Genomic DNA, 82363 nt, shown 5'->3' on the forward strand with positions numbered 1-82363 from the left:
CATGAACACAGTACGGTATGGGCTGCGAMAACGGACCGGGTACGCCACTGATCGATCTGGGAATACACCTTCTTCAGCTGGTCCGACAAGGTCTGCGAAGGCATTCTCTCACCCCACAGCGCCTGGGATATATCATCCACGCGGCGCGTGGAGACACCGGCCAAGTACATCTCAATCAGTGCCTCCTCGACTGATTCCTCGCGCCGCCGATACCGTTCGATGACCGCCGACTCGAAAAGCGCGCCCTTCAACTTCGGCACCTTCACCGAAAGCTTGCCCGCCTTGACCGTCAGGTCACGCCGGTAATGGCCCGCACGATACGCCTTCCTCGTATCCGATCGTTCATAACGTCCCGCCCCCGTAAGATCATCCGCCTCAGCGTCGAGCATCCTGTTGAGGATCTGGGTAACCTTCTGCGTGACCATCCGATCCAGCTCGGTCTCGAACAAGGGTTGATCCACCTGTAAAATGTGCTTGGGCATAGCCCGCACCTGCTTTCCAATCGGTTTTCACTTTCTAGCGATTGAAAATCGTACACACAGGACGGGCTACGCTCCCACAACCTCAAAACTGCGCAAGAAACCGGACGTTATCGGGCCGGACGCCATCGCCCGACGTATGGGCTTCATAATCGTCTGACCGGTCAGGACGTGGTGCTTTCCGGCGGCGTGCTGCTGGGACGTCGGCCGTCGGCCGTCGTGCCGAATGGCGTGGTGCCGGTGCGTCTGAACGATCCCATGCGGACCATATCACGCAATCATGCCGTCATAGACTTCGATGAGGCGGGTCATGCATGGATCGAGGACTGTGGCTCATTGAACGGGACGTTCCTCATGGTCGGCGGGGCGGAGACTCGGCTGGAACGTCATATGCGGATGCCGCTTTCAGCCCCCTGCACCATTCGCATCGGGGACCAGTTCTTCGAATTCACGCGGCACGACCGGAACTGAGCGGCACGATCGGAACTGAGGGGATGGGACGCATTGCCATGGCGCCATGGCGGATTCCCGCAGGCGAGGGTGCAGGCCTCCCGGGCTCATGCGCATGTCTGGTGCGCATGTCCGGGATCTTGGTGCGGCGGTCATGCCGTGGGCCTCAGGGCGTCATTGCTCAGAGGATTATGGCTGAGGGGGTCATGGTGTTCCCTCCGGTGTTCCCGCGCGGCCAGGGCATCGTCGATCCGGGGGTCGTGCAGGTCGGCCAGCCACTGCACTAGTTCGGGATAGGTGCTGGGGTTCCGGGCGAGATAGGGGCGGAGTTCGGGAGCGTACTGGGCGATCGCCGCGATGGTCATGGCGTCGGTGCGCGGATCAAGAGCCTGCTCGACCGTGAACCCGTAGGGATTCGTCGTCGTTGGCGTGGTCGCGGCTGTCCGTCGTTCCTCGGCCTCAAGAATGGGTGATGGCCCGTCCGCCGATGGCCGTGCGGCGTCCAGCGGTTCCGCCGCTTCGGGGTTTGCCGTCCGGTGACCGTGGCGCCGACGTTCGTGTTGCCGGCGCCCATATCGTCGGCGATCGTGTCGAGGCGCCCCTCGCGGATGTACGCGCGCGCCCGCGCGTCCCCGAATTGCGCAAGCCAGTGGATAAGGCCGGGGTACGCGCGCGGGTTCGCCGCCACGTTGGCGCCGAATTCCGGATTCTTGTATGCGATTCGCGCGAGCATCACGGGATCGGCGTGGGGATTGCGAACGGTTTCCACGGCTGTGTGGTAATCGACCATGATTGCTTCCGACCCTCCCTTCCATGCTCCCATTGCATGCTTCCATTGCATGCGTTCGCCAATCGACCTTCTCGTCGCGGACCATATGCCGTCCGTGCAGGCGGACGGTGATGTCCGTCGGTGCTATGCGGCGGCGACATGGAGTGCGGGGATCCTGATAGCTCCCGTCCCGTCCGTATCCTCCGGCCATTCCTCAGGCCCGTTCCTCGGGTCGATTCCTCGGGCCCATTCCTCCGGACCCCTTGCGGAGAAACCCCTTGCGGAGGTGCGGGCGTGTCACGGCATGCGGCTTGTTGGTGGATGGTGTCAGTATAGGTCTTTTTCGCTTCCACCAATATGTCGAGGTGCGCTCGTGATATGGTCCACGGTGGTGGCGTTGGGCGTGGTCGCATCATCGACGTGCGTTTGCGATGCGGTCCGGCGCCGTGATGATGAATATGGCGTGATGTGAGGAGCTGTGTATGAGTGACGGGTCGACGGTGGTGCTTCGGGCTTTGGGTGAGGATGACGTTGATGCCGCGGTCGATGAATTCGACCGGACGTGGGGCGGTTCGAAGGCGCCTGTGAGTCCGGGGGAGTCCTTGGCGTTGTCACGCCATTTCGTTCTCCATTTTCTCGAGCATGCCACCCGAGCCGACGTCGCCGTTCTCGATGGCGTCGTCGTGGGAGCGATCGTGACAAGGATCGAGGGGAAGCCGGGGATATTCCCCTGGGGGGCCGAACGCATGGAGCGCACGGACGCCGCTCTCGACGCATCGAGCGTGGCAGCAAGGGCCGAGCTGAGGAAGGCGCGCCGCTGGCATGTCCTTGACAAGGAGATCGAAAAGGCCGCGAACGTGACGTCCACGGCCTTGGGAGAGGTCGAGCTTTTCCTTGTGTCCGCTAAGGCCCGTGGCCATGGCGTGGGGCGGCTTCTGTGGAGGGCCGCCATGGACTACTTCGCTCGGAACTCCGTCACGAACTGCTTCCTTCATACGGATTCGTCATGCGATATGGGATTCTATGATCATCAGGGTTTCCGGCGCATCTCGGAGGAGTCGCTGCGGGAGGCCTCGCCCACGCTTCGGGATATGGCGCGCAGGGACGTGATCGGGGTGGATCGTCCCCATGAGAAGCTGTTCCTGTGCGTGGGACCGACCGTAAGATCGGTGTGACGGCGGCCGTGGTCAGGTCGTATCGCATCGGCGGATCGTGTCGTATCGCAGTGTGGAGGTGGACGCGTCGGCGTCCGCCATGGAGGGGTGTTCCGGCTTGCCCGGGGACATCGGGTAGGGAACCCGGGGACATCGCGTAGGAAAGGTGGATGATGATGAGAGTATCAATCGTGGGGGCACGTGGCCGCATGGGGGCGACGGTTGTGGAGGCGGTCCGATCCGCTCCCGATATGACCGTGGCGTTGACCGTGGACGCGGGGGATGATCTGGGCTCCATCACTCCGGACAACACCGATGTCGCGGTGGAGTTCACGGTGCCTTCGGCCTCGCTGCGGAACGTGCTGACGTTGGTCCGTTCCGGGGTGAGCGTCGTGGTGGGGACGACGGGATGGACGGATGAGGGGTTCGCGGCCGTGCGGGACGCCGTGGATTCCGCTTCCCGCGCAGGTCAGAGCGTCGTCATCGCGCCGAATTACGCGCTGTCGGCCGTCCTTATGGAGCGGTTCGCACGGCAGGCGGCACGGTACTTCGAATCCGTGGAGGTCATCGAGATGCATCACCCCGATAAGGTCGATGCTCCGTCGGGTACCGCGCTCCATACGGCGCGTGTTGTGGCCAAGGCCCGTGAGGATGCGGGGCTGGGGGCCATGCCTGACGCCACGACGGGCGACGAGACGTCCCGCGGACAGGTCGTGGACGGCGTGCACGTCCATGCCATCCGGCTTCGGGGACTCAACGCCCATGAGGAGGTCCTGTTGGGGAACCCGGGCGAGCAGCTTGTTCTGCGTGCCGACAGCTTCGATCGCTCATCGTTCATGCCAGGCGTCCTTATGGCCGTCCGGAGCGCGGCGTCGGGAACCCGTCCGGGGCTGACCGTCGGGTTGGAACCTTTGATGGATTAGCGGATTAGCCGCGCCTCACCTGCATGCCGACGCGTCGGATTCGGAATCCGATTGTGTTTCGATGGCCGACCGCGCCTCGTTGATAATCGCGCGCATGGCCTCCTCCGCAGCCTGTCCATCATGCTTGCGGATGAAGGCCGCGACGTCCCCGTGCAGCCTGAGCGCGGAGGCGTCGGCCATCGTGGGCATGAGGTTGTGACGGGTCCTGCCCGTGAGCATGGAGGCTATCACATTGCCCAGCGCCGCGAGCATGCAGTTGCCCGAGGCCAGCATCAGCGTCTGGTGGAATTGGATGTCCGCGTTGAGGTAGTCCTCCCCGTCGGCGTTGTCGGAATTGGCGACCATGTTGATCGCCGATTCGGTCAGCAGCGCCCATTCATCGGGGGTGGCCCGTTCGGCCGCCAGCCGGGCCGCCGTCGGCTCCACGGCCGTCCGCAGCTCGGTGAGCTCCCGTAATGCGGACGCGCGGTCCTTGCTGCGTAGCCGCCATTCGATCACCTGCGGGTCGTAGGGGTTCCACATCGTGCGGGGATTCGCCGTCGCGCCGGCCTTGCGCTTCACCGTGACAAGACCCATGGTCTCCAGAACGCGCGTGACCTCACGCGTGACCGTGCGCGAGGGGATGGGGGAGACGTTGGGCTGTGGAAGTCTTGCGCCGGGTGCAGTCTCACCGCTGACGACGGAAAGCCCCCAATAGTCAAGTAACCGGTCATGCAGGGTTGCCATGGAACCTTCTTGAATAATTGTGTCGATTGTTGACTGTGCTTGTGGCATGAAACTCATTATTGCACTTTATCAAAGATATGACATGCGTATTTCGTGGGCGTGGGCATTCCGTTGCTTGAACCGTTCCGTCGGTATATAGTGCATACGCAATGCGAAAATAAATGCACTGGTGAATATGACAGGCATCTATATGGGCATTAATCAGGCATTAGCAGCAGTGCGCCATATGGGGACGATAAATGGCACGGGGAATGGCCCAGGGACGACGAACGGCACGGTTCCATACGCATTTCGTGATCGGCCGGACGTACGTACGACCATGGGGACGGCCGTTCCCGACCGCGCCGCACCGGGGGGAGCATGCAACGGATGACGGACGAACGCGACAGCATCAGGGGTGCCGGGACGCGGAGCGTTCCAGATCACATCGGCTCCGCGCAGTGCACGGCGGCGGGGGATGACGACAAGCCCATGGCCATCGTCGTGATGGGTGTGTGCGGATCGGGGAAGTCGGTTCTGGGCCGCGAGCTGGCCGATTCGTTGGAATGGCCGTTCGTGGAGGGGGACGATTTCCATCCGCCGGAAAACGTCGGAAAGATGTCGGCGGGCGTTCCGCTGGACGACGACGACCGATGGGGGTGGCTTCGATCCCTCGCCGCGCGGATGGACGATGAGACGTCCGGAGGCGGATCGGTCGTCATGGCATGCTCGGCCCTCAAAAGGTCATACAGGGATATTCTGCGCAGGCCCCGCACTGTGTTCGTGTACCTTGATGGGTCCAGGGACGAGCTGGAGCGGAGATTGGCCGCGCGGACCGGACATTTCATGAAGAAGGAGATGCTGGATTCCCAGTTGGCGACTTTGGAGCCTCCCGATGACGGGGAACGCCATCTGCGGATAGACGCCGGGTGGGGCCTGACCGTTCACGAGGAGGCGCGATTGGTTCTGGACGGTCTGGGACTGTCGTCATGATGGCCGCGTCCCGGCCCGGAAGTAGCGTGGACGTCATGAGCACCATGCATCTTCTTGATCCCGCACCTTTTGGTCGGGTTCTTCCCGCGATGGTCACGCCCATGACATCGGACGGCCGGATCGATTACGATGCCGCGTCACGCCTTGCGACTCATCTCGTCGCTCAGGGCGCCGATGGGCTGGTGGTCAACGGCACCACCGGCGAATCGCCGGTGACGCATATGGAGGAGAAGGTCGAACTGGTGCGCGTGGTCAAGGCCGCCGTCGACGTGCCGGTGATTTCCGGCGCGGGTTCGAACGACACCGTCCACACCATTCGGATGACCGAGCTGACACAGGACGCCGGCGCCGATGCGGTCCTCATCGTCGCGCCCTACTACTCGAGGCCTTCGCAGGAGGGCATATTCCGTCACTATCAGGCCGTCAACGACGCCACCGACAAGCCCATCATCATCTATGACGTTCCCGGGCGCACGGGCGTGCACATCCAGTTGGAGACGTATCGCCGTTTGGCGCGTTTGGAGCACGTCAAGGCGGTCAAGGACGCGACTGGCGATATAGCCGGGGCGGTGCGCAAGCGGATCGAAACCGGTCTGATCTGGTATTCGGGGGATGACGGGCTCTTCCTTCCCTTCCTTTCCGTGGGGGCGGTGGGGATCATCTCGGTGATCGCCCATGTGGCCGCCGCTCCGATGCGTCGCCTTGCCGACGCCTTCGATGTGGGGGACATCCATGAGGCGCAGGCCTTGTCCGTGCGTCTGGCCCCTCTTGTGGAGGCGCTGAACGGGAACGGATTCCAGGCGGTTATGGCCAAGGCCGCGCTCAAGGTCGCCGGCGAGCTGGACACCACCACCATGCGTCTTCCCAATGTCGGTCCCACTCAGGCTGAATTCGACCGTGCCCGTGAGGGCATGCGCGAGGCGGGTCTGTTGTGACCGCGATGATTCCTCGTTCACGCATAGGCGTGGACACCAAATAACAGAAATCCAAGAAGGATATGGCAACAGAAAACAACAATAAGTCAACACATCAGAAGCGTGAAGGACGTGGCGGGGATGCCCCGCGGTCGTCGCGCACGTCGAGGGGCGACCGTTCCTCGTCGAGGACGGGCTCGAGGACTCCGTCGAGGCGGGGGTCGCGGTCGCGCGCCGTGTCGCCCCAGCAGAGCACGCTTATCGCACCGCCGAAATACCGCAAGGGATCCATGAGGATCGTCCCGCTTGGCGGTCTGGGCGAGATCGGCCGCAATATGAACGTCGTCGAATACAACGGCCACATACTGCTGATCGACTGCGGCGTGCTGTTCCCCGCCGAGGAGCAGCCCGGAGTCGACCTCATCCTTCCCGACTTCTCCTACATCAAGGACAGGCTTGACCGCGTCGAGGCCCTTGTGCTCACGCATGGGCACGAGGACCATATCGGAGGCGTTCCGTTCCTGCTCAAGCTGCGTCCCGACATCCCCCTGATCGGCTCGAAGCTCACGCTGGCGTTCGTCAAGGCCAAATGCGACGAGCATCATCTCAATCCCACCACGGTGGAGGTCAACGGCCGGGACAAGCTCAAGGTCGGGCCCTTCATGCTGGAGTTCGTGGCCGTCACGCATTCCATCCCCGATGCCCTCGCCGTGTGCGTCAGGACCCCGGCGGGATCGCTGATCGACACGGGCGACATCAAACTGGACCAGCTTCCCCTCGACAAGCGCATCACCGATCTGGTGGAGTTCGGCAAGCTTGGCGAGCAGGGCATCGATCTGCTGATGATGGATTCGACGAATGCCGAGGTTCCCGGATTCGTCAAGCCGGAGGTCTCGATCGGACCGGCATTGGATCGTGCATTCGCCGAGGCCAACCGCAAGATCATCGTCGCAAGCTTCTCCAGCCACGTCCACAGGGTCCAGCAGGTCGTGGACACGGCCCATAAGTACGGGCGCAAGGTCGTGTTCGTGGGCAGGTCGATGGTGCGCAACATGGCCATCGCCTCGGATCTGGGATATCTCCACATCCCCGAGGGCACGGTCGTCGACCTCAAGCAGTCGCACGACATCCAGGACGACAAGCTCGTGTACATGTGCACCGGTTCGCAGGGCGAGCCGATGGCGGCCCTGGGGCGTATCGCCGACGGCAACCACCGCGACATCAGCATCAACGAGTTCGATACGGTGATTCTCGCCAGCTCCCTGATACCCGGCAACGAGCATGGGGTCTACAAGATCATCAACAAGCTCATCCAGCTGGGGGCGAAGGTCATCAACCGCGACAACGCCGCCATCCATGTCTCCGGGCATGCCGACGAGGGCGAGCTGCTGTACCTCTACAACATCATCAAGCCCAAATGCGCGATGCCCATCCATGGTGAGAACCGCCATCTGGTGGCCAACGGTCTTATCGCCGTGAAGACGGGTCTCGATCCACAGAACGTCGTTCTGGCCGAGGACGGCGACGTCGTCGATCTGTACCACGGCAAGGCGGCGATCGTCGGATCGGTTCCATGCGCGTATGTGTATGTGGACGGAGACTCCGTGGGTGAGCTCACCGATGACGAGCTTGAGAAACGGCGGATCCTTGGAACGGAGGGATTCGTCTCCAGCTTCGTGGTGGTCGACAGCGAGTCGTCCGAAGTGGTGTCGGGGCCGAAGATATACCTCAACGCCGTCGCCGAGGACGAGAGCGAGTTCGCCAACGTGCGCCGCCAGATCGTCGGCGAGCTTGAGGACGCCATGCTTCAGGGGACCAAGGACGCTGCTCGTCTCCAGCAGATCATGCGGCGTACGCTTGGAAGCTGGGTGGCCCGTCAGCTGCATCGCAAGCCCATGATCGTTCCCGTGGTCGCCGATATCGCCCAGGACGTCATCGAGCCCCGAAGAGTTCCGTGCAGGAGCGCTCGCGATGATGACATGTGAATGTCACGGGCGATGCCTGTACAATCGCGGGTAGATGATCGCGGCGTTCCGGAAGCCATTCGGATGCCGTGACTGATGCTGTGGTGGGGGCGGCGTGACTGATTATTCGGCCACGCCGCCTTGCGTGATAGGGAGAAAGAAGGGATTCATGCCAGGAGCTAACCTCACGAGAGCCGAGGCGGAGGGACGTCGCGAGATCATCAAGGCGCCCGTTCGCTACGATGTGCGTCTTGATCTGACCCAGGGACCTCGGAACTTCGAATCCGTCACCAAGATCAGCTTCGACGCCGCTCAGGGCGCGACGACTTTTCTCGACCTTATCGCCGATGACGTCAAGGCCATCACGCTCAACGGCGTGGGCCTGGATCCCAAAGGGTCCTTCGTGGACAACCGCGTCCTGCTCGATGACCTGGAGAAGCACAACGAGGTGACGGTCACGGCGTCCTGCCGGTATTCCACCACCGGCGAGGGTCTCCATCGCAGCGTCGACCCCTCGGATGGCAACGTCTACCTGTACACCCAGTTCGAGGTTCCCGATGCTCGCCGGGTCTATGCCGTGTTCGACCAGCCCGACATCAAGGCGGTTTTCGGTTTCTCCGTCGATGCGCCGGAGAGCTGGACCGTCCTGTCGAACAAGCCCACGGAGTCCACGGAAACGGTGGACGCGCTCACCCAGCCGGGGACGATGGGGGATCGTCCGCAGGAAGGCGTCAAGCGCTGGATCTTCGAGCCCACGCCCGTGATGAGCTCCTATCTCACGGCCATATGCGCCGGACCGTATGCGGGGTGGCACACCGAATACGCGAACGAGGACGGGCGAACCGTTCCGATGGGCATGTACTGCCGGCAGGCGCTCAAGGACGCCTTCGCCAAAGACGTCGATTATCTGTTCGACATCACCAAGAAGGGCTTCGCCTTCTACGCGCGGACATGGGGGGTGCCCTACCCGTATGCGAAGTTCGACCAGATCTACGTGCCGGAATACAACGCGGGCGCGATGGAGAACATCGGTCTGGTGACCATCCGCGACCAGTACGTTTTCGAGTCGAAGGTGACGGACGCCCTTGCCGAGCGCCGGGTCGTCACCGTGCTGCATGAGCTCGCCCACATGTGGTTCGGCGACTATGTGACCATGAAATGGTGGAACGACCTGTGGCTCAACGAGTCCTTCGCCGAATTCACGTCGACGCTCGCCACCGCGGAGGCCACCGAATGGACCGACGCATGGGCCACGTTCAACTCCGGCGAGAAAAGCTGGGCGCTGCGTCAGGATCAGCTGCCGACGACGCATCCCATCGTGGCTCCGATCAACGATCTCAACGACACCTACGTGAACTTCGACGGCATCACCTACGCGAAGGGCGCGTCCGTTCTCAAGCAGCTCGTCGCCTATGTGGGGCGTGACAAGTTCTTCGAGGGGATCAACAACTATCTGGAGCGCCACGCCTATGCCAACGCGACGCTGTCCGACCTTCTTTCCGAGCTCGCGCTGACGTCGGGCCGTGATCTCACGGCTTGGAGCAGACAATGGTTGGAGGAGCCGGGAATCACCACCATATCCGTGGAGCTCGCCGAGAACTCCGACGGGACCATCGACCGCCTTGTCCTGCGTCAGAGCGCGGACAACCCCGAATCGTCGCTGCGCGTCCACCGGATGCGCGTGGGGTTCTACGACGCCGATCGGTCCGGCTCCGTGCATCGCACGGACGTCATCGAGCTCGACGTCGATGGTGAGGCGACCGTGGTGGAGCAGGCCCATGGGCGTAGGATCCCGGCCGTCATCCTTCCCAACGACGAGGATCTGACCTATGCCAAGATTCGTCTCGACGCGAGGTCGTTGGAGTTCGCGGCCGAGAATCTCGGCGCTTTCGACGATGCCCTGGCGCGTTCCGTCGTATGGCTGAGCCTGTGGGATATGACGCGTGACGGCGAGTTCCCCGCACGACGGTTCATCGGGAGCAGCCTGAGCGCGCTGGCCACCGAGACCGAGTCGACGACCTTCCGCTACGCCCTCGCCCAGATCGCCACGACGGCGTGGCACTACGTCGATCCCGCCCATCGCGATGAGACGGTCCGTCATGTCGCCTCCAGCCTGTGGGATCTGGCTCTCAACGCCCGACCGGGATCGGACGAGCAGTTCCAGCTGGTCAATTCCTATCTGGGCTACGGCGAGCCGGGTGATGCCGAATTCGCCGCCCATACGCGTGGACTATTGGACGGCTCCGTCGTCCTTGGGGGTTTGGAGATCGACAACAATCTTCGGTGGAGGCTGGTCACCGCATTGTCCCGCGTCAACCTCGTCGATGACGAGGACGTCGATGCGGAGCTCGCCCAGCGGGACACCACTGAGAATCGTGAGTTCGCTTTCGGCGCCAAGGCCGCGCGGGGGACCGCCGAAGCCAAGCGCTGGGCGTGGGATCAGGCGCTTACCAACGACGATCTGACCAATATGCAGCTCGAGGCGGTGGTCAACGGCATGACGGGAACCCCGCGGCCTGACCTCGCCGAGCCCTATGCGGAGAAGTACTTCGAATCCATCGATGGCATATGGTCGAACAGAACGTTCCATATGGCCGAGGTCCTCATAGGCGGCCTGTACCCGGTGTATGCCGATCCGGCGCGTCTGGTGGAGCTGGGCGACGCCTGGCTTGAGTCGCATCGGGACGCGGACAGGGCGCTGCGCCGTATGGTCATCGAGAACGTCGAGGGATCGCGCCGGACGCTGAGGGTTCAGAGGTACAACACGGGGTTGTGAGTTGCAGCTGGGCGTACTGTCCCAAATTCGGGTCCTTTCGCGCAGGTCGTTACTCAATCGCTGCCCGGGTCCCTGCAATTGCGGGGGAACCGGGCAGCTTTCGCGTTGCGCGCGTTCCGGTGGGGCGTGGCCGCTACGATGGTGGCCGGCAGAAAAGTCGAGTGGCAAGGATGGTTGCGATGCGAGAATGTTCGGAACCGATGGAGTGCGGGGGCTGGCCAACGGGCTTCTGACCTCGCGTCTGGCGCTTGATCTGGGGGATGCCGCGGTTCGCGTCCTTGGTGCCGATGCGCCGGCGAGCATGCCCAGGGCCGCCGTCGCGCTTTGGTGGGGCGCGACACCCGCGTGTCCGGCGACTTCCTTTCGGCGGCGTTGTCCGCGGGAATGAGCGCGGGAGGCTTTGACGTCATCGATGCGGGCATCATCCCCACGCCAGGGGTGGCGTACCTCAGCTCGGTCCTCAACGTCGAGATGGGCGCAGTCATATCGGCGTCCCACAATCCGATGCCCGACAACGGGATCAAGTTCTTCGCGCGCGGCGGATTCAAGCTTCCCGATGCCAAGGAGGACGAGATCGAAGCCGTTCTGGGTCAGGACTGGGAACGTCCCACCGGTGCCGGCGTGGGACGCATCAGCCATGACACCGTCACCGCCACGAACCTGTACATCGATCATCTGGTCTCGACCATCGCGCCCCTGGGCCCGGACAAGGCCCAGCCCACGCCGCTTCAGGGTCTGAAGATCGTGGCGGACTGCGCCAACGGCGCGACCTCGGTGGTCGCCCCCGAGGCCTTGCGTCGGGCCGGAGCGGACGTGATCGTCATCAACGCATCCCCCGACGGGTACAACATCAACAAAAACGCCGGATCCACCCATCCCGAGCAGCTCCAGGCCATAGTCCGCGCGTCGGACGCCGTTATGGGCGTCGCCTTCGACGGTGACGCGGATCGCTGCCTTGCCGTGGACGAGGACGGCACCATGGTCAACGGCGATCAGATCATGGGAATCCTTGCACGGGCCAAGAAGCGTGACGGCAAACTCGCCCATGACACGCTCGTGGTCACGGTGATGAGCAATCTCGGCCTCAAACTGGCTTTGCGCGATATGGGAATCACCACCGTGCAGACGAACGTGGGCGACCGATACGTTCTTGAGGAGATGCTCCGCGGCGGATACTCGTTGGGTGGGGAGCAGTCCGGCCATGTCATCAACCGCGAGTTCGCCACCACCGGCGACGGGACCCTCACCGCGTTGACGCTGTGCAACGAGGTCGTGAGGTCCGGCAGAAGCCTTAAGGAGCTGGCGGCCGATTTCCCGCAGCTGCCGCAGCAGCTCATCAACGTGCCCAACGTGGACAAGAACGCCGCCGTGACGAATGCCGAGGTGCGCAGGGCCGTCGACCGTGAGACCGCCCTGCTGGGCGAGACCGGACGTGTTCTTCTCCGGCCGAGCGGCACGGAGCCTCTTGTGCGCGTGATGGCGGAGGCCGCCACGCAGAAGCAGGCCGATGAGGTATGCGAGCGTCTGGCGGAGGTCGTGGCGCAGGAGCTGGCGATATGAGGTGGAAGGCAGCGTCCGATGCGTCGGCACAGGTCGACGTGGAGCTCGACAAGGCCGTGAACAGTCTGCTCGACGCCGGTGGCAAGGAGGGGCTTCTGCCCATCGTCCAGATGGGCGAACCCGTGCTGAGGCAACGGACCGTCGCCTATGACGGTCAGCTGTCCGATAAGACCTTCTCACGGCTTATCGAAAGCATGCACGCGACCATGCTGGAGGCTCCCGGGGTGGGGCTCGCCGCTCCCCAGATAGGACTGGGGATGGCGCTCGCCGTCATCGAGGACCATGTGCGTGACGATGGCGACGATCCCCGTGAGATCGCGGAGCTGCCGTTCCGGACCATCATCAATCCGACGTACGAGCCGGTGGGGGATGAGACGCGCAGCTTCTACGAGGGCTGTCTGAGCTTCGAGGGGTATCAGGCCGTCCGCCGTCGGTGGCTTGACATCACGGCGCGATGGCAGGACGAGGAGGGCGTCGCCCACGAGGAGCGTCTCCATGGATGGCCGGCGCGCATCTTCCAGCATGAGACGGATCATCTCAGCGGCGAGGTGTACATCGATCGGGCGGAGATCCGCTCGCTGACCACGGAGGACAACCTGATCGACTATTGGTGCGAGGATCCCGTCCCCACCGAGGCGTCTAAGGAGCTTGGATTCGCACTGTAGGGATGGAACCCCCGGTTCGCTCCGTCCCCTATTGATGGACGATGGTCTGGGGTGCGGAACCGGTTGAGGCCCTCCGGATGAATCGCGACGGCAGTATCACCGGTCTGAGGTTCCCCTCGTGGAGGTGATGCAGCCGCGCGGAGAGCTCCTCGACCGCCTTCGCAGCGACCTGTCTGCGGGGAAGCCATATGGTCGTCAATGCGGGCGTGACCAGTGAGCTGAACTGAATGTCGTCTATCCCCACGACTGAAACCTGTGCGGGCACGGATATGCCGGAGGCGTGCAGGGCCGCGATGAAGCCGATGGCGAGCATGTCGTTGTAGGCGATGACCGCCGTCGTCGGAGAGGACAGAAAGGGATCCCCGCACCGGTACGCGCCGCCGAAGGTCGGAGACGCCGACGGGATGCGACGTAGTCTCAGACCCGTCGAGGAGCAGATCGCGGACAGCGCCCGCCACCGCATTCCCTCCTGCCAGGAGGATTCGGGTCCGCTGAGATAGGTGATCGTCCGATGTCCGCACAAGGCCAGATAATCCACGGCCTGCCGAAGACCGTCCGAGGCGTCGGCGACCGCCGAGCGGATGCCCCGGATGGAACGGTTCAGCGCTATGAGCGGTTTGGTCTCCGCAAGCTTTCGGATACCGGTGTCGGACAGGCGCGAGGATGCGAGTATCAGCCCGTCCACATGGCGGTGCGCGAGTCGGATGGCGTCCCGTTCGATGAGCATGTTCTCCTCGGAGTCGATGACCAGCAGACCCAGCCCCTGGGTCAGGCACTCATGCTGTGCGCTTCTTGTGTAGTCGGCGAACACCGGATTGCTCAGATCGGCCACGACGATGCCGATCAGCGCGCTCAGGCTTTCCTCGGTCCGAAAGGGAGCGACGTTGTCAATGCGATATCCGAGGTCGTTGGCGATCGTCAGAATCCTTTGCGCGGTGGCGCTGCTAACCCTTCCCGGACGTGAGAACGTTCCTGAGACGGTCGATGGAGCCACGCCGGCGGCTTCGGCCACGTCGCGTAGGGTGACCTTCCTGGTATGACGCGTCCGTCCGGTTCTGGCAATGGCGTGGTCGCCGTCCTTCTCCTGTGTGTTCGGGCCCCCGACTCACCCGGATCGTCGTCTCCGGTATGGGGGCTTCGGGGGGACAGGTCGTCAGTCATGCCTTCGCCTTCTTTCTCGCCACATACCGTAATCCATTCAGCCCCGGACCCCGATGTCCGAACTTCCCCAGTCCCTTCGACGAACGTCAGTCCTTGCCGGAGTTGACGAATCCGGCGAGCCATTGGCACAGGCGCGCGCGTGTTCCGCTGCGGGGAAGCATCCTCTCGGCAAGATCACGTGCCTCCTTCTTTCCGAAGGCATGGTAGTAGCGTCGCATGGCGCGGATGATCGTGCCGTCGCTGATCGTGCCGTCGCTGAGTCCCTGGAGCGAGTCGTCGGCCAGACCCGCGCGACCCAGAATCGTGGCGCGCGCCTCCTGCGGATGCGTCCGGGCGAAGACGGGCGCCAGAGTCAGCTTCGCGCCGGGGTGGCGATTGGCATAGCGCCATGCGGGTTCGCACAGATGGTTGTCGATGAGAATACGCTCGTACAGACCGTTGCGGGAACCACGCATGCCGCAGCCGTCCTCCGCTTCGAATTCATGGACGATCAGCTCGACCTGCCGCGGCCATTGTGGCCCGCTTATGGAACGAAGAACCGTGATGAGATGGGGGTCGTCGGATTTCGGTCCCGACGCGATGACGCGCCGACGGTAGCGTGCGGACAGCTCGTCGAACGATCCGCATTCCGCCAACGCCATGTCCTGGATGGACGCCCATCCCAGAGGAACGAGGTCGGGTGGGAAAAGAAGGGGATCCATGTCGGGGTGGTCATGCTCCATGAGAGCGCTGAACCGCCTGAGCTCATCCCATTTGTCCTGGGAGAGGAGCCGGGCCGCGTAGGCGTCGGCCAAGGGGGCCATGGCCGGATGATCCAGAAGCATCGCGTCGGCCTGGTCGTCGTCGCCCGCCATGCGGAGAAGATCGTGTTTGAGAAGAAGCGCCGCCTTGGTGAACCGCATCTGCGCGCGGGTCACGCAATCGCGGAAGGTGAGGGTCTCCCCGGCGCGGGTGATGACCATGGGGTTGGTCGGATCCTGATCGGCCTCCCGGGACAGCTCCTTCATGGCGCGTGTGACGCGGGCGAGGGCATCGTAGGCGATGACGCGCGTGTCGTCCCATTTGGCGAACGGCAGTCCGCACGAGACGAGGAGCATCAGCTGCACCGGGTTGAGAAGCATCGGGCCGTCGCAGGCGGCCTCGACGAGAACGGCCATGGCCTGGATGGAGGTGATGGTGTCGGCGTGCTCGGCCACGGAGGTCATGTACAGGCGGATCTGCTGGATGAGATGCAGCAGGTAGTCGAACACCTCGTTGTTGTCGTCGTTGACGCTGCCGATGAAGTCGATGGTGGTGTCGAGGGCGAGCGCGAGGTTCCGCGTGGCGTCCAGCCAGTGCGTGCTGGACAGCGCGTTCCCGACGACGGCGTCGACTCCGGCCAGAACCTGCGTGTCCATGTGGAACACGGGCGGGGTGTGGGTTTCGGCGTCCGCATCCGGTGACGATTCGCAGGCGTCCAGATACCATCTGATGGGCGTGTCCATGACGCGGGCGGCGTCCTCGGGCGGGGCGACGGGGGAGTCGGTTCGCCGGGCATCGTCCATGGTGGCGATGTCGGCGATCATGTGGTTCCACAGGAAGCAGGGGCCGTCCAGCCCTCCCATACCGATGATGCCGTTGCTGGCGAAGGCGCTCAGATCCGCCGCGGCCTCGCGCGGGTCATCGGGGAAGTCTCCATCCATCTCAAGCGATTGCATGCGCATGATGCTGGCGACGACGGGGGAGAGAGCGCACAGGTTGTCAAGCTCGTCGGGGTCGTTCCATTGCTCGGCATCGTCCGCAAGGAAGGGATCGGTGACGCGGTCGTCGGAGGAATTCGTATTCTCGTCCACTGTGGATCCCTTCCCTGTCGTCTGTCGTCTGTCGTCAGAGTGATGCCGGACAGTATCCGGCGCTCCGTTCTATCGCCCGGCCCGCGTCCGATGCGTGCCACCACCATAACCCGAAGGAGACCGTCATGGTTGGCGTTTCTCGCAAGGGGCAGGGCATGGCTCAGAGCCCGGCCAGAGCGGCGATGGCTTTCGACAGATCGGACGTGGCGTCGGTCATGGAGTCGATCGCGTTGCGCATCGCCGTGCTGGTCGCGTCCGAGCCGAGGGAGCGCGCGGCCTTCTGGACGCTCTCACCGGTGGCGATCAACGCCTTGAGGGCGGTGATCCTGGCCGCTGTTGCGGCGCTTCCGTCATTGTTCGCTTCGGCGGATCTCAGGGCGCTTCGTCCGGACTCCAGGGCTTCGGTCAACGCCGCATCCGCCTGCGTCATGCCGTCGGACAGCGCGGATCGGGCCTTGTCCGCCTCGAAGGATCGCAGGGAGGAGGTGAACGTCGTCAGGGAATCGCTCAGAGTGGTGGCGGCCGAGGATGCCGCGGAGGACGCGCGCGTGATGCGGGTGACATCCTGCCATGACGAGCAGGACGTGTTCGCGGACATCGCCGACTTCGCCTTCGCGGTTGCCTTCGTCACCGCGGATATGACCGCCGATCCGCCGGCCGATTCGCTGAATCCCGAAGTCGCGGCCACCTTCTCCAGCGCCGTCACGCGCCCGGGGATCTTCTCGGCCCGGGAGATCTGCGTGGTGAGGGCGTCGACCGACTCGCTCCAGGAGGACACCGCGTTATCGCAGGCCGAGGCTAGCCGGCGCTGGCTCCGGACGGAGGGGATGATGGTCGCCGCCGCCGCGATGGCCAGAACGATGACCACCGCGACGATGGAGACGATCAGAACCGCCCGGGTTCCGTGGACGGGGGTTCTTTGCGCGGGGGGTTCGGTCGCCTCGGTGTTGAGGTTCCCGGTGCTGAGGTTCCCGGTTTCCGGGGACGTCCATCCCGGCGTGGCCGCGGAACCGTCTACGTGCCCGTCTACGTGCCCGCCTACGTGCGGAAACACCTCGGTGGGAGTCGAATCGTTGTCGGGGACGGCTGTCGGATTCTCCGCTGTGCTGTGTGCGGCATCGTCTGAGGTGTCGCGCGTGGTGTCGTGTGCGTCGGCACGCGCGGGATCAAAGTCGTTGTCGATGTCGTTGTCGTTGTTGGCGCTGCCGTTGCCGCTGGCGGGTTCCTGCGCCGCGTCGTTCGTTGGATCGGTCATTTCTTTTCCCCGCATTCCCTTGTTCTCCGCATTCCCCGTTCCCATGCTCCCTGTTTCTCCCGCGGTTCCCTGTTTCTTCCGCGTTTCCATTGTCTCCCATCGTCGTGTATTCCACCATTGTCGGGCCATTGCTTTCATGGAAACAACCGGACGGGAACGCGCGACCGGGGTGGGACGGATTCCTGCGGGAACATGACGAGCAGGATCGCATGACGAGCAGGATCGCATGGCGGGCAGGATCGCATGACCGGAATGAAAGCACGCCGGAACGAAAACGTGGCTCGACGGGATCGCATGGCGGGGTCGTATAGCGGCACCCCGGCAGGGTCCGGTCGGTCAGATCGTCGGGGAGCCGGTGAGATGCTCGAAGAGATCCGGCGTCACGGGCCGCTCAAGCGTGAGCGTGGAGACGACGATTCCGGAGTGCTTCCCGCTGGAGTCGGCGTTCGATGTCTCATGGAGGTCCGTGATGCTTCGCACCATGCCCACGAAATAGTATGTGGTCTCCTGGGTTTCCCTTCTGCGTCGGACGAACACCGGGACGGTGTGGGAGCCCCTCCAGCGGGCCGCGTCCCGGATGTCGTCCATCAGCCATACGTATTCGGGCGAACGCAGCGTTCTGCCGTTTTTGCTCACCCATCGGATGCGCCGGGTGTCCAGGAATCGGTCCTCGTATTGGCTTGATTCGTATTTGATGAGGATCGGCATGGTCGATGTCTCCGGATCGAACCGGTATCCTCCCACGTTCTGCGGTATCTGTTCGTCGCTCCAGCCGCACAGTCGCATCACGTCGAATACGCTGTACTTCTCACCGTAGATGAAGCCGCAGGGCGTGATCGATGTCGGTGCGAGATGGTCCTGAAGGGCGTGCGCATTGAGAAGCGACGCGCGAATGGTGTCGAGAAAGAATCGCGCGAATGTGGAGTTTTCCGAAAGCCATTGAGAAAGCGCGGGAGAGATGCGGTATCCTCCGTCACCATCCGGGGCCACGAGTGGTGTGCTTCCGAAACGCTTCCGATTTCCTGCGACGAAGTAGGAGAGATCAAGGGTCCGGAACGCGGAATCGATCTGTCTGGGCGAACGGTCGGACAGCGGGAAAAGACCCTCCAGATCGGACGCGAGATCGTCGGCGGTGACCCGGCGGTTCCTCCACGATGGCGTCGGCGCGTCGCGGGATGGCGATGACGGGGCATCGTCCGTTCCTTCGGGGGCATCGAGGATTCCGCACAACCGTGCGAGTATGAGCGCCTCGTGAGGGCGCAGGCCCTTGAGCATGACGGTCGTCAGCATCGTCAGAACCCCATCCTGGGCGGGCGTCGTCGCTTCCAATGCCGATGCGAAGGACGTCGAACCGGCACGACGTCCCAGACTGGACTCCCGCGATCTGACGAAGGCGAGATAGTTCCTCGATTTGAGAGCCATTGTGGATACCAGAGAGGGATCCCGCGCCGCGATGTCGACAAGGGATGGGATGCGGTTGATCTCGTAGCGGATCCGCCGGTACTGCTCGGACAGGGCTCGCATGTCGGACAGGTCGGCGTTGTCCAGGGACCGCAGGACCCGTTCCCTGGCGATGGGGTCGAAACTGACGGAGCATCCTCCGACCATGTCGATCTGCATGTTCCTGCGGGCGACGTCCCTGTCACCGGTGTTGCCGTACAGCGCCAGAGGAATCAGATAGTTGTTGGCGTAGTTGCCGATGAAGTCGATGACCGTGACGCAGTCCTTGCCGGGAACGCGTCGGAGACCACGGCCGAGCTGCTGGGTGAAGATGATGCTCGATTGGGTCTGCCGGAGCATGACTATCTGGTTGACGTGCGGAATGTCGATCCCCTCGTTGAACAGGTCGACGGTGAAGATGTACTCGAGATCCCCCGAGTCCAGCGCCCGTATTCCCTCCGACCGGAGATCCCGAGAGGATGAGCCGCTGAGCGACGTCGTCCGGTATCTCTTCCCGGTGGCTCTGTTGACGCGTTTGTTGAAGGCGTCCGATAGTGCCTCCGCCTCCTCGACCCGACTGCAGAAGACCAGTCCGCGCACGCGGACCCCCGCCTGCCCGTAGAGGTCGAGTTTGTCGATGATGTAGCTGACGCGGTCGTCGTTCGTGAGGATGGACAGCATGGCCGGCACCTTCCGCCGCTGCGTGAGGGTCGGATCACGAAGAGGGCCCGTCGTCTCCGGCCCGTCGTCAATCGGCTGGTCGACGCAGTCATGGACGCCGTAGTAATGGAAATCGCAGAGCAGACCGGCGTCGAGAGCCTGACGCAGACGTATCTCGTAGGCGACGTTGTTGCCGAACAGATCGAAGATGTTCTCCCCATCGGTCCTTTCGGGCGTGGCCGTCATGCCCAGAAGGAACCGGGGGCGGAAGTGGTCGAGGATCTTTCTGTACGTCCCGGCCGCGGCGTGATGCACCTCATCGATGAGGATGTAATCGAAATCGGCCGCTCCGAACGATGACAGCACGTCGTCGCGCGACATCGTCTGGATCGTGGAGAACAGCACCTTCGTCCGTTCGTCGTAGTCGTGTGAATGCCCCGTAAGCGTCCCCAGATCATGCCTGCGCGAGGCGAGGACCTGACGGAAGGATTCCTTCGACCTTTCGAGGATCTGCTCCTGATGCACGAGATAGAGCGCCCGTCGTGGAGCGAACTGTCTGACGTCGAACGCGGCGAGATAGGTCTTCCCGGTACCGGTGGCCGAGATCACGATCGCCTTCCCCTCCCCACGACGTCGGAGCTCCGCCAGATTGTGCAGCGCCTCCACCTGCATGGCGTTGGGCGTGATTCGTCGTTGCCGGCTCCCGTCGGTCGCCGTCCGCGGCGCCATCGCCGGAGCATGCTCGGCATAGGTCCGCGCGTACTCGTCGATCCATTCCTGCGTCAGGGGGACGGTGTCGGCGATCTGGGCGTCCAGCTCGGAACGAAGCTGGTCGGACATCGCGGACCGATCGGTGGAGTTGACCTTGAGGTTCCATTCCCTGTTCGAGGACAGGGCATGCGATGTGAGGTTGGAGCTTCCCACATACGTGGAGATCATCGACGTCCCTGCCACGCGGTGGATGAACACATAGCCTTTGGGGTGGAACGGGAATCCCCGATCCAGGCGGCGCTCGCCCGCTGGTTCCCATATCCGGACCGTGATGCCGGTGGTCGCCTGGAGTTTGAGCAGCTCCTGAAAGACCCGTGGAGAGTTGAAGTAGTTGAACGTGGAGGTGACGATGCGTCCCGAGGCCGTGGCGCGCGACGAGAAGTCGATGAAGGACTGCTTGAGTGACAGCAGCGCCGATTGGCTGATGAAGGCCACGGACATGTCGAAACCGTCGCTGGTCTCCAGTTCTCTGGATAGCGCGCGTTTCATGGTCCTGCCGTCATGGTTGACGATAAGCGCAGGTTCGAGTTCGTCGTCCGCTCTGTCGTCCCTGTTGACGAATCCGGACATCATGGCCTCGATCAGGGACGATTCCAGAGGATCGGAAGGTGGGGGATCGGAAGGAAGGGGATCGGAGGACAGTGGCTCTGAGGGCAGGGGAGGCATCGTCGTCGTCACCGTGGAACCTCCTTCCGGGCAAGCGTGGTCCGGACGTCTTCGACGGATGCCGTGGTGGGGCTTTCCGGGTGGTTCATATCCGACTCGGTGACGGATACGGATCCGGTGATGATCAGTTTCGCGGCTTCCCGATCTGCGGGGGCCCAATCAAGGCCGCGCATCTCGTCGGGCGTCAGCCAGAGCAGCGTGCGATGCTCGGTGAGTGTTGGAGACCCTTCGGAAAGATGGCAGAGGAACACGCTCAGGCTTATCGTCGCGAAATCGTATGCCTGCACGGAGGTGCGCAGAAGCGGCCCGACGGTGATCTCGCATCGCAGCTCCTCACGGATCTCGCGTCGCAGGGCCTGCCGCTGCGATTCCCCGTCCTCGACCTTGCCTCCGGGGAACTCCCAGTAGCCGTCAAGATGCCGTCCGGCCCCACGTCGTGCGCAGAGGACGCGCCCGTCCGAGACTATGGCCGCTCCGACCACGGTGATGATGTGGGTGTTGTCGCTCATTGTCACGGTGATCCCCTCGATTCAACGTGACCAGGATACGTCTCATCGTGGCGATCCGCACGGGTGCATCCGATTCCGTAGCGGTGTTGGATGTATCGGTGTCGGATATCGGTGTCGGATGTCGCGTCGTCGGACGGCGTAGTACGGGACGGCGTAGTGTCGGAAGGTGGAACCACACGGCGGACACGGCGGAAAGGAACCACATGCGTGTGCTGCACACCTCCGACTGGCATGTCGGTCGGCGATTCAAGGGGATCGATCTTCTCGACCATCAGCGCCGGGCGTTCCGGTGGCTGGAGGAGCTCATCGTCAGCGAGGGCGTCGACGTGCTGTGCGTGTCCGGCGACGTGTACGATCTGCCCCGGCCGTCCAACGAGTCCGTGCAGGTGTTCGATGAGGCGTTCAGCGCCTTGGGCGCGCTCGAGGTCAACGGCCATCCCCTTCAGGTCGTCATCACGCCCGGCAACCACGATTCGGCCAGCCGACTTGGATTTGCGGCCTCCCTGATGCGCTCCAACGTCCATATGCGCTGCCGCATCGAGGACGTCGCTGAGCCGGTTGTCATCACCGTCGACGGGCGGAGCCTCGCCGTCTACGCCGTGCCCTACCTCGACCCGGACGTCGCCCGACCCGTGCTGCGCGCCATGGTGGGGCACGACGTGCCTCGCACCCATGAGGGCGTGATGCGGGCCGTTCTCGAACTCGTCACCGCCGACCTTGCCAGACGCCGTGCCGCCGACCCCTCGCTCGCCGCCATCCTCATGGCCCACGCCTTCGTCACCGGTGCCGTATCCTCCGACTCGGAACGCACGCTTGCCGTGGGCGGCGTCGACGGCGTCCCCGCGGCCCTGTTCTCCCATAGCGGCCTCGACTATCTAGCTTTGGGCCATCTGCACCGCCCCCAGAAGGTCGCCATCCCCGATCTGGCGGACGGTGATTCCGTCTTCCACCTCGATCGCACGCCTATCGCCCGCTACAGCGGATCCCTGCTCGCCTACTCCTTCTCCGAACGCTGCGCGACGCCCGTCGTCGGCAACGGCAAAAGCGTCGTGATCCTCGACGTCGACGGCGGTCGCATCCACGACGCGCGGACCGTGGACGTGGACTCCGGCGAACCGGCTCTGGCACAGGTCGAGGGCACCGCGGACGAGGTGCTCGGACCCGCGGCCGACGCGCACGCCGACCAGTGGGTCTCCGTCATCGTCCACGCGCCCGAGTTCCCGCGTGGAATCTACGGGAGGATCGACGCCCGGTATCCGCATGCCCTCGAAAAGCAGTTCGTCATCGACGCGCATGACGTCGGCCGCACCCGGCGCATGGCCGACCTCGGCGCCGCCCGCGACGAGATGGACGTTCTCGGCGGCTTCGTGCGCTTCATGCTTGGACGCGACGCCACGGACAAGGAGCGCCGCGCGCTCGCCGACACCGTCGCCGACGTGAGGAAGGATGAGGACCGATGAAGCTCGTCGCACTGAGATTCCAGGGGGTCGGTCCGTATCGCGACGAGTTCGCCATCGACTTCGCCGCGCTGTCCGCCGGGCATATGTTCCTCATCGACGGGGAGACGGGCGCCGGCAAGACCACCATCCTCGACTGCATCACCTTCGCCCTCTACGGCAGCATCTCCGGCAACTCCGACGGACGCGGCGTAGGCGGCCGCGGCCGCATCCGCTCGCGGTTCCTGAGCGCAAGCCCCGAGGAGACCTACGTCGACCTCATCTTCCGGATCGGCGACGACTACTACGAGATCCTGCGCAGGCCCGACTACGACCGTGCGAAGCGACGTGGAGAGGGAGTCACGCACAATCCCGCCTCGGCGAGGATGCTGCACCTCGACCGGGGACTCGACATGCTCGTCGACGAGTCCCGGACGGCTGCGATGGATGGCGGCCTCGACGGCGGGAACGACGCGGAACGCTATTTCACCTACGCCCAGGAGCCCGGTCACGCCACCGTCGTGACCACCAGCGTGCGCGAGGTCACCGGAGAGGTCGAACGGCTGCTTGGGCTCGACCGAGGCCAGTTCTCCAAGACGGTGATCCTCGCCCAGGGACGTTTCGCCGAGTTCCTGCGCATGAAGCCCGAGGATCGCACTGCGCTCGTGCGCGATCTCTTCTCCGCCGAGGAGTATGAGGAGATACAGAAGAGTCTGGACGCGCGTCGGCTCGAGGAATCCAGAAAGGTCGACGATCTTCGATCGCGGCTGCGTGAGGCCGTCGGGGCCGGCATGAGGAACGCCGCCTCCATCCTCGCGGAGCTGCGCAAGGACGCCGAGGACGGGGGTCCGAAGGACGATGGCACGGGGAACGAAGGCATGGAGGCCGCGGATTCGGAGGACGCGGATTCGGGACGGGATTCCGCGCAGGATGCCGTCGCCGAACCCGTCGGCCACGACTCGCCGGCCTTCTGGGGACTGGATGATTCGGGAGACGTCGACGAGGGGCATCTGGAACCCGAGCAGCTCGTCGACGCCATCTCGGCCGCAGCGAAGGCCGTGGCCGAGGACTCCCGGCGGCTCATCGACCGACGTCGCGCTTGCTCCACGCAGCTGGATAAGCGGTGGTCCGCCCTCCGGGATCGTCAGGAACGTCTGTCCGCACTCGTCGAGGCGGCGGCGGGAAAACGGGATGCGTTGCGGAAGGCGCGTGACGTTCACGCGCTGGACGCCGCCATCGCCGAGGACGACCAGGCCTGCTCGGACGCCGAACGGGCGCGTCCCGTCGCCGAGGCATGCAAGCGCGAGAAGTCCGACCGGAGCCAGCTCGACGACCTGACCGGTCGACTCGAGGATGCGCGCAGGAGCCTCAGCGAATTCGAGACCGCCGACGAGCTTGACCGTCTTATCTCCGAGGCCGTGGCCGCCGCGGCGGGGGAGGAAGCCGCGAAGCGGGCTCGGGAGGTCGCCGATGGGCACGCCGCCCTGCTTGACCGCGTCGTGAAGGCCGGCAAAACCCTGACGAAGGCGCAGACCGATTATGACGAGGCGGAGACTGCCGTCGCCGAGGCCGGAAAGGCGCGTGAGGCGCTTCCCGAGGCGACGGAGATCGAGAACCGGCGCGAGGAGCTCACCCGGCTGATCGCTGATCGCGACCATCTGCGGGAGCGCCATGACCATGCGGAGGACGTTCTGGCGCATGCGCGGGCACGGGATGCGGCGGCCGCGAAGGTCGCCGGGCTGCGGAAGGCCGAGACCGACGCCGCCGCGGCCCGCACCGCCGCCGATGAGGCCTACGATCAGGCCCGTCGGCGCTTCGACGAGGCCGGCGCCTCGCGTTTCGCGGCCATGCTGGAGAACGGCCGTCCCTGTCCGGTGTGCGGCAGCCTCGACCATCCCCATCCCGTGGACGCCGACGAGGACGCTCCCGACAAGTCGCGGCTCGCCTCCCTCAGACGCAAGGCCGGCCAGGCTCTCGCCGACCTGGAGAAGGCGCGCGCCGACCTGTCGACGGCCACCGCAGCGCTTGCCGCCGAGGACGCCGCCTGCGAGGGGGCGTCCGTCGAGGATGCGCTCAAGGCCATGGATGAGCTGACGGCGCGGCTCGACGATGCCGGGGATCCGGACCGACTGCTGTCCGACTGCAGAAAACAGTCAGAGTCCATCGACAGGGCCGAGAAGACCGTTCAGTCCGCTCGGATGCGTCTGGCCGAATCCGACGCTCGTCTCGACGCCGTCAGGCAGGAGATGGATGCGGCCGCCGGAGCCGCCGAAGGCATCAGCGCCGACGGCGTCAGGAAGGAGCGCGAGGATGCCGAGGAGGCTCTCAAGGAGGCGCGTGAGCAGAGCGGGCGCGCCCGAACTCTCAGGACGCGACGGGCGAAACATGACGAACTCGATCGGAAGGTCGAGCGTCTGCGGGCGACGCACGAGGAGGTCGCCGGTCGCGTGGACAGGGATGCCATTGAAACCGCCGATGCCCTGAAAGCCAGTGGGTTCGCCGATCTTGACGCTGCTATGGCGGCCGTGCTGGACTCCGGGCAGATCAAGGAGCGCCGTCATCGCATCGAGGCGCACCGGCAGAAGGCCGCCGCGGCGGACTCCGCCGTGGAGTCCGCGGACCAGGTGCTGGAGAGGCAGCGGGCGGATCTGGATCCCGAGGATGCCGTCTTCGTGGCGGATCTTGACGCCGCGCGGGACGCGGACGCCGGTGGGAGGAATGACGAGGGGACGGCGGTCTCCATCGTCCATGCCGGCGATACGTCGGACCGCGGATCCGTTCTCGATGCCGTCCGTGGCGTTGCGGACGTCGACGATGAAACCCTCGCGTCCCTCGACCTCGCGCCACTCGTTCGTCAGGTCGACGACGCCCAGACGAGGCGCGATCTGGCCCTGCGTGCGTTGCAGACCGCCGAGGGGCTGGACGGGGAACGGGAGCAGTGCGGGCACCGGGCCATGGAGGCCGCCACGGCATTCAGCGACGCGATGGCCTCCTTCCTCCCCATCCGGGACATGGCCCTGCTCGCCTGCGGGAACACGCCCAACGCCGAGGGTCAGCGCGTCACCCTGGTCACCTACGCGGTCACGGAACGCTTCCGCGACGTGCTCGACAGGGCCAACGACCTGCTTCGCGACATCCACGACGGCGTGTACGAGCTTCGGCTCGGCGACCACGAGGGCCGTGCGGGCGGCCGGACCGGTCTGCCCATCGAGGTGTACGACCGCCGCAGCGACACGACCTGCGAGCCGGCCACGCTGTCCGGAGGAGAGACGTTCTTCGTCTCGCTTGCTCTGGCTCTGGCGCTCGCCGACGTCATCCGGGCCGAGGCGGGGGGCGCTGCGATGGACACGCTGTTCGTCGACGAGGGCTTCGGAACGCTGTCGCAGGATTATCTCGACGAGGTCATGGAGGTGCTGCGAGGCATAGCGAGGACGCGTGACGTCGGCATCATCTCGCACGTCGGCCAGCTTCGCGATCAGATCGGTCCCCGCATCTCCGTCAGCCGCGTTCGCGAGGACGCCGAAAGCCGGCTCGAGGTGGTGCTGTAGGAAGAGCGATGGTGCTGTACGGGACTCACTCGTGGTGCCGCGGCGGCTTCACTCGCCCGGGTATCGCAGTCCCCACCGCTCCCGGATATCGTCCATCAGCTCCATCATGCGCAGCGTGTCCGCATGCGGCATCTCGGGGCATTCGATCGCATGGGCGCGCAGGGCCGTCGCGGTGGAGGCGACCTCGTACTCGTATCCGGTGAGCTGCGCGGGGATCGCGTGCGTGCTCACAAGCTGATGCGATCCGTCGAACACCTCGATCGATTCGACGTTGTTGATGTTGCGGCAGAGGATATAGCCGTCCGTGCCGCGGACCGATCCGATGCGGTCCGTCACGGAGGTCATCGAGCTGGTGGCCGCGGCCATGGTCCCGTCCTCGTACCACAGGGTCATGGAGTTCTGGGCGTCCACGCCGGTGGAATACGCGGACATCGTCGTGTCGATCCGGGCCACCGGACGTCCTCCCATCACCATGTCGATGAAGTTCAGCGGGTAGACGCCCACATCCAGCAGGGCGCCGCCGGCGAGCCGGGGATCGGTCAGCCGTGCCTTGCCCGTTGTGGGATATCCCAGATTGGCTTCGATGGATTGGACCTCACCGATCACGCCGGAAGAGATGACCCCGTCGATGATGCCGCGCGAGGGCATGAAGCGCGTCCAGATCGCCTCCACGCAGGTCATGCCGGTGTCCCGTGACGCGGCGATGACGTCCCGGGCCTGATCGGCGTTGACCGTGAAGGCCTTCTCCACCAGAACGGCCTTGCCTGCCCTCATGCACATGATGGACTGCTCCGCGTGGAGGCTGTGGGGCGTGGCGATGTAGACCAGATCGACGCGGGGATCCGCCAGAAGATCGTCGTAGGAGCCGTAGGAGACGGGTATGGAGTAGCGGTCCGCGAACTCGCGTGCGCGGTCGTCATCACGCGAGGCGACCGCATACAGGGACACGAGGCGCGAATAGCGAGGGTCGGCCATCATCGCCCGCACGGTGGCGGCCATGGAATGGGCTATCCGCCCGGCCCCCAGAATGGCGACGGCGATGGGTCCGTCGGTTGTGGTGCCTGACATGGTGTCGGTTGTGGCGTTTGACATGATGCTCTCCAGCCATTGAGGATGTTTATGCCATACATGTCCAGTCTAAAGGCATGTCATGGATGAGGATATGACCATGGCATAGAACACGGCATAGAAGATATGAGCGTGACATAGAAAAAATGTATATGTTCTCGGGGAGTCGCCGTGCGGGAACTCCCTAGCATAACCGTGAACGGAGGAAGCGATGATGGCTGAGGGCGGATCGGGACGAGGGCGGAGCGTATACGTTTCGGATGGCGTGGATGATGGGGATGGTCGCGCTTCCGGAGGCGACGACGGATCTGCCACGGCCCCGCTGATCGCGGCGCGGGTCGGCCGTATTCCGCCGAATCCCTTCGCCGCGGCGGATGCTCGGGTGGCCGCCGCGATCGCCGGAGGTCTTGACGTCATCGATCTGAGCAAGGGCAATCCCGATGGCGAGCCGCCGAGATTCATGGTCGATGCGGCCGTCGGGGCCACGCGCGACCCCGCCAATTTCCGGTATCCGGCCTTCGATGGCAAGCCTGCGTTCCTTGACGCCGTGGCGGGATGGTACGGGCGCGAGCATGGCGTCCGGCTCGATCCGGCGACACAGATTCTCGCCGTCAGCGGGGCGTCCGTCGGCATCAGCGTCACCATCGAGGCCCTGATCGACGATGGCGACCTCGTCGTGCTGGTCGGCCCCTACTATCCGCAGTATGAGGGATCGACGGCGGTGGCGGGAGGACGCATCCACGTCGTGCCCACGGACGCGGACCACGACTTCCTCCCCGACCTCGACGCGGTGCCCGCCGCGGTGTGGGATGAGGCGAAGCTGCTCATTCTCAACTATCCGAACAATCCCACAGGAGCAGCGGCGACCCGGGAACTGTTCGCCACTGCGGTGCGCATCGCCCATCGTCATCATCTTGTCGTCGTCAACGACTTCGCCTACGCCGGCATCGGATTCGATGAGACGCCGCCCCTGAGCCTTCTGAGCGTCCCGGGAAGCGAGGACGTGGCGGTCGAGCTGTGCTCCCTGTCGAAGATGTACATGGTGGCGGGATGGCGAGGCGGATTCGTCGCGGGGGAGCCCACGGTTATGAAAGCCATCAAGACCGTCCACCGTCAGACAAGTCTTCTGGTCACCACCACGGTCCAGGATGCCGGTGCCGCTGGCCTGAACAGCGACCAGTCGACCGTGCGTGTGCTGGCCAGGCGGTACAGGCACCGCTATGAGACGCTCCGGGACGGTCTGTCGGCTGCAGGACTCCATCTGGAAACCGCCCGCGGAGGCCTGTTCGCATGGATGAGGGCGCCGGATGGATGGTCGGACGCCGAATTCTCCGATTGGCTGCTGCACAAGGCTCAGGTCGCCGTCATCCCCGGATCGGATTTCGGGCCGACGGGCGCGGGACACGTGAGATTGAGCCTTCTCGTTCCCAGTGCAGTGCTCGCCAAAGCCTCGGAGAGAATCGCCGCCGCGCGTGGCGAAGCCTGGTGATGCGGCGGTGCATCGGATGTGGCGGTGGCATCGGGAACGAGTTCGTGAATCCAATTGTCGGATAGTTGAGAGAAAGGTCAGAGGATATGAGATACGCGGTTATCGGAGCCGGTGGAATGGGTACGCAATACGGTGTTCTTCTCCAGCAGGAGGCTGGGAGGACCGTGGATTTCATAGACACGTGGAAGCCCAATGTCGAGAGGATCAGGGAGCAGGGAGGGGTCTACGTCTCCCAGGATGATGAGGACCGTCATCTGGTTCCGATAAACGTTTTCTATCCCGAGGAGTACGACGGCGACCCCGATGTGTGGATCGTCTTCCTCAAGCAGATGCAATTGGATGACGTTCTCGCCAGATGCGCCCATCTGTTCAAAGGTCACCAATCCGTCTTTTCCGCGATGAACGGCTATGGGCACTTCGAGAAAATGGCGCGGTATTTTCCAACCGATCACATATATGGGGGAACGGCGCTCATCGGAGCGGAGGTGAACGGACCGGGGGATGTGAACTTCACGGGTGGGGCGCACGCCAAGGCCATGAATATGTGCGCATACGATTCCCGCGTTGGCGTGAGTGACGTGGAACGCGCCATTTTCGACGATTTCACCGCTGCCACGCTGAACCCCACGATCGTCGACGATTTCATGGGGATGTGCATGGCGAAAATCGTGTTCAACTCGGTGCTCAACACCCTGTGCACGATGTATCAGATCCGTTTCGGCGAGTTCATGCGGCATCCGGGCGCGCGGTGGATGACCGAGCAGTTGGTCGACGAGGCCTATACGGCGGCCGAGAAGGCCGGGATCACCCTGCTGGGAACGCGCGAGTCCGAAGTGGATACGATCTGCCATACCGCGGGTGTCGCTCATCCCCTTCACTATCCCTCGATGTATCAGGATCTCACCAAAGGACGTCCCACCGAGGTGGACTACATCAACGGGTACATCGCGCGCATCGGCCGTGAGAACGGCTATGTGTGCAGGCTGCACGAGTTCGCCACGCAGGAGCTGCATCTCGCGGAGCTTGCCTTCTCGATACATCATCCGGAATTTGCCGGAAGAACGGACACCTCCGCTGACCGTCGGTAGACGTCCGCTGACGACCGGTAATCGTCGGGCACCATTCGTGCGGGCGTGCAACGCCTTGTCGCGGTTTCACGGTGTTTGAAGATGTCATAACCAATGCCGATACCCCACGGCGCGTGTGGTCGCTCCAAGTCCCCTAATCTGACGGCGAACGCATGGGAACGACTTCGGAGCGCGACGTCATCCCGATGGTGGCCGAATGGGTCCCGTGGTCTTCCGGCGTTATGAGGAGAGAGAGCAAGGAGAACAGGATTATGGGCATTGCACGGAAAAAAATCGTCAGGATCGTTGCGACGCTGGCGGCCGCGTCTTCGGTCGTTGCGGGGCTTGCGGCCTGCGGGTCAAGCACGGCGTCCGATGACACCCTCAAAAGCTCGGGGACCGGCACCACGAAGGTCGTCGTCGGCGTATGCCCCGGCCCGTACGGTGATATGGTCACCGACGTTCTGGCCCCTCTTCTCAAAGAGGACGGCTATGTTCTGACCACCAAGCTGTTCAACGACTACGTGCAGCCCAACAAGGCGCTCTCCGCGGGAAGCATTCAGGCCAACCTCTTCCAGCACATCAACTATCTGAAGAAGTTCGCCTCCGACAACAATCTGAAGATCACCTCGCTGGGGCAGGTGCCGACATTGGGATTGGGCTTGTATTCGAACAAGTACACCGCGTTGTCGCAGATTCCGGACGGAGCCACGGTCTCCATCGCCAGCGATGCCAGCAATCTGGCACGTTCCCTTGGGGTGCTCGAGCAGAACGGTCTGATCACGCTCAAGGGGGACGTCGATGAGACCAAGGCCACGGTCGACGACATCGCCACCAACCCGAAGAACCTCAAGCTCAAGACGCTCGACGCCGCGCAGCTGTCCCGGTCCCTGGACACCGTCGACGTGAGTCTCGTCCCCGGAAACTTCGCATGGGCGGCGAATCTCAAGCCGGCCAAGGCGTTGGCGATGGAGAAGCAGTCCGAAGGCGTCATCAACGTCGTCGCGGTCCGGACGTCCGACGCGGACACGGATTTCGCCCGCACCGTGAAGAAGCTCCTCGTCAGCCAGAAGTTCAAGGACGCCATCGCCGACAGCAAGTTCGCCGACTTCGGCAAACCCACCACGTGGTGATCCGGCCGTGTGCATGCTGATGGGATCGATGACGGGAAGGGGCGGAGAATGGCGGATGTGATCGAGCTGCGGGATGTGCGTGTCTCGTTCCATGAACGTGGCACGGTCGTGGACGCGGTCCGCGGGGTCTCGCTGAGCGTGCGCAAGGGCGAGGTTTTCGGCATCGTCGGATTCTCGGGTGCGGGCAAAAGCACGCTGGTGCGCACGATCAACCTTCTGGAGCGTCCCACCTCCGGGCGTGTGCTTATCGACGGCGAGGACGTCACGGATGTTCGCGGAGCCGGGCTGCGGGCACTGCGTCGCAGGATCGGATTCGTGTTTCAGGGTTTCAATCTGGTCGGGAACCTCACCGTGGCGCGCAACATCCAGTTCGCCCTCAAAGCGGGGGGACGGGACCGCAAGGATTGGAGCCGCCGCACGCACGATCTTCTGCGGCTTGTCGGGCTGGATGAGAAATTCGACAGCTATCCGTCCGGATTGTCCGGTGGACAGAAGCAGCGCGTCGCCATCGCCCGGGCGCTGGCCAATGACCCCGAGATACTTCTGTGCGACGAGGCCACCAGCGCGTTGGATCTGGAGACCACCGAGGAGATCCTCGGGCTGCTGAAGCGGATCAACAGGACCCTCGGCATCACCATTGTGTTCATCACCCATCAGCTGGACGTCGCCAAGCGCATCTTCGATCACGTCGCGGTTATGGAGCATGGCGTGATCGTCGAGCAGGGCGACACCTTCGACGTGTTCAGCCAGCCGGCACATCCCACGACTCAGGCGTTGGTCAACCGGTATCTGGGGATCAGCATCCCTCCACAGCTCGTGCCGTCCCTGCCGGAAGGGACCGTGGTGGAGCTTCGATATCGTGGTGAGGGTGCGCTCGAGCCGCTTATCAGCGAGGTGGCGCGACGATTCGACGTCTCGATCAACGTGCTCCACGCTCGCGTTGAATACTTTGGATCCCATGCCATCGGCATCCTCATCGTGGTCGTCGACGGTCCGGGGAATTCGCTCACTGCCGCCTTGGATGAGCTGCGTGCCCATGTGCTCGGATATCGCGAGCTGGATCGTGGGGATCTGGCGAGGGTCGGCGATATGGGCGATATCGACAGAGGAGGACGTGCCGGTAATGGTGGACGTGCCGGTGAGGGGATGGACGACGTCGCGTCGACAGAGGAGGACGAATCATGAGCACCACGGACATCCTTCGGGAGTATCTGCCGAAGGCGCTGATCGACACGGCCTATATGGTCGGTATCTCCACTCTGATCGGCGTCGTCGCGGGGACGGGATTGGGGCTTGTCCTCTATCTGACGGGCAATCGCCTGTTCCGGCCGAATCCCGCGCTGAACTCGGTGGTCGGAGTGATCGTCAACGCCATCCGGTCTCTGCCGTTCCTGATTCTCCTCGTCGTGCTCATCCCGGTTGTCCAGATCATGATCGGGGATCCCTACACGCCGACCGGCGGAGCGATCGCACTGTCGGTGTCGGCCATACCGTTCTTCGCGAGAATCTCCGAAAGCGCATTCTCCGAGGTCGATCAGGATCTCGTGGAAGCATGTCTGTCCACGGGGGCAGGCACATGGCAGGTTCTTACGGGTGCGGTTTTCGTTCAGGCTCGTCCATCGTTCGTCCGCGGAGTCGTCCTCACCATCATCTCCCTGATCGGTTCCTCCGCGATGGTGGGAACAATCGGAGCCGGAGGAATCGGGGACATGGCCATCCAGTTCGGCTACAACCGTTATGAAACGGGTGTGCTCATCGCCATCGTTGTGGTGCTTATCGTCATCGTGCAGATTATTCAGTGGCTGGGGGACTGGGTGGCTCGTCGCCTGACCCATTGAAGAGCGAGCCTGCAGATCGTGGGGTGTGACGGCGCTCGCGGTCATGGTCGCGGGCCAGGCGTTGCCGGGTCACGTGCCGCCGTGCGGACTGCTGTCGTGTGATGCGCCGATGGCGTGACATTCCTGGACGTGCCGAGAGCCGAGCTACGGTAGCCCGAGACCTCATAGTCCGAGGCCCGCACAGGACTCTGCCAGGCAGCGCGCGATGAGCGCGATGTCGCGGCTCTGCGGAGGCCTGCGGAAGCTCAGCCGCAGCGCTCCCCGCGCGTCGTCCCGTGATATGCCCATTGCGAGCAGCGTCGGCGGTATGTCATGGTGCCCGACCGCGCAGGCGGTTCCCGATGAGCATTCGACGCCACGCACGTCCAGATCGACCAGCAGCGTCTCCGCCTCGATGCCGGGAATCACGAAGGACGCGTGCCCCGGAAGGCGATGGAGAGGATCCCCGGTGAGGCGGGCCCGGGGAATGGATGCCAGAACGGCGTCGACCAGCGAATCGCGGGCGGTGGCGAGGAGCGGGTTGATGCTGCGCATCTCCGTCGTCGCGTCGTCCAGAGCGACCGCCAGAGCCACGCATCCGGCGACGTTCTCCGTTCCCGGTCGCAGGCCATTCTCCTGGCCGCCGCCTGAGAGCAGCGGCTCCACGGGGAGGCCGCGTTGCACCAGCCATGCGCCCGTGGAGCGCGGGGCGCCGAACTTATGGCCCGAGATGCTCAGGGAGTCGGCCTCGACCGCATGAAAATCCACGGGAATCGTTCCCGCCGCCTGCACCGCGTCGATATGGACGGGGATGCCGGCCGTATGGCAGATTCGAATCGCCTCCGCCACGGGTTCGATCGTTCCCACCTCGGAGTTCGCCCATGGCAGGCATGCCAGACACGCGCCGGAGGCGGCCATTCCACTCAGTGCCGTCAGATCGATATGCGCCTGGGGGTCGACGGGTATCGTGAGCACCTCGAAGCCGAACCACCGTGACAGCCAGCGAGCCGATTCCCTCACGGCCGGATGGTCGCATGCACTGACGAGAACGCGTCGCGGCCGTTGCGGGGTCGAATCCCCTGTCGCCGTCGCGGCCAGCGCGATGCCCTTGATCGCGAGATTGTTCGATTCGGTGCCGCCCGAGGTGAACACGACCTCGTCGGGGTCGGCGCCGAGATTCACCGCGAGCGAGGAGCGCGCCGCGTCCAGGGCCCGTCGTGCCATCATGCCGTGGCTGTGCACGCTTGAGGGATTCCCGAAGGCCTCCGTCATGAACGGCAGCATGGCGTCGATGGCGTCGGCGCGCACGGGGGAACCAGCCGCATGGTCTCCGTACAGCCGCGCCGGGGGGTGATTCCGGGAGGCATTCGTTCCCGCCGCCGACGTTCCCGCTTCCGCCGATGCCGCCGCTGTCTTCTCTGTCGGCGTCTCCTCCGCCGGCGTCTTCGCTGCCGGCATCTTCTCTGTCGCCGTTGTTCCCGTCGTCCCTGCCGTTCCTGACGTCGGTGTCGGAGCGATCATCGCCAGTCCAATCCCACGTCGATCGCGGACACCGAATGCGTCAACGCTCCCACCGATATGACGTCGACGCCGCAGGAGGCCACCGCCGCCACGCGGTCCAGCGTCATCGTCCCGGACGCCTCGACGATCGCCCGACCCGCGACCATATCCACGCCGCGGCGGATGTCCTCGATGCCGAAGTTGTCGAACATGACGGTGTCCGCCCCTCCCTCCAGCGCCATCGGCAGTTGGTCCAGACCGTCGATCTCCACCTCGATGTGCGTGGTGTGGCCGATCCGGGAGCGTATGTGCCGCAGCGCCTCCGACAGGTCCAGTCCCGCCTCGCGCATCGCGGCCAGATGGTTGTCCTTGACGAGGACCGCGTCGGACAGGCCGTATCGGTGGTTATGGCCCCCTCCGCAGCGCACGGCGTACCGGTCGAAGGGACGCAGTCCGGGCATGGTTTTGCGGGTGTCGGCGATGCGCGCATGCGAGCCCGGAGCGCCGTTGGCGGCGTCGACGAAGCGACGGGTCAGCGTCGCGATTCCGCTCATGCGCTGCAGAAAGTTGAGCGCCACCCGTTCGGCCCGGAGAATCCCCCGCGCGGGACCCTCGATCGTGGCGATGACGTCACGGGGATGGATGCCGGCTCCGTCTCGAATGGCCGGCGTCAGCCGGATGGATGGGTCGGTGAGGAGGAAGGCCTCGCGCGCCACGTCGATTCCGCTGAGGATGCCGTCTTCGCGGGATCGGAGGATAGCCCGCGATCTCATGTCCTCGGGTATCGTCGTCTCGCTGGTGATGTCGCGGGTCGGGCAATCCTCGATGAGGGCTCGGCGTATGGTGTCCTCGACTATCAGTGGCGTCATCGTGGCGCTCCTTGCAGAACATAGGCCCGAGATCGGGCCTGGAGGGGATCGGTGCGGGGGTGGTCGGTTCGGGCGTGCGCGCCGCGTGATTCGGTTCGCGCCAGGGCCGCGGTGGCGCAGGCGTAGGCGGCCAGTGCGGTGTCGGGCAGTGTGATGTCGCCGGTTGGCATGGTGGTCTCGGCCGGCGTGGTGTCGCCGGTTGGCATGGTGGTGTCGGCCGGCGTGGTGCCGTCGGACGGTGCGGTGCCGGCCAGACGCCGCAACCCCTCACGCGCCGACCCCAGACCATCGGCGTCGCGAAGCACGCCGACCCCGGTCCACATCAGATTGCGGAGGGATTCGGCGGGATCCGCGTGTATGGCCGTCGCTCCTCCCGGCGTCGTGGATGGGGCCACTTGTGTCACTTGTGCCGCATGCGTCGGATCGTCGATCGTCTCCACCCCGATGCCGTCGTTGTCGTGGCCGAGAACGCGTCCGTATGCATCATCGTCGCGGGCGTCATTCCACCCCCGGTCGGCCGGGTCGTCCGCCGCTGCCAGACCCGCGCGATGTCCGAACACCAATCCCTCCAGCAGTGAGTTCGACGCCAGCCGGTTGGCTCCATGCACCCCCGTCCGTGCGCATTCCCCGGCCGCATACAGTCCGGGAACGCTGGTTCGGGCGTGCGCGTCGGTACGCAGTCCCCCCATCCAGTAATGCGCGGCGGGGGTGATGGGTACGGGCTCGACGCTCCACTCGATGCCCTGGTCGCGAAGATATCTGTCGATGGTGGGGAAACGGTCAGCCAGGAACGCGGCCAGCACCCGCCGGTCACGTCCCAGACCCTGTTTCGCGGCGATCCCCGCGGCGTCGAGGAAGACCGGACGCCCGTTCTGCGCCATGATGCGGCGGTAGTTCTCGCGGGCGACCACATCCCGGGGAGCAAGCTCGGCTCGCGGGTCGACTGCCGGCATGTACCGTTCGCCGTGCTCGTCCACGAGGTAGGCTCCCTCCCCGCGCACCGCCTCGGAGATGAGGAAATGCTCGCCCATCGCCAGGGCCGTGGGGTGGAACTGGTAGAACTCGAGATCCATGACCTGTGCTCCGGCCCGCAGCCCGATCGCCACGCCGGTGCCGGTGGCCAGCGGAGGGTTCGTCGTGAAGGGGAACATCCGCCCGGCTCCGCCCGTGGCCAGTATCACGCGCGAGCCGGCGACGTCACGCATGCTCCCGGCGGCGCGATCCCATAGGCGTACGCCGGCGACCATGCCGTCACGCACGATGACGTCCCTCACGACCATGTTCTCCAGGACGTCGATGCGAGGTTGGTCGCGTATCATGCGGCAGACGTCCAGCTCCACGATCCGTCCCGTCGCGTCCCCACCGGCGTGGAGAACCCGCGGACGGCTGTGGGCCGCCTCAAGACCTCGGCGGGGGCGTCCGGAGGAGTCCCTGTCGAAGCGCACGCCATGCCCGAGAAGCTCCCGCACGCGGACGGCACCCTCGCGGGTCAGGATGTCCACGGTTCGCGGATCGCATAGCCCATCGCCCGCGGCGATGGTGTCCCGGGCGTGGAGAGCGGGCGAATCGTCGGGGAATATCGCGGCGGCTATGCCTCCCTGGGCGTGGAGGGTGTTCGATTCCTCCAACCGTCCGGAGGTGAGGACCAGAACGTCCGTCGGGGCGATTCCATGGCGGGAGTCGCCTTTCGCCGCCGCAAGAGCCGCGCTCAGACCGGCGATCCCCGACCCCACCACGATGATGGGCGCGTCGCCGGACCGATGGCGAGACGGGACTTCCGGCGTGCTCTCCCCGGGTTCCCGGCAAGGTGCCTGCGCGTTCACGGATGCACCTCCAGCATCCGGGTGAGGGACGTCTTCGCGTCATGGGCGATGTCCGGGTCCACGGTGATGCGGTTGACCACCGTCCCCGCGACCAGACCGTCCAGCGCCCAGGCCAGATAGGCGGGATGGATGCGGTACATCGTCGAGCAGGGGCAGACCACCGGATCGAGGCAGAACACCGTTTTGTCGGGGTGCTGCGCCGCCAGACGATTGACGAGGTTGATTTCCGTCCCCACCGCTATGGCCGATCCCGCGGGAGCGCGCTCGATCTCGTGGACGATGTACGCCGTCGATCCCACTCCGTCGGCTGCTTCCACGACCTCCTTTGGGCATTCCGGATGGACGACCACGCGCACGCCGGGATACGCGCGCCGCGCCCTTTCGATCTGCTCGACGGTGAATCGCTGATGCACCGAACAGAAGCCCTTCCAGAGGATGATCGACGCCGCGGCATACGAGCGTTCGTCGGCGCCGCCGTCGGGGCGCATCGGATTCCACATGGCCATGCGCTCCGGTGGGATCCCCATGGCCAACGCGGTGTTGCGCCCCAGATGCTGATCGGGCAGGAACAGCACCCGACGCCCGCGCCGATACGACCATTCCAGTACGGAACGCGCGTTGGAGCTGGTGCAGACGATGCCGCCATGCCGCCCGCAGAAGGCCTTGATGGCGGCCGAGGAGTTCATGTACGTCACGGGGATTATCTGCCGGAGTCCGTCCGCGTCGGGTTCGGTTCCGCATATGCCGGTGAGCCGGTTCCAGCAGTGCTCCACCTGATCGATGCTCGCCATGTCGGCCATTGAGCAGCCGGCGGCCATATTGGGCAGAGTCACGGTCTGGTCCGGCGTGGAGAGGATGTCGGCGGTCTCGGCCATGAAATGCACTCCGCAGAAGACGATGTGGTCGACGTCGGGGCGGTCGGCGGCGTTGCGGGCCAGCTGGAACGAGTCGCCGACGAAGTCCGCGTGCTCGATGATCTCGTCACGCTGGTAGAAGTGCCCGAGAACAAGCACGCGGTCGCCCAGACGATGCCGGGCCTCGATGATTGCCGATCGCAGATCGTCGGCGGAGGCGTTCGTGTACCTGTCGGGAATGGGGGGTTGCACGTGAATAGGGGATTGCATGGGAATGGAGGATCGTCGTGGTGCCGTGGGTGTGGCTCCGTCCCGTGCGGATGCTCCCGGACCGTACTGCGACGCCGCGGATGGCATGCTCCATGGGTCCGAGGTGAGGTTCGCGTCGCAGGTCCGTGTGGCGCCCAGACGTTCGATTATCGCGGTGATTGATGGCATGTGCTCTCCTTGGTGGATTGTGATGCTTTGGTGGGTTGCGGGGCTGTGTGGGTTGCGGGGCTGTGCGTGGGCGGCCGTCACGCGTGCCGTTCGTCATGCCGTCGTCCGTCGTGCCGTTTGCTGGGCGATGACAGCGGCGCTCCGGGCGCCGCGTAGCGGTACAGCGCGGCCGGACGGTGCCGTCCACGGGCCAGCACCTCGCCGGTGGGTTTGATCATGCCGGAGGCGAGGATGCTCCGTCGGAAGTTCGGCGGATCGAGGGTGCGGTCGAGGATCGCCTCGTACACGCGTCGCAGCTGGCTGAGAGTGAAGGTCTCGCCCACGAGACGGGCGGCGATGTCGGTGTAGCCGATTTTGGTTCTGATGCGGTCGAGCGCGTAGTCGATGATCCGGCGATGGTCGAAGGCGATGGACGGCAGGGCGTTCAGCGGGAACCACTGGACGTTCCGGGCCTCGTGCACTCCCTGCGCCTCGTCGGCGTCGATGAGGGCCCAGTAGGCGATGGACACCATGGGCAGTCCGCTCGAGGATCGCCCGGGATCGCCGAAGGTGTAGAGCTGCTCGAGGTAGCGGGCATCGAGTCCCGTGGTTGACAGCAGTGCGTCCGAGGCGGCGGCCTCCAGCGATATCCCCTGTCTGAGCCGGGATCCCGGAAGCGCCCAGTCGCCGAGGAAGGGCTGGCGGATGCGGCGGACCAGAGGGATGCGCAGCGTGGGTCTGGCGTCGGCGCGGTTCGTGCCGTCGAGCGCGAGGATGACGACGGAGACGCCCACGTCCGGCGGCTCCTGCGATCGTTCGGAGACATTTGCCGATGGTCTCATCCCTTGCCTCCCCTCCGGATGCTCGGCGCTGTCGCGACGGGTCCGTCCGACGTATCGAAGACCGAGCATAGGACTTAATGTCATGATGACACTAACAGGGTGTGCCGCCACTCGGGATGCGGCGGAAAGGCGCGCCGTCATTGACCAGAACAGGTTTCGGCGGGTTCATGCGGGAGAGATCGCTGGCCGGGGTGTGATGGATGGCAGGGCGTGATCGCTGGCAGGGCGCGATCCCGGACCGGGGTGCGATAATGGGGATTTGTGTCCAGCGGGAAAGACGGCGCGGCATCCGCGACGAAGGCCAAGGCGTCGCATGCGGGGGAATCGCATACGGCGGCGTCGCATACGGCGGCGTCACATACGGCGGCGTCACATACGGCGACGTCGCGTGTCAGCGCGGGCGCACGCGTCGAACGCTTCCGGCGCGGGACGCGCAGCTACACGATGTCTCATATCCGAGGCAAGGACACCTCCATCGAGGTGATGGTCCGCCGCTATCTGTTCTCGCGTGGTTTGCGATTCCGCAAGAACGACCGCCGATATCCCGGGCATCCGGACGTCGTGCTGCCTAGATGGCGCGCGATCGTCTTCGTCAACGGCTGCTTCTGGCATATGCATGAGGGTTGCCCGAAATGCGTCATTCCCAAGTCGAACGTCGATTTCTGGACGGCGAAGCTCATCCGCAACCGCGAGCGTGACGCGCGGCAGATCGCCGGGCTGGAACGGGATGGCTGGCGCGTCTTCGTCGTCTGGGAGTGCGAGCTGGGCAGGGCCATGCGTACGTGCACGCTGGATGCCCTGCATGCGCGGATCGTCGGGGGATGGGTGCCTTCCGCTTCCGATGGAAGGGCCACGGTCCGAATCCCATCCTCCGTGGAATAGTGCAACCATGGAATAGGTCAACGTGGAATAGGTCAACGTGGAATAGGTCAGGAACCCACGCGACGGGACGTCATGGGAGGTGCCGGCGGCGCCTTATACTAGAGTCGCCGCATGTGACTAGCAATGAGGCTCAAACGACGACCCTTGGGGTTCTGGACATCGGCTCGAACACCATCCATATGCTCGTGGTCGACGCCGATCCGGGTTCCCGGCCCAATCCGTTGGAGGAGACGAAATCGACCGTTCGTCTCATGCAGTATCTCAAGGACGACGGCTCGATCGGCAAAAGAGGCGTCAAGGCCATCCTCGATGGCGTTGACAAGGGAATGGCGCTGGCTCGCCGACGCGGCATCGATCGGCTTCTGGCGATGGCGACCTCCGCGATCCGAGAGGCCTCCAACGGAGGCAAGATTCTCCGCGCAATCGAAAAAAGCATCGGGCAGCCGGTCACCGTTCTGTCGGGGGACGACGAGGCCCGGCTGACCTTTCTGGCCGCCAGACGCTGGTATGGATGAGATGCGGGAAGACTCCTCGTCCCGGACATCGGGGGAGGATCGCTTGAGGTCGCGGTCGGAGCGGACGAGCGCCCCGAGTCCGCCTTCAGCGTTCCGGTCGGCGCCGGCCGCGTGACCAAGAAATGGCTTCCGGACGAGGTGTCCACGCCGGGGCAGCTGCGGAAGGTCCACGACAAGGTGCGCGAGGCTCTTCTTCCTCGCATCGAGTCCTTCCCGGCATCGACGGTTCCCGACCTTGTGGCGGGTACGTCCAAGACCCTCCGGTCTCTGGCCCGTCTCACCGATTCGGCGGCGAACAAGGAAGGGCCCGGGCGTGCCATGATTCTCGATCGCGCGGCCCTGGAGGACTGGATTCCCCGCATCGCGGCCATCGCCCCCGATCAGAGGACCCTTCTTCCCGGAATCACGCCCGAAAGGACACTGCAGATCGTCGGTGGGGCCATCGTGGCGGATGAGGTCATGAAGGCCTTCGATGTGGATCGCCTCCAGATCTGTCCGTGGGCCCTTCGCGAGGGCGCCATCCTTCGGTGGCTTGATACGAACGGGAGAGTCGGACGCTGAAAGGCATGCGGGCCTGTTGATGGCGGGCCTCATGCGGGTCTGGTGATGACGAGCCCATGCCCGGGACGGTTTCCGGGTGATTCCTCTCAGACGGTGGTGGGCGCGGCGGCCTTCACCGCACGTCCGTTCTCCGCGTCGGCGGGGATGCCGTATTTGTCGTCATGCCGACGCCACCAGGCCGACAGCACCGATCCCGAGATGTTGTGCCACACGCTGAAGAACGTGGACGGGATGGCGGCGATCGGCGTCGCCGCGAACGAGGTGAGGGCCAGAGTGGCGCCGAGCCCAGAGTCCTGCATCCCCACCTCGAAGGTGATGGCCTTCTGCTGGGAGTAGCGGAAGCCCTTGGGGTACAGCCTGTACATAAGCTTCGAGAACCCGTATCCCAGAGCGTATCCGGAAAGGTTGTGGAGGATCACGACGGGGATGGCGAGCAGCGTCTCGGGGCTGAAGAGCTTGGCGTTGTTGACCGCGACGACCACGCCGATGATGAGCAGGATCGCCACCTGCGACACGATGGGCAGCACGACGGTGACCTTGGCGATTTTCTCCTTGAAGATCATGTGGCAGGCCACGCCCAGAACCACGGGGACGAGAACGACCTTCAACGCGGTGATGAACAGCGACTGCCAGGGGATGTCCACGTACTGTGCGGCGAGCAGCTGCATCAGCAGAGGGATCATCACGGGGGCGAGAAGGGTGGAGAGGATGCCGATGGACACGTCGAGTGCGACGTCGCCCCGCGACAGGAAGCTCATCACGTTCGACGAGGTTCCCGACGGGCAGCATCCGACGAGGATCACGCCCACGGCCAGCGGGCCGTCAAGCTGGAATATCCAGCACAGGAGGACGGCGATCAGCGGCATGATCACGTAATGCGCGATCGTGCCGACGATAACCATCAGCGGCTGCTTGAATATCCGCGCGAAATCGTCCAGTGACAGGGTCAGACCCATGCCGAACAGAACGATGCTGAGCATGTATCCCGTGGAGCTTTTGCCCCACAGGCTCAGGCTCGGGACGAAATAGTTGATGGCCGCCCAGACGATGACGATGAGCGTGAACCATTTGGTGAGCCAATCGGCGGCACCCTTGACCTTCTGCATTAACAATCCCCTTCTCCGGATCCGGTTCGTTTCGCCCGCGTGGTAACCGGCGTGGCGGCGAGGGGATGTGGCTTCGCGTCGATCCGTCTCCCATGTCGATCGTCCCCATGCCGGTTCGCGACGATGCGGGTTCATCGTAGAGGCATGGGGGATGGGAATGGGGTCGTGCGTTCGTCCAGTGGACATGAGAGCGGATGCGTCCGCGCCCACGGCAGTGCGCACGGTAGCGGATGCGCCCACGGATGGCGGTCGTGCCGCGTCCATCATCCGGATCAGGGTCAGCGGCTGGCGGTGTTCGCGCCGCCGTTGTTCGTGCCGCGGGTGTCCGTTGCGGCCGATGCATCGTCATGGGCCCGGCGTCCGTTGGTGCGGCTGGGTCCGATGTCCCGGGGAAGCCGACCCGCTCTGCGCAGCGCGTCCCGGATGATGAACTCCATCTGTCCGTTCACGCTGCGCAGCTCGTCGCTGGCCCATTGCTCGACAGCGCTCCATAGCTCGGGGTCGACTCTGAGTGGATACTGTTTCTTCGAGGACATGGCTGGGTCGTTTCGATCAGCTATACAGCGTGCCGGCGTTGATGACCGGCTGGGCGTCGCTGTCTCCGCACAGGACGACCATGAGGTTCGAGACCATGGACGCCTTGCGTTCCTCGTCGAGATCCACGATGCCGTCACGGTCGAGCTCCTTCAGCGCCATGTCCACCATCGAGACCGCCCCCTGGACGATTTTGGTGCGGGCGGCGATGATGGCCTCGGCCTGCTGGCGGCGCAGCATCACCTGCGCGATCTCCGGAGCGTAGGCCAGATGGGTCAGGCGCGCGTCGTCGATGTCGATGCCGGCGGGTGCCAGACGCACGGCCAGCTCGGTCTTCAGCGCCTCGGACACCTCGATGATGTTGGAGCGCAGGGTGATCTGTCCCGCGGCCTCGGCCTCCGACTCGCTGTTGTGATCGTAGGCGTAGAGGCTGGCGACGTGGCGCAGCGCGGTCTCGGACTGGGTGCTGACGTACTGCTCGTAGTGGTCCACGTCGAACACGGCCTTCGCGGTGTCGACCACATGCCAGACGACGACGGTGGCGATCTCGATGGGATTGCCGTTCTTGTCGTTGACCTTGAGCTTGGGACCGTTGAGGGTGCGGGCCCTGAGCGACACCTTGGATTTCACCGCCGGGACGGACGGTGCGGAATCGTCGCTTTTGTCGTCGCCGGATGCCTTCTTCAAGGCGGTCGACAGGTCCTCGTCGCCCTCCGACAGGGTTCCGGAGTAGAAGGGATTGGCCCAGTAGAATCCCGTGGACTTGATGGTGCCGCGGTACTCGCCGAACAGCACCAGCACGCGCGCCTCGTTGGGCTGCAGCGTGAAGAACCCCGCGGAGGGGATGATTATCGCGACGACTCCGACGATGCCGACGACCATGACGCCCACGCCGATCGCGAACCCGGAGCTTCCCGATGCGGTGTTGGCCATGGTCAGCGCTCCGACCACGATGAGGGCGATGGACAGCACCCATCCGATAAGCACCAGCACCAGCGCGGTCCAGCCGTTATGCGCGGTTCCGGTCTTTTCTGCGGTCGGTGCCGTGTGCACGGGTGCAGTGGGCGTGATTGTGGCCGTCGTTCCGGGTCTGCTCGGCGACGATGCCGTTGATGATGTCATGATTGGTCCTTCGTCTCGGTGTTTGTCGGTGTTGTCTGTGTTTATCGGTGTTGTCTGTGTTTATCCGGTCGTGGCAAGACGCCACGTCGTGTGACATCAAAATGATATCACTTTGACATCATTGCCGGCAATATCGGTTGTGCGTCGGCGCGCCGTGTGCGGGTCCGCAGGGGAGCGCAGTCCACGGATGACGATGGCGGATCCGCTCGGCGCGAAGAGTGCTCCGCGGACAGACCGTGCGTCTACCGTGGATGCCATGAGCGAGGACACCATCACGAATCCGATTACCGCGGACGAAGCCCGGCCCTCCTCGGAGGCCCGGCCACCCGAAACCCCTTCCGCCTGCTCGAAGGCTCCGCGAAAGCTCATCCTCGACCTCGACACCGGCATCGACGATGCGCTCGCCATCGCGTATGCGCTCGCCAGCCCGGAGGTCGACCTCATCGCCGTCACCGGCACCTATGGCAACGTCACCGTCGAGCGCGGCATGCGCAACTCGCTTGCCGTGCTCAACCTCTTCGGACGCCCCGACATCCCCGTGTATGCGGGCCTCGACCATCCGGCCAACGCCGATTCGTTCGGCCCGTCCCCGGGATCCCGCGCCATCCACGGCGACGATGGGCTCGGTGGCGCCGACATCCCCGACTCCCCGCGCGTCCCGCAATCCGAATCCGCGGGGGAGTTCATCATCGGCGCCGCCAGGGAATACGGCCGTGACCTGCTGATCGTCCCCACGGGCGCGCTGACGACCATCGCCCATGTCTGCGCACAGGATCCCGAGGCCATGTCGGGCGTGGGGTCGATCACCTTCATGGGCGGCGCGCTGACGGTTCCAGGCAACGTCAATCCGTGTGTGGAGGCCAACATCTCGCAGGATCCGGAGTCGGCCGACATGCTGTTCCGCAGCGGCGTCCACACGACGATGGTCGGGCTTGACGTGACGCACCGCACGGTTCTCACGCGCTCGGCCACCCGAACGTGGCGTGGTCTGGGAACGGCGTCGGGTCGTTTCCTTGCGGATATGGTCGACTATTACATCGGGGCCTACGAGCGCAGCCAACCGTATCTTGGCGGATGCGGGCTGCACGACCCGCTCGCCGTCGCCGTGGCCATCGACCCGACGCTTGTGACCACCATGGGGCTGAACATGCAGGTCGACCTTGACGGACCCTTCCGCGGCCGCACCATAGCCGATCCCGCGCTGCTGCGTAACGCGGAAGTCGCGACCGATGTCGCGGTGGGTGTGGATTCCACGCGGTTCGTCACCGACTTCGTGACGCGCCTCACCATGCTCGCCCGTCGGCATTAGGAGGTCGTCGGCGGCCGACGCGTTCGGCGGCTCGTCCCATGGCCGACGGATTCGCATGGATCCGCTCGATGGATTGGATTTGCGGCCGATCATGTGAGCCTTCTCATCGGGGAGATTCGGCGGTGTCCATCGTTGTGCGTCCGGCTGTCGGAGTTCGAGGGTTTTGATTAGTATGGCGAAAAGAGTAAACGCGGAGTTCAGCATGGTGTTTCAGTCATGATGTGTAGTGGGCATGGCATGGTTCCGGAGCGGGGGAGCGTTCGTGGTTCCGCCGTGACGGGCATCCATCCACGGACCGCCCGCTCGGTCGGTCGCACGGACGGTGGAGGGTCTTCGGGCTTTGCCGTGAGTCGACGGAGGGGGGATGATGACCGTAAACCGTGAGGATGTGCCGCCGTCGCCACGCCGACAGTGGGGGGGCGGAACGTAGCGCGACCCCGTTGTCGATTATCCATGACAGGCCCACGGCCGCCGACATCGCGGTGAACTATGCGGCGATCGTCGTCACCGTGGTGGCGTGGGCCATCTACATGATCTCGACGGTTCTGTCGCAGCTGGTCGAGAATGCCCATCCGACCTTCCGCACGACCGTCGAGACCGTCCTTTACCTCACCATAGTGACGCTGCTCAGTCTCAGCGCACTGATCTATCTGGTGACGCGCAAGGGAGCCCTTATGCGCTTCCGCATCCACCATCGTGTGCCGAGGGCCCTTCTTGACGAGCATTTCGCCGACAAGGAGGACGAGGAGTCGATAACGGTTCTCATCCCCTCGTACGTGGAGGAGCCGCGGGTCGTCGAGAAGACCGTCTGGTCAGCGGCGCTCCAGGAGTTCCCGCATCTCACCATCGCGCTTCTGCTTGATGATCCCCCGTTCCCCTCATCCGATGAGAACCGCGAGATCCTCGCGCGCGGAAGGGAGATCGTCTTCAGCGTCATCGAGGAGCTGCATCTGATGTCCGCGCGTTTCAGCCAGTCGCGTGCCGATATTCGAAGGGAGCTGGACGGGGGCTCGTTCGCGAGCGCGGCGGTCGTCTCCCGGTTGGCGGACGACTATCGCGCCGCCGCCCGATGGCTTGAGAACAAGGCCAGCTCATGGCGTCCTTCACGACATCATGACGTCCTTCATATAGAAGCGGTCCATCGCGCCTCCGTGCACGCTGCCGGCCAAGGGCCCGGCGAGCCGGTGGAACCCGCTGCGGAGATATATATGGTTGGCCGCGGCCATGCGATGATGGGTCTCCACATAGAGTTGCCGATAGCCATGGGCGGACGCGAATGCTTCGATGCGTTCGATGAGGGCGTATCCCATGCGGTGTCCTTTGGCGTCATCGCTGAGATAGAGCTTCTGGAGCTCGGCGGTGTCCGTTGTGCCGGCGACTTCGGCGAGGCCTGCGCCGCCGAGCGGCCGGCCGGAATGATCCGTGACGACGAAGTACCGGCGGTCCGCCCGGCTCCCGTAGAACGCGCTGAGATGGTCAAGCTCGGGGTCGAAATACGCGGTTCCCGGAATGTCAAGATGGAAGGACACGAGGTTGGCTCGGATGATCCGCGCGATTTCCGCGTCATGGCTCGCGGTGATCGTGACGATGGTCAGTCCGTCCGAATCTCTCAGGAAGGACGGTCCGACTATGGAGGCGGCGTCGACCATGCCGACCGGTCCGCTTCCGTCACCGCCGGCCGTTGTCACCGTCGTCACAGCCGTCACCGAAGTGTGCGGTGCCTCCGAATTCGCCGCGCCTGCGGAGCCGACTGCTCTCGTTGCGTTCATTCCGTCCTCCCGTTCCATCGTCTCATCCTCTTGCTCCACCGTCTCGTCTTCTTGTTCCACGGTCCCGTCCTCCCGTTCCAGCGTCTTCTATCTATCCGCCGATTCGTCCCGCGTCCAGTTCGACCATATTGTCGCGGGCGAGGGACGCGAGGTCGGGATCATGCGTGACGACGATAACCGTCCGACCGCGTGAGGCCAACAGCCGCAGCTGATCGGCCACCTGAAGCATATGCCGGTGGTCCAGACCGCTGGACGGCTCATCGAACATGATGATGGGACGGTTGGAGGCGATGGCGGCGGCCACGGTGACACGTTGGCGCTGCCCGCCGGACAGCGACAGGGGATGGCGGTCGGCGAGGTCGGAGAGATCGAGATCCGCGAGGATCCTCATCGCCTCATCGGGGTCCTCCGTCGGCTGGGATGCGGCGACCTCCTCGATCACGCGTGGCGTGAAGAGCTCCTGCGTGACGTCCTGCATCACCGTGAAGCATCGGCGGAGTCTCTCGCGTCTGGATAGGGTGTCGCCCGCAGGACTCGTCAGAGTGCCGGACGCATGCCGATCCAACCCCTGCATCCATCGCAGGAAGGTGCTCTTCCCCGCTCCGTTGTCTCCGACGATGATGGTCGTGCGGGAATCGGGAATGCGCAGCTCGGGGATATCGAGGGCCGGGCGGGTGTCTCCGCGGTAACGGCGGCGGACTCCTGACACGGTCCATGATGGTTCCTCCGCACATGACGGCCGTTCCGCATGTGCGGGCAGTTCCGCGCGGGCGTCCGATGTCTTTCGGATAGACGTCGCGCGCAGACCCAGGGCATGCCGTTCCTCCGGGCCCAGCGCGCGCAGCTCCTCGCCGCTCATCTCGCGGTGGACTCGTCCCCTGTGGAGCACGACCGCCCTGTCGACGATCCCCGCCAGCCATGCCAGCCGGTGCTCGGCGATGAGGATGGTCCGTCCCTGCCGCCGCCAGGTGAGCAGTGATCGCCGGAGTCTGGCGATGGAGGGAACGTCCAGATTCGACGTGGGCTCGTCGAGCACGAGGATGGCGGGATCGGTCATGGATGCGCTCGCGCAGGCCACCCGCTGCTGCTGGCCGCCGCTGAGATGGTCGATGTTGCGGTCGGCCAGTTCGGCGATCGCGAAATCCCTCATGGTGCCATCCATCCGGCGAAGGATCTCGTCTGGCGCGATGGCCATGTTCTCGCAGGGGAAGGCCAGCTCGTCATCGACGCGCGTGGCGAAGAAGCGGGTGTGCGGATTGCTGAACACCGAACCGACATGCCCCGCGAGGGCGTCGATCGTCGTGCGGGGCACATCGATCCCGTCGACGATCACCCCGCCCGTGAGACGGCCCGGATGATAGTGGGGGATGAGTCCGTTGGCGAGTCGCGTCACGGTCGTCTTCCCGCATCCCGATTCGCCGCACAGCAGCACGGTTTCGCCCGGACGCACATGGAGGCAGAGGTCCGTGATGTCCATGGGATCCTCGATGGGATCCTCGGGATTCGGCGTGGCGTCGAGCCCGGAATCCTCGCCCGTGCGTGCGTAGCGGAACGACACGTGGTCGAGGATCAGCGACCCGGGGACGGTCGTCATGCCGGTCATGGCACAAGCCCCGCGGCGGCAAGCGCCCAGAGCGCGAGAACCGTCAGACAGGCCGCGAGGACCATGCGGTCGCGCGCCCGGAATCCGATGCGCGCTATGCTCGTCCGTTCCCGGCCCAGAACCAGTCCGCGGGTAAGCGCGGATTGCGCGAGGTCATCGGCGGCCGCGATGGTGCCGGACAGCAGGGGGACGACCCGGTAGTCGAGTGCGCGAGCCATTCCCCGCGTTCCGCGCCGCATCATTACTGGTTTGTTCCGCGTCCCTTCGTTGTGCCGCGTCCCCTCCGCGCAGGTCCTCGTCCCGCGCAGGCGCATGCGGATGGCATCCCCGACCGCCGATTTGCGCGAGGCGGCGCTGGGAAGGAATCTCAGCATCACGGCCGCAGCGATCGTCACGGAATCGGGGACGTGCATGCGTCGCATGGCCGTGGTCAGCTCGTTGACCCGCATCGTGGAAAGAATCCATGCCGCCAGAATGGCGCTGGGCGGTGATGACGGTGAAGTAGTTGCCATGGATGACTCCCATAAGCAGGGCCAGCAGAACGCCCATGATGGTCGCCGTCCCGAATCGGCGTGATTTGGTCTGGTCACCGCCAGAAGGTAGACGATTGATCCGAAGACCCCGCATCCCAGACCCATGAAGGGCATCAGCGCGGGAATGAGGTGCGCCGGCGCCGCGGGGATGCTGATCAGCACCAGATACACGGCCGCGTACACGCCGATGAGAATCACGTCACGGGTGCGGAGCGGTTCTCGGGCGATTCGGACCGCCGTGTCCGTGGGCGGGGTCGATGGTGTGGCCGTCGATGCCGTGGTCGTCGATGGTGTGGCCACCGATGCCGCAGGAGTGGACGGATCCGATGCCGTGGTCACCGAAGCCGCGGCCATGTCAAGGGCCGTGTGGGCCGCGGTCATCGGCGTTGACGCCGGTGTCGGTGCGGACATGTCCGGTTCGGTTGATTCGGAGCCGCTCATCGCTCTTTCCCGTCTGCCGTGCCGTTGGTTCTTTCCGTCAGCGTTCCATCGTGCATCGTGAGAATGCGGTGCGCGCGTGCGAGGACCGCATCGCGGTGGTTGACGATGAGGTACGAGCGGCCCTCCTGATGGGACATCAGCGCGTCGATGATCCGTCCCTCGAGAAGGGCGTCCATATTGCTTGTGGGCTCGTCGAGGAGCATCATGCCGGCGTCGCTGAGGAACGCGCGGGCCACGGCGACGCGTTGGCGCTGTCCTTCCGACAGCTCGGATCCATTGCGCGTGAGCCGATGGTCGAGACCGCCGGGAAGCTGGTCGAGGACCTCGTCGAGATGCGCGTCATGGGCGGCGTCCTCGATGTCCTTCCGACTCGCGTCCGGCCGCGCGATGGCGATGTTGCGCGCCACCGTGTCGTCGAAGATGAACGTATCCTGACTGATCATGGTCTCGATGGAGCGCAGGGACCGGGTGCGGATGGTCTCGATCGGCAGGCCGTTGACGGCGATGTCCCCTCCCGTGCGCTCGCGGAAACGCATCAGCAGATCGATCAGCGTGGACTTTCCGGAGCCGTTCGGACCTTCGATCGCGACCACCTCGCCGGGAGCGATGGTGAGGTTGACGTCCCGCAGGACGGGTGAGGTTTGCGCGGGTGAGGTTCCTGCGGGCGCATCCCTTGTGGGCGTGTTCTCCGCGGGCGCGTCCCCATCGTGCCCCTCGTCATACCCGAAGCGAAGGTGCGAGGTCTCCAGGGATGAGAAGGACCGGGGCTCATGGCCATCGGTGTTCTCGTGGACGGCGGGCTCCTCGTCGAAAAGCGCGAACACGCGGCGGGCCGATGCCAGAGTGGGCTGCAAGCCGGCTCCGAGGCGGGCGACCGACATCATGGCAGGGAACGATGCGGTGAAGCCGGCCGTCGCCACCAGCGCCGACGATGCGTCCAATCCCGCCGTTCCCGCCAGCCATGCGGCCGTCGCCATGAACACCGTCAGTCCCAGCAGCGGGATGGTCTCGGTGATGACGTCGTTCCATCCCCGGGCCACGCCGTTGCGGGATCGCGCCGACAGCATGGCCCGGGTGGCCGAGATGAGACGGGAGCGCGTCCGCGCGGCCGCACCCATGCCGACCAGCTGCTCGCGGCCGTCAAGCGATTCGAGGATCAGGGAATGGAGCTCGCCGGTGGCGTCGCGTTCATCGGCCGCCGCGCGGTAGGTGGGACGCGCGGTGATCAGCGGGACCTCGACGATGAGAAGCAGATAGGTGATGACCGCCACCAGTCCCAGCCATGGCGATATGAAGGCGAACACGATGGAGTTCACCATGGTCGTGATGGCCGCGATCATGAGTGGGGACAGCGTGTGCGCGTAGAAGATTTCGAGGAGCTCGATGTCCTGCGTGAGCACGGTGATGAGGTTGCCGCGGCCTTGTCGCCGGAGCTTCGCGGGGGCCAGGGATCTCATGGTGTCGAAGACGTCCGTGCGGATGTCGCGCAGAACGCTGAAGGCCATCTGATGGTTGAACAGCTGCTCGCCATAGGCGAGGGGACCGCGGAGCAGCGAGAGGATGATCGCCACGATGATCGCCGTCGCCCAAAGGCCCGCGGGGGCTCCCCGGAAGATGCCGATGATTCCCGCGGTGGCCAGCATGATGCTCCATACGGCGGATAGATGGCCTGATGTTCCCGCGATGATGGCCTTGACCTCCACCCCGAGCAATGGGAGCATCTGTCGGGCCATGCGCGTCATCACGGTTATGGTCGTCATCCGTCGGGCCGTCGTCGTCCGCCCGTCAACCGATGGGGGATACTGACCGTTGATGCCGTTGATGCCGTTGATGCCGTTGATCTCACCGTCGGCCGGTTGCGGGGTCGCCGTGGTCTGGGGTCGTGCGCCGGACCGTGCGTGCTCGCTCATGCCTGGACCTTTCCCTTGATGGATTCCATGCGGTTCTGCTCCTGCCACTGGGGGGCGAAGGGGCCGGGCGCGCTGATCAATTCGTCGAAGGTCCCTCGCTGGACGAGCTCACCGTGGTCCATGACGAGGACGATGTCCGCGTTCCTCACCGAGCGCAGTCGATGCGCGATCGATATGACGAGCCGGTGCGCGGCCATGTGATGGGTGACGTCGGCGATCGCGTCGTCATGGACCCGGTCGACGGCGCTGGTGGCTTCGTCGAGGATGAGCATGGGAGTGCGGCGGAGCAGCTCCCGGGCCAGGCAAAGACGCTGCCGCTGTCCTCCCGATAGATTCGATCCCCCATATTCCACCGGGGCGTCGAGTCCGCCGCGTTCCATCACCATCGTGGCCAGATCGACCCGGGACAGGGCCGCCAGAAGCGCGGCGTCCTCGATGGGCGTGTCCGTGGGATCAAGATTGGATCGGAAGCTGCCGGCGAACAGCTGGTCGGTTCCTCTGACGATGGCCACGTTGTCGATGAACCATTCGGGGGAAAGGTCGCGCAGCTCGATCCCGTTGGCGGTCAGAGATCCCTGATAGCCGTTCAGGCGCCCCGACAGAATGTCCCCCAACGTGCTTTTCCCGGATCCCGAGGCCCCCACGATGGCGATGTGGCCCGTCGCCGGAAGGGAAAGGCTTACGTTCCGCAGTGCGGTCGGCCCCTGGGGATAGGTCAGCGACAGGTCGTCGGCGGTGATGGTGATCGGGCCCGTGGGTGCCGTCACCGCGGTTCGGTGCGAGCCCGTTGTCCCGGTCGGCGGTGATGCCGTCCTCACGTCGTCGGCTTTGGCCGTGCGGTCATCTTTGGCGGTACCGTCGGCATTGGTTGTCTCGTCGGCCTTGGTTGCGTCGTCATCTTTGGATATGCCGTCATTCCTGACGGTGCCGTCGCGCATCTCCCGGGCCTTCATAATCGCGCGCCCCTGTTTGAGGGCGACGGTTCCCGAATGGATCAGATACACGAGCTGCCGGCCGGGGACGAACAGACGCACGCCGGTCGCGGCCATGATGATGGCGGCGATCCAGCCGAAGGGATCCGGGCGCGACATGAGGGCCGTCACCACGGTCGCGACAATGACGGAGAGGTAGATGGCCGTGTCCGCGCCGATGAGGCTGCTCAGCTGCCCTCCCAGAAGACGCATCGTGGCCTTGCGGAATCCTTCGGAATCCTTGCGCAGTCTGGTGGCCTCGCGACCGTCCGCGTCGAAGATCTTCAGGGTGTCCAATCCCCGCAGCGCCTGCTCGAAGTGGACGCCGACCTTGTCGTAGCGCTGAAGGTGGGCGATCTGCGTGCGGATGTCCTTCTCGCGCGTCATGTTGGCGGCGAGCGGCATGATGATCATCCCCACGACGATGATTCCGGCGCCGGCGAGGTTCACCGGTCCGAGAACGATGAGGGCGGCGAGGGTCATGAGAAGCGTCTGGATGAGGGTGGGGAGGAACACCGTGAAGTAGGTGCTCACCGAACCCACGCCTTCGGTGGCCAGCAGGGACAGGCTCTGGTGAGGCGTGGAACCGGGGTTTCGCCCTTCGTCCCTTTCGCCGATGGCCGCGGAGTCGAAAAGAGAGAGATAGAGGTCGGATGCGAGGGCCTCGCCCATGTGCCGCGTCATCGCTCCGGCCTTGCGGTTGGACAGATGTCTCAGGATGATGCGGACCGACGTCAGAACGAGCAGTGCGACGGCGGCCCGGGTCGGCGTCGCCGATATGGCTCCCCATGCGGAGCCGCCGGACAGGTTCTCCGGGGTCCAGCCGACCGCGCGCGCCACGGTGAGAATCGCGATAACCGCCGCCAATGAGTCGATCAGGGCGCACAGCGTCCCTAGGATCGCGATCATCAGGGAGCCGCGCGGGTCGGCTCCGGGGAGGCGGAAAAGATTCTTGTCGATCATGGGGATTCCACGTTCCATTCATCGTCCGTGCATCGCGGCTGACGTTCTCGGGTCAGCCGCATGGCCTCAGTCAGACTACGGTGATTGGCGGCGTGGGGTCAATACTTCCCTGGCGTATTCCTCGCGCCGCGTAGTGAACGTGGGTAGGCGCATGCGGTTCCGGCTTCTGTCTTCGTGCGTCCATGCGCATCCCGCTCGTGGGCATGAGAAGACCCGGGCGGAACCGATGATGGTGTCCGCTCCGGGTTCGGTGATGTCACGCCGCAGGTGCGGCGGCGTCATTTCGACGCTTTACTTCGAAATTTTCGTCATGACGAAGGAGACGACCAGAACGACGATCACGGCTCCGAGGATCGAGGGGATGAGCGCCATTCCGGCGAGATGCGGTCCCCAGCTTCCCAGAAGCGCCTGTCCCACCGATGATCCGACCAGACCCGCGAGGATGTTGGCGATCCAGCCCATGGACGCCCCCTTGCTGGTGATCGCGCCGGCGATCGCGCCGATGATGGCTCCGACGATCAGTGTCCAAATCCAGCCCATGATGACCCCTCTTTCGTGGTTTGCGTCGGACGTCCGGCGCGTCGGTGGCCATGTCCGCGCAAGAGGGTCGTTGCGGCCCGCGCGGATGCGGCTTCCGTGCCGGATGCCTCTTCGGCAAACGATATTTCCTTATGTTTCCATATATTTATTTCCTTCACGAACACGATAAGTGAATACAGGTCGCGATTTCCGTCTGTTCTCCGCAAGAAGAAAAAGGCAACAGAATTCGCGTTTTGATGTAGACGATTATGCGTGGCTGGCGGCGTATGGATGAGTACGGATATGCGGCATTCCGGCGGATTGAGCGCCCGCCGTACGATTCGGGCCCTGAAAGGGATTTCAGGACCCTCCGCAGTGCCCGAGATGCGATTCGAACGCACGACACCCGCTTTAGGAGAGCGGTGCTCTATCCCCTGAGCTACCCGGGCAACGGTTGTCCATTGTACACGCGGGAGTGCTGGTGGGAACACTGTGTCGGCCCAGCGCCGTCATCGACTCCGGGCCAGCCGACCGCAGCACCGCGGTCTTAGGACTGGCGACGCTGATCGAACGGAACCGCATCCGATGGGTGGGCGTGATGAGCGGGAACGAGGACGCCTGCCGCCTCGACGTCGCTGCGCCCGTCTGGAGCGCATCCGTCCCCCGTTCCGCTCGTGCGGGAATCGGGGGGATTCGTCATGATCGGACGGGGTCGCTGATCGGGAAGGCTATGGTGGTCGGCAGTGGGTCACGGGAGGTTGCCATGTCGGTTGCATCGTCGGGTCGTCGTCATCGCGTTCTTGGCGTCTTCGCGGGTCTCGCGACGCTGGCGTCCCTTCTGGTGGCGGTCGCGAGGGCTCTTCCGGCGTCGATCCAATCCCTGCCGTATGTTCCCGTCGTCGTGTCGGTGGCTCCGTGGTTCGTTGTGGTGGGGCTGATCGGTCTTATCCTCGCGCTGATCTCCCAACGGTGGTTCGTCGCGCTTGTCGCGCTGTGCTGCGTGGTCGTTCAGGGATACTGGCAGTATCCCTTCATCCATCAGTCCGTGTCCCTGTCGGCGTCGACGGTGCAGGCGGTGGGAGGGTCGAGCGTCAACACCGATGACGATGCCGCCAGGGTGATGACGGCCAATGTGTACAAAGGTCGTGCCGACGCTGAATCCATCGTGGACATCGTCCGCGATCAGCGCGTGGAGGTCCTGGCCCTGCAGGAGACCACGCCGGCGTTCGTGAAGGCCCTGAAGAAGGCGGGAATCGAAAGCTATCTGCCCTATTCGGTGGTTTCCTCGGCCGACGGGAAGTACGGCAATGGTCTATGGTCGGCCACGTCGTTGAAGAACCCCGTGGACGACGAGGTCGATTCCCTGTCGTCGTTCATGCCCGCGGGGACGGTGGCGTTCGCGGGTGGCAGGTCGGTCCGCTTCGTGTCCGTGCATACGACGTCGCCCAAACCGGGACGCTGGGATATGTGGAGGACGAGTCTCGAGGACGTCGCCCGTCTGGGATCGAAGACCGGACGGTACATCCTTATGGGCGACTTCAATTCGACCATCGACCATTCGCCGTTCCGCGACGTCCTCGGATCCCGTTTCTCGGACGCCGCATATGAGTCGGGTCACGGCTTCACCTTCACCTGGCCCGCGGATCGTCAATGGGTTCCGTCCTTCAGCGGCATCGATCATGTCGTCGTCGACAAGGGCATCGTCACGGGACAGGTGTCGGTGGTGAGCATTCCCGGATCCGACCACAAGGGCCTTGTGGCGACGGTGCAGATAGGGGCGCAGTCCTAGTTCGTCTGGTTCCGCGCCGTTTCCGCCGTCTCCCGCGTCGCATCTGGCGTCAGTCCGGATTCGTCGTTTGTCGTGCGGCGTCAGTCCGGATTGCCGTCAGTACGGACTGACGCCGACCTGGATCGACGTCAGTCCAGATTCGATTGGGTTCCGGCCGTGTCGGCGGTGGACTGCTGCTGGGCCTGGGCGGCGTCGAGTTTCGATCGCACCTGGTCGAGCAGCGCCTGGGCGCGGTTCGCGAGCGCTTCTCCCAGCTCCCACTGTCTCATGGATTGGTCGAGGTTGAGCCCGCCGGCCTCCAATGCCTGGACCACACGGATGAGACGGTCGCGGGCCTCCTCGTAGGACATGGAGGCGATGGCCGATCTTTCCTCGTCCGTGATGCCCGACGGGGGGACGGCCGTGGTCGACGGGTCGCCCTTGACAGCGTTCGTGGCCGTGGCGTTGGTGTTGTCGTCGTCGTTCGTCGTGGTCGTCGTCGTTTGCTCGCTCATGGTTGTGTGCCTTTCTGACATTGGTGGACGCTGGATGCTATGGACGCGGGGATGCTATGGATATGTGGCTATGGATATGTGGTTGTGGGCATCGGCTTGTGGGGATCCCACGCGATCGCGTGCGGCGCGCCTATGACGCGATGTGCCTATGACGCGGCGTGCCTATGACGCGACGTGCCTATGACGCGGCGTCCGGGACGTTCGTCGCAGGGGAGACTCTCTCGACCACGGCGCCCAGCGCGCCCCTCTTCAGCGTGATGGTGATGGCGTCGCCGGGGGATGTGGACGAGGCGTCGTCGAGCACATGTCCTGATGACGTCTGGACCACCGCATAGCCGCGGTTGAGGGTGGACTGGGGGCTGAGCGCGGTCAACGAGGCGTGGAGCCGGTCTATCGTCATGGACGCGTCGTCCGCTATCTGGGTCATCCCGTACGTCATGCGCCTGCGGGCGTCGTCGACGAAGCGCTGATGGGGCTCGAGCATGGTCCATGGCCGTGTCAGGCTCGGGCGGTTGGCGTAGCCCTCGATGAGGCGCGTCTCGTTGGCCAGCAGCGATTCGGTGCGCAGCCGGATCTGTCCGAGGGCGCTGGCGATGAGTTGCCATTGCTCGCGCACGTCGGGGACGACCTTCTTCGCGGCGTCCGTGGGCGTGGAGGCGCGAAGGTCGGCGGCCAGATCGATGAGCGTCCAGTCGTCCTCGTGGCCGATGGCGGAGATGAGGGGGGTGGAGCATTGGGCGGCGGCCCGGACGACGCCCTCGTCCGAGAAGCCGATGAGATCCTCGAAGCTTCCGCCTCCCCTTGCCACGATGATGACGTCGACGCCGGGATCGGCGTCAAGGGCCCTGATCGCCGCGATGACGTCGGGAGGGCATTGCGCGCCCTGCACGTGCGCGTGGATGACGCGGAAGTCCACGGCGGGCCACCGGAGGTTCACGTTCGTGATGACGTCCCCTTCGGCCCGGGCCTGTGGCGCGCAGATGAGGCCGATGCGGTGGGGGAACTCGGGGATGGGGACCTTGCGGTCCGCGTCGAAAAGCCCCTCGCCCTTGAGCTTTCTGCGCAGGGCGTCGATCATCTCCTTGAGATCTCCGGTGCCGAGACGGCGGATGTCGTCGGCGACGAAGCTGAGTCTGGTGGCCTTCATCCACACGTCGGCACGGCCGTGGACCACGACGCGATCCCCCTGACGGAAGTTGCGGGCCTTGGCCACGAAGTCGCGGAATCCCATGACGGGAAGGGATATCTCCTCGGTGTCGTCGCGCAGGGTGATGTAGCCCGAGGTGGAGCGGCGCATGTTGATCTCCATGATCTGCCCGCGCACCCAGGCCTGCGGCCATCGTTCCACGGCGTCGTGGTATTTGCGGCTGAGCACGCTCACCGGCCAGGGGTTGTCCGCCGTGGTGTCCCGGGCGAGTCGAGGAAGCTCCATGGGACGTGCCGGAGCGGTCGCCGTATTCGTCGGCGCGGGGGCTCCGCCCTGCCCGGAAAAGGCTCCCGACGGGGGAAGGTCTGATGCGACAGTCATGCCTCCAGAGTCCCGCGGGCGAGGGACATTGACGGGGTCGGGACCCATGCCGTCGACGCATGACGCCATGGCGTCGTCGTGTCTTCCAAGGGGCTCGTGGGCGACACGCCTCGACCGACGCCGTTCGTCATCGGATTCGGCTGAATACCGCGATTATCCCTATATCTGGTGTCTGAGCGTATGGACTGGCACTAGATATCGGCGTATAGTGCTGTTGTGTAACGACTTACGTGCATGTAGTTTGGCGTGCGTCGATCCGCTTTCGATGATTCCGTCAGGTTCGAGCGCGGAGAGGTTTCCGGTGTGAAGGGATGTGGACAATGGACACGCAGATGATGGACGATGTCAACGTGGTGACCGCAGTGAAGAAGGTCCTCGTGGAGAAGCGCGATGGGCGTGTGGTCGACTTCGATCCCATCAACATCATCGCCGCCGTGAAGTCGGCGTTCGTCGATCTCGACAAGCATATCGGCCCGCAGGAGGAGCAGCTCATCCGGGAGCTCGCCGCCCAGGTGGAGGGCGAGATCAGGGATCGATACAACGGTCCGGCGAAGATCGAGGACATCCAGAACCTCGTCGAGCACGGCCTGATCGAGAGCCACCTGTACGACGTGGCGCGCAGCTACACCGCGTACCGCCTGAACAAGGACATCGAGCGCGCCAAGGCGACCGATATCAACGAGGCGGTGAGCCGTCTGGTCAACAGGGATGAGAGCCTGGTGCGCGAGAACGCCAACAAGGACTCCAACGTCTACGCCACGCAGCGCGATCTTCTCGCAGGCGCGGTGTCCAAGGCCTCCGCGTTCTCCATGCTTCCCGACGCCGTGTCGAACGCCCATATGAAGGGCGACATCCACTTCCATGACGCGGACTACTCGCCGTTCACCGCCATGAGCAACTGCTCGCTGCCCGATTTCGGCGATATGCTCGCCCACGGCTTCGCGCTGGGCAACGCGATGATGGATTCGCCCAAGTCCATCGGAACCGCGGCGACCCAGATCACCCAGATCATCAAGGACATCGCCGGAGCCCAGTACGGCGGCCAGACGGTCAACCGAGCCGATGAGATGCTTGAGCCCTACGCCCGGCTCGACTACGAGAAGCATCTGCATATGGCCCAGGCCATGATCCCCGATTCCATGCCCATCGGGGCCGTGCGTGACATGGTCAATGGGCTCAAGGCCCAGGAGCCGGAAGGCCTGCACTTCGAGAACCGCGAGCCGCTGCCGATGGACACCCCCTTCGACGAGAACGCCTCGGAGATGGAGCGGCTGCGTGAGGTCTACGCCAAGATCATGACCCGCAAGGCCATCTACGACGCGATGCAGACGATGGAATACCAGATCAACTCCAACCGGGTGTCCAACGGACAGACGCCGTTCGTCACCGTGGGATTCGGTCTGGGCACCTCATGGTTCGCCCGGGAGATCCAGCGCGCCATCCTGCTCAACAGGATTCGCGGTCTGGGCAAGGATCGTCACACGGCGATCTTCCCCAAGCTCGTCTTCACCATCAGGCACGGTCTCAACGCCGACGCCGGCGACGTGAACTACGACATGAAGCAGCTCGCTCTGGAGTGCGCCACCAAGCGCATGTACCCGGACGTGGTCTTCTATGAGAACATCGTCAAGATCACCGGATCGTTCAAGGCCCCCATGGGATGCCGGTCCTTCCTTCAGGGGTGGATCGATCCCGCCACGGGCAAGGACGTCGAGGACGGCCGCATGAACCTCGGCGTGGTCACGGTGAACATCCCCCGCATCGCCTTGGAGTCCCATGGCGACCGGGACCGTTTCTGGAAGATCTTCGACGAACGCATGGCCGTCGCCCATCAGGCGCTGCAGTTCCGCATCATGCGGTGCAAGCAGGCGACCCCGGTCAACGCCCCCACGCTGTTCCGCTTCGGCGCCTTCGGACGTCTGGGAGCCAACGACAACATCGACCAGCTCTTCCGCAACGAGCGCGCCACGGTGTCGCTCGGATACATCGGCCTGTATGAGGCGACGTCGGTCTTCTACGGCAAGGACTGGATGCGCGATCATGGATGGGACCCCGAAGGCAAGGACTTCGCGCTGTCCATCGTGCGCCGAATGAGCGAGCTGTGCCACCAGTGGGCGAAGGCGGAGGGCTACCACTATTCCGTCTACTCCACGCCGGCCGAAAGCCTCACCGACCGCTTCAACCGCATGGACCGGGAGAAGTTCGGAGAGGTGGCCGGCGTCACCGACCACGACTTCTACACCAACTCCTTCCACTACCCCGTGTGGCTTCAGCCCACGCCGATGGAGAAGCTCAACTACGAGAAGGACTTCCCCTACTACGCGGCCGGCGGATTCATCCACTACTGCGAGTTCCCTTGCCTGCAGTCGAACCCCAAGGCCCTTGAGGCCGTGTGGGACTACGCCTACAACATCGGCATCGGCTATCTGGGCACGAACACGCCCATCGACCATTGCTTCGAGTGCGGTTTCGAAGGCGACTTCGAGCCCACCGAGGAGGGCTTCAAATGCCCGGAGTGCGGCAACTCGGATCCCGACAAGTGCAACGTGACCAAGCGCACCTGCGGCTATCTGGGCAATCCGGTCCAGCGCCCCATGGTTCATGGACGCCATGAGGAGATCGCCCATCGGGTCAAGCACATGTCGGGGGAGACCGGACACGTGACCATGCGTGACGGCTCCGACCGCGAGTGGTTCGAGGAGACTAAGTAGGACATGGGCCTCCATGACTTCGCGGCCGGGGAGACCGGCCGCGGCCCGTCCATCCCCAGCGATCTGTCCAACAACCCCCGAGCCGGGCAGTGGAGCAGCCGACGCATGAGCCATGGCATGATCGCCGACTACAAGCGGCTGCTCATGACCGACGGCGAGGGCATCCGCTGCTCCCTGTACGTCTCGGGCTGCCCCTTCCACTGCAAGGACTGCTACAACGCCTCCATCTGGGACTTCCAGGCGGGTCGTCCGTATGACGAACGCCTCGAAAGCCAGATCATGGAGGACATGTCACTGGACTACGTCCAGGGCATCACGTTCCTCGGCGGCGAGCCGCTGCTGAACACCGGCGTGCTGCTGCCGTTGGCACGTCGGATACGCGAGCGCTTCGGACACTCCAAGGACATCTGGTGCTGGACCGGGTACACTTGGGAGGAACTCATGCGTCCGGGGGAGACGGATGACAAGAGAAAGCTGCTGGATCTGATCGACATCCTGGTGGACGGAAGGTACATAGCCACTCTGCATGATTCGCTTCTGCAGTTCCGAGGGTCGAGCAACCAGCGCATCATCGACGTGCCGCGCTCGTTGCGGGCCGGATCCGTCGTCGTGTGGCCGAAGCTGCATGACCAGAAGCGCTTCATCCCCGAGATCTACGGCAAGGACCGCAGTGCGGGCGAGGGCGCCGCATCCTGATGGGGGGAACGGCGGCGGGAACGGGATTCCGGGAATCTCGCTGTCGGAAAAGTCGTGTCGGCATGCCTCGCGACTACATTACATAAAGGATGATGTGCGTGGATTAAGGAGACGTGACGATTCACGTTCCGACGTGGTAATGAGGTGAGTTGGTGAGCGAAGGGCACAACGCGGCGACGGGCCGCTCCGGTCGACCGATCCGTGTCGGGTTGGACATCGGGTCGACGACGGTCAAAGCCGTGGCTCTGGACGACGATGGAGCCCTCGATGGCGCGCTGTTCTCCGACTACCGCCGGCATCACGCCAACGTCAGGGCGACGGTCGCCGATCTTCTGCGCGACATCCAGAGGACGCTGGCCGGAATCGGGCGTGGCGACGATCCTCTGCATGTGGCGATCACCGGGTCGGGCGGCCTGGGATTGGCCGACAAGCTCGGTCTTCCCTTCGTCCAGGAGGTCATCGCCGAGACCCGCGCCATCGATGAGAGGGTTCCCCGGGCCGACGTCATCATCGAGCTCGGCGGCGAGGACGCGAAGATCACCTATCTCAAACCCACGCCCGAGCAGAGGATGAATGGCTCGTGCGCGGGCGGAACGGGGGCCTTCATCGACCAGATGGCCACGCTGCTCGACGTCGACGCCTCCGGCCTCAACGATCTGGCGGCCGACTACTCGAACCTCTATCCCATAGCCTCGCGATGCGGCGTCTTCGCCAAAACGGATCTGCAACCCCTGATCAACGACGGCGCAGACAAGCGCGATCTGGCGGCGTCGATCTTCACCGCCGTCGCGACGCAGACCATCGCCGGTCTGGCCTCCGGCCGTCCCATCCACGGCACCGTGGTCTTCCTCGGAGGGCCGCTGTTCTTCCTCTCGCAGCTTCGGGCCGCGTTCTCCCGCGCCTCGAGGGGAAGGTGGACGAGTTCGTCACGCCGGAGAACGCCCATCTGTATGTGGCCTACGGCGCAGCCCTCCTCGCCGACGACGACACCCAGATCGAGGACTCGACGAAGCTGCGTCCGCGGGCCTGCCGGGAGATACTTGAGGGTCTGGATCGGCTGAGCTCGCTGCCCAGTGACACTCCGACCATGCCGCCCCTGTTCGCCACGGAGCGTGACCGCGACGACTTCACGGCCAGACACGGCCGCGAGCAGGTGCACGTGGGAACGCTTGAGGGTGCGGTCGGTCCCCACTTTCTGGGAATCGACGCGGGCTCCACGACCATCAAGGCGACGTTGGTCAATGATGATCGGGACATCGTCTGGTCGTCGTATGCGACGAACAACGGCAGCCCCCTGTCGGCGGCGGTCGAGATCGTCAAAAGGATCCAGAGCGATCTCCCCGACGCCGCGTGGATCGCCCGCAGCTGCGCCACCGGATATGGGGAGGGGCTTATCACCACCGGACTCCACCTTGATGAGGGCGTCGTCGAGACCATGGCCCACTACCGCGGCGCGGAGATGGTCAGCCCGGGCGTCACCGCGGTGATCGACATCGGCGGGCAGGACATGAAGTATCTCGCCATCGCCGACGGGGTCATCGATTCGATCGCGGTCAACGAGGCGTGCTCCTCAGGCTGCGGATCGTTCCTGCAGACCTTCGCGCTGTCCATGGGAATGAGCATCGAGGAGTTCACTCAGGCGGCGCTCAATTCCACGCATCCCGTGGATCTCGGGTCCCGGTGCACGGTGTTCATGAACTCGTCCGTCAAGCAGGCGCAGAAGGAGGGCGCCTCGATGGAGGACATCGCCGCCGGACTGTGCTATTCGGTCGTGCGAAACGCCCTGTACAAGGTCATCAAGCTGCGCGACGCCGATCTTCTGGGCGATACGGTCGTGGTCCAGGGCGGGACTTTCCTGAACGACGCGGTTCTACGGGCGTTCGAACTGCTCACCGGCCGCGAGGTGACCCGCCCCAACATCGCGGGTCTGATGGGGGCCTATGGTGCGGCCCTCACTGCGCGCATGCATTACGTCGACGACTCGCCCGATGGGCCGGCACACACCGAATCGACGCTTCTTGGCGGAGCGGATCTCGACGGCCTGTCCATGACGTCCGAGCGTGACGTGTGCAGGCTGTGCCAGAACCACTGCAAGCTCACCATCACCACCTTCCAGGACGGCTCGCGCTACGTGACGGGGAACAGATGCGAGCGCGGCGGCGACGCGAAGCGGCAGCGCTCCGACCGGCCGAACCTCTACGACTACAAGTACAAAAGATGCTTCGGGTACCGCAGGCTCACCGACAAGAAGGCCACCCGCGGCGAGATCGGGATACCGCGCGTCCTCAACATGTACGAGAACTATCCCTTCTGGTTCACGCTGCTGACGAATCTCGGATTCAAGGTCATGATCTCCGGCCGTTCGAGCCACGAGCTGTTCGAGCGGGGCATCGAATCCATAGCCTCGGACAACATCTGCTATCCCGCCAAACTCGTCCACGGGCACATCGACTGGCTGCTCGACAAGGGCGTGCGCACCATCTTCTACCCGTGCGTCTCCTACGAGGAGGATCTCATCGCCGGGTCCGACAACCACTACAACTGTCCGGTCGTGGCGAACTACCCGGTCGTCATCGGGGCCAACATGCCCGAGCTGCGGGCCGACGACGTGCGCTACATGCGGCCGTACTTCAATCTGGCGAACCACGACCTTATGCCCCAGCGCATCGTCGACGAGTTCTCCTGGGCGGGAGTCACCCTGGAGGAGGCCCAGCGCGCCGTCAAGGCCGCCTATGCCGAGGACGCGCTTTTCAAGCATGACGTGCAGCAGGAGGGCCTGCGCGCTCTGGCCTACATGAAGGAGCACGACTGTCGGGGAATAGTGCTGGCGGGACGGCCCTACCACGTCGATCCCGAGGTCAACCACGGCATCCCCGAAACCATCTGCTCCCTGGGCATGGTCGTGCTGTCGGAGGATTCGATATGCGAGCTGCAGCCGGGTGACGATCTCCATCTGAGCGACTATCTCAGCGCGAGCGACAAGGATCCCCACGCCCGAGACGCCGAAGGCTTCCGCTACGCGCTGCCGATCCAGGCCCCGCGTCTGCCGCTTCGCGTGACCAACCAGTGGGCTTACCACTCGCGGCTGTACGCGGCGGCGAGCTTCGTGTCCTCGTATCCCGGTCTGGAGCTTGTGCAGCTCAACTCCTTCGGCTGCGGGCTCGACGCGATCACCACCGATCAGGTCAGCGAGATACTGGCCGACAAGTCCGATGTGTACACGCTGCTCAAAATCGACGAGGTCAGCAATCTGGGAGCCGCGAAGATCAGGCTGCGCTCGCTCAAGGCCGCGGTCGAGGAGAGGGAGAACCGCGCTCGCCGCGAGAACGCCGCGAACCCTGGTCCGAAGTCCTCGGGATTCCGGCATACGGGGTCCGCCGCCCCCACGCCGGGCCGTCAGGTGCTTCTCGACACCGTCATGGCCGCCAACCCCAAGCTCACCGCGTCCATGCGGGAGGCGTCACGCAGGGCGGCCGGTCGGACCGCACCCACGTCCGGCAAGGGCCATGCCTCGGCGACGATGTCCGCGTATTCGAACAAGATCCCCTTCGGCAAGTCCATGAAGAAGGACTACACCATCGTGGGGCCGCAGATGAGCCCCATCCACATGTCGCTTATCGAGGCGGTGATTCGGTCGGGCGGATACAAGTTCGACATCATGCGCACCGCGTCACATGACGACATCGAGCTCGGCCTCAAATACGTCAACAACGACGCCTGCTATCCCGCCATCATCGTCGTCGGCCAGCTGGTCGACGCGATCGTCCAGGGCAAGTACGATCCCGACCATGTCGCCCTCGCCATCACGCAGACGGGCGGGATGTGCCGCGCGACGAACTATTTCGGTCTGATCCGCAAGGCGCTCGTCGACGCCGGGTATCCGCAGGTTCCGGTGATCGCGCTGAGCACCCAGGGCATCGAGGACAATCCCGGGTTCACGGCGACGCCGGGAATGCTGCACAGGGCCATCAAGGCGCTGTCCATCGGCGACCTGCTGCTCAAATGCCTGATGCGCGTGCGCCCCTACGAGGCCACGCCGGGCAGCGCGAACGAGCTGTACCGCATGTGGGATCGGATCGTGCGCGAGATGATCATGCACCATGGCCGCTCGGCGACGGCCAGAAGGCGTCTGGGACGCGGATACATGACCTATCCTCAGCTGGCGAAGGCCATCGTGGCCAGCTTCGATGGCCTCGAGCTGCGCGACATCCCGCGCAAGCCGCGTGTGGGCGTCGTGGGGGAGATCCTCGTCAAATACCATCCGGACGCCAACAACCATCTGGTCGATGTGATCGAATCGCAGGATTGCGAGGCGGTCGTTCCGGGCATGATGGAGTTCATGACCACCCGGCCGTACATATCGGATTGGAACGAGAAGCATCTGGGAACGGGCGGGAACAAGCTCTCGTATGCCGTCATGCGGTGGGGGATCGACAGATATCTCAATCCGATCCGCCACGCCATCGACACGGCCCATGGAAAGTTCAGCCAGGATCTGCCGATGCCGGAGCTTGTGCGCAAGGCCGCCGAGGTGACCTCCATCGGCGTGCAGGCGGGCGAGGGGTGGCTGCTCACGGGCGAGATCATCGAACTCGTGGAGTCCGGATGCTCGAACGTGGTGTGCGCCCAGCCCTTCGCATGCCTTCCGAACCATGTCACCGGCCGGGGCATGTTCGGCAAGATTCGTCGTCTGCATCCCGAAGCCAACATCGTGTCGATCGACTATGATCCGGGCGCGTCGGAGGCCAACCAGCTCAACAGGATCAAGCTGATGATCTCCGCCGCCAAGAAGCGCCAGTCGGTGCGCCCATAGCCGAATCGCGATGTGGCCCGCACGCGCCTGCATCCTTGGTTCCGCGCCCATGCCTATGGTTCGCCATCGGCATTCCCTATGACGGTGGGGCGTGCCACCGCCTTCCGCTCCCGTAGGATGGGCGCATGGTTACGCCACGCATCAACTACGCCCATCTCGGCGCCACGGTCAATCCCCGGCATCTTGCGAGTCTGGTGTCGTTCTTCGAAGCGGGGTGCAAGTCGGCCCCGGGAGGCTTCGGCGTGGAGATCGAGCATCTTCCCGTCCGCAACGGAAGCGATGAGGCCATCAACTACTACGAGCCGCAGGGCGTGGAGACGCTGCTTGGACGTTTGCGTCCCTATTACGACGCCGATCGCGAGTACTGGGAGAACGGTCGCCTTGTCGGCTTGGCGAGGGAGGGGATATCCATCTCCCTTGAGCCGGGCGCCCAGGTCGAATGCTCCATTGGGGTGCTGAGGACGCCGGAGGAGCTGGAGACGGTGTACCGGGCCTTCCGTTTCGAGGCGGATCCCATTCTTGATGAATTGGGGTTCCGGCTTGTTGCCTATGGGTATCAGCCGAAAACCGGTTTCGCCGATATTCCCGTGAATCCGAAAAGCCGTTATGCCGCCATGAGCGACTATCTGGGCCGGGTCGGACAGTATGGGCTGTGCATGATGCGCTGCTCGGCATCCACCCAGGTGAGCATCGACTATCACGACGAGGCGGATGCGATAGCCAAACTGCGGGTGGGGACGGCGGTCGGCCCCATCCTCGCCTGGTTCTTCCGCAACACCCCGTACTTCGAAGGCGCACCGAACCCCTTCCCCCTGCTGCGTCAACGTATGTGGGATTCTCTTGACTTTCAGAGGGCGAACGTCATTCCCGGCCTGTACGACCCGCGTTTCGGCTGGGAGGATTATGCGGTCGATGTGCTGTCCACCCCGTTGATGTTCGCCGACCTCACCCACACCCCGGAGGCGGCCGGGCTGAGCGAGGCCGAGAAACATCGCGCGGCGTTCCGGGAGAATGCAGGGGAGCTGTATCCCGACCGTGAGCTCAATGCGTACGAGATCAACCATGTCATATCCACGCATTTCAATGACGCTCGTCTCAAGAACTTCATCGAGTTCCGGCATTGGGATTCCCTGCCGTTGGCGCGCGCGGAGCGTCTCACGCAGATCATCGGCTCGCTGTTCTACGATGGGCGGAATCTGGCGCGTCTGGCTTCGTTCTTCGAGGGGATCGACGAGTTGGACGTCTATGAGGCGAAGGCCAACATCCAGGCGTTCGGAGCGGGCGCGACACCTTATGGCCGGTCGTGGGAATTCTGGCGTGAATTCCTGGGGCTTGGCGATCTGCTTGAGGGAATCCCGGGCGATCCGGCGCATCCCGACGTGTTCCAAATTTAGGCTGCGGCACGAGGGCTCGCCGCCACCGCGGTACAGGTGGAGTGTGCGCATAATCAGCTCCACGCTAATTGTTGTATATGCGGCATGTTGTATGTGAGTCATATTAGGATGGCCGCTGTGGAGAGAAGAGACACCATCGATGAACGTCGTGCCTTGACGGGTGCGGGCATGGCGGAAAAACGAAGCATCGGCATCGACATCAGCAGCCTTAACCGGCGTATACGGCGATATCTGAGTTCGACTATGCCCGACAACGCCCGTATCGCCACAGGTGGCAACGCTCATATCATCATGTTTCTCGCACGTCATCGCGCGCAGACCGTGGTGCAGAGGGATGTTGAAAAACGCTTCTGCATCACACGCTCCACAGCATCGCGGGTTCTGGCTTTGATGGAGCGCAAGGGGTTCATTGTTCGCGAGTCCGTTCCCGGCGACGCGCGGATGAAGCGCATTGTGCTTACGGATCGGGCGGATGCCATCGTCGAGGGGCTCGTCGCCAATGCGATGCGCATGGAAGAGGAGCTCTTCGAAGGCTTCACTCAAGAGGAACGCGCACAGCTTGCCGCCTACATCGACCGACTCATGGCGAACATCGATGCGGCGCAGGCACGCAAGTCCCACCCCGGGGAGCCGATGGGTGAATCGGATGCCGGCGGCAAGGGCGACATGGAGGAGAGCATGAAGGAGAGTGACGAGTGACGACAGCCATTGATAAGGCCGGAAACACGGCCCGGGAGGAGCCGGCGAAGCCGACGCATGTGATACGCACATTGCTGGGTAGTCTGCGGGAGTTCAAACGGCCCACCCTGCTCACGCCAACGTTCGTCGTCATCGAGGGAGTGCTGGAGATCCTCATTCCCACGCTGATGGCCGTGCTCATCGATCAGGGCATCGCTGGCGGATCCATGCCGCAGATCTGGCGTTTCGGAGTGATACTTATCGCATGCTCCGTGGTGTCGATGGCGTGCGGATTCCTGTCAGGACGTTTCGCTGCGGTCGCGGCCTCGGGCTTTGCGCGCAACCTCCGGCACGATCTGTTCGCGAAGGTGCAGTCCTTCAGCTTCACCAACATCGACCGCTTCTCGACGGGGTCGATCATCACGCGGCTGACAACGGATGTGACGAATCTACAGAACGCCTACCAGATGCTTATCAGGCTGGGCGTGCGCGCTCCCGTCATGGTGGTAGTCGCATGGCTGTTCACCTATCGGATCAGCCCGTCGATCTCGCTGGTCTTCCTCGCGGCCGTGCCGATTCTCGGTGGAGGACTGATCGCACTGGTGTTCCTTGTCCATCCTGTCTTCGAACGCGTCTTCCACACCTATGACCGGCTCAACAACGTCGTGGACGAGAACCTGCAGGGTGTGCGCGTGGTCAAGTCGTACAACCGCGAGGACCATGAGGTCTCGAAGTTCGGCAGGATATCCCAGTCGATATTCAACGACTTCACCAAGGCCGAGAAGATCATGAGCTTCAACATGCCGCTTCTGCAGTTCTGCATGTACGCCACCATGATCCTCATCGCGTGGATCGGCGCACGGCAGATCGTGGCCTCCGGCAACAGCTCGGCCCTTGGGCTGACGACCGGCGACCTCACTGCGCTGGTGACGTACGCGATGCAGATCCTTATGTCGATGATGATGCTGTCGATGATCGTCATCATGGTGATCATCTCGCAGGCCTCGGCGGAACGCACCTGCCAGGTCCTGCAGGAGGAGAGCACGGTGACGGATCCGGCCAGTCCCGTCATGGATGTTCCCGATGGGTCCGTGGAATTCGACCATGTGACGTTCCGCTACGCCACAAGCTCCGAGAAGCCGGTTCTCGACGACATCACCCTGAGCATCCCATCAGGAGCCACCGTGGGAATCGTGGGCGGCACCGGGTCATCCAAATCGAGTCTTGTGCAGCTCATTCCGCGTCTGTACGACGTGTCCAGCGGCTCGTTGAAGGTCGGTGGTAATGACGTTCGCGAATACGATCTGGTGGCGCTGCGCGATCAGGTCGCGATGGTTTTGCAGAAGAACGTGCTGTTCAGCGGCACGATCGCGCAGAATCTGCGCTGGGGCAATCCGGACGCGAGCGATGAGGAGATCCGCCACGCCGCGATCCTGGCCCAGGCGGACGGGTTCATCACCGAGTTTCCCGACGGCTACGACACGCACATCGAGCAGGGCGGCACGAACGTTTCGGGAGGGCAGCGCCAACGTCTGTGCATAGCCCGAGCGCTGCTCAAACGGCCCCGGATACTGATATTGGACGACTCCACCAGCGCGGTCGACACGAAAACCGATCGTCTGATACGCGAGGCCTTCCACGACGAGATCCCCGACACCACCAAAATCATCATCGCGCAGCGCGTGGCGTCCGTGCAGGATTCCGACCTCATCGTCGTGATGGAGGAGGGCAGGATCATCGACAGGGGAACGCACGAGCAGCTGTTGGAGACCTGCGACGAATACCGTTCGATCTACGAATCTCAGACGCAGAACAAGGGAGGCGATCTGGATGCCTAAGGCGACGAGCATGAGCCATGCGCCGATGAAGGCGGCCCCGGGAACCACCAAGCGCATCTTCGGATACATCATGCACTACCGATGGAGGGTGGTGACCATCGTCGTGTGCATCCTTCTGGGAGCCGCGGCGCAGGCGGGATCGGCCCTTTTCCTCCAGTCCCTGATCGACACGTACATTCTTCCGTTGGTCGGAGCGACCAACCCCGACTGGGGGCCGTTGCTGACCGCTCTGACGCTGATGGGCTGCCTCTACGCGGTCGGCGTGTTCAGCACCTGGCTGTGGAACTGGCTGATTGTGACGGTGGAGCAGGGCACGCTCAAGGACATCCGTGACGAGATGTTCGCGCATCAGCAGCGTCTCCCGATCGGCTATTTCGACACCCATGAGCATGGCGACACCATGAGCCGCTACACCAACGACACCGACACCCTGCGTCAGGCGATCTCGCAGTCGTTCCCGCAGATGTTCGCGTCGGGGGTGTCGGCGCTGGCGGCGCTGATCTCGATGCTGTGGCTTTCCATACCCTTCACCGTGTTCACGCTGGTGTTCACCATTGCGCTGGTGGCCGTCGTGCGGTTCATGGTCACCCGCAGCGGCATGTTCTTCATCCGCCAGCAGCAGACATTGGGCGGGGTGAACGCCTTCGTCGAGGAGGCCGTGAACGGCCAGAAGGTCATCAAGGTCTTCAACCATGAGGACGCGACGGCCTCGGAGTTCGACCGCCGAAACGAGGAGCTCTACCAGGCATCCGCCGCGGCCAACACCTTCGGCAACAACATCATGCCGGTCGTGGGCAACATGGGATACATGCTCTACGTGCTCCTTGCCATCGTCGGAGGGGCCGTCGCGCTGGCGGGATGGGGGAACGTGGGCCTGTCGGGATCGGGAACGCTCACCCTCGGCACCCTGATCGCCGTGCTCACGCTGTCGCGCGCCTTCGTCAACCCCATAGGCCAGGTGTCCATGCAGTTCAACATGGTCATGATGGCGCTCGCCGGCGCATCGCGGATCTTCGCACTCATGGATGAGCCGGTCGAAAGCGATGATGGCACGGTGCATCTGGTCAACGTCGAGCTCGCATCCGACGGCCGGACCATGACGGAGGTCGACCACGAGACGGGTCATTGGGCATGGCGACGGGCCGCCGACGATGATGGCACCCGATCCCTCGCCGCGGCATCGAAACTGCATGGCACCGCGCGTGAGGTGGCGCTGAAGGCCAAGGAGAGCGCGGTGACGTCCGCGGATGGCCGTTACACGCTGCTTCGCGGCGACGTGAGGTTCACTGAGGTGACGTTCGGATACGCGCCCGACAAGCCTGTGCTCCACGACATCACCTGGTTCGCCAAGCCCGGGCAGAAAATCGCCCTGGTGGGCGCGACCGGCGCGGGAAAGACCACCGTCACCAACCTCATCAACCGCTTCTACGACATTCAGCAGGGGCAGATTCTCTATGACGGGATCGACGTGCGCAACATCGTCAAGCCCGATCTGAGGCGGTCGCTGGGGATCGTCCTTCAGGACGTCAACCTCTTCACGGGCACGGTGATGGACAACATTCGATACGGTCGTCTTGACGCCACCGACGAGGAGTGCATCGCCGCCGCGCGGCGGACGAACGCCGACGGATTCATCCGCATGCTTCCGCAGGGCTATCAGACGGTTCTCGAGGGTGACGGCAGCGGACTCTCGCAGGGGCAGCGCCAGCTGGTGTCCATCGCCCGTGCGGCGGTCGCCGATCCGCCGGCCATGATTCTGGACGAGGCCACGAGCTCCATCGACACTCGCACCGAGGAGGTCGTCCAGGCCGGCATGGATGCGCTGATGAAGGGGCGTACCGTGTTCGTCATCGCCCACAGGCTCTCCACCGTGCGCAACTCGGATGTCATCATGGTTCTCGACCATGGGCGCATCATCGAACGAGGATCCCATGATGAGCTCATCGCGAAACGGGGGGAGTACTACCAGCTGTACACTGGCGCGGTCGAGCTGGAATAGGCGGGAGGCGCACGGGTGATCGGCGGCCGGTGCTATGATAAGCCGCGATATGGGTTCCGTATGTCTGAGGTCATATGACATAAGACGACTTATGGCATAAGGCGTACGGGGCTTGGACGATGATCCGTCATCAGCGGGGAGTCCTCGGAAGAACGGCGTGGCATCGCGTGGATGGCATCGCCTACTAGACCCGACGGGATCGGCCCGACACAGCCGAAGGCAAGTGGTCATGCCGGAAGCCGTTATGCGGCGCCGGCATGGCAAGCGGGGTGGTACCGCGGTGCCGTCGGTCCAGTGGATCGCGGCCTCGTCCTCGCAGGCGATGGAATGGACCTGCGAGACGAGGAGAGCAACGGTGAGTGAATCCACCAATTCCCATGCGTATCCCAAGGCGACGGCTGACGGTTCTCATGACCGTGTGACGCCAAGCCCCGATTTCCCCGCGTTGGAGACGTCGGTTCTGAAGTACTGGGACGGCGAGAAGACGTTCGAGAAGTCCGTGGAGCGCCGTCCCTCCGGCGACCACAGCCAGAACGAGTTCGTGTTCTTCGACGGCCCGCCCTTCGCCAACGGCCTGCCGCACTACGGACACCTTCTCACCGGCTATGCGAAGGACGTGATCCCGCGCTATCAGACCATGAAGGGCCATCGCGTCAATCGCGTCTTCGGCTGGGACACGCACGGCCTTCCCGCCGAACTTGAGGCGCAGAAGGAACTGGGCATCGAGTCGGTCGACCAGATCAACGAGATGGGCATCGAGAAGTTCAACGACGCCTGCCGCACGTCCGTCCTCAAATACACCAACGAGTGGCGCGACTACGTGCATCGTCAGGGCCGTTGGGTGGACTTCGAGCATGGCTACAAGACGCTGGACATCCCCTATATGGAGTCCGTCATGTGGGCGTTCAAGCAGCTGTACGACAAGGGCCTGGCCTATCAGGGCCACCGCGTGCTGCCGTACTGCCCGACCGACCGCACGCCGTTGAGCGCCCACGAGCTGCGCATGGACGCGGACGTGTACCAGGACCGTCAGGACACCACGGTGTCGGTCGCCGTCAGGCTGCGCGACGAGGAGGACGCCTACGCGGTGTTCTGGACCACCACGCCGTGGACGGTCCCGACGAACTTCGCCATCGTCGTCGGCGCGGACATCGACTACGTCGAGGTCCGTCCCACGCAGGGACGCTTCGCGGGCAAGAAGTTCTATCTGGGCAGGCCGCTGCTCGCGTCATACGCCAAGGAGCTGGGGGAGGACTACGAGGTCGTCCGCGAGCTCAAGGGCGCGGACATGGAGGGCTGGCGCTACTGGCCGGTCTTCCCGTACTTCGCCGATGATGCGGCGACCGGCGAGAACGGCACGCCCGGACCCAACGCCTACCGGATCTTCACCGCGGACTACGTCGACACCATCGAGGGAACCGGCCTCGTGCATCAGGCCCCCTACGGCGAGGACGATATGGCGACGCTGACCGCCAAGGGCATCAGGTCCGTGGACGTGCTCGACGAGAGCTGCTCGTTCAACTCGCTGTGTCCCGACTACGAGGCATGTACGTCTTCGACGCGGAATCTGCCGATCCTGCGCAACCTGCGCGCCGGCGACGGCCCGCTGGCCCGCATCCCCGAGGAGCATCGCGCGATCCTCTTCCAGGAGAAGAGCTACGTGCACTCCTATCCGCACTGCTGGCGCTGCGGCACCCCGCTGATCTACAAGCCGGTGTCCAGCTGGTTCGTGTCGGTGACGAAGATCAAGAAGCGTCTGCTGGAGCTCAACCAGGAGATCAACTGGATCCCCGGCAACGTCAAGGATGGCCAATTCGGCAAATGGCTGGCCAACGCCCGCGACTGGTCGATCTCACGCAACCGCTTCTGGGGTTCGCCGATCCCCGTATGGGTGTCGGACGATCCCAAGCATCCGCGTGTGGACGTGTACGGATCGCTTGAGGAGCTCAAGCGCGATTTCGGAGACTACCCGCGCGACCGCAAGGGCGAGATCAACATGCACAGGCCGTTCATCGACGAGCTGGTGCGGGTCAACCCCGACGATCCGACCGGGAAGTCGCATATGCGCCGCATCAGCGACGTTCTGGACTGCTGGTTCGAGTCCGGGTCGATGTCCTTCGCCCAGTTCCACTATCCATTCGAGAACAAGGAGTACTTCGAGCAGCATTTCCCGGCGGACTACATCGTCGAGTACATCGGTCAGACGCGCGGATGGTTCTATCTTCTGCACGTGATGGCGACCGCGCTGTTCGACCGGCCCGCCTTCAAGAACGTCATCTGCCATGGCATCGTGCTCGGCAGCGACGGGCAGAAGATGAGCAAGCATCTGCGCAACTATCCGGACGTCAACGGGGTGTTCGACAAGTTCGGATCCGACGCCATGCGCTGGTTCCTCATGAGCTCGCCGATCCTGCGAGGAGGCAACCTCATCGTCACCGCCGAGGGCATCCGAGACACGGTGCGTCAGGTCATGCTGCCCGTGTGGAGCTCGTACTACTTCTTCACGCTGTACGCCAATGCGGCCAACAGGGGAGCCGGATTCGAGGCGCGCGCGCTGCGTCCCGACGAGGTGGCGGGACTGCCGCGCATGGACCGGTACCTGCTGGCCAGAACCAGGCTTCTTGTGGAGCGCACCGAGAAGGCGCTGGACGACTTCGCCATCTCCGACGCCTGCGCCGCCGCGTCCGACTTCATCGACGTGCTCACCAACTGGTACATCCGCAACACGCGAGACCGCTTCTGGAACGAGGATCCGCAGGCGTTCAACACCCTGTACACGGTGCTGGAGGTCTTCATGCGCGTCCTCGCGCCGCTCGCCCCGATGGAGGCCGAGACCGTGTGGCGCGGTCTGACGGGCGGCGAATCCGTGCATCTGGCGGACTGGCCGTTCGTCCGTGACGAGAGGACCGGCGAGGACACCGAGCTGGGCCGCGTGCTGGTCGCCGACGACGCGCTCGTCGCCGCGATGGAGAAGGTGCGCGAGATCGTCTCCGGAACCCTGTCGCTGCGCAAGGCCGGGCACGTCCGCGTCCGTCAGCCGCTGTCGAAGCTCACGGTGCTCATCCAGGATCCGAAGGCGGCCGAGGCGTACACGGATCTGCTGGAGTCGGAGCTCAACGTGAAGGACGTGGAGTTCCTCACTCTGGAGGAGGCGCCCAGGCATGGTCTGCGCATCCTGCATCGTCTGCGCGTCAACGCCCGGGCCGCCGGACCCCGTCTGGGCAAGTCGGTCCAGGCGGCGATCAGGGCCGCGAAGAGCGGAGCCTGGCATGTGGACGAGAAGACCGGTCATCCCATCGAGGAGACGCAGCAGGGCGAGATCGAGCTGATCGACGGCGAGTTCGAGATGCTCGACGAGGTCGAGGAGGAGGATGCCGCCCATTCGCATGACGTGGTGTCCGCGAGCCTGCCGACCGGCGGATTCGTCATCCTCGACACCGCGCTCACCGACGATCTGGTCGCCGAGGGGTACGCCCGCGACGCGATCCGCTCCGTGCAGGACGCTCGCAAGGAGGCCGGTCTCGACATCTCCGACCGCATCGCACTGCGATTGGTCGTGCCGTCCGCCGATGCGGCGAAGGTCGAGCAGTTCCGCGACCTCATCGCGCATGAGACGCTGGCGACGAGTCTGGACGTCGTGGCGGATGCCGATGCCGCGGAGCTGGGAGTGAGCGTCGCCAAGGCCTGAGATCGTTAGCGTCTGATTGCTGGGTCTGATTCTCAGCGTCTGATCGTCGGGTCTGATCGTCGGTGCACGATTGCCGAAGTCCGGTCGCCGGGCCTGAGGGCGGCAGGTCTGAGAGCCGGGTCTCAGGGGGTGTGGCTCTCGAAGGGGCGGGCCTTAGGGCTGCCGCCCTTGAAGGGCCGTCTCTCGAAGGGCCGGACTTAGATTGCGGATTGCGGCGTGGATTGCGGGTCGAGTTTAGTGGTGGTGGATCGCGCGCGTCGCGCGGTTCGTCACCACCGGTCGTCGAATCGTAGGCTTGTCCACGGATCGTAGGCTTGTCCGTGGAATGGCAGGGCATGAACGCGCGTGACTCCTGGACGGATGTGAGATTTACGGACGTGAGATTTCCTCGACGGATGAGATTTCTGGACGAGTTGGAACAGCGACGGCATTCGGAAGAGATATCGGGGCTGCGCTATTCGTGTCCGGATTGCGCTCTCAGTGGGGTCAGTGGGGTAGGGCGAGCCAGACCCCAAGGACCAGAGAGCACACGCCGAACGCCATCGACACGATCCAGATTCTGTTCTTTGTCATATTTCACGGCTCCAAGGACTATCAGAGCTATGCCCAGTGCCGCTGAAACAAGCATGATCCAGAAACCCATTTCATTTCTCCAATCGTATGATTCTGTCGTACTGTTGAGCTTCGTCCGCAGCCCCTCTCGGGCCAGTGTCGTTTTCCTGCGGGCTGAGCCCGACCGGGACTCGACGTCGGCCCGGCGGTGAGCAGCCCGGCTGTCGAAGCGGGAGCATGTCCGAGGCGATGAGAAGAATATTGCACCAGTGATGCCATCGACGGTGATGTTACAGGGAGTTACGCGGACAGGTATGCGCCGTCGTTGGGCATGCGGATGAGCATGGGACGGACACCTTCATGGTGGATGGTCTCGATGGCAGGGAAAGAGGAGCTGGGCATGGAGAGCCATCCGCAGTCGGGCAGCGAGAGCGAATTTGAATCGATGCTGATCGAGCGGCTCTGCAATCGGGGACTGGTACGGGAGCCCGATTCCAAGCGCTCAGAGGATATCGAGCATCGAACACCGCGGTATCTGTCGGCGGAGAAATTCTGGCAGTATGCGCGTGGTATCAGCACAACCAAGCAATTATGGGCCAACTTCAAATCCATACTTGAGCGACACAATCAGAACGTGCTCGACCACCCGCTGAGCGACGTCGAATTCGCGCAGGTGAAGAACACCATATCGAATCTGAACACTCCGTATCAGGCCGGGCAGTTCCTCTACGGCCTCAATGGTGTCTCGCAGATCGAGGTCGATTTGGACGACGGCCGGCATGTGTTCCTCACCGTCTTCGACCAGAAGCAGATCGGCGCGGGTGACACGGTCTACCAGGTGGTGAACCAGATCGAGCGCCCCGCCGTCATCGCGGGGAAGGAAGATCGTCGGTTTGACACCACCCTGCTCATCAATGGTCTGCCCATCATCCAGATCGAGGAGAAGCGCGACACCCACGACGTCAATGAGGCGTTGAACCAGATGCACCAGTACATCGACGAGTTGCAGTACCACGATATCTTCTCGACCCTGCAGATCCTGGTGGCGCTTTCACCCAACAACGTGAAATACATGGCCAACACCACGTCGGACCAGTTCAACAAGGACTTCGCGTTCCACTGGCAGCGCAGGGACAACAACGGCATCGTTCGCGATTGGCGTGAGTTCGCCGATTCTATGCTGTCGATCCCCATGGCTCATCAAATGGCGACCAACTTCATGATTCTGGACGGCACGCCAAACAAGCAGATGCTCAAGGTCATGCGTCCCTATCAGGTGTATGCCACGCAGGCGGTGCTGAACAAACTCAAATACACCGATTTCGAGATAGCCACCAACAAGATTGGATACATCTGGCACACTACCGGGTCGGGCAAGACCATCACCAGCTTCAAGACGGCCTGGCTGGCAAGTCGCCTGCCGAACGTCGATAAGGTCGTGTTCCTCGTCGACAGGATCGCGTTGACGAAGCAAACGTTGGACAAGTACCGGGCATATGACCCCGATGCGGGAGATGACATGCTCGGTGGCGTGAAGGACACCAACAACACCAACGATCTACGGCGCAAGCTCAAGGCCAAGGACGGTGGCATCATCGTCACTTCCGTGCAGAAACTCGACACTCTCGTCAAACGCAAGTCTTTCGAGGCCCCGGCTAAGAATATCGTGTTTGTAGTCGATGAGGCGCACCGTTCGACCGGCGGTGATTCATTCCAAACCATTCAGCGGAAGTTCCCCCGTTCGGCCTGGGTCGGGTACACGGGTACGCCGATGTTCGACGACACGACCAACGGTCTTCGCACGGGCGATATTTTCGGTCCGCTCCTGCATGCCTACACGATTCGAGAGGCCATCGCCGATCACAACGTGTTGGGGTTCAAGGTCGATTTCCGTACGACCATCGATGAAGACAAGATGAAAGAGGAGTATCTGCCGCAGTTCTACCGGAACCGCTATCCGTCGTGGTCCGAGGAGCAGGTTCAGGCGAAGATCGCGAACCTTGACCAAAGTGACATGGATGATGCGATATCGCCCAGCTTCTATGACAACAATGACGAGCATGTTCGTCTTGTGGTCGCGGACGTGTTCGCGAATTGGCGCAATAGGTCGAACGATTGCAGGTATAATGCTCTGTTCACCACGCATGTCGGCGGGGGTGCGGCGAGCACCCCGATGGCGATGAAGTATTTCGATGAGTTCCAACGGGTCAATGACGAGCATCGACGCAATGGGGGATTGGTGCTCAAGGTCGCCATTACCTTCAGTTACAACACGACGAACAGCGATGACATGCTCAACTCGAACAAGATGCTGTTCCGAGCCATACAGACGTACAACGGAGAATTCGGTACATCGTTCGGCATGGATGACGTCGGTGGTTATACGCAGGACGTCACATCCCGGCTCGACCGAACGGCGAACGACAAACGATATCTTGATCTGGTCATCGTCGTCGATCAGCTCCTCACGGGCTTCGATGCACCCCAGCTCAACACCCTGTACGTCGATCGGACATTGAAGAACGCCAGCCTGATTCAGGCGTATTCGCGTACGAACCGCATCGAGGATATGGACAGCAAGCCGTGGGGCTATATCGTCAATTATCGGTGGCCGGCGAATTCCGAGAAGCTGATGAATGAGGCGCTGGCGATTTATGCCAACAAGAACTCGGCGGAACTGGGGCAGAGGGAGGACCCGGATCTCACGGATTCCGGCGTACTTGCCAAGTCGTTCGAGGAGGTCCTCAAGGCGGTCAGAACGAAGGTCGATAAACTGAGAAGCCTCACGGAGGACTTCCAGCACATTCCTTCATCCGAAAAGCAGCAGGATTTCATGGCGGATGTGATGCGTGAGTACAATGCCGGAGTCTCTCAGCTCAAACAATTCACTCCCGATGAGATCGACGGTGCGAAGACCGGATTCGACTACGATGATCCCGACTCTTTGGTGAAGTCACTGGGTATGAGTGTCGCCGAGGAGAGAACGTTGACGGTGGCGCTCGTTAATGAGCTCAAGAAGGCGATTGCCGGTCGGCTTAAGGTTCTGCCGACCCAGATTGATTTGCGGATGACGCATATCAAGGACGTGCAGATCAACTACGACTATCTCACCGAACTCGTGGAGCAGCTCCTGAACGAAGTCCACGAAGGCCGTCATGACGATGCCGCCGATACGCAGGATAAGATTCAAGAATTCGCCAATGGCTTGGAGGATCGCCAGTACGCCACCCGCATCGTCAATGCCGCTGCCGCCATTGCCGGAGGGCACTACCCGCCGGAAGGTTCGGGGTTTGTATATCCGGTAAAGCTTAGGAGCTTGGAGGAAGCGGAGAACGTGATTCGCCGTGCGAATACGGTGACGTTGGATAGGCAACTACAGGATTTCAGAATCAAGTGGGGCATCATCGATGTCATGAGCAGTTCGCAAATGCGTAAGTTGTTCGCCCGCCATCGTTACGGTGTCCAGGATCTCGATGACATGGGGCAGATTCGAGAGTTGGTGGCGCGGGGAAGTAGCGGATATCGCACCCTGGCACATGACGATACGGTTCAACATCTCTCGAAGATTAAGTATCGCAGTGGTCTGCGTGAGGCGATATACGATTTGGCCGATGATTTGACCGTCCATGGGGCGATTTCGGAATCATGTGGTGCTTATGGTGAGAGAAGGATGAGATGACTGACGATACATCGCGTGTTCCGAAGCTGCGCTTCCCGGGTTTTGCTGGCGCTTGGGAACAGCGTAAGCTCTCACAGGTTACTAAAATTACTATGGGACAGTCTCCTTTGGGTACAAATTACACGAATAATCCAAATGACCATATCTTAGTACAAGGCAACGCCGATATGAAAGATGGACATGTTGTTCCACGCGTTTGGACTAAACAAGTGACAAAGAAAGCCGAGGCTGGAGAATTAATTCTCTCGGTGAGAGCACCAGTTGGGGACGTCGGAGTTACTGACTTTCCTGTTGTTTTAGGACGTGGCGTAGCGGGCATCCAAGGCAATGCTTTTATTTTCCAACTTCTCTCAAAGATGAAGATTGATAATTACTGGATCAAATTCAGTAGTGGTTCAACTTTTGAATCCATTAACTCTAAAGATGTAAAAAATGCTGAAGTTTGCGTGCCAACTAACGCAGAGCAGGACAGTATTGGAAAGTTTTTTGGGCACCTAGATGAGACTATCGCTCTTCATCAGCGTAAGCTTTCGCATCTTCGGCAGTTGAAAAAGGGCCTGCTCCAGAAAATGTTCCCGAAATCCGGGGAGGACCGTCCGGAGGTCCGTTTCCCCGGTTTTGTTGACGCTTGGGAACAGCGTAAGCTCGATGGATACCTTGATGAATATACAGAGAAAACTACAAGTGAAGATCAATATCCGGTATTAACGTCTTCTCAACAGCAAGGAATTGTTTTTCAAACCGACTACTTTGCAAATCGACAAGTCACTACATCAGAGAATATCGGTTATTATGTTCTTCCTAGAGGATACTTCACCTACCGATCCCGTAGTGATAACGGAATTTTTAAATTCAACAGAAACGACTTAATTGATTTTGGTATCATTAGCTACTTTTATCCCGTATTTAAAATCGATAATGGTGACAGCAATTTCTTTATGCAGATTCTAAACCATTCAATTATCCGCCAAGTCGATCTTGAGTCAGTTGGTACGGGGCAACGTGTTCTGTCAATGAAAAAACTTAGAAACATTAGGACCAGAATTCCTTCACTTGACGAACAGAAGAAGATTGGAAGCCTTTTTTCACATTTGAACAACACTATCGCTCTTCATCAGCGTAAGCTTTCCCACCTTCAGCAGCAGAAAAAAGCCCTGCTTCAGCAGATGTTCGTCTAAGGAGAACAGACATAATCATGAGTACCACTCTGGAAGACATCACGTCCAAGCTTTGGGCCATGGCGAACGAACTTCGGGGCAATATGGATGCCTCAGAGTACAAGAACTATATTCTCGCCTTCATGTTCTACCGCTATCTGTCGGAGCACCAGATGGAATATCTCGAGAAGAACGACGTTCTCGATATTCGTGACGGCCAGACCATTGATGAGGCGTATGCCGAGCAAGCCGTCGGTGAGGATATGTCTGATTATCTGGAGGACATCTCGGCGTACTTGGGCTATGCGATCGAGCCGCAGGATACTTGGGCATCCTTGATTGGCAAGATTGACGGCAATCGCATCGTACCCAGTGACTATCAGGCGATCTTCGACGATTTCGAGAAGTATGCTTCCCTCAACAAGGAAGCCGCCAGGGATTTTCGAGGCGTCTTCAGCGACGTTAATCTCGGTGATTCCCGACTGGGTGCCAATACCAACGATCGCGCCAAGTCGTTGAACCGTATCGTGAAGCTCATTGATGGGGTCGAGTTCAGGGATGAGCACGGGCGGGATGTGCTGGGTGGCATCTATGAGTATTTGATCGGTATGTTTGCGGCGAACGCGGGCAAGAAGGGTGGCGAATTCTACACACCGCATGAGGTGTCACAGGTCTTGGCGCGACTAGTGACCAATGGGGTCTCGGCGGATGACGGCACGTTCAGCGTGTACGACCCGGCCTGCGGTTCGGGATCTCTGCTGCTGACCGTGCAGGACGAACTCCCCGGTGGTGAACGCCCCGGAATCGTGAAGTTCTTTGGCCAGGAACTCAACACGACGGGGCTGCGGACGTTTTCTTGGAGATTGAACGAGAGGATTCTATGTTCAGTCAAGAGGAGCGTGGTCGTGCCGTGGAGTTGTATTTCTCCACTGATATGACGACCCAGCAGGTCGCGGAGCATCTGGGTTATCCCACCCGTCAGTGTTTGGAACGTTGGCTGCATGAGGATCCGCGGTATGCCGATGCCATTGCCAAGCCGATCATCCCGTTCTCCAAGCGGGTGAGAGCCGTACGCCTGTGTCTTGCCGGTCTGCAACAGA

Annotated in this window: 53 protein-coding genes, 1 tRNA gene and 6 pseudogenes; 33 read left to right on the forward strand and 27 right to left on the reverse strand. The window is 63.4% G+C overall.

All coding sequences use genetic code 11. From position 1 onward, the window contains the following. Positions 1–482 (reverse strand): IS256 family transposase (locus tag BMIN_RS07490; protein ID WP_034886369.1); only part of this gene is annotated, 482 nt, incomplete at its 3' end. 171 nt (positions 483–653) lie between these two features. Here BMIN_RS07490 and BMIN_RS07495 point away from each other — a divergent pair. Next, the gene (locus BMIN_RS07495; RefSeq protein WP_051126435.1) at positions 654–950 is read left to right on the forward strand and encodes an FHA domain-containing protein; all 297 of its coding nucleotides are present in this window, start codon (positions 654–656) and stop codon (positions 948–950) included. 131 nt (positions 951–1081) lie between these two features. Here the strand turns inward: BMIN_RS07495 and BMIN_RS08125 are convergent. Next, positions 1082–1719 (reverse strand): annotated as a pseudogene (locus BMIN_RS08125) (variant leucine-rich repeat-containing protein). Between the two features lie 461 nt (positions 1720–2180). Between BMIN_RS08125 and BMIN_RS07505 the strand changes: the two are divergent. Both BMIN_RS07505 and dapB read left to right on the forward strand, forming a co-directional pair. After that, positions 2181–2873: a GNAT family N-acetyltransferase gene (locus BMIN_RS07505; protein ID WP_022861665.1), complete on the forward strand. Its 693-nt coding sequence runs from the start codon at positions 2181–2183 to the stop codon at positions 2871–2873. 152 nt (positions 2874–3025) lie between these two features. Beyond that, positions 3026–3775 carry a 4-hydroxy-tetrahydrodipicolinate reductase gene (dapB, locus tag BMIN_RS07510; protein ID WP_022861664.1) on the forward strand — a complete coding sequence of 250 codons (750 nt, stop codon included), beginning with the start codon at positions 3026–3028 and terminating at the stop codon, positions 3773–3775. A gap of 15 nt (positions 3776–3790) precedes the next feature. On the opposite strand, the gene BMIN_RS07515 is transcribed toward dapB, so the two are convergent. Further along, the gene (locus tag BMIN_RS07515) at positions 3791–4501 is read right to left on the reverse strand and encodes a FadR/GntR family transcriptional regulator (RefSeq protein WP_022861663.1); all 711 of its coding nucleotides are present in this window, start codon (positions 4499–4501) and stop codon (positions 3791–3793) included. A gap of 369 nt (positions 4502–4870) precedes the next feature. On the opposite strand from BMIN_RS07515, the gene BMIN_RS07520 reads away from it, so the two are divergent. The 6 genes and pseudogenes from BMIN_RS07520 to BMIN_RS07545 all read left to right on the forward strand — a co-directional run bounded on the left by BMIN_RS07520 (position 4871) and on the right by BMIN_RS07545 (position 13352). Continuing rightward, a complete protein-coding gene (locus tag BMIN_RS07520) occupies positions 4871–5473 on the forward strand; it encodes a gluconokinase (RefSeq protein WP_022861662.1) in 603 nt (200 codons plus the stop codon). A 44-nt stretch (positions 5474–5517) separates the two neighbouring features. Beyond that, complete coding sequence (dapA, locus tag BMIN_RS07525; RefSeq protein ID WP_026647600.1) at positions 5518–6408, forward strand: 4-hydroxy-tetrahydrodipicolinate synthase; 891 nt, start codon at positions 5518–5520, stop codon at positions 6406–6408. 62 nt (positions 6409–6470) lie between these two features. Then, positions 6471–8372: a ribonuclease J gene (locus BMIN_RS07530; protein ID WP_051913507.1), complete on the forward strand. Its 1902-nt coding sequence runs from the start codon at positions 6471–6473 to the stop codon at positions 8370–8372. 148 nt (positions 8373–8520) lie between these two features. Beyond that, positions 8521–11127, forward strand: coding sequence for an aminopeptidase N (pepN, locus tag BMIN_RS07535; RefSeq protein ID WP_022861658.1), 2607 nt, complete (start codon positions 8521–8523; stop codon positions 11125–11127). 187 nt (positions 11128–11314) lie between these two features. Beyond that, positions 11315–12687, forward strand: a pseudogene (gene glmM, locus BMIN_RS07540) (phosphoglucosamine mutase). Beyond that, positions 12684–13352, forward strand: a complete 669-nt coding sequence (locus BMIN_RS07545; protein WP_022861656.1) for a peptide deformylase — start codon at positions 12684–12686, stop codon at positions 13350–13352. Before glmM ends, BMIN_RS07545 begins: the two are co-directional and overlap by 4 nt. 28 nt (positions 13353–13380) lie before the next feature. Here BMIN_RS07545 and BMIN_RS07550 read toward each other — a convergent pair whose 3' ends face one another. From BMIN_RS07550 to BMIN_RS07575, 5 genes are all read right to left on the reverse strand, one after another. After that, the gene (locus BMIN_RS07550; RefSeq protein ID WP_051913508.1) at positions 13381–14364 is read right to left on the reverse strand and encodes a LacI family DNA-binding transcriptional regulator; all 984 of its coding nucleotides are present in this window, start codon (positions 14362–14364) and stop codon (positions 13381–13383) included. A gap of 235 nt (positions 14365–14599) precedes the next feature. Next, positions 14600–16345, reverse strand: a complete 1746-nt coding sequence (locus BMIN_RS07555; RefSeq protein ID WP_022861654.1) for a hypothetical protein — start codon at positions 16343–16345, stop codon at positions 14600–14602. 160 nt (positions 16346–16505) lie between these two features. Next, positions 16506–17600, reverse strand: coding sequence for a hypothetical protein (locus BMIN_RS07560; RefSeq protein ID WP_034886363.1), 1095 nt, complete (start codon positions 17598–17600; stop codon positions 16506–16508). Between the two features lie 336 nt (positions 17601–17936). Beyond that, a complete protein-coding gene (locus BMIN_RS07570) occupies positions 17937–21044 on the reverse strand; it encodes a DEAD/DEAH box helicase (RefSeq protein ID WP_051126448.1) in 3108 nt (1035 codons plus the stop codon). 101 nt (positions 21045–21145) lie between these two features. Next, complete coding sequence (locus BMIN_RS07575) at positions 21146–21646, reverse strand: (deoxy)nucleoside triphosphate pyrophosphohydrolase (protein WP_022861651.1); 501 nt, start codon at positions 21644–21646, stop codon at positions 21146–21148. A gap of 203 nt (positions 21647–21849) precedes the next feature. On the opposite strand from BMIN_RS07575, the gene BMIN_RS07580 reads away from it, so the two are divergent. Together BMIN_RS07580 and BMIN_RS07585 are read left to right on the forward strand one after the other, a co-directional pair. Then, the gene (locus BMIN_RS07580) at positions 21850–23106 is read left to right on the forward strand and encodes a metallophosphoesterase family protein (protein WP_022861650.1); all 1257 of its coding nucleotides are present in this window, start codon (positions 21850–21852) and stop codon (positions 23104–23106) included. Beyond that, on the forward strand, positions 23103–26630 hold the full coding sequence (locus BMIN_RS07585) for an AAA family ATPase (RefSeq protein WP_022861649.1): 3528 nt from the start codon (positions 23103–23105) through the stop codon (positions 26628–26630). The genes BMIN_RS07580 and BMIN_RS07585 overlap by 4 nt, the downstream gene beginning before the upstream one ends. 48 nt (positions 26631–26678) lie before the next feature. Here the strand turns inward: BMIN_RS07585 and BMIN_RS07590 are convergent, their stop codons facing one another. After that, the gene (locus BMIN_RS07590) at positions 26679–27722 is read right to left on the reverse strand and encodes a Gfo/Idh/MocA family protein (RefSeq protein WP_022861648.1); all 1044 of its coding nucleotides are present in this window, start codon (positions 27720–27722) and stop codon (positions 26679–26681) included. A 187-nt stretch (positions 27723–27909) separates the two neighbouring features. Between BMIN_RS07590 and BMIN_RS07595 the strand changes: the two genes are divergently transcribed. The 5 genes from BMIN_RS07595 (at position 27910) to BMIN_RS07615 (ending at position 33225) form a co-directional block, all read left to right on the forward strand. Then, positions 27910–29187, forward strand: a complete 1278-nt coding sequence (locus BMIN_RS07595; protein ID WP_022861647.1) for a pyridoxal phosphate-dependent aminotransferase — start codon at positions 27910–27912, stop codon at positions 29185–29187. A gap of 86 nt (positions 29188–29273) precedes the next feature. After that, complete coding sequence (locus BMIN_RS07600) at positions 29274–30275, forward strand: ketopantoate reductase family protein (RefSeq protein WP_022861646.1); 1002 nt, start codon at positions 29274–29276, stop codon at positions 30273–30275. A 251-nt stretch (positions 30276–30526) separates the two neighbouring features. Then, on the forward strand, positions 30527–31387 hold the full coding sequence (locus BMIN_RS07605; protein WP_022861645.1) for a MetQ/NlpA family ABC transporter substrate-binding protein: 861 nt from the start codon (positions 30527–30529) through the stop codon (positions 31385–31387). 48 nt (positions 31388–31435) lie between these two features. Next, a complete protein-coding gene (locus BMIN_RS07610) occupies positions 31436–32572 on the forward strand; it encodes a methionine ABC transporter ATP-binding protein (RefSeq protein WP_081648063.1) in 1137 nt (378 codons plus the stop codon). Next, positions 32566–33225 carry a methionine ABC transporter permease gene (locus BMIN_RS07615; RefSeq protein WP_026647594.1) on the forward strand — a complete coding sequence of 220 codons (660 nt, stop codon included), beginning with the start codon at positions 32566–32568 and terminating at the stop codon, positions 33223–33225. Before BMIN_RS07610 ends, BMIN_RS07615 begins: the two co-directional genes overlap by 7 nt. 162 nt (positions 33226–33387) lie before the next feature. Here BMIN_RS07615 and BMIN_RS07620 read toward each other — a convergent pair whose 3' ends face one another. The 5 genes from BMIN_RS07620 to BMIN_RS07640 form a co-directional block, all read right to left on the reverse strand. Further along, on the reverse strand, positions 33388–34725 hold the full coding sequence (locus tag BMIN_RS07620) for a cysteine desulfurase family protein (protein WP_022861643.1): 1338 nt from the start codon (positions 34723–34725) through the stop codon (positions 33388–33390). Further along, positions 34722–35573, reverse strand: coding sequence for a carboxylating nicotinate-nucleotide diphosphorylase (gene nadC / locus BMIN_RS07625; RefSeq protein ID WP_022861642.1), 852 nt, complete (start codon positions 35571–35573; stop codon positions 34722–34724). The genes BMIN_RS07620 and nadC overlap by 4 nt, the downstream gene beginning before the upstream one ends. Continuing rightward, entirely contained in the window at positions 35570–37309 is a 1740-nt protein-coding gene (locus BMIN_RS07630) for an L-aspartate oxidase (RefSeq protein ID WP_420796724.1), read from the reverse strand. Before BMIN_RS07630 ends, nadC begins: the two co-directional genes overlap by 4 nt. An 83-nt stretch (positions 37310–37392) precedes the next feature. Continuing rightward, a complete protein-coding gene (nadA, locus tag BMIN_RS07635) occupies positions 37393–38688 on the reverse strand; it encodes a quinolinate synthase NadA (protein ID WP_022861640.1) in 1296 nt (431 codons plus the stop codon). A 77-nt stretch (positions 38689–38765) separates the two neighbouring features. Further along, complete coding sequence (locus tag BMIN_RS07640; protein WP_026647592.1) at positions 38766–39509, reverse strand: NUDIX hydrolase; 744 nt, start codon at positions 39507–39509, stop codon at positions 38766–38768. 444 nt (positions 39510–39953) lie between these two features. Between BMIN_RS07640 and BMIN_RS07645 the strand changes: the two genes are divergently transcribed. Next, positions 39954–40391, forward strand: coding sequence for a very short patch repair endonuclease (locus BMIN_RS07645; RefSeq protein ID WP_051126442.1), 438 nt, complete (start codon positions 39954–39956; stop codon positions 40389–40391). A gap of 113 nt (positions 40392–40504) precedes the next feature. Further along, positions 40505–41467 (forward strand): annotated as a pseudogene (locus tag BMIN_RS08420) (Ppx/GppA family phosphatase). 86 nt (positions 41468–41553) lie between these two features. Here BMIN_RS08420 and BMIN_RS07660 read toward each other — a convergent pair. The 3 genes from BMIN_RS07660 to BMIN_RS07670 form a co-directional block, all read right to left on the reverse strand. Continuing rightward, the gene (locus BMIN_RS07660) at positions 41554–42573 is read right to left on the reverse strand and encodes a bile acid:sodium symporter family protein (RefSeq protein WP_022861637.1); all 1020 of its coding nucleotides are present in this window, start codon (positions 42571–42573) and stop codon (positions 41554–41556) included. Between the two features lie 278 nt (positions 42574–42851). Further along, positions 42852–43109, reverse strand: a complete 258-nt coding sequence (locus BMIN_RS07665; protein WP_022861636.1) for a type II toxin-antitoxin system antitoxin — start codon at positions 43107–43109, stop codon at positions 42852–42854. 16 nt (positions 43110–43125) lie between these two features. Then, positions 43126–44229 (reverse strand): SPFH domain-containing protein, encoded by a 1104-nt coding sequence (locus BMIN_RS07670; RefSeq protein ID WP_022861635.1) that lies wholly within the window; start codon positions 44227–44229, stop codon positions 43126–43128. Between the two features lie 256 nt (positions 44230–44485). On the opposite strand from BMIN_RS07670, the gene BMIN_RS07675 reads away from it, so the two are divergent. After that, on the forward strand, positions 44486–45538 hold the full coding sequence (locus BMIN_RS07675; protein ID WP_022861634.1) for a nucleoside hydrolase: 1053 nt from the start codon (positions 44486–44488) through the stop codon (positions 45536–45538). A 646-nt stretch (positions 45539–46184) separates the two neighbouring features. Here BMIN_RS07675 and BMIN_RS07680 read toward each other — a convergent pair. The 8 genes from BMIN_RS07680 to BMIN_RS07715 form a co-directional block, all read right to left on the reverse strand. Further along, positions 46185–46475, reverse strand: coding sequence for a hypothetical protein (locus BMIN_RS07680; protein WP_022861633.1), 291 nt, complete (start codon positions 46473–46475; stop codon positions 46185–46187). Between the two features lie 166 nt (positions 46476–46641). After that, complete coding sequence (locus BMIN_RS07685; protein WP_022861632.1) at positions 46642–47325, reverse strand: GNAT family N-acetyltransferase; 684 nt, start codon at positions 47323–47325, stop codon at positions 46642–46644. Positions 47326–47398: 73 nt separating this feature from the next. Further along, a complete protein-coding gene (locus BMIN_RS07690; RefSeq protein ID WP_162138768.1) occupies positions 47399–48901 on the reverse strand; it encodes an ABC transporter ATP-binding protein in 1503 nt (500 codons plus the stop codon). Between the two features lie 5 nt (positions 48902–48906). Next, positions 48907–49854, reverse strand: a complete 948-nt coding sequence (locus BMIN_RS08130) for an MptD family putative ECF transporter S component (protein ID WP_162138767.1) — start codon at positions 49852–49854, stop codon at positions 48907–48909. 26 nt (positions 49855–49880) lie between these two features. Beyond that, positions 49881–51794, reverse strand: coding sequence for an amino acid ABC transporter ATP-binding/permease protein (locus tag BMIN_RS08135; protein WP_051126427.1), 1914 nt, complete (start codon positions 51792–51794; stop codon positions 49881–49883). Next, complete coding sequence (locus tag BMIN_RS08140; RefSeq protein WP_051126424.1) at positions 51791–53728, reverse strand: ATP-binding cassette domain-containing protein; 1938 nt, start codon at positions 53726–53728, stop codon at positions 51791–51793. Before BMIN_RS08140 ends, BMIN_RS08135 begins: the two co-directional genes overlap by 4 nt. Before the next feature lie 291 nt (positions 53729–54019). Then, the gene (locus BMIN_RS07710) at positions 54020–54268 is read right to left on the reverse strand and encodes a GlsB/YeaQ/YmgE family stress response membrane protein (protein WP_022861629.1); all 249 of its coding nucleotides are present in this window, start codon (positions 54266–54268) and stop codon (positions 54020–54022) included. A gap of 355 nt (positions 54269–54623) precedes the next feature. After that, positions 54624–54696 (reverse strand) — tRNA-Arg (locus BMIN_RS07715). 32 nt (positions 54697–54728) lie between these two features. Between BMIN_RS07715 and BMIN_RS07720 the strand changes: the two genes are divergently transcribed. Continuing rightward, on the forward strand, positions 54729–56036 hold the full coding sequence (locus BMIN_RS07720) for an endonuclease/exonuclease/phosphatase family protein (RefSeq protein WP_238565647.1): 1308 nt from the start codon (positions 54729–54731) through the stop codon (positions 56034–56036). A 128-nt stretch (positions 56037–56164) separates the two neighbouring features. On the opposite strand, the gene BMIN_RS07725 is transcribed toward BMIN_RS07720, so the two are convergent. Both BMIN_RS07725 and xseA read right to left on the reverse strand, forming a co-directional pair. Next, positions 56165–56419 carry an exodeoxyribonuclease VII small subunit gene (locus BMIN_RS07725; protein WP_026647587.1) on the reverse strand — a complete coding sequence of 85 codons (255 nt, stop codon included), beginning with the start codon at positions 56417–56419 and terminating at the stop codon, positions 56165–56167. Positions 56420–56708: 289 nt separating this feature from the next. Next, on the reverse strand, positions 56709–58058 hold the full coding sequence (gene xseA / locus BMIN_RS07730) for an exodeoxyribonuclease VII large subunit (RefSeq protein WP_051126438.1): 1350 nt from the start codon (positions 58056–58058) through the stop codon (positions 56709–56711). Between the two features lie 320 nt (positions 58059–58378). Between xseA and nrdD the strand changes: the two genes are divergently transcribed. The 13 genes and pseudogenes from nrdD to BMIN_RS09005 all read left to right on the forward strand — a co-directional run. Further along, positions 58379–60769 carry an anaerobic ribonucleoside-triphosphate reductase gene (gene nrdD, locus BMIN_RS07735; RefSeq protein ID WP_022861625.1) on the forward strand — a complete coding sequence of 797 codons (2391 nt, stop codon included), beginning with the start codon at positions 58379–58381 and terminating at the stop codon, positions 60767–60769. A gap of 3 nt (positions 60770–60772) precedes the next feature. Then, positions 60773–61465, forward strand: a complete 693-nt coding sequence (gene nrdG / locus BMIN_RS07740) for an anaerobic ribonucleoside-triphosphate reductase activating protein (RefSeq protein WP_022861624.1) — start codon at positions 60773–60775, stop codon at positions 61463–61465. Positions 61466–61617: 152 nt separating this feature from the next. Then, a pseudogene (locus tag BMIN_RS07745) lies at positions 61618–65877 on the forward strand (acyl-CoA dehydratase activase-related protein); the annotation flags it as partial. 62 nt (positions 65878–65939) lie between these two features. Continuing rightward, positions 65940–66278 (forward strand): annotated as a pseudogene (locus tag BMIN_RS09240) (hypothetical protein); the annotation flags it as partial. Positions 66279–66403: 125 nt separating this feature from the next. Beyond that, complete coding sequence (locus tag BMIN_RS07750; RefSeq protein ID WP_022861622.1) at positions 66404–67672, forward strand: glutamate-cysteine ligase family protein; 1269 nt, start codon at positions 66404–66406, stop codon at positions 67670–67672. Between the two features lie 168 nt (positions 67673–67840). Then, positions 67841–68371 carry a MarR family winged helix-turn-helix transcriptional regulator gene (locus tag BMIN_RS07755; protein ID WP_238565648.1) on the forward strand — a complete coding sequence of 177 codons (531 nt, stop codon included), beginning with the start codon at positions 67841–67843 and terminating at the stop codon, positions 68369–68371. Beyond that, positions 68368–70188, forward strand: a complete 1821-nt coding sequence (locus BMIN_RS07760) for an ABC transporter ATP-binding protein (protein ID WP_022861620.1) — start codon at positions 68368–68370, stop codon at positions 70186–70188. The genes BMIN_RS07755 and BMIN_RS07760 overlap by 4 nt, the downstream gene beginning before the upstream one ends. After that, the gene (locus BMIN_RS07765) at positions 70181–72187 is read left to right on the forward strand and encodes an ABC transporter ATP-binding protein (RefSeq protein WP_051126421.1); all 2007 of its coding nucleotides are present in this window, start codon (positions 70181–70183) and stop codon (positions 72185–72187) included. The genes BMIN_RS07760 and BMIN_RS07765 overlap by 8 nt, the downstream gene beginning before the upstream one ends. Before the next feature lie 322 nt (positions 72188–72509). After that, positions 72510–75875 carry a mupirocin-resistant isoleucine--tRNA ligase gene (ileS, locus tag BMIN_RS07770; protein ID WP_051913510.1) on the forward strand — a complete coding sequence of 1122 codons (3366 nt, stop codon included), beginning with the start codon at positions 72510–72512 and terminating at the stop codon, positions 75873–75875. A 928-nt stretch (positions 75876–76803) separates the two neighbouring features. Further along, a complete protein-coding gene (locus BMIN_RS07775) occupies positions 76804–80106 on the forward strand; it encodes a type I restriction endonuclease subunit R (RefSeq protein ID WP_238565649.1) in 3303 nt (1100 codons plus the stop codon). Continuing rightward, entirely contained in the window at positions 80103–81284 is a 1182-nt protein-coding gene (locus BMIN_RS08425; protein WP_022861615.1) for a restriction endonuclease subunit S, read from the forward strand. Before BMIN_RS07775 ends, BMIN_RS08425 begins: the two co-directional genes overlap by 4 nt. A gap of 17 nt (positions 81285–81301) precedes the next feature. Continuing rightward, positions 81302–82201, forward strand: a complete 900-nt coding sequence (locus BMIN_RS07785) for an N-6 DNA methylase (RefSeq protein ID WP_022861614.1) — start codon at positions 81302–81304, stop codon at positions 82199–82201. Continuing rightward, positions 82174–82363, forward strand: a pseudogene (locus BMIN_RS09005) (IS3 family transposase); the annotation flags it as partial. The gene BMIN_RS07785 and the pseudogene BMIN_RS09005, both read left to right, overlap by 28 nt.

It is taken from the genome of Bifidobacterium minimum, assembly GCF_000741645.1.
In the GTDB taxonomy this organism is placed as follows: domain Bacteria; phylum Actinomycetota; class Actinomycetes; order Actinomycetales; family Bifidobacteriaceae; genus Bifidobacterium; species Bifidobacterium minimum.

Excerpts from the sequence above, each read along its gene's own strand:
- BMIN_RS07620 (WP_022861643.1), bottom strand. The coding sequence starts at position 34,725 with ATGATCGCTCCGACACCGACGTCAGGAACGGCAGGGACGACGGGAACA.
- BMIN_RS07575 (WP_022861651.1), bottom strand. The coding sequence starts at position 21,646 with ATGAGCGACAACACCCACATCATCACCGTGGTCGGAGCGGCCATAGTC.
- BMIN_RS07610 (WP_081648063.1), top strand. The coding sequence starts at position 31,436 with ATGGCGGATGTGATCGAGCTGCGGGATGTGCGTGTCTCGTTCCATGAA.
- BMIN_RS07755 (WP_238565648.1), top strand. The coding sequence starts at position 67,841 with ATGGCGGAAAAACGAAGCATCGGCATCGACATCAGCAGCCTTAACCGG.
- BMIN_RS07670 (WP_022861635.1), bottom strand. The coding sequence starts at position 44,229 with ATGACATCATCAACGGCATCGTCGCCGAGCAGACCCGGAACGACGGCC.
- BMIN_RS07520 (WP_022861662.1), top strand. The coding sequence starts at position 4,871 with ATGACGGACGAACGCGACAGCATCAGGGGTGCCGGGACGCGGAGCGTT.
- BMIN_RS07605 (WP_022861645.1), top strand. The coding sequence starts at position 30,527 with ATGGGCATTGCACGGAAAAAAATCGTCAGGATCGTTGCGACGCTGGCG.
- BMIN_RS07685 (WP_022861632.1), bottom strand. The coding sequence starts at position 47,325 with ATGGAACGGGAGGACGGAATGAACGCAACGAGAGCAGTCGGCTCCGCA.
- BMIN_RS07690 (WP_162138768.1), bottom strand. The coding sequence starts at position 48,901 with ATGACGACCGTCCCCGGGTCGCTGATCCTCGACCACGTGTCGTTCCGC.
- nrdD (WP_022861625.1), top strand. The coding sequence starts at position 58,379 with ATGGACACGCAGATGATGGACGATGTCAACGTGGTGACCGCAGTGAAG.
- BMIN_RS07585 (WP_022861649.1), top strand. The coding sequence starts at position 23,103 with ATGAAGCTCGTCGCACTGAGATTCCAGGGGGTCGGTCCGTATCGCGAC.
- BMIN_RS07710 (WP_022861629.1), bottom strand. The coding sequence starts at position 54,268 with ATGGGCTGGATTTGGACACTGATCGTCGGAGCCATCATCGGCGCGATC.
- BMIN_RS07785 (WP_022861614.1), top strand. The coding sequence starts at position 81,302 with ATGAGTACCACTCTGGAAGACATCACGTCCAAGCTTTGGGCCATGGCG.
- BMIN_RS07750 (WP_022861622.1), top strand. The coding sequence starts at position 66,404 with ATGGTTACGCCACGCATCAACTACGCCCATCTCGGCGCCACGGTCAAT.
- BMIN_RS07595 (WP_022861647.1), top strand. The coding sequence starts at position 27,910 with ATGATGGCTGAGGGCGGATCGGGACGAGGGCGGAGCGTATACGTTTCG.
- BMIN_RS07560 (WP_034886363.1), bottom strand. The coding sequence starts at position 17,600 with ATGACCGATCCAACGAACGACGCGGCGCAGGAACCCGCCAGCGGCAAC.
- BMIN_RS08130 (WP_162138767.1), bottom strand. The coding sequence starts at position 49,854 with ATGTCCGCACCGACACCGGCGTCAACGCCGATGACCGCGGCCCACACG.
- pepN (WP_022861658.1), top strand. The coding sequence starts at position 8,521 with ATGCCAGGAGCTAACCTCACGAGAGCCGAGGCGGAGGGACGTCGCGAG.
- BMIN_RS08135 (WP_051126427.1), bottom strand. The coding sequence starts at position 51,794 with ATGAGCGAGCACGCACGGTCCGGCGCACGACCCCAGACCACGGCGACC.
- BMIN_RS07590 (WP_022861648.1), bottom strand. The coding sequence starts at position 27,722 with ATGTCAAACGCCACAACCGACACCATGTCAGGCACCACAACCGACGGA.
- nadC (WP_022861642.1), bottom strand. The coding sequence starts at position 35,573 with ATGACGCCACTGATAGTCGAGGACACCATACGCCGAGCCCTCATCGAG.
- xseA (WP_051126438.1), bottom strand. The coding sequence starts at position 58,058 with ATGACTGTCGCATCAGACCTTCCCCCGTCGGGAGCCTTTTCCGGGCAG.
- BMIN_RS07645 (WP_051126442.1), top strand. The coding sequence starts at position 39,954 with ATGTCTCATATCCGAGGCAAGGACACCTCCATCGAGGTGATGGTCCGC.
- dapB (WP_022861664.1), top strand. The coding sequence starts at position 3,026 with ATGATGAGAGTATCAATCGTGGGGGCACGTGGCCGCATGGGGGCGACG.
- BMIN_RS08140 (WP_051126424.1), bottom strand. The coding sequence starts at position 53,728 with ATGATCGACAAGAATCTTTTCCGCCTCCCCGGAGCCGACCCGCGCGGC.
- nrdG (WP_022861624.1), top strand. The coding sequence starts at position 60,773 with ATGGGCCTCCATGACTTCGCGGCCGGGGAGACCGGCCGCGGCCCGTCC.
- BMIN_RS07675 (WP_022861634.1), top strand. The coding sequence starts at position 44,486 with ATGAGCGAGGACACCATCACGAATCCGATTACCGCGGACGAAGCCCGG.
- BMIN_RS08425 (WP_022861615.1), top strand. The coding sequence starts at position 80,103 with ATGACTGACGATACATCGCGTGTTCCGAAGCTGCGCTTCCCGGGTTTT.
- BMIN_RS07660 (WP_022861637.1), bottom strand. The coding sequence starts at position 42,573 with ATGCAGAAGGTCAAGGGTGCCGCCGATTGGCTCACCAAATGGTTCACG.
- ileS (WP_051913510.1), top strand. The coding sequence starts at position 72,510 with ATGGAATGGACCTGCGAGACGAGGAGAGCAACGGTGAGTGAATCCACC.
- BMIN_RS07530 (WP_051913507.1), top strand. The coding sequence starts at position 6,471 with ATGGCAACAGAAAACAACAATAAGTCAACACATCAGAAGCGTGAAGGA.
- BMIN_RS07515 (WP_022861663.1), bottom strand. The coding sequence starts at position 4,501 with ATGGCAACCCTGCATGACCGGTTACTTGACTATTGGGGGCTTTCCGTC.
- BMIN_RS07640 (WP_026647592.1), bottom strand. The coding sequence starts at position 39,509 with ATGAGACCATCGGCAAATGTCTCCGAACGATCGCAGGAGCCGCCGGAC.
- BMIN_RS07545 (WP_022861656.1), top strand. The coding sequence starts at position 12,684 with ATGAGGTGGAAGGCAGCGTCCGATGCGTCGGCACAGGTCGACGTGGAG.
- BMIN_RS07765 (WP_051126421.1), top strand. The coding sequence starts at position 70,181 with ATGCCTAAGGCGACGAGCATGAGCCATGCGCCGATGAAGGCGGCCCCG.
- BMIN_RS07570 (WP_051126448.1), bottom strand. The coding sequence starts at position 21,044 with ATGATGTCCGGATTCGTCAACAGGGACGACAGAGCGGACGACGAACTC.
- BMIN_RS07775 (WP_238565649.1), top strand. The coding sequence starts at position 76,804 with ATGGCAGGGAAAGAGGAGCTGGGCATGGAGAGCCATCCGCAGTCGGGC.
- dapA (WP_026647600.1), top strand. The coding sequence starts at position 5,518 with ATGCATCTTCTTGATCCCGCACCTTTTGGTCGGGTTCTTCCCGCGATG.
- nadA (WP_022861640.1), bottom strand. The coding sequence starts at position 38,688 with ATGCCATCAATCACCGCGATAATCGAACGTCTGGGCGCCACACGGACC.
- BMIN_RS07580 (WP_022861650.1), top strand. The coding sequence starts at position 21,850 with ATGCGTGTGCTGCACACCTCCGACTGGCATGTCGGTCGGCGATTCAAG.
- BMIN_RS07665 (WP_022861636.1), bottom strand. The coding sequence starts at position 43,109 with ATGTCCTCGAAGAAACAGTATCCACTCAGAGTCGACCCCGAGCTATGG.
- BMIN_RS07505 (WP_022861665.1), top strand. The coding sequence starts at position 2,181 with ATGAGTGACGGGTCGACGGTGGTGCTTCGGGCTTTGGGTGAGGATGAC.
- BMIN_RS07680 (WP_022861633.1), bottom strand. The coding sequence starts at position 46,475 with ATGACGCTGAAGACGATCTCCCTTCCGCGCGCGAGGATCTCGCGGTTC.
- BMIN_RS07600 (WP_022861646.1), top strand. The coding sequence starts at position 29,274 with ATGAGATACGCGGTTATCGGAGCCGGTGGAATGGGTACGCAATACGGT.